The 112,047-nt window shown below is 65.3% G+C and carries 109 protein-coding genes, 1 tRNA gene and 2 pseudogenes (2 of these 112 running past the window's edge); 44 read left to right on the top strand and 68 right to left on the bottom strand.

All coding sequences use genetic code 11. The features are described 5' to 3' along the window. Positions 1-326: the 5' portion of a single-stranded DNA-binding protein gene (gene ssb, locus BIWAKO_RS20925; RefSeq protein ID WP_069882669.1), read on the bottom strand. It extends 211 nt beyond the left edge of the window; 326 of the gene's 537 nt are visible here — the first part of the coding sequence; it begins with the start codon at positions 324-326; the stop codon falls past the left edge of the window. Positions 327-713: 387 nt separating this feature from the next. Between ssb and uvrA the strand changes: the two genes are divergently transcribed. Together uvrA and BIWAKO_RS20915 are read left to right on the top strand one after the other, a co-directional pair. Further along, positions 714-3,635, top strand: coding sequence for an excinuclease ABC subunit UvrA (uvrA, locus tag BIWAKO_RS20920; RefSeq protein WP_069882668.1), 2,922 nt, complete (start codon positions 714-716; stop codon positions 3,633-3,635). 566 nt (positions 3,636-4,201) lie between these two features. Next, the gene (locus BIWAKO_RS20915) at positions 4,202-4,558 is read left to right on the top strand and encodes an invasion associated locus B family protein (protein ID WP_371332197.1); all 357 of its coding nucleotides are present in this window, start codon (positions 4,202-4,204) and stop codon (positions 4,556-4,558) included. 19 nt (positions 4,559-4,577) lie between these two features. Here BIWAKO_RS20915 and BIWAKO_RS20910 read toward each other — a convergent pair whose 3' ends face one another. Further along, the gene (locus BIWAKO_RS20910) at positions 4,578-5,657 is read right to left on the bottom strand and encodes a citrate synthase/methylcitrate synthase (protein WP_069880277.1); all 1,080 of its coding nucleotides are present in this window, start codon (positions 5,655-5,657) and stop codon (positions 4,578-4,580) included. A gap of 84 nt (positions 5,658-5,741) precedes the next feature. On the opposite strand from BIWAKO_RS20910, the gene BIWAKO_RS20905 reads away from it, so the two are divergent. Continuing rightward, on the top strand, positions 5,742-6,887 hold the full coding sequence (locus BIWAKO_RS20905; protein ID WP_069882667.1) for a citrate synthase: 1,146 nt from the start codon (positions 5,742-5,744) through the stop codon (positions 6,885-6,887). A 19-nt stretch (positions 6,888-6,906) separates the two neighbouring features. Here the strand turns inward: BIWAKO_RS20905 and BIWAKO_RS20900 are convergent, their stop codons facing one another. After that, positions 6,907-7,581: an RraA family protein gene (locus BIWAKO_RS20900; RefSeq protein WP_069882666.1), complete on the bottom strand. Its 675-nt coding sequence runs from the start codon at positions 7,579-7,581 to the stop codon at positions 6,907-6,909. A gap of 117 nt (positions 7,582-7,698) precedes the next feature. After that, entirely contained in the window at positions 7,699-9,252 is a 1,554-nt protein-coding gene (locus BIWAKO_RS20895) for a phospholipase D family protein (RefSeq protein ID WP_069882665.1), read from the bottom strand. Positions 9,253-9,537: 285 nt separating this feature from the next. Between BIWAKO_RS20895 and BIWAKO_RS20890 the strand changes: the two genes are divergently transcribed. Both BIWAKO_RS20890 and BIWAKO_RS20885 read left to right on the top strand, forming a co-directional pair. Beyond that, positions 9,538-10,395, top strand: a complete 858-nt coding sequence (locus BIWAKO_RS20890) for an endonuclease/exonuclease/phosphatase family protein (protein ID WP_069880276.1) — start codon at positions 9,538-9,540, stop codon at positions 10,393-10,395. 210 nt (positions 10,396-10,605) lie between these two features. Beyond that, complete coding sequence (locus BIWAKO_RS20885) at positions 10,606-11,241, top strand: pyridoxamine 5'-phosphate oxidase family protein (RefSeq protein ID WP_069880275.1); 636 nt, start codon at positions 10,606-10,608, stop codon at positions 11,239-11,241. Positions 11,242-11,760: 519 nt separating this feature from the next. On the opposite strand, the pseudogene BIWAKO_RS20880 reads toward BIWAKO_RS20885, so the two are convergent. From BIWAKO_RS20880 to BIWAKO_RS20870, 3 genes and pseudogenes are all read right to left on the bottom strand, one after another. After that, positions 11,761-12,450, bottom strand: a pseudogene (locus tag BIWAKO_RS20880) (isochorismatase family protein). Between the two features lie 43 nt (positions 12,451-12,493). After that, positions 12,494-13,120 (bottom strand): isochorismate family cysteine hydrolase YcaC, encoded by a 627-nt coding sequence (gene ycaC, locus BIWAKO_RS20875; RefSeq protein WP_069880274.1) that lies wholly within the window; start codon positions 13,118-13,120, stop codon positions 12,494-12,496. A 100-nt stretch (positions 13,121-13,220) separates the two neighbouring features. Further along, on the bottom strand, positions 13,221-14,102 hold the full coding sequence (locus tag BIWAKO_RS20870) for a pirin family protein (protein WP_069880273.1): 882 nt from the start codon (positions 14,100-14,102) through the stop codon (positions 13,221-13,223). A gap of 125 nt (positions 14,103-14,227) precedes the next feature. Here BIWAKO_RS20870 and BIWAKO_RS20865 point away from each other — a divergent pair, with 125 nt between their 5' ends. After that, entirely contained in the window at positions 14,228-15,166 is a 939-nt protein-coding gene (locus BIWAKO_RS20865; protein WP_069882664.1) for a LysR family transcriptional regulator, read from the top strand. Between the two features lie 21 nt (positions 15,167-15,187). On the opposite strand, the gene BIWAKO_RS36765 is transcribed toward BIWAKO_RS20865, so the two are convergent. Together BIWAKO_RS36765 and BIWAKO_RS36760 are read right to left on the bottom strand one after the other, a co-directional pair. Next, the gene (locus BIWAKO_RS36765; protein ID WP_244523704.1) at positions 15,188-15,454 is read right to left on the bottom strand and encodes a hypothetical protein; all 267 of its coding nucleotides are present in this window, start codon (positions 15,452-15,454) and stop codon (positions 15,188-15,190) included. Positions 15,455-15,558: 104 nt separating this feature from the next. Next, positions 15,559-15,786, bottom strand: a pseudogene (locus tag BIWAKO_RS36760) (ceramidase domain-containing protein); the annotation flags it as partial. 520 nt (positions 15,787-16,306) lie between these two features. Between BIWAKO_RS36760 and BIWAKO_RS34380 the strand changes: the two are divergent. Both BIWAKO_RS34380 and trmFO read left to right on the top strand, forming a co-directional pair. Next, a complete protein-coding gene (locus BIWAKO_RS34380; protein ID WP_113515780.1) occupies positions 16,307-16,459 on the top strand; it encodes a DUF1127 domain-containing protein in 153 nt (50 codons plus the stop codon). 170 nt (positions 16,460-16,629) lie between these two features. Next, positions 16,630-18,042, top strand: coding sequence for a methylenetetrahydrofolate--tRNA-(uracil(54)-C(5))-methyltransferase (FADH(2)-oxidizing) TrmFO (gene trmFO / locus BIWAKO_RS20855; RefSeq protein ID WP_069880272.1), 1,413 nt, complete (start codon positions 16,630-16,632; stop codon positions 18,040-18,042). Positions 18,043-18,122: 80 nt separating this feature from the next. Here the strand turns inward: trmFO and BIWAKO_RS20850 are convergent, their stop codons facing one another. The 5 genes from BIWAKO_RS20850 to yajC form a co-directional block, all read right to left on the bottom strand. Then, complete coding sequence (locus tag BIWAKO_RS20850) at positions 18,123-19,016, bottom strand: phytoene/squalene synthase family protein (RefSeq protein WP_069880271.1); 894 nt, start codon at positions 19,014-19,016, stop codon at positions 18,123-18,125. A gap of 116 nt (positions 19,017-19,132) precedes the next feature. Beyond that, positions 19,133-19,510: an Mth938-like domain-containing protein gene (locus BIWAKO_RS20845; RefSeq protein WP_069880270.1), complete on the bottom strand. Its 378-nt coding sequence runs from the start codon at positions 19,508-19,510 to the stop codon at positions 19,133-19,135. A gap of 20 nt (positions 19,511-19,530) precedes the next feature. Beyond that, positions 19,531-20,484, bottom strand: a complete 954-nt coding sequence (gene secF, locus BIWAKO_RS20840) for a protein translocase subunit SecF (RefSeq protein WP_069880269.1) — start codon at positions 20,482-20,484, stop codon at positions 19,531-19,533. A gap of 28 nt (positions 20,485-20,512) precedes the next feature. Beyond that, the gene (gene secD, locus BIWAKO_RS20835) at positions 20,513-22,123 is read right to left on the bottom strand and encodes a protein translocase subunit SecD (RefSeq protein ID WP_069880268.1); all 1,611 of its coding nucleotides are present in this window, start codon (positions 22,121-22,123) and stop codon (positions 20,513-20,515) included. A gap of 54 nt (positions 22,124-22,177) precedes the next feature. Beyond that, the gene (yajC, locus tag BIWAKO_RS20830) at positions 22,178-22,453 is read right to left on the bottom strand and encodes a preprotein translocase subunit YajC (protein ID WP_069880267.1); all 276 of its coding nucleotides are present in this window, start codon (positions 22,451-22,453) and stop codon (positions 22,178-22,180) included. A 383-nt stretch (positions 22,454-22,836) separates the two neighbouring features. Here yajC and BIWAKO_RS20825 point away from each other — a divergent pair, with 383 nt between their 5' ends. Further along, positions 22,837-23,715: an ATP-binding protein gene (locus tag BIWAKO_RS20825; protein ID WP_069880266.1), complete on the top strand. Its 879-nt coding sequence runs from the start codon at positions 22,837-22,839 to the stop codon at positions 23,713-23,715. A gap of 306 nt (positions 23,716-24,021) precedes the next feature. Here BIWAKO_RS20825 and BIWAKO_RS20820 read toward each other — a convergent pair whose 3' ends face one another. Further along, on the bottom strand, positions 24,022-25,275 hold the full coding sequence (locus tag BIWAKO_RS20820; protein WP_084651643.1) for a LysM peptidoglycan-binding domain-containing M23 family metallopeptidase: 1,254 nt from the start codon (positions 25,273-25,275) through the stop codon (positions 24,022-24,024). On the opposite strand from BIWAKO_RS20820, the gene BIWAKO_RS36045 reads away from it, so the two are divergent. Next, positions 25,217-25,405, top strand: coding sequence for a hypothetical protein (locus BIWAKO_RS36045; RefSeq protein ID WP_162768161.1), 189 nt, complete (start codon positions 25,217-25,219; stop codon positions 25,403-25,405). The two genes, BIWAKO_RS20820 and BIWAKO_RS36045, sit on opposite strands and share 59 nt — an antisense overlap. A gap of 95 nt (positions 25,406-25,500) precedes the next feature. Here the strand turns inward: BIWAKO_RS36045 and BIWAKO_RS20815 are convergent, their stop codons facing one another. The 14 genes from BIWAKO_RS20815 to BIWAKO_RS20750 form a co-directional block, all read right to left on the bottom strand. After that, complete coding sequence (locus tag BIWAKO_RS20815) at positions 25,501-26,169, bottom strand: protein-L-isoaspartate O-methyltransferase family protein (RefSeq protein WP_069880264.1); 669 nt, start codon at positions 26,167-26,169, stop codon at positions 25,501-25,503. Between the two features lie 28 nt (positions 26,170-26,197). Then, entirely contained in the window at positions 26,198-26,959 is a 762-nt protein-coding gene (gene surE / locus BIWAKO_RS20810) for a 5'/3'-nucleotidase SurE (RefSeq protein ID WP_069880263.1), read from the bottom strand. Between the two features lie 4 nt (positions 26,960-26,963). Continuing rightward, positions 26,964-28,265: a serine--tRNA ligase gene (gene serS / locus BIWAKO_RS20805; protein ID WP_069880262.1), complete on the bottom strand. Its 1,302-nt coding sequence runs from the start codon at positions 28,263-28,265 to the stop codon at positions 26,964-26,966. 52 nt (positions 28,266-28,317) lie between these two features. After that, on the bottom strand, positions 28,318-29,133 hold the full coding sequence (gene tatC, locus BIWAKO_RS20800) for a twin-arginine translocase subunit TatC (RefSeq protein ID WP_069880261.1): 816 nt from the start codon (positions 29,131-29,133) through the stop codon (positions 28,318-28,320). Further along, positions 29,130-29,624 (bottom strand): Sec-independent protein translocase protein TatB, encoded by a 495-nt coding sequence (tatB, locus tag BIWAKO_RS36405; protein WP_069880260.1) that lies wholly within the window; start codon positions 29,622-29,624, stop codon positions 29,130-29,132. The genes tatC and tatB overlap by 4 nt, the downstream gene beginning before the upstream one ends. Before the next feature lie 47 nt (positions 29,625-29,671). Next, entirely contained in the window at positions 29,672-29,914 is a 243-nt protein-coding gene (locus BIWAKO_RS20790; RefSeq protein ID WP_069880259.1) for a twin-arginine translocase TatA/TatE family subunit, read from the bottom strand. 66 nt (positions 29,915-29,980) lie between these two features. After that, positions 29,981-31,021, bottom strand: coding sequence for an ABC transporter ATP-binding protein (locus tag BIWAKO_RS20785; protein WP_069880258.1), 1,041 nt, complete (start codon positions 31,019-31,021; stop codon positions 29,981-29,983). A 220-nt stretch (positions 31,022-31,241) separates the two neighbouring features. Further along, entirely contained in the window at positions 31,242-31,943 is a 702-nt protein-coding gene (gene scpB / locus BIWAKO_RS20780) for an SMC-Scp complex subunit ScpB (protein ID WP_069882663.1), read from the bottom strand. A gap of 13 nt (positions 31,944-31,956) precedes the next feature. Beyond that, positions 31,957-32,775, bottom strand: a complete 819-nt coding sequence (locus BIWAKO_RS20775; RefSeq protein ID WP_069880257.1) for a segregation and condensation protein A — start codon at positions 32,773-32,775, stop codon at positions 31,957-31,959. Positions 32,776-32,821: 46 nt separating this feature from the next. Next, entirely contained in the window at positions 32,822-33,835 is a 1,014-nt protein-coding gene (nagZ, locus tag BIWAKO_RS20770) for a beta-N-acetylhexosaminidase (protein ID WP_069880256.1), read from the bottom strand. Positions 33,836-33,974: 139 nt separating this feature from the next. Further along, the gene (locus BIWAKO_RS20765) at positions 33,975-35,072 is read right to left on the bottom strand and encodes a TRAP transporter substrate-binding protein (protein ID WP_069880255.1); all 1,098 of its coding nucleotides are present in this window, start codon (positions 35,070-35,072) and stop codon (positions 33,975-33,977) included. 200 nt (positions 35,073-35,272) lie between these two features. After that, on the bottom strand, positions 35,273-36,922 hold the full coding sequence (locus BIWAKO_RS20760) for an SPOR domain-containing protein (RefSeq protein WP_176733366.1): 1,650 nt from the start codon (positions 36,920-36,922) through the stop codon (positions 35,273-35,275). Positions 36,923-37,021: 99 nt separating this feature from the next. Next, on the bottom strand, positions 37,022-38,788 hold the full coding sequence (argS, locus tag BIWAKO_RS20755; RefSeq protein ID WP_069880253.1) for an arginine--tRNA ligase: 1,767 nt from the start codon (positions 38,786-38,788) through the stop codon (positions 37,022-37,024). 45 nt (positions 38,789-38,833) lie between these two features. Beyond that, entirely contained in the window at positions 38,834-40,069 is a 1,236-nt protein-coding gene (locus BIWAKO_RS20750) for a deoxyguanosinetriphosphate triphosphohydrolase (RefSeq protein ID WP_069880252.1), read from the bottom strand. An 86-nt stretch (positions 40,070-40,155) separates the two neighbouring features. On the opposite strand from BIWAKO_RS20750, the gene BIWAKO_RS20745 reads away from it, so the two are divergent. The 5 genes from BIWAKO_RS20745 (at position 40,156) to BIWAKO_RS20725 (ending at position 45,158) form a co-directional block, all read left to right on the top strand. Further along, a complete protein-coding gene (locus BIWAKO_RS20745; RefSeq protein ID WP_069880251.1) occupies positions 40,156-40,506 on the top strand; it encodes a HesB/IscA family protein in 351 nt (116 codons plus the stop codon). 229 nt (positions 40,507-40,735) lie between these two features. Beyond that, positions 40,736-42,268 carry a sensor histidine kinase gene (locus BIWAKO_RS20740; RefSeq protein ID WP_069880250.1) on the top strand — a complete coding sequence of 511 codons (1,533 nt, stop codon included), beginning with the start codon at positions 40,736-40,738 and terminating at the stop codon, positions 42,266-42,268. Beyond that, positions 42,261-43,007 (top strand): response regulator, encoded by a 747-nt coding sequence (locus tag BIWAKO_RS20735; protein ID WP_069880249.1) that lies wholly within the window; start codon positions 42,261-42,263, stop codon positions 43,005-43,007. Before BIWAKO_RS20740 ends, BIWAKO_RS20735 begins: the two co-directional genes overlap by 8 nt. Positions 43,008-43,161: 154 nt before the next feature. Then, positions 43,162-43,734: a TRAP transporter small permease subunit gene (locus BIWAKO_RS20730; protein WP_069882662.1), complete on the top strand. Its 573-nt coding sequence runs from the start codon at positions 43,162-43,164 to the stop codon at positions 43,732-43,734. Continuing rightward, positions 43,731-45,158, top strand: coding sequence for a TRAP transporter large permease (locus BIWAKO_RS20725; RefSeq protein ID WP_069880248.1), 1,428 nt, complete (start codon positions 43,731-43,733; stop codon positions 45,156-45,158). Before BIWAKO_RS20730 ends, BIWAKO_RS20725 begins: the two co-directional genes overlap by 4 nt. Positions 45,159-45,348: 190 nt before the next feature. On the opposite strand, the gene BIWAKO_RS20720 is transcribed toward BIWAKO_RS20725, so the two are convergent. Together BIWAKO_RS20720 and BIWAKO_RS20715 are read right to left on the bottom strand one after the other, a co-directional pair. Further along, positions 45,349-45,963, bottom strand: coding sequence for a cold-shock protein (locus BIWAKO_RS20720; protein ID WP_043233048.1), 615 nt, complete (start codon positions 45,961-45,963; stop codon positions 45,349-45,351). A 138-nt stretch (positions 45,964-46,101) separates the two neighbouring features. Beyond that, positions 46,102-46,857: an SIR2 family NAD-dependent protein deacylase gene (locus tag BIWAKO_RS20715; RefSeq protein ID WP_069880247.1), complete on the bottom strand. Its 756-nt coding sequence runs from the start codon at positions 46,855-46,857 to the stop codon at positions 46,102-46,104. Between the two features lie 94 nt (positions 46,858-46,951). Here BIWAKO_RS20715 and BIWAKO_RS20710 point away from each other — a divergent pair, with 94 nt between their 5' ends. Beyond that, the gene (locus BIWAKO_RS20710; RefSeq protein WP_069880246.1) at positions 46,952-48,136 is read left to right on the top strand and encodes an aminotransferase; all 1,185 of its coding nucleotides are present in this window, start codon (positions 46,952-46,954) and stop codon (positions 48,134-48,136) included. Between the two features lie 62 nt (positions 48,137-48,198). Here the strand turns inward: BIWAKO_RS20710 and BIWAKO_RS20705 are convergent, their stop codons facing one another. The 5 genes from BIWAKO_RS20705 to BIWAKO_RS20685 all read right to left on the bottom strand — a co-directional run bounded on the left by BIWAKO_RS20705 (position 48,199) and on the right by BIWAKO_RS20685 (position 53,090). Beyond that, positions 48,199-48,591 (bottom strand): hypothetical protein, encoded by a 393-nt coding sequence (locus tag BIWAKO_RS20705; protein ID WP_069880245.1) that lies wholly within the window; start codon positions 48,589-48,591, stop codon positions 48,199-48,201. A 77-nt stretch (positions 48,592-48,668) separates the two neighbouring features. Continuing rightward, positions 48,669-50,198 (bottom strand): UxaA family hydrolase, encoded by a 1,530-nt coding sequence (locus tag BIWAKO_RS20700; RefSeq protein WP_069880244.1) that lies wholly within the window; start codon positions 50,196-50,198, stop codon positions 48,669-48,671. Positions 50,199-50,622: 424 nt separating this feature from the next. Then, the gene (locus BIWAKO_RS20695) at positions 50,623-51,147 is read right to left on the bottom strand and encodes a gluconokinase (RefSeq protein ID WP_069880243.1); all 525 of its coding nucleotides are present in this window, start codon (positions 51,145-51,147) and stop codon (positions 50,623-50,625) included. Between the two features lie 5 nt (positions 51,148-51,152). Continuing rightward, positions 51,153-52,136 carry a phosphogluconate dehydrogenase (NAD(+)-dependent, decarboxylating) gene (gene gnd / locus BIWAKO_RS20690; protein ID WP_069880242.1) on the bottom strand — a complete coding sequence of 328 codons (984 nt, stop codon included), beginning with the start codon at positions 52,134-52,136 and terminating at the stop codon, positions 51,153-51,155. A gap of 90 nt (positions 52,137-52,226) precedes the next feature. Further along, positions 52,227-53,090 (bottom strand): AraC family transcriptional regulator, encoded by an 864-nt coding sequence (locus tag BIWAKO_RS20685; RefSeq protein WP_069880241.1) that lies wholly within the window; start codon positions 53,088-53,090, stop codon positions 52,227-52,229. Here BIWAKO_RS20685 and BIWAKO_RS20680 point away from each other — a divergent pair. Continuing rightward, positions 53,089-53,499, top strand: a complete 411-nt coding sequence (locus BIWAKO_RS20680; RefSeq protein ID WP_069880240.1) for a DUF2000 domain-containing protein — start codon at positions 53,089-53,091, stop codon at positions 53,497-53,499. The genes BIWAKO_RS20685 and BIWAKO_RS20680 overlap by 2 nt on opposite strands. Here the strand turns inward: BIWAKO_RS20680 and urtE are convergent. The 5 genes from urtE to urtA all read right to left on the bottom strand — a co-directional run bounded on the left by urtE (position 53,490) and on the right by urtA (position 59,210). Continuing rightward, entirely contained in the window at positions 53,490-54,185 is a 696-nt protein-coding gene (gene urtE / locus BIWAKO_RS20675; RefSeq protein ID WP_069880239.1) for an urea ABC transporter ATP-binding subunit UrtE, read from the bottom strand. The genes BIWAKO_RS20680 and urtE overlap by 10 nt on opposite strands. A gap of 61 nt (positions 54,186-54,246) precedes the next feature. Next, the gene (urtD, locus tag BIWAKO_RS20670) at positions 54,247-55,008 is read right to left on the bottom strand and encodes an urea ABC transporter ATP-binding protein UrtD (protein WP_069880238.1); all 762 of its coding nucleotides are present in this window, start codon (positions 55,006-55,008) and stop codon (positions 54,247-54,249) included. 5 nt (positions 55,009-55,013) lie between these two features. After that, positions 55,014-56,156: an urea ABC transporter permease subunit UrtC gene (gene urtC / locus BIWAKO_RS20665; RefSeq protein ID WP_069880237.1), complete on the bottom strand. Its 1,143-nt coding sequence runs from the start codon at positions 56,154-56,156 to the stop codon at positions 55,014-55,016. After that, positions 56,153-57,769 (bottom strand): urea ABC transporter permease subunit UrtB, encoded by a 1,617-nt coding sequence (urtB, locus tag BIWAKO_RS20660; protein WP_244523504.1) that lies wholly within the window; start codon positions 57,767-57,769, stop codon positions 56,153-56,155. The genes urtC and urtB overlap by 4 nt, the downstream gene beginning before the upstream one ends. Positions 57,770-57,929: 160 nt before the next feature. Further along, on the bottom strand, positions 57,930-59,210 hold the full coding sequence (urtA, locus tag BIWAKO_RS20655; RefSeq protein WP_069880236.1) for an urea ABC transporter substrate-binding protein: 1,281 nt from the start codon (positions 59,208-59,210) through the stop codon (positions 57,930-57,932). A gap of 635 nt (positions 59,211-59,845) precedes the next feature. On the opposite strand from urtA, the gene rnr reads away from it, so the two are divergent. The 4 genes from rnr (at position 59,846) to rpmG (ending at position 63,657) form a co-directional block, all read left to right on the top strand. Further along, on the top strand, positions 59,846-62,152 hold the full coding sequence (rnr, locus tag BIWAKO_RS20650) for a ribonuclease R (RefSeq protein ID WP_069880235.1): 2,307 nt from the start codon (positions 59,846-59,848) through the stop codon (positions 62,150-62,152). Next, entirely contained in the window at positions 62,149-62,598 is a 450-nt protein-coding gene (locus tag BIWAKO_RS20645) for a DUF983 domain-containing protein (protein WP_141740173.1), read from the top strand. The genes rnr and BIWAKO_RS20645 overlap by 4 nt, the downstream gene beginning before the upstream one ends. After that, positions 62,595-63,329, top strand: coding sequence for an NUDIX hydrolase (locus BIWAKO_RS20640; RefSeq protein WP_069880233.1), 735 nt, complete (start codon positions 62,595-62,597; stop codon positions 63,327-63,329). The genes BIWAKO_RS20645 and BIWAKO_RS20640 overlap by 4 nt, the downstream gene beginning before the upstream one ends. Positions 63,330-63,489: 160 nt before the next feature. Further along, positions 63,490-63,657 carry a 50S ribosomal protein L33 gene (gene rpmG, locus BIWAKO_RS20635; protein WP_038367996.1) on the top strand — a complete coding sequence of 56 codons (168 nt, stop codon included), beginning with the start codon at positions 63,490-63,492 and terminating at the stop codon, positions 63,655-63,657. Positions 63,658-63,845: 188 nt separating this feature from the next. On the opposite strand, the gene BIWAKO_RS34885 is transcribed toward rpmG, so the two are convergent. Beyond that, a complete protein-coding gene (locus BIWAKO_RS34885) occupies positions 63,846-64,172 on the bottom strand; it encodes a cytochrome P450 (protein ID WP_244523503.1) in 327 nt (108 codons plus the stop codon). Positions 64,173-64,438: 266 nt separating this feature from the next. Here BIWAKO_RS34885 and BIWAKO_RS20625 point away from each other — a divergent pair, with 266 nt between their 5' ends. Then, entirely contained in the window at positions 64,439-64,639 is a 201-nt protein-coding gene (locus tag BIWAKO_RS20625; protein WP_069880231.1) for a hypothetical protein, read from the top strand. Positions 64,640-64,894: 255 nt separating this feature from the next. Here the strand turns inward: BIWAKO_RS20625 and BIWAKO_RS20620 are convergent, their stop codons facing one another. Then, positions 64,895-66,271, bottom strand: a complete 1,377-nt coding sequence (locus tag BIWAKO_RS20620; RefSeq protein ID WP_069880230.1) for a PleD family two-component system response regulator — start codon at positions 66,269-66,271, stop codon at positions 64,895-64,897. A gap of 17 nt (positions 66,272-66,288) precedes the next feature. Then, positions 66,289-66,660, bottom strand: a complete 372-nt coding sequence (locus BIWAKO_RS20615; protein ID WP_043232944.1) for a response regulator — start codon at positions 66,658-66,660, stop codon at positions 66,289-66,291. A 134-nt stretch (positions 66,661-66,794) separates the two neighbouring features. Between BIWAKO_RS20615 and BIWAKO_RS20610 the strand changes: the two genes are divergently transcribed. Next, the gene (locus BIWAKO_RS20610; RefSeq protein ID WP_069880229.1) at positions 66,795-67,085 is read left to right on the top strand and encodes a DUF3572 domain-containing protein; all 291 of its coding nucleotides are present in this window, start codon (positions 66,795-66,797) and stop codon (positions 67,083-67,085) included. After that, positions 67,082-68,446 (top strand): DNA polymerase IV, encoded by a 1,365-nt coding sequence (locus BIWAKO_RS20605; RefSeq protein ID WP_069880228.1) that lies wholly within the window; start codon positions 67,082-67,084, stop codon positions 68,444-68,446. The genes BIWAKO_RS20610 and BIWAKO_RS20605 overlap by 4 nt, the downstream gene beginning before the upstream one ends. Here the strand turns inward: BIWAKO_RS20605 and BIWAKO_RS20600 are convergent. After that, positions 68,403-69,251: a cell envelope integrity EipB family protein gene (locus tag BIWAKO_RS20600; protein WP_244523502.1), complete on the bottom strand. Its 849-nt coding sequence runs from the start codon at positions 69,249-69,251 to the stop codon at positions 68,403-68,405. The genes BIWAKO_RS20605 and BIWAKO_RS20600 overlap by 44 nt on opposite strands. Positions 69,252-69,491: 240 nt before the next feature. Between BIWAKO_RS20600 and BIWAKO_RS20595 the strand changes: the two genes are divergently transcribed. The 7 genes from BIWAKO_RS20595 to BIWAKO_RS20565 all read left to right on the top strand — a co-directional run bounded on the left by BIWAKO_RS20595 (position 69,492) and on the right by BIWAKO_RS20565 (position 74,731). Then, positions 69,492-69,965, top strand: coding sequence for a RidA family protein (locus BIWAKO_RS20595; protein ID WP_069880227.1), 474 nt, complete (start codon positions 69,492-69,494; stop codon positions 69,963-69,965). Beyond that, positions 69,965-70,723, top strand: coding sequence for a glycerophosphodiester phosphodiesterase family protein (locus BIWAKO_RS20590; protein ID WP_069880226.1), 759 nt, complete (start codon positions 69,965-69,967; stop codon positions 70,721-70,723). The genes BIWAKO_RS20595 and BIWAKO_RS20590 overlap by 1 nt, the downstream gene beginning before the upstream one ends. Continuing rightward, positions 70,720-71,979 (top strand): GNAT family N-acetyltransferase, encoded by a 1,260-nt coding sequence (locus tag BIWAKO_RS20585; protein ID WP_069880225.1) that lies wholly within the window; start codon positions 70,720-70,722, stop codon positions 71,977-71,979. Before BIWAKO_RS20590 ends, BIWAKO_RS20585 begins: the two co-directional genes overlap by 4 nt. Further along, positions 71,969-72,772, top strand: coding sequence for a hypothetical protein (locus BIWAKO_RS20580; protein ID WP_141740172.1), 804 nt, complete (start codon positions 71,969-71,971; stop codon positions 72,770-72,772). The genes BIWAKO_RS20585 and BIWAKO_RS20580 overlap by 11 nt, the downstream gene beginning before the upstream one ends. A 33-nt stretch (positions 72,773-72,805) precedes the next feature. Beyond that, a complete protein-coding gene (locus BIWAKO_RS20575; RefSeq protein ID WP_069880223.1) occupies positions 72,806-73,234 on the top strand; it encodes an HIT family protein in 429 nt (142 codons plus the stop codon). A gap of 63 nt (positions 73,235-73,297) precedes the next feature. Further along, the gene (locus tag BIWAKO_RS20570; protein ID WP_069882659.1) at positions 73,298-73,762 is read left to right on the top strand and encodes a carboxymuconolactone decarboxylase family protein; all 465 of its coding nucleotides are present in this window, start codon (positions 73,298-73,300) and stop codon (positions 73,760-73,762) included. Positions 73,763-73,843: 81 nt separating this feature from the next. Continuing rightward, positions 73,844-74,731 (top strand): sigma-70 family RNA polymerase sigma factor, encoded by an 888-nt coding sequence (locus BIWAKO_RS20565; RefSeq protein ID WP_244523501.1) that lies wholly within the window; start codon positions 73,844-73,846, stop codon positions 74,729-74,731. An 8-nt stretch (positions 74,732-74,739) separates the two neighbouring features. Here BIWAKO_RS20565 and BIWAKO_RS20560 read toward each other — a convergent pair whose 3' ends face one another. The 7 genes from BIWAKO_RS20560 to BIWAKO_RS20530 all read right to left on the bottom strand — a co-directional run bounded on the left by BIWAKO_RS20560 (position 74,740) and on the right by BIWAKO_RS20530 (position 81,150). Further along, positions 74,740-75,105: an AzlD domain-containing protein gene (locus tag BIWAKO_RS20560; RefSeq protein ID WP_069880221.1), complete on the bottom strand. Its 366-nt coding sequence runs from the start codon at positions 75,103-75,105 to the stop codon at positions 74,740-74,742. Then, positions 75,102-75,827 carry an AzlC family ABC transporter permease gene (locus BIWAKO_RS20555; protein ID WP_084651639.1) on the bottom strand — a complete coding sequence of 242 codons (726 nt, stop codon included), beginning with the start codon at positions 75,825-75,827 and terminating at the stop codon, positions 75,102-75,104. Before BIWAKO_RS20555 ends, BIWAKO_RS20560 begins: the two co-directional genes overlap by 4 nt. 155 nt (positions 75,828-75,982) lie before the next feature. Continuing rightward, the gene (locus BIWAKO_RS20550; protein ID WP_069880220.1) at positions 75,983-76,252 is read right to left on the bottom strand and encodes a hypothetical protein; all 270 of its coding nucleotides are present in this window, start codon (positions 76,250-76,252) and stop codon (positions 75,983-75,985) included. A 4-nt stretch (positions 76,253-76,256) separates the two neighbouring features. Next, positions 76,257-78,785 carry an ATP-dependent Clp protease ATP-binding subunit ClpA gene (gene clpA / locus BIWAKO_RS20545; RefSeq protein ID WP_069880219.1) on the bottom strand — a complete coding sequence of 843 codons (2,529 nt, stop codon included), beginning with the start codon at positions 78,783-78,785 and terminating at the stop codon, positions 76,257-76,259. Between the two features lie 45 nt (positions 78,786-78,830). Further along, positions 78,831-79,175, bottom strand: a complete 345-nt coding sequence (clpS, locus tag BIWAKO_RS20540) for an ATP-dependent Clp protease adapter ClpS (protein ID WP_043233033.1) — start codon at positions 79,173-79,175, stop codon at positions 78,831-78,833. Positions 79,176-79,580: 405 nt separating this feature from the next. Further along, positions 79,581-79,892 carry a DUF6506 family protein gene (locus tag BIWAKO_RS20535; protein ID WP_069880218.1) on the bottom strand — a complete coding sequence of 104 codons (312 nt, stop codon included), beginning with the start codon at positions 79,890-79,892 and terminating at the stop codon, positions 79,581-79,583. 235 nt (positions 79,893-80,127) lie between these two features. Then, complete coding sequence (locus BIWAKO_RS20530) at positions 80,128-81,150, bottom strand: PAS domain-containing protein (protein ID WP_084651637.1); 1,023 nt, start codon at positions 81,148-81,150, stop codon at positions 80,128-80,130. A gap of 900 nt (positions 81,151-82,050) precedes the next feature. On the opposite strand from BIWAKO_RS20530, the gene BIWAKO_RS37140 reads away from it, so the two are divergent. Further along, the gene (locus tag BIWAKO_RS37140; RefSeq protein ID WP_069880216.1) at positions 82,051-85,890 is read left to right on the top strand and encodes an autotransporter domain-containing protein; all 3,840 of its coding nucleotides are present in this window, start codon (positions 82,051-82,053) and stop codon (positions 85,888-85,890) included. 85 nt (positions 85,891-85,975) lie between these two features. On the opposite strand, the gene BIWAKO_RS20520 is transcribed toward BIWAKO_RS37140, so the two are convergent. Both BIWAKO_RS20520 and BIWAKO_RS20515 read right to left on the bottom strand, forming a co-directional pair. Beyond that, positions 85,976-86,797 (bottom strand): LssY C-terminal domain-containing protein, encoded by an 822-nt coding sequence (locus BIWAKO_RS20520; RefSeq protein WP_244523500.1) that lies wholly within the window; start codon positions 86,795-86,797, stop codon positions 85,976-85,978. A gap of 212 nt (positions 86,798-87,009) precedes the next feature. Next, positions 87,010-87,672, bottom strand: coding sequence for a GNAT family N-acetyltransferase (locus tag BIWAKO_RS20515; RefSeq protein WP_244523499.1), 663 nt, complete (start codon positions 87,670-87,672; stop codon positions 87,010-87,012). Between the two features lie 15 nt (positions 87,673-87,687). On the opposite strand from BIWAKO_RS20515, the gene BIWAKO_RS20510 reads away from it, so the two are divergent. Then, positions 87,688-88,161 (top strand): GNAT family N-acetyltransferase, encoded by a 474-nt coding sequence (locus tag BIWAKO_RS20510; protein WP_069880214.1) that lies wholly within the window; start codon positions 87,688-87,690, stop codon positions 88,159-88,161. A gap of 236 nt (positions 88,162-88,397) precedes the next feature. Here the strand turns inward: BIWAKO_RS20510 and BIWAKO_RS20505 are convergent, their stop codons facing one another. Then, positions 88,398-88,739, bottom strand: a complete 342-nt coding sequence (locus tag BIWAKO_RS20505) for a phasin family protein (RefSeq protein WP_069880213.1) — start codon at positions 88,737-88,739, stop codon at positions 88,398-88,400. Between the two features lie 331 nt (positions 88,740-89,070). Between BIWAKO_RS20505 and BIWAKO_RS20500 the strand changes: the two genes are divergently transcribed. Then, positions 89,071-90,762 carry an SPOR domain-containing protein gene (locus tag BIWAKO_RS20500; protein WP_069880212.1) on the top strand — a complete coding sequence of 564 codons (1,692 nt, stop codon included), beginning with the start codon at positions 89,071-89,073 and terminating at the stop codon, positions 90,760-90,762. A gap of 45 nt (positions 90,763-90,807) precedes the next feature. On the opposite strand, the gene BIWAKO_RS20495 is transcribed toward BIWAKO_RS20500, so the two are convergent. After that, on the bottom strand, positions 90,808-91,521 hold the full coding sequence (locus BIWAKO_RS20495; protein ID WP_069880211.1) for a J domain-containing protein: 714 nt from the start codon (positions 91,519-91,521) through the stop codon (positions 90,808-90,810). Then, positions 91,518-92,270 (bottom strand): hypothetical protein, encoded by a 753-nt coding sequence (locus tag BIWAKO_RS20490; protein ID WP_069880210.1) that lies wholly within the window; start codon positions 92,268-92,270, stop codon positions 91,518-91,520. The genes BIWAKO_RS20495 and BIWAKO_RS20490 overlap by 4 nt, the downstream gene beginning before the upstream one ends. A gap of 102 nt (positions 92,271-92,372) precedes the next feature. On the opposite strand from BIWAKO_RS20490, the gene panC reads away from it, so the two are divergent. Further along, on the top strand, positions 92,373-93,221 hold the full coding sequence (gene panC / locus BIWAKO_RS20485; protein WP_069880209.1) for a pantoate--beta-alanine ligase: 849 nt from the start codon (positions 92,373-92,375) through the stop codon (positions 93,219-93,221). A 66-nt stretch (positions 93,222-93,287) separates the two neighbouring features. Here the strand turns inward: panC and BIWAKO_RS20480 are convergent, their stop codons facing one another. Continuing rightward, positions 93,288-93,725 (bottom strand): DUF1489 family protein, encoded by a 438-nt coding sequence (locus BIWAKO_RS20480; RefSeq protein WP_069880208.1) that lies wholly within the window; start codon positions 93,723-93,725, stop codon positions 93,288-93,290. 166 nt (positions 93,726-93,891) lie between these two features. Between BIWAKO_RS20480 and BIWAKO_RS20475 the strand changes: the two genes are divergently transcribed. Then, positions 93,892-94,674 carry an SDR family NAD(P)-dependent oxidoreductase gene (locus BIWAKO_RS20475; protein ID WP_069880207.1) on the top strand — a complete coding sequence of 261 codons (783 nt, stop codon included), beginning with the start codon at positions 93,892-93,894 and terminating at the stop codon, positions 94,672-94,674. 6 nt (positions 94,675-94,680) lie between these two features. Beyond that, a complete protein-coding gene (locus BIWAKO_RS20470; protein ID WP_069880206.1) occupies positions 94,681-95,514 on the top strand; it encodes an aminoglycoside phosphotransferase family protein in 834 nt (277 codons plus the stop codon). A 68-nt stretch (positions 95,515-95,582) separates the two neighbouring features. On the opposite strand, the gene BIWAKO_RS20465 is transcribed toward BIWAKO_RS20470, so the two are convergent. The 5 genes from BIWAKO_RS20465 to BIWAKO_RS20445 all read right to left on the bottom strand — a co-directional run bounded on the left by BIWAKO_RS20465 (position 95,583) and on the right by BIWAKO_RS20445 (position 101,686). Then, entirely contained in the window at positions 95,583-97,565 is a 1,983-nt protein-coding gene (locus tag BIWAKO_RS20465) for an acetyl/propionyl/methylcrotonyl-CoA carboxylase subunit alpha (protein ID WP_069880205.1), read from the bottom strand. A gap of 199 nt (positions 97,566-97,764) precedes the next feature. Beyond that, complete coding sequence (locus BIWAKO_RS20460) at positions 97,765-99,021, bottom strand: YeeE/YedE family protein (protein WP_244523498.1); 1,257 nt, start codon at positions 99,019-99,021, stop codon at positions 97,765-97,767. A gap of 34 nt (positions 99,022-99,055) precedes the next feature. Beyond that, on the bottom strand, positions 99,056-99,931 hold the full coding sequence (locus BIWAKO_RS20455; RefSeq protein ID WP_244523665.1) for a sulfurtransferase: 876 nt from the start codon (positions 99,929-99,931) through the stop codon (positions 99,056-99,058). A 221-nt stretch (positions 99,932-100,152) separates the two neighbouring features. Next, positions 100,153-100,827 (bottom strand): cation efflux transmembrane domain-containing protein, encoded by a 675-nt coding sequence (locus BIWAKO_RS20450; RefSeq protein ID WP_141740169.1) that lies wholly within the window; start codon positions 100,825-100,827, stop codon positions 100,153-100,155. 97 nt (positions 100,828-100,924) lie between these two features. Continuing rightward, a complete protein-coding gene (locus tag BIWAKO_RS20445; RefSeq protein ID WP_069880203.1) occupies positions 100,925-101,686 on the bottom strand; it encodes an SDR family oxidoreductase in 762 nt (253 codons plus the stop codon). A 158-nt stretch (positions 101,687-101,844) separates the two neighbouring features. Between BIWAKO_RS20445 and BIWAKO_RS20440 the strand changes: the two genes are divergently transcribed. Beyond that, positions 101,845-102,933, top strand: a complete 1,089-nt coding sequence (locus BIWAKO_RS20440; RefSeq protein ID WP_069880202.1) for a Kelch repeat-containing protein — start codon at positions 101,845-101,847, stop codon at positions 102,931-102,933. Between the two features lie 22 nt (positions 102,934-102,955). On the opposite strand, the gene BIWAKO_RS20435 is transcribed toward BIWAKO_RS20440, so the two are convergent. The 3 genes from BIWAKO_RS20435 to lipB all read right to left on the bottom strand — a co-directional run bounded on the left by BIWAKO_RS20435 (position 102,956) and on the right by lipB (position 105,647). Beyond that, positions 102,956-104,563 (bottom strand): carboxyl transferase domain-containing protein, encoded by a 1,608-nt coding sequence (locus BIWAKO_RS20435; protein WP_069880201.1) that lies wholly within the window; start codon positions 104,561-104,563, stop codon positions 102,956-102,958. A 106-nt stretch (positions 104,564-104,669) separates the two neighbouring features. Beyond that, a complete protein-coding gene (locus BIWAKO_RS35475; protein WP_141740168.1) occupies positions 104,670-104,852 on the bottom strand; it encodes a hypothetical protein in 183 nt (60 codons plus the stop codon). A gap of 93 nt (positions 104,853-104,945) precedes the next feature. After that, a complete protein-coding gene (lipB, locus tag BIWAKO_RS20430; protein ID WP_069880200.1) occupies positions 104,946-105,647 on the bottom strand; it encodes a lipoyl(octanoyl) transferase LipB in 702 nt (233 codons plus the stop codon). A gap of 131 nt (positions 105,648-105,778) precedes the next feature. Here lipB and BIWAKO_RS20425 point away from each other — a divergent pair, with 131 nt between their 5' ends. The 6 genes from BIWAKO_RS20425 (at position 105,779) to BIWAKO_RS20400 (ending at position 111,010) form a co-directional block, all read left to right on the top strand. Next, positions 105,779-106,048, top strand: a complete 270-nt coding sequence (locus BIWAKO_RS20425; protein ID WP_074471588.1) for a FliM/FliN family flagellar motor switch protein — start codon at positions 105,779-105,781, stop codon at positions 106,046-106,048. Positions 106,049-106,157: 109 nt separating this feature from the next. Then, positions 106,158-106,242 (top strand) — tRNA-Leu (locus BIWAKO_RS20420). A 173-nt stretch (positions 106,243-106,415) separates the two neighbouring features. Then, entirely contained in the window at positions 106,416-107,822 is a 1,407-nt protein-coding gene (mgtE, locus tag BIWAKO_RS20415; protein ID WP_069880199.1) for a magnesium transporter, read from the top strand. Between the two features lie 77 nt (positions 107,823-107,899). Continuing rightward, positions 107,900-108,832 carry a glycoside hydrolase family 25 protein gene (locus BIWAKO_RS20410; protein ID WP_244523497.1) on the top strand — a complete coding sequence of 311 codons (933 nt, stop codon included), beginning with the start codon at positions 107,900-107,902 and terminating at the stop codon, positions 108,830-108,832. A 108-nt stretch (positions 108,833-108,940) separates the two neighbouring features. Continuing rightward, complete coding sequence (locus tag BIWAKO_RS20405; protein ID WP_244523496.1) at positions 108,941-109,909, top strand: glycoside hydrolase family 25 protein; 969 nt, start codon at positions 108,941-108,943, stop codon at positions 109,907-109,909. Positions 109,910-110,014: 105 nt separating this feature from the next. Continuing rightward, on the top strand, positions 110,015-111,010 hold the full coding sequence (locus tag BIWAKO_RS20400) for a CorA family divalent cation transporter (protein ID WP_069880196.1): 996 nt from the start codon (positions 110,015-110,017) through the stop codon (positions 111,008-111,010). Between the two features lie 24 nt (positions 111,011-111,034). Here the strand turns inward: BIWAKO_RS20400 and dmeF are convergent, their stop codons facing one another. Both dmeF and BIWAKO_RS20390 read right to left on the bottom strand, forming a co-directional pair. After that, entirely contained in the window at positions 111,035-112,015 is a 981-nt protein-coding gene (dmeF, locus tag BIWAKO_RS20395; RefSeq protein ID WP_069880195.1) for a CDF family Co(II)/Ni(II) efflux transporter DmeF, read from the bottom strand. 19 nt (positions 112,016-112,034) lie between these two features. Beyond that, positions 112,035-112,047, bottom strand: the end of a protein-coding gene (locus BIWAKO_RS20390) for a metal-sensing transcriptional repressor (RefSeq protein WP_069882653.1). The gene runs 254 nt beyond the window's last position; only the last 13 of its 267 coding nucleotides appear in the window; its start codon lies off the right edge, out of view — the gene reads right to left on this strand; its stop codon occupies positions 112,035-112,037.

The raw sequence follows: 112,047 nt of genomic DNA, 5'->3' as shown, positions 1-112,047 counted from the left end.
CCGCGGAAGCGCTGCAGCACGATCTCGGTCGTGTACTTCTCGACGCCGGACTGATCCTGCCATTTGCGCGTCTGGAGCTGGCCTTCGATGTAAACCTTCGAGCCCTTCTTCAGATACTGCTCGGCGACCTTGGCGAGATTCTCGTTGAAGATCACCACCGAGTGCCACTCGGTCTTTTCCTTGCGCTCACCGGACTGCTTGTCGCGCCAGGTCTCGGACGTGGCGATGCGCAGATTGACGACCGGCTCGCCGCTGCCGAGCCGGCGCACCTCGGGGTCGCGCCCGAGATTACCGACCAGAATGACCTTGTTGACGCTACCAGCCATGAGAGGCTCCATTTCCTGCGCACATCTGCAAATCCGATCGACGACCGGAGCCGGACCCTAGCGCCCGCGGACGTCACTATCAACAATGTTCTTGCTTTGTTCAAGTCCGTTTTGCAGAGTTGTCCCCTGTCTTCATCAGGATTCGCAAGGCTGCCGCCGGAGGTCGGACGAGCCTCGGCGGACGGCGCCCAAACCGGACGCCCTACTCCTGACGCGAATTGTCAGGAGAAAGACAGCAGCCTATCCCGCTGCGTGATATTCATGCCTGCCAGACCGCCGTGAGGCTGGCATGGCCGGGCATTTGCCCTATCTCTACGCCTTACCCGAACGGACGCCCCGATGGCCCGCAAGACCTCCTTGGCTGAACAAGCCGCCACGCTTGAGGACATGTTCGACCGCAACCGCGCGGCCGATCCGAATGCCCGCGTGATTTCCGTGCGCGGCGCGCGCGAGCACAATCTCAAGAACGTCGACCTGGCGATCCCGCGCGACAAGCTCGTGGTCTTCACCGGCCTTTCGGGCTCGGGCAAATCCTCGCTCGCCTTCGACACGATCTATGCCGAGGGCCAGCGCCGCTATGTCGAGTCCCTCTCGGCCTATGCCCGCCAGTTCCTCGAGATGATGCAGAAGCCCGATGTCGACCAGATCGACGGGCTCTCGCCGGCCATCTCGATCGAGCAGAAGACGACCTCGAAGAACCCGCGCTCGACAGTCGGCACCGTCACCGAGATCCACGACTACATGCGCCTGCTCTGGGCACGTGCCGGCATCCCCTACTCGCCGGCGACGGGCCTGCCGATCGAGAGCCAGACGGTCAGCCAGATGGTCGACCGGCTGCTGGAGCTGCCGGAGAAGACGCGCGGCTATCTGCTGGCGCCCGTGGTGCGCGGTCGCAAGGGCGAATACCGCAAGGAGCTGGCCGACTGGCTGAAGCGCGGCTTCCAGCGCGTCAAGATCGACGGCCAATTCTACGAGATCCCGGACGCTCCCGCCCTCGACAAGAAGTTCAAGCACGACATCGACGTGGTGGTCGACCGTATCGTCATACGCCCCGACCTCGCCGCACGCCTGTCCGACTCGCTGGAACAGGCGCTCGAGCTCGCCGAGGGTATCGCGGTCTTCGAATATGCCGACGAGAAGGAGGAGAGCGGCGAGGCCAGGCGCATCACCTTCTCCTCGAAATTCGCCTGCCCCGTCTCCGGCTTCACGATCCCCGAGATCGAGCCCAGGCTCTTTTCATTCAACAACCCGTTCGGCGCCTGCCCGACCTGCGATGGTCTCGGCCACGAGATGCGCATCGATGCCAATCTGATCGTGCCCGACAATTCCATCTCACTGAAGAAGGGGGCGATCGCGCCCTGGGCCAAGTCGACCTCGCCCTATTACGGCCAGACACTGGACGCGCTCGCCAAGCATTTCGGCTTCTCGATGACCAAGCCCTGGTCCGAACTGCCGAAGCAGGCGCACGATGCCATCCTGTTCGGCACCGGCACCGAGCCGGTGCGGTTCGCTTATAATGACGGTCTGCGCGCCTATGAGGTGAAGAAGCCCTTCGAGGGCGTCATCACCAACATGGAACGGCGCTGGAAGGAGACGGAATCCGACTGGGCGCGCGAGGAAATCGGCCGCTTCATGTCCGAGACGCCTTGCGCCGCATGCAACGGCTTTCGCCTGAAGCCCGAGGCGCTGGCGGTGAAGATCGCCGGCAGCCATATCGGCGAGATCTCCCGCCTCTCGGTTCGCGATGCGCTGGCCTGGGTCTCCGATCTGCCGCGCCATCTCACGCCGAAGCAGACCGAGATCGCGACACGCATCCTCAAGGAGATCCGCGACCGCCTGACCTTCCTGCTCGATGTCGGCCTGGAATATCTGACGCTGGCGCGCGGCTCCGGCACGCTCTCGGGCGGCGAGAGCCAGCGCATCCGCCTCGCTTCGCAGATCGGCTCGGGCCTCACCGGCGTCCTCTATGTGCTGGACGAACCCTCGATCGGCCTGCACCAACGCGACAATGAGCGTCTGCTCGGGACGCTGCGGCGCCTGCGCGACCTCGGCAATACCGTGATCGTCGTCGAGCATGACGAGGACGCGATCCTGACCGCCGACTATGTCGTCGATGTCGGCCCCGGAGCCGGCATCCATGGCGGCGAGATCGTCTCGAAGGGCACGCCGGACCAGATCCTGGCCGACCCGAACTCGCTGACCGGCCGCTACCTCACGGGTGAGCTCTCGGTGCCGGTGCCGGCCAAGCGCCGCAAGCCACAAAAGGGGCGCTCGCTCAAGATCGTCGGCGCCAGGGGCAACAACCTCAAGGATGTCTCGGTCGAGATTCCGCTCGGGCTCTTCACCTGCATCACCGGCGTCTCGGGCGGCGGCAAGTCGACGCTGGTCATCGACACGCTCTACAAGGCCGTCGCCCGCAAGCTCAACGGCTCGATCGAGCATCCCGCCCAGCATGATCGCATCGAGGGCATGGAGCATCTCGACAAGGTCATCGACATCGACCAATCGCCGATCGGCCGCACCCCGCGTTCCAACCCGGCGACCTATACCGGCGCCTTCACGCCGATGCGCGAATGGTTCGCCGGTCTGCCCGAGGCGAAGGCGCGCGGCTATCAGCCGGGGCGCTTCTCCTTCAACGTCAAGGGTGGGCGCTGCGAAGCCTGCCAGGGCGACGGCGTCATCAAGATCGAGATGCATTTCCTGCCCGACGTCTACGTCACCTGCGATGTCTGCAAGGGCAAGCGCTATGACCGCGAAACGCTCGAGGTGAAATACCGCGACCGCTCGATCGCGGATGTGCTGGACATGACTGTCGAGGAGGCGAAGGACCTGTTCAAGGCCGTGCCCTCGATCCGCGACAAGATGGAGACGCTGGCCCGTGTCGGGCTCGGCTATGTCCATGTCGGCCAGCAGGCGACGACGCTGTCCGGCGGCGAAGCCCAGCGCGTGAAACTGTCGAAGGAACTCTCGAAGCGCGCCACCGGCCGCACGCTCTACATCCTGGACGAACCGACGACCGGCCTGCATTTCCACGATGTCGCCAAGCTCATGGAAGTGCTGCATGAGCTGGTCGAGCAGGGCAATACGGTCGTGGTGATCGAGCACAATCTTGAGGTCATCAAGACCTCCGACTGGATCATCGACATGGGTCCGGAAGGCGGCGATGGCGGCGGAGAGGTCGTGGCTCAGGGCACGCCGGAGGATGTCGTCAAGGTCAGCCGCAGCCATACCGCCCGGTTCCTCAAGGAGGTGCTGGAGCGCCGGCCGCTGAAGAAGCCGGGCAAGGCGCCCGCACAAGCGGCGGAATAGGCGTCGTTAAAGCGCCGGTTGGCGCCGATGGTTCGCGCGAGACAGCCCGACCGGCGATGCGCGTGCTGGTGATTTCCCGTCGTTCCTATCGCCGAGCGCAGATGTGGTCTTTGCACGCTGCGAACGGCTCGCGGGACCTACGCCCCGGAGGCTGAAGGCCTTGGGGCACGCACCGCCACGTCTCACAATCGGTGGAGACTTGGCTGGTTGCGACGGCCAATTCGCCGCCCCCTTTCCCGATCCGATGGAAGTAAAACCCAACACCCGCCTCACGGCGCGCCACTGCCGTTCATCCTCTCCTGCCGCACCGAAGGCGGCGGCTGCGTGCCACTGCGCCGCAGGGTCGCACGCGCTTTCCGCCGCCTTGTTTACGCCTCGTTAGGCTTCAGGTTCCATCCCTTGCGAACTCAAAAGGAGATGAAGCAATGATGAAACTGGCGATCCCGGCGACCTTCGTATTCCTCGCGGCCTCGGCCGGAGCAATGGCGAATCCGGCCAAGCCGCTCGGTCAGTTCAAGAATTGGAACGCCTCATCCTATGCGAACGGGAATAGCCAACGTTGCTATATCTCCAGCAACCCGGTTTCTGAAAAACCTGCCGAGCTTCGCCATGGCGACGTGTATTTCTTCGTCCAGAGCGGCGAGAGCGCTGGCCGCACGGAGTCGAGTTTCCAGACCGGCTACGACTTCGCCAAGAATTCGACCGTCGAGGTCACGATCGGCGACGAGCGTTTCCGCATGCTGACCGCCGGCCGCAATGCCTGGCTCCAGCGCGTCGAACGCGAGGGCGAGCTGCTCGCGGCGATGAAGGCCGGCGACGAAATGGTGCTCGAGGCGCGCTCGGCCCGCGGCAACGAAACCAGTTACACCTTCTCGCTGGACGGCGTGACCGCCGCCTCGCGGCAGCTGCAGCAATGCAGCTGATGATGGCAGCCAGCGCCCGTCAGGCAGCACGCCTTGGCACCGGACCGACATAGGTTGACTGGGGCCGGATGAGCCGGCCGCCGGCCACCTGTTCCTGGGCATGGGCGATCCAGCCGATCGTCCGTCCCATTGCGAAGACACAGGTGAAACTGTCGGGCGGGAATGCGAGGGCTTCGAGCAGGAGCGCGGTGTAGAATTCGACATTCGTCTGCAATGCGCGGTTTGGCTTCCGCTCACGAAGAATAGCCAAAGCGGCCTGCTCGACCGCCTCCGCGTAGGCAAGGCGGCCGGAATCCGCATCGAGCTGGCGTATCGCGCGCTTCAATGCGTCGGCACGAGGGTCCCGCACGCGATAGATACGGTGACCGAACCCCATCAGGCGATCACCGCGCTGCAACGCGGCTTCCAGCCAGGCTCGTGCATTGCCTGCCTCGCCGATGTCGTCGAGCATGTCGATCACGGGCCCGGGCGCTCCGCCATGCAGCGGCCCCTTCAGCGCACTCAGCCCGGCCACCACGGCCGAGGTCAGCCCCGCCTGTGTCGATGCAACGACCCGGGCGGCGAAGGTCGAGGCATTCAGCCCATGATCGCAAACCGTGACGAGATAGGTATCCAGCGCCGCCGCCTGCGACGGGCTGGCCGCCTCCCCGCGCATCATCCGCAAAATATCGGCTGAGTGGGCTAGCCGGCCATCCGGCTTGATCGGTGCGAGCCCACGTTGCCGCCGTATGATCGCCGGCGTGAAGACGGCCGGCGCCGCCAGGAGGCGCAAGGCGGTCGCCGCATCATCGCCATCGGCCAACCGCGCCATCAGCGCACGAAGCGCTTCGACCGGCGCTCGCTGGATGAGCGTCTCATCGAGGCTGGCAACCTCGCGAAACACCTCCACCCTGCTTTGGCCAAGCGCCGCCTCGAAGGCCTCGCCGGACGGCAATGCGTCGAAGAAGCCTGCGAGCATCAACTGCGCCGCCTCGGCGAAGGTCACACGGCCGGCAAGGTCGTCGAGGAGATGCCCCCGAATGATCAGCTGGCCAGCTGCTCCGTCCACGTCCGACAGGACCGTCTGTGCTGCAACGACATTTTCAAGACCATCCGACATCAGGCACTCCCTGGAAGAACGGCCTTGAGGATCGGCTCGGGCCGAACTAGAATCAATCTTGAACAACAAAATCAACATATGGCGATGAGCGATTGGTTGACTGCCCATGAGGTGATGACGCGGCTGCAGCTGAAGCCGCAGACGCTCTACGCCTATGTCAGCCGGGGGCGGATCGAAGCACGGACCGATTCCGCCGACCCGCGGCGCAGCCTCTACCGCGCCGCCGATGTCGCGCGGCTGGAGTACCGGAAGTCACGAGGGCGACGAAACGCGGCGATTGCCGAGGACGCCATCGCCTGGGGCGAGCCGGTGCTGGCATCGAGCATCACGACGATCGCGCATGGGCGGCTCTGGTATCGCGGCCAGGATGCCGAGGACTTGGCCCGGACCGCCCGTCTTGAGGATATCGCACGCCTGCTCTGGGCCTGCGGCGATGCGCGCTTTCCGCCCCAGTTCAACATCGTCGGTCCCGGAACCGGCAACCAGCGGATGTTCGCGATGATCGCGGCACGCGCCGCAGCAGACCCGGTAATCGGCAGCCGGACCCCGAAGGCCCTGTATTTCGAAGCAGCCTCGGTGCTGGACGCCCTCGTCGATGCGGTTGCCGGCCGTCCCGGCGAAGGACCCATTCATGACCGCATCGCGCGCGCCTGGGGTTGCGACCCGACGGGCGCCGATTTCATTCGTACCTGCCTCGTCCTGCTGGCGGACCATGAGCTGAACGCATCGACCTTTGCGGTCCGCGTCACCGCCTCGACCCGGGCGTCGCTGGCTGCCTGCGTTCTGGCGGGCCTGTCCGCGCTGTCAGGCCCCTTGCACGGCGGCATGTCTGCCCGGGTTCGCGCCTTCTTCGGCGAAGCGCGGCGGGAGGGCGTCGAGGCCGCGGTCCAATCGCGGCTGGCGCTCGGGACGCCGGTGCCAGGGTTCGGGCACCCGCTTTATCCCGAAGGGGATCCCCGCGCACGCGGGCTGCTGTCGGCCTTCCCTCTTCCTGCCGAGTACCAGGAGGTCCGCCGCGTCACGGAAGCGATCACCGGCGACGTTCCGAACATAGACTTTGCCTTGACGGCCCTGGCTTCCACACTGGGCCTGCCGCAGGACGCCCCCTTCCAGATTTTCGCTGCGGCACGGTGCACGGGCTGGATCGCCCATGCCCTGGAGCAATTTCAGACTGGCCGCCTGATCCGGCCGCGAGCGCGCTATGTCGGGGTGGCGCCGGGCTCCGCGTGACCGGAAACCGAGATGCCCGCTAGAGCACTCCGTGCCGTTCGAAAACCGAGCGCAAGCTCGCGCCGGCGAGAAGCTCCTCGCGCGTCGTGTCCTCCGCCTCGATCTTGGCAAGGGCGAGCTTCACCACCTCCTCGGCAATGCGCTGCGGCACGACCACCACGCCATCGGCATCACCGAAGATGAAGTCGCCCGGCTCGACCCTTGCCCCGCCAACTTCGACCGCCTCGTCGACCGCCATCATCTCAGCCCGGCCCCTGGTGTCGAGCGGGCCGATACCGCCATGGAAAAGCGGGAAGCCGAGCTCGCGGATGCGGCGCACATCGCGAACCAGCCCGTCGGTCAGGCAGCCGGTGGCGCCGCGTACCATCGAGGCCGTGGTCAGGAGCTCGCCCCAGGGCGCGATCCGGTCGGTCGGCCCGTCGCAGGCCAGCACGGCGATCTCGCCGGGTTTCAAGCTGTCGATCAGATCCATCTCGAGCGCGTAGGGATTGTGGCCCTCGGGAAGGTGATAGCGCTTCATGTAGAGCCCCGTCCGGGCGAAGCCGCAGAGCATCGTCGCGTCGTCGAGTGGCCGCACGAACGGTTTCACCGCCTGGTTGGGAAAGCCGAGCTGATCGAGCACGTCGGACAGGACAGCGGAGTACAGCCTGCCCTTCAAGGTTTCCAGCTCAGGCAGGGCGGTCAAGGCTGACATCGCGATCTCCTCATGCGGTGCCAGCTTCCGTCCGCCATTCCGGAGCGTCAAGCCGTTCAGAGTTCTGCTCGTGGAACAGGAGCAGGTTCCGTTCGACAGAAAGTCGCTCTGGCGGATCTATAGCTGCGACTGGATCGGCAAGAGGCCGACGATGAACGCCAACGCGCGGCGGGACGGGCTTGCATCCGGCTCATGTCCGAGACGCCGGGGTTTGCCGTCGCGCATGCCGTTCCAGTGCAGGCCGCCATCCTCGAGCGAAAGCTCGTAACTGACCTCAGGCGCCGTATCAGCCCTGAAGAGCTGCCGCATCTCGGCCACCAGTGCGGGTTGTTCGAACAGCACACCCATCTCGGTGTTCAGCGAGGCCGAGCGCGGGTCGAAATTGAACGAGCCGATGAAGCCGGTCTTCCGATCGACCGTGAATGCCTTTGTGTGCAGGCTGGCGCCGCTCGAGCCGAATACGGAGATCTGCTGCCGGCTCGCATAGCGCTGCAGCTCGTAGAGACGCACGCCTCCCTTCAACAGACGCTCGCGGTACTGGGCATAGGCACCGTGGACTGCTGCGACATCCGTCGCCGCCAGTGAGTTGGTCAGGATCGCGACATCGACCCCCCTTGCGACCAGACCGCTCAACTGCGCCGTCCCGTCGCTGCCGGGAATGAAATAGGGAGACGTGATCTCGAGCACATCCCGGCTGGCGGAGATGCTGGGCATGAGCGCGCCCAGCAACCAGTTCTCCCGCTTGCCGCCGAACGCCTTCTCGGGTGGATCCGAGATGATCTTGGCCTCGCGCGCCCAGTGGATCTTCTCGGAGAGATTGAGCGTGTCCGTCAGCGACATGCGCTCGCGGACACGTTCGATATAGGGGCGCGCGCGCGCGCTCTTGAGCAGCTTCGCGAGCGCGCTCCGCAAGCGTGCCAGCTTCGGCTGCCGCCAGGTCACCAGGGCATCGATCGGGATTACCACGTCGCTGTTCCAGAAGGCGTCGAAGACAGCTTCCGCCTGCTTCACCGCGGCTCCGACGAGCAGGACGTCGAGGTCCTGGAAGTTGGAGGATTTGGCAGCCGCGAAATATTCATTGCCGATGTTGCGGCCACCGACGATCGCCAGCCGACCGTCGCTGATCCAGGCCTTGTTGTGCATCCGCCGCGTCACGGAGACCGCGCGCAACACCATCTCGATGCCGCGCCGCAAGCCACCGCGCCGCGCCCGGCTCGGGTTGAACAGTCTGACCGAGATGTTGGGATGCCCATCGAGCGAGAGATAGGCACCGTCCAGCCCGCGGGTGTTGATGTCGTCGATCAGCAGCCTCACCCGCACGCCACGATCGGCGGCAGCTAACAATTCGTGGGCGAGAAGCAGTCCGGTCAGATCGTTCTTCCAGACATAGTACATCAGGTCGAGGCTGCGCCCGGCGCTGCGGGCCGCAACCGCCCTCGCCGCAAAAGCGTCGAGATTTTCAGAGAGCAGCAGGAGGCCGGTTTCGTTCTCGCGCCCGGCGACGAGCTGCGAGAGGATCCTGTCCAGCAGGGTCTCGTCATCGGCGACGGCCAGGGCGCTGGACGGCGGCCCTTTCGCACGCCGGGCGAAATGACCATAGGAATAGGTTGCGATGGCCGATGCCAGGGCGAGCAGGCCAGCGAATGCAACGATGATCAGGAGCAGGTGCATCATGGTCGAGGAGAGGCCGGGTCGTCGCAACGAAAAGCCACTAGGGCACTCGCGGCGAAAGTTGGATCCATCTCTCCCCTGCTAGATCTGGACGACAGATGAACGACCCCTTGCCGGACACAGTATCGAGAACAGCCCGGGACAGGTCGAACAGACTGCATTACGAATCGTTCTGTTACAAACAAACCTCTGCCCATCACCCTTCCGCCTAACGCCTCAGGAAACACGTTGTTCATGTTCCGGAAACGTCGGCTCCCACGGGGGCTCAGATCCCTCGGACCGCTGATGGCCACGGCTTTGCGGCAACAGCGCAAATCCTATTCCAACGGCGATCACCGCGCGAGCCGCGGCAACACGCTGGTCGCCTCCTATAACATCCACAAATGTGTGGGCCGCGACCGGCGTTTCAATCCTTGGCGCACGATGAACGTCATCAAGGAGATCGATGCGGATGTGATCGCGCTGCAGGAGGTCGATCAACGCTTCGGAGAGCGCCTGGGCCTGCTCGACCTTCACGCGCTGCAACGTGAATGCGGGCTCACGGCTGTGCCCCTCAGGGCCACCCGCAACGGGCATGGCTGGCATGGCAATCTGGTGCTGTTCCGAGACGGCGTGGTCGACAGGGTCGAGCAACTCGTGCTGCCGGGCGCCGAGCCTCGCGGCGGACTGGTCGTCGACCTGACATTGCGCGCCGGTCCCGTACGGATCATTGCCGTGCATCTTGGCCTGCTGCACCGCTCGCGGACGCGACAGGTCCGGAGCATCCTCGCAGCCTCGGAGCCTCCCGACGGCCGCCCGGTCGTGGTGATGGGCGATTTCAACGAGTGGCGGATCGGCAGGCACTCGTCCCTGCAGGAGCTCCATCCGGATTTTGGACCGCTCGACGGTGCCGTGGCGAGTTTTCCGACGCGCTTTCCGGTCTGGTCGCTCGATCGCATCATCGCCAACCCGCATGATCTGGTTTCGCTCATCGAGGTTCACGACAGCCCTCTCGCCCAGATCGCCTCCGATCATCTACCAATAAAAGCCGCGCTCAGACTCGGGCAGGCTGCTCGCCCCGAACGCTCCCCCTCCCCGGGCGTGGTGACGGCTGGCTGGATAGAGCACGCGCCCCAGAGGCAGGGCATGAAGAGCCCCGTTTGAAAAGCGGCCCTCGAGGGCTCGCCGGTGAGGCTCCGCCCCCTGGACTGAGGAATCATCAAGTATCACCCGTATCGCTGGGTAAGCACCCCCGCCATGCATCCAGGCGCGCCGCCTGCGGTGGCGCTATCCGACGTCTAACGCTAGCTTGCAAAACAATCGGTCGCTCAGCCCGTCACGCGGTTGGCACCATGCAAGAGGCGAGAGGACTTCATGACTGCGACAGCAACCGAGCCGGCAGCCTTGATCGAGGATGCGGTTGAACTGCGGACCCATATCGGCCCGGTCAACCCGATCGCCGACAGCAAGGTGCTGAAGCAGCTCGATCAGTTCTGCCGCGACTTCATCGCGCTCTCGCCCTTCCTGGTCATCGCCAGCGGTGACGGTGCAGGTGGTGCCGATGCCAGCCCGCGCGGCGATGCACCCGGCTTCGTCAGGATCCTCGACGACAGGACATTGTTGATCCCGGATCGGCGTGGCAACAACCGGGTCGACACCTTTGGCAACATCCTCGCGTCGCCCGGCATCGGCCTGATCTTCATGGTGCCCGGCATCAATGAGACCCTGCGGGTGAACGGCCGTGCCAGGGTCACACGCGAACCGGGCCTGCTGGAACCCTCGACCGTCCAGGAGCGCAGCCCGGTCACCGGCATGCTGGTCGAGATCGACGAAGCCTATTTCCATTGCGGCAAGGCGTTGATCCGCTCGAAGCTCTGGGACCCCGCGACGCAGGTTCCGCGGCACAGCTTCCCTTCGCTCGGCCGCATCGTGGCTGAGCAGACCAAAGCAATCGGAGTGGCGGAAGCCGAAGCGAATCTCGCGGAGGGTTACAAATCGCGGCTTTACTAGAGTTCACGCGGCGGGAGCTGCGGGTGCTTAGGGACAAGCGCCGCTTTGGCCGCCTCCACGCGGCACTGTTCGCCTGCGTGGCCGGTATCTGCTCGCCAGCCATGCCTGCAAGGTCCGAAGCCGCTGGGCCGGATCACTGGGCCGTCACCGGCATTGCCGGAAATGATGTCCTCACCCTGCGCGTAGCGCCGAAGCCATCCGCCGCCAGAACGGGTGCGGTTCCGCCCGACGGCCGACAGCTGCAGAATCTCGGCTGCACCACCGTGCCATCCCTGGCGGAATGGCAGTCAATGAGCCCCAAGCAGCAACGGGCCGCTCAAGCCGGGCGATGGTGCAAAGTCCGTTACAATGGCCGCACGGGCTGGGCCCGGGGGAAATTCCTGCGCGAGGACGGCGGCTAAAGCATCGGCCCGAATGGTGGTTTGCGGTTTGCGGGAAGGCCGTCGCCGCCGCCTGGAACGAAGCGGCGGAAGCTTGCCGGGCGGGCGCCAAGGGGCACACCACCCGGCTTGGCCGACGTCAGCTGCGCTGGGAGTCGAGCTGCTCCTGGTTCTTCTCGACCTCCTGCGCCTTCATGTAGCTCTCGATCAGGAGTTGATAGGGCGGGAAGATCTTGGTGTAGACCTCCGCCCATTGCTGGGCGTCGTCGCGATGCTAGGTCTTCTGCACTTCCGAGGCGACGGCCGCGGTGTCCATCGGCACGACCCCGGCCTGGACGACACGGGCAAGCGTGATCTCCTGCGCCATCTTCGAATAGGTGCCGGAGGCGTCGATGACCGCGAAGACCTTGTAACCATCGGCAACCGCGCTGATGCTCGGGAAAGCCATGCACACGCTGGTGATCGTGCCGGCGATGATCAGCGTCTTGCGCCCGGTCGCCTTCACCGCAGCGACGAAGTCCGGATTGTCCCAGGCGTTGATCTCGCCGCGACGCGCCACATACTGGGCATGCGGGGCATTCTGATGGATCTCCGGAATCAGCGGACCGTTTGGCCCCTGCGGCACCGACGCCGTGGTGATCACCGGCATCTTGCTCAGCGTGGCCATCCTGGCCAGCGCGGCGGCATGGGCGCGCAGCGTCGTCATCGGCATGTCCGCGACGGTCTGGAACAGCCCGCTCTGATGGTCGATCAGCAGCATCACGGCATCGTCGGGATCGATGACCGGCCGCTGGCCGTTGAAATTCGCGATATTCGCAAAGGCGCTCATGGTTATCCTCGTGTGATCTGGATTGATGCGGTTGCGAGGCTCGTCACTTCGACGCCTTCACCGCGCTGTAGCTGGAAATCAGATTGCGGTAGTCGGGGATGTGGTTGGAGAAGAGCGCCCCCAGGCCTTCGACATCGTTGCGCCAGTCGCGATGCAGTTCGCAGGCGACGCCGAACCAGGTCATCAGCTGCGCCCCGGCTTCCGACATGCGATCCCAGGCCGAGTGCCGGGTGATCTCGTTGAAAGTGCCCGAGGCGTCGGTCACAACGAAGACCTCGTAGCCCTCGGCCAACGCGGAGAGCGCCGGAAATGCCACGCAGACCTCCGTCACCACGCCCGCAATGATCAGCTGCTTGCGCCCGGTCGCCTTGACCGCCTTGACGAAATCCTCGTTGTCCCAGGCGTTGATCTGGCCCGGCCGCGGGATGAAGGGAGCCGAGGGAAAGATCTCCTTCAGCTCCGGAACCAGAGGTCCGTTCGGCCCATCCTCGAAGCTCGTCGTCAGGATGGTGGGCAGCTTGAAGTATTTGGCGAGGTCGGCGAGCGCCAGGACATTGTTCTTGAACTGATCGGGGCCGATATCGCGGACGAGCGACAGCAGGCCGGCCTGATGGTCGACGAGCAACACCGCAGCATTGTCTTTGTCCAGGCGCGCATAGGGCTTGGTCATTGTCATGATCCTTGCTGGTCTTGTGGTTCCGCTATTGGGGCGACGATGGCGCCGCCACTCCAGGAATGGCCCCGGCGCGGATATCCGGAGCCTCCTGTCCTCAGCGCCCGTCCGCCGCCTGCGGGATGGCGCCGAACCGACCGCTCTGGAAATCGATCATCGCCTGACGGATCTCCTCGGCCGTGTTCATGACGAAGGGGCCGTGCATGACGACCGGCTCGTCGATCGGCGCGCCGCTGACGATCAGCACCGCGGCGTCGCTGTCGGCCTCCACGGTCACCTCGCCGCCCAAACGGTCGAACAGGATAAACTGTGCTTCCCGCGCCTTGTCCGCGCCGTTGATCAGGATGTTGCCGCGCAGGACGACGACGCCGAGGGTGTGGCCTTCCGGAAGGACGAGCGAAGTTGCCCCGTCACGAAGCAACTGCAGATCCCAGATGTTCATGGGCGTGAAGGTGTGCGCCGGCCCGAGTTGTCCCTGGTAATTGCCCGCGATCACCCTGAGCCTACCCGCGCCATCGGGCAGCTTGACTGCAGGGATCTCCTTGTCGAGCAGCGTCTGGTAGCCGGGAGCAGCGCTTTTGTCCTTGGCCGGGAGGTTGACCCAGAGCTGAACCATCTCGAGCGTGCCGCCCGTGCGGGTGAAGGCTTCCGAGTGGAACTCCTCATGCAGGATGCCTGACGCAGCCGTCATCCACTGCACGTCGCCAGGGCCAATCAGACCGCCCTTGCCGGTTGAATCGCGATGCTCGACCTCACCCTGATAGACGATGGTCACCGTCTCGAAGCCGCGATGCGGGTGCGTGCCGACACCACGGGGTTGAGCGGCCGGCGCGAACTGTGCCGGCCCGGCATAGTCAAGCAGCAGGAACGGGCTGACATGCTCGCCCTGACCGGCGTGCGAGAACATCGAGCGGACAGGAAAGCCATCCCCGATCCAATGGGGATGCGGGCTGCTGAAGACCCCGAGAACCTTTCTCATTGCGTTTCTCCTTGGGAGCATTGCAAAGGCGTTGCGTTGGCCAGGAGAATATGAATGAGACAAAATAGCCGGTAGACGGCATTATCTTGCCACTGTGTCCTACCAGCAGGACAATGGAGCATCCGATGCAGGACCTGAACGATCTCTATTTCTTCGCTCAGGTCGTCGACCATCAGGGTTTCGCCGCAGCAGCCCGGGCGCTTGGAATGCCGCGCTCACGGCTGAGCCGCCGGCTGGCGCTGCTTGAGGAGCGACTGGGCGTGCGTCTCGTGCAGCGCTCGACGCGGCGCTTCGCCGTCACCGAGATCGGCCGCGAGTATTATCGCCATTGCGTCGCGATGCTGGTCGAGGTCGACGCAGGCCAGGAAGCGATCGAGCGGGCCCGGGCCGCGCCTCAGGGCATCGTGCGCGTCGCCTGCCCGTCAGCCGTGCTCTATTTCCAGATCGGCGGCATGGTCGCCCGCTTCCTTGCCGCCTGGCCCAAGGTCGAGGTGCAACTGGAAAGCACCAATCGACGCGTCGACGTCATTCGCGAAGGCTTCGATATCGCCATCCGGGTTCGTTTCCCGCCACTGGAGGAGAGCGAGTTGGTGATGAAGGTTCTGGCCGAGAGTACCCAGCGGCTGGTTGCCGCGCCCCTCGTGCTGAAGGACCTCGCACGGCCTCTCGTTCCCGCCGACCTCAGCGCGTTGCCCAGCCTGTCCTGGGGAGATCCGCATCAGGAGCATGAATGGCGCCTGAGCGGGCCGAGCGGCGCCACGGCGATCATCCGGCACACCCCTCGGCTGGTCACCGAGGACATGGTTGCCCTGCGGCTTGCCGCGCTCGAGGGCGTTGGCGTCGTCCAACTCCCGACGATGGTGGTCCAGGACGACCTGCAAGCGGGAACGCTGGTCGAGGTTCTGCCGCACTGGACGCCGCGGGCCGGCATCATCCACGCCGTCTTTCCGTCGCGACGCGGTCTCCTGCCATCCGTCCGCGCCGTGCTTGATGCCCTGGCCGCCGAATACGCGGTGCTTGACCGGGCCGAGAAGGAGGCCTTCGCCGTCGCGGGCGGGCTGTGATCCCGCAACGCTCAGATCGCTTCAATTCGCCAAGGGTCGCTCGATCACCGCACGCAGCAACAGATAGAGCACCATTGCGTTCAGCAGGTGCCAGAGCCAATGCGTGCCGAAGGGGACGCTCTGGCACAAAATCAGGTCCAGCGTGCGCAAGCTAAGCGACAGCGCAAAGACAAACCCGGCGAGGCCGAGCAGACGTGCCGCCGCATCGCCCTCGCCTCGCATCCGCACCGCGAGCGCGACCGCAAACAGCGCCAGCACGAAGGAGGCATATCCGCCGGAGCCGCGCATGCCGGGCGGCAGCAGCGCGCAAGCCCTGACACGAGCAGCAAGGAAGCAAGAAGGAAAACCAGCGTACCGCCGACCGCGACAGCTGGCCGCGCCCCCATGAAACGAACGAGAGCCAACCCGAAATAGGAGAACGCGAAGAACTGGATCGGAAGCACATCGGCCAGCAGCGTCCAGCGTTGCGGCATGGTGTGGAACAGGAACGAGCCGATACCGATCATGACGACAAGAGCAATCAGCGCGGCAGCTGGCCAATCGCGCCGACCCGAGCGCCGATAGAGTACGAAGCTCGCGATCGCGGCCAGGACGAAGGCGCCATTGCTGAGTGCGTTCATCGGCTCTGCCCAGAAGGCCTGGCTGGCGCGTTCGCAGTAGCCGAAGGACATCATCGCTTGTGGCGGCACCGGTAGTTTCTCCAGCGTCAGCTACAGCTTGCCACAGCGCCCCCCAACGAGGCGATGCAAGCGCGACATTGCGGCGCAACATAAACCTTGACGCGAGAGCGTGACGACCGCGGAAAACCGGCCCGTGCCGAGTTTCTCCGATTCGAGTCAGGCGCGCATGGCGGAGCACTGCATACCGCCTAATTTCGCGCCACATCGGAATCGTCTCCTTTATGACGAACGAAAACGGCCCATAATTTAGGCAACCACCCTTGCTTGGTTAATGGTTTCCTACGCAACAGACGCGGGGCGTGGCAAAAATGTAAAGGGCTGGTTAAATCGCCATGCACAAATCGCATAACAGAACTGATATCCTGCCCCTCCAATTAGCAGTCAGCCTCCCTTATATGCAGTGCACAACGAATTCATCGTTGTCGGGCCAGAAATGACCCGGCACCCAGGAGCCAAACCAATGTTCGTCACCATGATTGCTGCTAAAATCCGCGCCTATCTTCGCTATCGCGAAACCGTCCGTGAGCTCTCGCGTCTGACCGACCGTGAGCTGGACGATCTCGGCCTGTCCCGTTCGGAAATCCAGTACGTCGCCCGTTCGCACGCTGCCTGATTACTGTCCGCGCCTACCGAGATCATAGTTTCTCCTGGGCCTGCGTCCTCCCCGCGGTCCGGTCGAAGAGCGAATGCCCGCCTCCTCCCAGGCGGGCATTTTGCGTTTCAGGGCTGCTTCGATGACGCCTCTCTCTTGACCTTCGGCCCGCCTGCGGACACATCGCAGGCATGAGCACGAAACCAGTCCATGTCATCGGCGGCGGCCTCGCCGGTTCTGAAGCCACCTGGCAGATCGCGGAAGCCGGAGTCCCGGTCGTCCTGCACGAGATGCGCCCCGTTCGCGGCACCGACGCGCACAAGACCCAGGGGTTGGCGGAGCTCGTCTGCTCCAACTCCTTCCGCTCGGACGATTCCTCGTCCAACGCCGTCGGCCAACTGCATTGGGAGATGCGCCGGCTCAACTCGCTGATCATGGCCAAGGGCGATGCCCATCAGGTTCCGGCCGGAGGAGCACTCGCGGTCGACCGTGACGGCTTCTCGCAGGCGGTCACCACCGCATTGGAAGCCCACCCGCTCGTTACCATCGAACGTGGCGAGATCGCCGGCCTGCCACCGGCCGACTGGGACAATGTCATCATCGCGACCGGCCCCCTCACCTCGCCGGCGCTCGCTGACGGGATTAAGTCCCTGACCGGCGAGACCGAACTCGCCTTCTTCGACGCCATCGCCCCGATCGTCCATTTCGACTCGATCGACATGGACCAGGCATGGTTCCAGTCGCGCTACGACAAGGCCGGCCCCGGCGGCACCGGCGCCGACTACATCAATTGCCCGCTCGACCGCGACCAGTACGAAGCCTTCATCGACGCGCTGCTGGCGGCAGAGAAGACCGAGTTCAAGGAATGGGAAGGCACGCCCTATTTCGATGGCTGCCTGCCGATCGAGGTCATGGCCGAGCGCGGGCGCGAGACGCTGCGCTGGGGCCCCATGAAACCGGTTGGCCTGACCAACAAGCACAACCCGACGGTGAAGGCCTATGCGGTCGTGCAGCTGCGCCAGGACAATGCGCTCGGCACGCTGTTCAACATGACCGGCTTCCAGACCAAGCTGAAATATGGCGAGCAGGCCGCGATCTTCCGGATGATCCCCGGGCTGCAGAATGCCGAATTTGCTCGCCTGGGCGGCATCCACCGCAACACCTATCTCAACTCGCCGAAGCTGCTCTCACCCTCCCTGCAGCTGAAGGCCGATACGCGCCTGCGCTTCGCCGGGCAGATCACCGGGTGCGAGGGCTATGTCGAGAGTGCCGCGATTGGACTGCTGACGGGACGCATGGCCGCAGCGGAGCGGCTCGGACGCCCGCTCGAGCTGCCCCCTGCGACGACGGCGCTCGGCGCACTCGTCAACCACATCACCGGCGGCCACATCGTGACCATCGATGAGGGGCCGCGTTCTTTCCAGCCGATGAACATCAATTTCGGCCTGTTCCCGCATATCGAGGACGCACCCAAGACGGGGCCGGACGGCAAGCGCCTGAAGGGCCCTGCCAAGAGCGTGGCCCGCAAGCAGGCGCTGACGGCGCGGGCGAAGGAGCATCTCGACATGTGGGCCGGCGCTGCTGCGGCCGAGGCGGCCGAGTAAAAGGCCATCGGCGCACGGCGATCCATCCTGAGCCCTCTCTTCCGAGAGGGCTCGCCACGCCCCGATCGACGTCCTGCGAATTAGCCCCGCATCGCCTTCCGTGCCGCGCGCCAGAGAATCCACTGCCGCTGCCAGGCCGGCAGCGTGATGATGCTCCGGAACGGGTCGTAGCCGTTGTGCTCCATCTTCTTCAGATAAGGCTCGACCAGGGCGACCGGCAGGAAGGCCGGTACGAGCGTAGCCGGAATCGTCTCGCGCAAGTCCCGCAGCTTGGCGAGATGCTTGCGCGCGATGGCCCGGAGTTCCTTCAGGCTGTAGAGCACGCCAGGCCCGCCGCGCCCCCGCACGATGTCGTCGCGGATCACGCCGTTGCGGGCAAGGATCTCGGCTGGCACATAGACTTGGCCAGCCGCCGCATGCCAGGGGAAAGCGCGCAACAGCCCGGTCAGGGCATAGGCCACGCCGGCATGGCCACAGGCCGCCGCGCCGCCAGGATCACGCCCCTCGGCCAGGATGATCGACGCAAGCCGGAAGAGCGCACTTGCCGTTTCGCCGGCATAGCCCTCGAGATCGCCGAGAGAGGGCATCGGGTCGTCATAGAGATCAAAGATGCGCGCCTCGATCAGCCCGGTCAGCGGCGCGATCGGCAGGCGGTAATGCAGGATGGTGTCGAGCAACGCGGCGGCAACCGGATGCGAATGCACCTCGCCCTTGCCATCGCCTTCCAGCAGGTCGCGCCACCATTGCAGCCTGACCTCGCCGGGCAGGGGTTCGCTCACCGCGGCGCGAACCCTGGCGATCTCGTGGCTGAAGGCGTAGAGCGCAAAAAGTCCGGGCCGCACGGCCTCGGGCGCGTAGAGACTGGCGATATAGCGATCGTGATCGGCCTCGCGCACCAATGCGGCGCAATGAGCATAGGCCTCCGGCAGGGCCTCGGGCAGCGTCTCGCGGCGATCGTCAGTTCTGGTCGTCATGCGGATCGTCCCGCCCAGGCAGTCGCCTCACAGGCACGGCCTTGGATCAAGTGTCAGTCTAGGCCAGGCAAGGCCGGGCTGGCTACGCCCCACGAGCATGATCCCCGCGCGCCTTGCTACTCAACCGCAATCAGCGCCGCCGCCACCCGCCGGTCTTCGCCGACGAGAACATTGTAGGTCCGCGCCGCAGCGCCCGTCGCCATGCCCTCGATGGTGATACCCGCCGCGCGAAAGCGCTCGCGCAAGGCTGCAGGCACGAAGGCGATGTCGTGTCCGGTACCAATCAGCAGGAAGTCGATCGTATCGGCAGCATCGAGAACGGGCTGAAGGCTCTCGATCGTCACCTGCGCGAAAGACGAGACCGGCCAGATTTGGACTCCGGTCGGCAAGGCCAGGATCGAGCCGCGATGGCTCATATCGGCAAACCGGAACCCGCCGGCCCCAAAGGCATCGATTTGATGCCGTCCGGGAACGAAGCCTTCAAAGCGTGGCATGATCAGGGCGCTCCGCCCGCTCAGCTCGCCTTCGGCTTGGCTCCGGCCGGAACCTTCTCTTCGACATCCGCATCAAGACGCCCGGCGCGCACATCGAGATAGAGCAGCACGGGGGTCGAGATGAACATCGCCGAATAGGTGCAGACCACCACGCCGAAGAGCATGACGAGCGCAAAGCCTTCGATGGCCGTGCCACCGAAGAACACCAGCGCGATGAGCGAGAGGACGGTCGTCGTGGCGGTCATCGCGGTGCGCGACAGCGTCGAATTGACCGAGAGGTCGAGCAGTTCCTCGACCGGCATGGTCTTGTAGCGACGCAGCAATTCGCGCGTGCGGTCGAACACCACGACCGTCTCGTTCAAGGAATAACCGACAATGGTCAGGATCGCTGCGATCGAGGTCAGGTTGAATTCGAGCTGCGTGATCAGGAAGAACCCGACGGTCAGCACGATATCGTGCAGGGTACCGACGATCGCGCCGATCGCGAGCTGCATCTCGAAGCGGAACCAGAGATAGATCAGCACGCCGACGATCGCGAGCACGACGCCGAGCGTTCCGGCCTGGACCAGTTCGCCCGACACGCGCGGACCGACGGTCTCGACCCGGCGGAAGTCATGCGTCCCCGCGAAAGCCTCACGCGCCTTCGCGACCACCGCCTGCTGAGCCGTTTCGCCTCCCGGCTGCAGTGCAAAACGCATCGAGATGTCGCCGGCCGTGCCGAATTCCTGGACCTCGACCTCGCCGAAGCCGAAGCCGTTGGCCGTGTGGCGGATCGAGGCGATCTCGGCGTTGCCGGCCTTGGCCTGCATCTCGATCAGCGTACCGCCGCGGAAATCGATGCCGAAATTCAGGCCCACCGTAAGGAAGAGCACCAGGACGAGGATCGAATAGGCCGCCGAGAACGGATAGCTGAAGCGCCGGAGGCGGACGATCTTGAAACGGGTATTGTCGGGAACGATGCGAAGCAGACGCATGCGCGTATCTCCTGTCGGGTCGGCAGCGTCAGAACGGAAGGGCTTTGGGCCGAGCCCAGCGGTACCACAACGCGATCAGCATTCTGGTCAGCGTCACGGCCGTGATCACGGTCGTCAGAATGCCCAGGATGAAGACCACGGCGAAGCCGCGCACCGGTCCCGACCCCAGCGAGAACAGCGCAACCGCTGCGATCAGCATGGTGACGTTCGAGTCGATGATGGTCGCAAAGGCTCGCTGGAACCCGGCCTCCAGCGCCGAGACCAAGGAGCGGCCCATATGCGATTCCTCGCGCATGCGCTCATAGATCAGCACGTTGGAATCGACCGCCGTGCCAATGGTGAGCACGATGCCGGCGATGCCGGGCAATGTCATGGTTGCCCCGAGCAAGGACATCAGTCCGAAGATCAGGCAGACATGGACGAGCAGCGCCACGCTCGCGATGACCCCGAAGATCCCATAGGTCAGGACCATGTAGAGAATCACGAGCGCAGTCGCGATCAGCGTGGCCATCTTGCCCGCCTGGATCGAGTCCTGGCCAAGGCCCGGGCCGACCGTGCGCTCCTCGACGATCGTCATCTTGGCAGGAAGGGCGCCGGCACGCAGCAGGATCGCCAGGTTGTTCACGGACTCAACCGTGAAATTGCCCGAGATCTGGCCCGAGCCGCCGGTAATCGGCGACTGGATGACCGGCGCCGAGATCACCTTGTTGTCGAGCACGATTGCCAGAGCCCGGCCGAGATTTTCGGTCGTTGCCTGACCAAAGCGCTGGGCGCCACGGATATTGAAGCGGAAATTGACGATCGGCTGGCTGGTGCGCTGGTCGAAGGCGGGCTGCGCATCGATCAGGTCTTCGCCCTCGACGATGACCTGACGGCTCACCGGCACCAGCTGGCCGCCGGCATCCTGCGACGGCAGCATGTCGACATCGCCGCTGTTCTGGTCGGCGACCATGCGGAACTGCAGCTTGGCTGTGTCGCCAAGGATCTGCTTAAGGCGTTGCGGATCCTGCAGGCCCGGCACCTGGACGAGGATACGATCAAGTCCCTGGCGCTGGATGTTCGGCTCTGTCGTGCCGAGCGCGTCGACGCGGCGACGCAACACTTCCATGGCCTGCTCGACGGCACGACGCACGCGCTCATTGGCCCCCGCCTCGGTCAGCTGGAGCTGAACGAGGCCGTCAGGCTGCTCGGAGACCTCGATCGACTGGGTGCCCGAAGGGCCGAAAGCGCCGAGCGTACCGACCGGTTGCGCCAGCTCCCGAAGCTTCGGCATCAGCTTGGCACGGTCGCTCGCCTCCGGCACACGCACCTGCACGCCACGTGCAGTCAGGCCGATACCGCCCTGAAAGCCGATGCGCTCCTCGCGCAGGATTCGCCGCATATCGTCGCGAAGCTGCGTCACCTGCGTCTTGATCAGGTCCGCCCTGTCGATTTCAAGCAGAACATGCGAGCCGCCCTGCAGATCGAGGCCGAGCGTCACGGCATGGATCGGCAGCAGGAACCGCGGAATCCAGGACGGGGCGCCCTGCTCGATCGCCTTTCGGGTCTCGGGCGAAAACAGGTTCGGCAAAGCCAGCCCGCAACCGAAGAGCAGGACGAGGAGAACCGCGATGACCTTGCGGGCCTGGAAACGAAGCATCTGCGTGAACAGCCTTGTTGTCGCGCGCCGACCCCGTCAGGGCCGGGACGCCATTCAGCTCTTGACCGGCTCGCTCTTGGAGCGGACGTCCTGGATCATGCCCTTGACCAGCCGGACGCGAACGCCATCGGCAATCTCGGCCTCGATCTCGGCGTCGTCGATCACCTTCGAGACCTTGGCCACGATACCGCCCGAGGTCACGACCGTGTCACCGCGCCGCACGTTCTTGATCATCTCCTGATGCGTCTTCACCCGCTTCTGCTGCGGACGGATGATCAGGAACCACATGATCACGAAGATCAGCACGAACGGAACGAAGCTCATCAGCATTTCGGGCGTTCCGCCGCCGATACCTTGGGCAAATGCAGGGGTAATCACAAAAAGGCTCCTTCACAGCGGCGGCGCGGGCGCGCCTGCCGTCGATGCGGTTGCGGCTTCGTCAGGTCAAAAATCGCGCGGACTATAGCCAGAGACGCCGTTAAATCAATTGTTGGCGCGGCGAAGAACCGACCGCGTCGCTTCACCTATGAGCTTGCCGGCATGCGCGCAATGGCCTTGTCCGATTCAGCTTGGCATATTCCATAGAGTTCGTTCCGAAGAATGGCTGTCATGGCTCTCTGACAGGAAACCCCGAACATCGAGCCACGCCTCCCCTGGGTCGCCTGGCACGACGTCTCAGCTTGAACACCGCTCGCGCGATAGGCTTTGTCCCGATGACCACCGGCTCTCCCGATCTGAACCTCGAAACCCTCCTCCGCATCGCCTCGGCGCTGGAGCGCCTCGCGCCGCCGGCGCGAAGGGCCGCGGACCTGACCACTGCCGACGCCTTCGTCTGGCATCCGGCGGCGGCGGACCTGGCTCCCGTCGCCAGGGTCAACCGGGTCGAACTCTCACTCCTGCGTGGCGTCGACCGGGTCCGGGACACGCTGGCGGAGAACACGGAGCGCTTCGCCCATGGACTGCCGGCCAACAACGTATTGCTCTGGGGGGCGCGCGGCATGGGCAAGTCGTCGCTGGTCAAGTCGGTGCATGCCGACACCAACAAGCGCCTCGCCGGCAAGGCCCTGCCCCTGAAACTGATCGAGATTCACCGCGAGGACATCGAGAGCCTACCGGCTCTGATGGCCATGCTGCGGCAGGACAAGCACCGCGCCATCGTCTTCTGCGACGATCTGTCCTTCGATGGGCAGGACACCTCCTACAAGTCGCTCAAGGCGGCGCTGGACGGTGGCGTCGAGGGGCGCCCCGACAATGTCGTGTTCTACGCCACCTCGAACCGGCGCCACCTGCTGCCGCGCGACATGATGGAGAACGAGCGCTCGACCGCGATCAACCCTGGCGAGGCCGTCGAGGAGAAGGTCTCGCTCTCGGACCGCTTCGGCCTCTGGCTCGGCTTCCACAAATGCAGCCAGGACGAGTACCTGGAGATGATCAACGGCTATGTCAGCCATTTCGGCTTGGCAATCGCGCCCGATGAGCTTCGCCGCGAAGCGCTGGAATGGGCGACCACACGCGGATCGCGTTCGGGGCGCACCGCCTGGCAGTACATCCAGGACCTGGCCGGCCGGCTTGGGCAACGGCTCGACGGCTGAGCCGCACAAGACCATCGCCGCGGGCGGCATGCCCGCGGCCTGAAGGAAATAAGCTGGTGTTCTTCGGTGGATAGACGGCGTTCCGGATCAATCCGACATCGTCGCCAGGCTCGGGCCGAATGTTCGGCGCCATCGGGCATAGGCCGAGCCACAGAATGAAAACGGCGGGACGGCCTTTCCTGGGACCGTCCCGCCTTGTTTCGATCAGCGGGGTCTCGCGGGAACTGATCGAAGGTGAATGCTTTTGCGTGTCTCCGGACGAGGGTGAGAGCTCGGGCCTGGAGGCGGCATCAGACCAAGTCTGGATCAGTTGTTCAGGTAGGGAACCGGATCGACCGGCGACGATCCCTTGCGCAGCTCGAAATGCAGCTGCGGCGAAGAGACGTTGCCGCTCTGGCCCGATTTGGCGACGACCTGGCCGCGCTTCACCGTCTCGCCGCGCTTCACGTTCAACTCGCCGTTATGGGCGTAGGCTGAGACGTAGCCGTTCGGATGACGGATGAGCACGAGATTGCCGTAGCCCTTGAGTTCGCTGCCGGCATAGGCGACGACGCCGCCCTCAGCCGCCTTGATCGGCGTTCCTTCCGGCACGGCGATGTTGATGCCCTCATTCGACCCCTTGCCACCGTAGCCGGCAATGACACGGCCGCGGGCCGGCCAGCGGAAATCGGCCTTGGCGGATGCATCCTCCTCCTTCGGCAGGCTTGCGGTGGTCTTGGGATCAGGCGTCGGCTCCGGGGCCGACTTCGGCACGGCGCTGACCTTCTCTTCGGCCGGAGCGTTGGCAACCACGACCGGCTTGGCCTTCGTCGGGGTCGGCGTCGCGACGGGAGCAGGCGTCGGCGCCTTCGCCTCGACCACCGGCTTGGTCTTGGCCTTGGCTTCGGCCTTCACCTTGGCCTCGGCGGCGAATTTGGCGCGGGCGTCCCGCATGGCCTGTGCATCGGCCACAGCCTTTGCCTTGGCGTCGACCGCAGCTTGCGCCTTGGCTTCGGCAGCGGCCTGGGCCTTCGCCTTGGCATCGACCGGCACCGCAGCGACCCGTGCCGGCACCACAGGTGCACGCGGCGCCGCCGCTGGGGCGGGGCCAGGCACGAAGCGCGGCGCTTCGGTGCGCGCATCGCTTTGCGGCGACGCCACCTGGGCCATCTGCTGCGGCGCAGCACCACCGGCATTGTAGACCGGGATCGTCAGGCGCGAGCCAGGAGCGACGTTTGCGCTCGAAAGCCCGTTCGCCGACATCAGCGCTGAACGCGGCACGCCATAGCGCGAGGAGAGGACATCGAGCGTTTCGCCCTGGGCGACGACGATCGTCGTGCCACCCTGAGCCGACCAGCCATTGGCACTACCGACGACAGGCGCCGGAGCTGCGCTACGCAGCGCAACGGCCGATTGCGGCGGCAGCAAGGGCTGGGCGCGGACCGCCCCGACAGTCGGAGCCGGCGAAGACATCGGCGCGCTGGCGTTGCGCCCGATCGAGCCCGTCGTTGCCGGATCACGCATGGCAGGCGCCTGCGCGGTGCTGAAGGGATTGCTGAAGGGTGCCTCGGTGAAGCGCATCGTGTCCGACGAACACGCGCTGACACTCAAGGCGAGCGCGCAGACCGTCGACAGGCGAAGGGCAACGCTGGACTTGAATCCGACTTGGCTACGCATGGACAAGATACTCGCGAACAACGCAACTCGATGAAGGGGATTAAAGCCCCGTTCAGGTTACGAAAACGTTTCGCGCGTGCTTGGCCTCTTCATATTTTTGAGCCGAGGCCGGCTTTCTTCATCCGCGGTTCAGAGCGCCCGGGCCAAGCCCGGGATCAGCGGCGGCAGGCGCAGGACCGGGCCAAGCGCATGATCATAGGCACTATCATCAGTCCGCGTGACCACCACCCGACGTGACACGCCTTCAACCCTGAGCGCCCCGACCAGCCGCCCGCCGACCGAAAGCCGCGCCAGCAGGGCCTCGGGAATGGAATGGGTGACGCCATTGACCAGGATCCGGTCGAATCGGCCGAGCGTTCGGTCCGGCTGGAAACCGTCGGCGTGTCGGAGATCGACCATTTTTGCGTAGCCGCTGCCACCGATGCGCTCATGGGCAGCAAGCGCAAGCGTGCGATAGCGCTCCAGCGAGACCACCTCTCCGCCCATGGCGGCAAGCAGAGCCGAGACATAGCCGGAGCCGGTACCGACCTCGAGCACGCGGGCGGTGGGCTCCATCTCCAGGGCACTGACGAGATTCGCAACCGTATGCGGGGCGGTCATCGTCTGCCCGCACGCCAGCGGCACGGAAACGTCCTGGCGGGCGAGGTCGGCAAAGCGGGTCGGCGCGAATCGCTCGCGCGAAACCTTCTCCATCGCCCGGAGCACGGCGAGATCGCGCACGCCCCGTGCCCTCAGCGACAGCAGGAAGGCGACGGTTCGCTCACCCTCGCTGCCAGGCGCCTCCTCGGCCTCGCTCATCGCCGCCCCCAATGCCCCCCGTTCGGAATCAGGCAAAAACCTGCGCGAATCGGGTCAGCGTCGGCTCATGCGTGAGGTCGAGTTCGAGCGGTGTGATCGAGATCTTCTGCTCGGACAGCGCCCTCAGGTCAGTGCCGTTGGCGGGCTCCTTCCGGCTGCGCTGGAAGGCGATCCAGAAATAGGGATTGCCGCGCCCGTCATGGCGGGGTTCGAGCCGCACCAACTCTTGGTCGCGCCGGCCCTGGACCGTCACCGCCACGCCCGCAACCTCGCTCGGCGCGACATTCGGGAAGTTGAGGTTGAACAGCACGCCCTCGGGAATCCCCTCCTCCAGCAGCCGGCGGATGATGCCGGGAGCATGGTGCTCGGCGCAGTCCCAGTGGATCTGGTGCCGCCCGTCCGGGCCGTAGGCCTGGCTGACCGCGATCGACGGGATGCCAAGCAGCGTACCTTCCATCGCCGCTGCGATGGTGCCGGAATAGGTCACGTCCTCGGCGACGTTCTGGCCGCGGTTGACGCCGGACAGCACGAGGTCGGGCCGCGCATCGAGCATGATCGAGCGCGCCGCCATGATCACGCAATCGGTCGGCGTGCCGGCGACGGCGTAACGCTTGTCCGAGATCTTGCGCTGGCGCAGCGGATTGCTGAGCGAGAGCGAATGCGCGACGCCCGACTGGTCCGTCTCGGGCGCCACGACCCAGACATCGTCCGACAGCTGCGCGGCGATGCGCTCCAGCACCGCAAGGCCTTCGGCATGGATGCCGTCATCATTGGTGACGAGGATACGCATGGTGTCAGGCCGCCTTCTCGATGCGGGTTACCCCGCGCATGTAGGGAACCAGCACGTCGGGTACCGCGATCGAGCCGTCGGCGTTCTGGTAGTTTTCCATCACCGCGATCAGCGCGCGGCCGACTGCCGTGCCCGAGCCGTTGAGCGTATGCACGAAGAACGGGCCCTTGCCGTCGCGGGTCTTGTAGCGCGCGTTCATGCGCCGGGCCTGGAAATCGCCGCAGACCGAACAGGACGAGATCTCGCGATAGGTCTTCTGCCCCGGCAGCCAGACCTCGATGTCCCAGGTCTTCTGGCTGGCGAAGCCCATATCGCCCGTGCAGAGCGTCATCACCCGATAATGCAGGTCGAGCTTCTTCAGGATCGCCTCCGCCGAGGCGAGCATGCGCTCATGCTCCTCGCGCGACTTTTCCGGCAGCGTAATCGAGACCAGCTCGACCTTCTCGAACTGGTGCTGGCGCAGCATGCCGCGCGTATCGCGCCCGGCCGAGCCGGCTTCGGCCCTGAAGCAGGGGGTCAGCGCGGAATAGCGACGCGGCAGCTCCTCTTCGGAGAGAATCGATTCGCGCACGAGATTGGTGAGCGGAACTTCGGCAGTGGGGATCAGCCAGTGATCCTCGCCCGCCCGGAACTGGTCGTCGCGGAATTTTGGCAGCTGCGCAGTTCCGAACATCGCCTCATCCCGCACCATCAGAGGCGGGTTGACCTCGGTATAGCCATGCTCCTCGGTATGGGTATCGAGCATGAACTGGCCGATCGCGCGGTTGAGCCGCGCCAGCCGCGCGTTCAACACGACGAAGCGCGAGCCCGAGAGCTTGGCCGCCGTCTCGAAATCCATCTGGCCGAGCGCTTCGCCGAGCTCGAAATGCTCCTTCGGCTGGTTGACACCAATGAGGCGCTTGCCCTCCTCCGGCTTGGTGCCATGGACATGCAGCACGACATTACCGTGCTCGTCGGCGCCCTCGGGGACATCGGCATTCGGTATGTTGGGGATCGCCGCGAGCTGTTCGTTCAGCGCTTCGACGGCCGCCTTCTCCTCGGCTTCGAGCGCCGGCTGAGCATCCTTCAGCGCCGCGACCTCGGCCTTCAGCTTGTCGGCAAGCGCGACGTCCTTCGCGCCCATCGCCTTGCCGATCTCCTTGGAGAGCGCATTGCGGCGTTCCTGCGTAGCCTGCGCCTTGGCGATGGCCGAACGACGGGAATCGTCGAGCACCAGCAGCGAGGACGAGAGCGGCGCAAGGCCCCGCCGCTTCAGCCCGGTATCGAACGCCTCGGCGTTCTCGCGAATCCATTTGATGTCGTACATCGCTGCTCAACCTATCGCGCATCCCAATCGATGCGCGCGAGCCGCGATCGGATCAGGCTTCGCCTGCTTCCTCGGCCGCTTTCGCAGCCTGCCGCTTCCTCTCGACATAGCGCACCGAGAACACCGAAAGCTCGTAGAGGAGCAGCATCGGCACGGCAAGCATGAGCTGGGAGATCACATCCGGCGGCGTCAGCACGGCGGCGACCACGAAGACGAAGACGATGGCGTAGCGCCGCTTGTCCTTGAGGAAGGCCGAATCGATAATTCCGGCCTGACCAAGCAGGGTCAGGATCACCGGCAGCTGGAACGAGATGCCGAAAGCGAAGATCAGCGTCATGATCAGCGAGAGATACTCACTGACCTTCGGCAGCAGCGCGATACCGGCCTGCCCGTCCGTCGCCGCCTGCTGCATGCCGATCGAGAACTTCATCAGCACGGGCATGGCGAAGAAAAAGACCAGCGCGGCGCCGAGGCAGAAGAAGATCGGCGTCGCGGCCAGATAGGGCGCGAAGGCCTGTTTCTCGTTCTTGTAGAGGCCCGGCGCCACGAACTTGTAGACCTGCGTGGCGATCACCGGAAAGGCGAAGAAGCCGGCGCCGAAAGCCGCCACCTTGATATGGGTGAAGAGCAGCTCGAGCGGGCCGGTATAGATAAGCTGCGCGTTGCCGTTCGGCCCGGCAGCCCAGACATAGGGCTGCACCAGCACGTTGTAGATCTGCGTCGAGAACGCGAAGCAGATGAAGAACATGATCAGGAAGGCGATCAGCGACTTGATCAGCCGCGCCCTCAGCTCGATCAGATGCTCGATCAGCGGTGCGCGCGAGGCCTCGATGTCGTCCTCGCCTTCCCTCGGGTTGGCGACGCTCATGCCGGGCTCCCTTCATCCGGCTCACTGACCTTGGCCTTCTTCGTCGAAGCGCGCTTGCGCGGCGCCTTCGGCTTGACCTCGGGTTCAGGTTCCGGTTCCGCGATCGGCGCGGGCTCGATGACGATTTCGGGCAAGGGCTCGGGCCCCGGCAAGGCCGCGAGCGTAGCCTCCGCTTCCTTCAGCGCCGCGTCGTCGCGGGCACCGGGGGCGGGTGTGCTGAAATCGTCCTTGATCGGATCGATCGGTTTGAAATCGGTATTGAGCGCGCTCTGCACCGAACCACCGACGTCCTCGACCTGCTTCTTCAGATCGTCCAGTTCGGCTTCGCGCATCGCGTCGTTGAACTGGCTCTGAAACTCGCCGGCCATACGGCGAATCTTGCCGATCGCCTGCCCGGCGGTCCGCATGGCTTTCGGCAGATCCTTGGGGCCGATCACGACGAGCGCAACCGCCCCGATCAGCATCAATTCGCTCCAGGCGATGTCGAACATCGACAGCTCGTCCTCTCAACCCCTCGCCGCTCGCTGGCGGCGCGGCGTCAGGCCTTGTGTTCGGCCTTCGCCGTGGCGGAATTGGCAGACTGCGCGTGATCGATGATCTTCGGGTCAGCCGTGGTCGCAGCAGGCGGCGGCGTGGTCGGCTCGTCTTCGGCCATGCCCTTCTTGAACGACTTGATACCCTTGGCGACGTCGCCCATCAGTTCGGAAACCTTGCCGCGCCCGAACAACAGCATCACGATGACGCCGACGACGATCCAGTGCCAGATACTGACGCCACCCATGGCAAACTCCTCCGAATTCCAGTGCGGCGCAGGCTCCCCACCCGCGCCAAGTGCTTGAGCCGGAACCTATGTGTCCCCCGAGGCGAACACAAGAACTTCGTCCGACTGAATATCGATACCGATGTCCTCGCCTTCCCGGATCGAGCCCGGCAGCGAGACCCGCCCGACCAGCGGCTTTTCAAGCCCACCGACGGCCAGCAGCAAGTGGTCGACCTCACCCAGAAAGCGCCGCATCACCACGCGAGCCGGCAGGCAGAACCCCTTTGGCACCAGCCTGATCGCATGCGGCCTGACGCAGACCACGGCCTCCTGCCCATCGGCAAGGCCCGGCGCCGCAAATCTCCCGACCGGCGTCTCCACCGCGCCGCGCTCGGCTATGCCGCTGATCTCGGTAAAATCGCAGAAAAATCGGGCTGCAAAGAGGCTGACGGGCTTTCTGTAGAGTTCTTCGCCGGTCCCGATCTGGACGATCCGCCCTGCCCGCATCAGCACGATCCGATCGGCGATCCGCATCGCATCCTCGGGATCGTGCGTGACGATGATCGAGGTTGCCCCGGTTTCCTGCAGCAATGCGGCGGTTTCGTCCCGCACCACGTCACGCAGGCGGCGATCGAGATTGGAGAAGGGCTCGTCCATCAGGAGCACGCCGGGGCGCGGCGCCACCGCTCGCGCCAGCGCCACGCGCTGCTGCTCGCCGCCTGAAAGCATATGTGGATAAGCCTCGGCCAGATCCGCCAGGCCGACGCGGGCAATGGCACGCAGCGCCGTCGCCTTCGCCGAGGCGTCGTCATAGCCGCGCAGGCCGAAGCGGACATTCTCGAGCACATTGAGATGCGGGAACAGCGCATAATCCTGGAAGACCAGACCAACGCCGCGCTTCTCCGGCTCGACGAAGGCGTCGGGAGCCGAAACGTCCTGACCTTCGAGCACCACTTTGCCGGAGCTGGGCCGTTCGACGCCCGCTGCGAGTCGCAGCAGCGTCGTCTTGCCGCAGCCCGATTGCCCGAGCAGAGCCACGATTTCACCTGGCGCGATCGCGAGCGTCACGTCCTCGAGGGCCGTCACCTCACCGAAGCGCTGGGTGACGCCTTCGAAGGCGAGCGACATTGGAATGGCTGCGCCCGCTGTCCCGCGCCTGCCCCAACTCAGCCACCGCGCCACGCCCTCGCTACGCGCCAAAGAATGCTCCATCGAAACCACGCGTCGTCCCGGCGAAGCGCGGCGGAGAACCGGCGTCCATGCCGAGCCTCGATCGCAAGTGCGCGGCCATGGACCCCATGGCTCCCTACAGTCGCCCGGGACGACAATCAGGGACTGTCCCCCGATTTCACTCGTCCGGGGTGTGGGGCGGCCCGTCGCCGTCGTCAAGCGGAGTAAACAGATCCCCAAGTGGATCCTCGTCCTCCTGCAGGTCGAGACCATCATCGGGGATCGGCACGGTCAGGTCCTTCGAGAGCCGTCCCTCGATGAAGCCCGAGCCCTTCAGCTCGTCCAGGCCAGGGAGGTCGTCGATGCGGTCGAGCCCGAAATGATCGAGGAAGCCCGGCGTGGTGCCATAGGTCACCGGCCGGCCCGGCGTCCGACGCCGCCCGCGCAGCCTGACCCACCCGGCTTCGAGCAGGATGTCGAGCGTACCCTTGGCGGTGGCAACGCCGCGGATCTCCTCGATCTCGGCCCGCGTCACCGGTTGATGATACGCAATGATCGCCAACACCTCGAGCGCCGCCCGCGACAGCTTGCGCGGCGGCTCGGCCTCGGCCGCCAGCAGGTAGCCGAGGTCCGGTGCGGTCCGAAACGCCCATTTGCCAGCGACCTGCCGCAAATTGACGCCACGCGTCGCGTAGATGTCCGTGAGCCGCGCAAGGAGCTGCCGTACCGCGACGCCGGCCGGCACGGAATGGCCGAGTTCCTCTTCCGAGAGCGGTGCAGCCGATGCGAAGAGCAACGCCTCGACGATGCGCAGCGACTGGGCGAAGAGCTGCGCCTCGCTCCCCTCGTCATCGTCGATCCGCTCAGGCGCCGCAGACATCGTCATCGGGCCATCATAGCGGCAGGGTCGGCGGCCGCGCCGAGCGCCGGCGAATATAGAGCGGTGTGAAGGCACCATCCTGGCGCAGATCGAGAATTCCCTCGCGCACCATCTCCAGCATGGCAGACAGCGCGGAGGCGCGAACGGTCGCGCGCATTTCGCTTTGCGGCAGCCCGTGGCTCGCCATGTAGCGGGTCAGATAGGGGTCGATCGCCGTCCAGTCCGCTGCCTCGCCGACCAGCCGCTGCAGGACCTCCCGCGCCTCGACCAGGGACCAGACCATGCGATGCCCGACGGAGATATGGCTTTGCGCCCGCTTCTGGCGCTGTTGGCCATAGGCCGAAAGCAGATCGTAGAGTTCGGCCTCCCAGACCGGGCGTGCGCCGGCAACGATCGGCTCCGGCGCACCACGGGCGAAGACGTCCTGTCCCAGCCTTTCCCGGGACGCCAGCCGCCGCGCCGCCGCGCGAATCGCCTCCAGCCGGCGCAACCGCAAAGCCAGCGCCGTCGCCAGATCCGCGGCACTCGGCTCCTCGCCCTTCGGTGGCTCGGGCAAAAGCAACCGCGACTTCAGATAGGCGAGCCAGGCCGCCATCACGAGATAGTCGGCAGCAAGTTCAAGCCTGAGCGCCCTCGCCTGCTCGACGAAGGCGAGATACTGTTCGGCAAGCGCCAGGATCGAGATGCGGTGCAGATCGACTTTTTGCCGCCGAGCCAGGTCGAGTAGCAGATCGAGCGGGCCTTCATAGCCGTCGACATCGACGAGCAGCGCCGGCTCGCCGTCAGTGCGTGCCGGCCTGGCCTCGTCCTCGAACGGCAGTTCGGCGTCCATTCCCGCCGCGTCCCCAAGCTGTCACCCCTGAGAACGCAGGTTCCGACTATCGGCCGCCCAACGCAAGGGCGCTGGTCAGCTGGGCGCGCGCGGCCTCCACATCCAGCGGTTCGGGCTCATGCCGGATCCGGGCGAGCGCCATCGCGGCGCGGCGCGCCCGCGCCCCCGTCATCTCAGGCACAGCGCCGGCAACGGCGATCATCTCCCCCATGATGCCGTGGCAATGCAACACGACATCGACCCCCGCGCGGATCGCCGCTTGCGACTTCTCGGCGAAGCCGCCGGAGAGCGCCTTCATCGAGATGTCGTCGGTCATGATCAGGCCGTCGAAGCCGAGTTCGCCGCGCATGATCTCTTTGACGACCCGACGCGAAACCGTGGCCGGATGCCTTTGATCGAGTGCCGTGAACACGACATGCGCCGTCATTGCCATCGGCATGTCGGCGAGATGTCGGAACGGTCGGAAATCATGTCCGCGCAGCGCCTCGAGCGAGGCGTCGACGACCGGCAGGTCGTGATGGCTATCGGCCCGCGCCCGGCCATGGCCGGGCATATGCTTGACCACCGGGAGCACCCCGCCCGCCAGGAGTCCCTCTGCCGCCGCGCGGCCGAGACGCGCGACCTTGTCGGGGTCATGGGCATAGGCGCGGTTGCCGATCACGTCATGGCTGCCGGCGACCGGTACGTCGAGCACCGGCAGGCAATCGACATCGATGCCGACAGCCTTGAGATCATGCGCCATCAGCCGTGCCGAGAGCCGCACGATCTCGCGCTGTTGCACGGGGTCGTTGATCCCAAGGAAGGCATGCGCCGGCGGATAGGTCGGCCAGTGCGGCGGCCCCATTCGCTGGACCCTGCCACCCTCCTGGTCGATCAGGATCGGCGCATGCCAGCCCACGGTCTCCCGCATTTCCGCGGTCAGCGCCGCAGTCTGCTCGGGGGTCTGGGTATTGCGCTTGAAGACGATAAAGCCCCAGGGCCTGGCATCGCGGAAGAAGGCGCGTTCGTCAGGGGTGAGGCTGGTGCCGAGGCAACCGGCAATGAAGGCGCGGGATTTCATGAAGCAGGCCCGAAGCGGATTGCGAAGCAGCGGAAGCCGCCTTCTCGCATGATTCCCGCTCCGGCGCCTTAACGGAAGAAGCCCGGGACTAACTGGCCCCGGGCTTCGCCCATGATCGAATCGGCCGAGCCAGGGCGGCTCAGCGCATCTGCTGCGCCATGCCGGCGTTGAAGGCGTCGAAGGGCAGTTCTGCGACACGGAACCAGAGCTGTTCCTTGCGCCAGTAAGGCAACCAGGAATCATAGAAGGTCTTGAAGGCCGGATTGCTGGCCGCAAGCTCGCCATAGAGTGCCTGCGCTTCCTTGAAGGCGGCGACCATCACGTCCTGCGGGAACGGCCTGAGCTCAGCGCCGCTGGCGACGAGGCGCAGCAGGGCATCGGGATTGCCGTGGTCATATTTCGCGACGCAAAGCGCATTGGCCTCGGCGCAAGCCGCTTCCACGATCGCCTTGTACGAAGCGGGCAGCGCGTTCCACTTCTCCAGGTTCACGATGAAGCTGACATTGGCGCAGCCCTCCCAGAAGCCGGGATAGTAATAGTACTTGGCGACGCGCTGGAAACCGAGCTTCTCGTCGTCGAGCGGACCTGAGAATTCGGCTGCGTCGATCGTGCCGCGCTCCAGCGCCGGATAGATGTCGCCGCCGCCGATCTGCTGCGGCACGACACCCAGTCTGGACAGGATCGTGCCGCCGAGACCGGCAATGCGGAACTTCAGGCCCTTCAGATCCTCGACCGTCTTGATCTCCTTGCGGAACCAGCCACCCATCTGCGCGCCGGTATTCCCCGAGGGGATGGTGTGGAGGTTGTAGGTCTTCATGAAGGCGCGGCAGAGATCGAGCCCACCGCCCTGATAGAGCCAGGCATTGTGCTGGCGCGTGTTCAGTCCGAAGGGCAGCGAGGTCTCGAAGGCGAAGGCCGGATTCTTGCCGATATAGAAGCTCGACAGCGTGCTGCTGCACTCGACAGTGCCGTTCTGGACGGAATCGAGCGCCTGCAATGCCGGCACGATCTCGCCCGGGGCGAAGACCTGGATCTGGAACTGGTTGTCCGTCGCTTCCGCGACGCGCTTGGCGATCTGCGTGCTGATGCCGAACAGCGTGTCGAGGCTCTTCGGGTAGCTCGAGGTCAGGCGCCAGCTGACCTTCGGCTGGGCCTGCGCGATGGCGGGCGCTGCGATGGTCACGCCACCGACTGCGGCTCCGGCGCCTGAGGCTTTGACGAAAGTACGGCGATCCATGGAGTTCTCCTGAGTTCGGTGGCGTCACTTCGGGGCATGCCCTACCCGGATTCGACGCGGGCGTCTTTGACCGCGATCCCGGGCTCACAGCCCCTGCCAACGCAGCACGCCATAGCACCGCCCCCTGCCCGCGAGACACGCCAAAGGAAAACCGCCGGTGGCAGGAGCCACCGGCGGTCTGATCGTCTCGGAGCTGGCAATCAGTTCTTGGCGATGAAGCACTGGCCGCCGGCAGCCTGAAGCTGCGTGCACATCGTTGCCGCATCCTCGCGGGAATACGGCCCGATACGCAGGCGATAGACGGTCTTTCCACCAGCGAGATCCGTCTTCTTGACGATCGGCGACTGGCCGCCGAGCTGGCCAGGATATTTGCGCTGCAGGGCCGCGAATGCGGCGCGTGCTTCCGCTTCGCTGCCGGGGGCAGCGAGCTGCACGGCAAAGTCGCCGGTGCCGCTACGGATCGCGGCGGTGGCTGGAGCAGGCGTCGCAGCGGGGGCCGGTGTCGGAGCAGCACTTGCAACACGCATCGGCGCGGCCGGGGTGGTCGCCGGCGCAGGTGTCGCGACGCGCTCCTGAGCCTTCGGAGCTTCAGGCGCGACGGCCGGCGTCGCAGCTGTACGCTGCCGCGGCGGATTGGTGCTGGCGGTCGAGGATGGATTGAGCGGCAGGTTGCCGCCGAGCCTGGTCGGCGCTGCGCCGGTCGCGACCCCTGCCGCGCCGTTGCTATAGGCCGCGCTCGCGCCGGGCGGAGGCGCCGGCGTGCCGTCGGGACGGATCGAGACAGTCCGCACCCGGCGCGGTTCGCCGAGACCTGGTACGCTGGACGTTGCGATCAGGCCAGCTTCGGCCGGCGACACGGAGCCGCGCTCAGGAGCCGCCGGAGCCTGTGCCAGCGGATTGCCATTGGCTCCTGCCTGCGGCGTCGAGCCGAGTCCCGGCATGACCATCCGGCCCGGCATGGTGCGTGCCGCCTGCTGAATATCGACCGGCTGCTCTTCCCGGCTGACGACCTTGGTCGGGTTCGACGGGCTGTCGCCAGCACGCTCATAAATCTGCTTGTTCTGATTCGGGATTTCGGCCCCGCCGGGATTGGTCGGCGCAACCTTGCTCGGGCCGCCATCGGCCGCGATGACCGGCGGCTGGCCGTCGCTCGTCACGGACGAACCACGCAGGCCCATATAGCCGCCGACACCGATCACCGCGACGGCAATCGCGGCAGCGGCAGCCCAAAGGCCCTTACGCGAGCGCCGCGGCGGCAGGTCCTGATAATCATCTTCGGCCATCAGCGGCGGCTCGGGATAGTCCGCCTGCGTGTCGTGGCCGTAATCCTGATACTGTGCGTTGGCACGCTCCTCGTCGAGGTCACGCGCATCATGCGCCGCAGGCCGGGCGGGCTCCGACCGAGCAGCGCGATAGGGCTCCGGCTGTTCGACCGGCGTCGGAACATAGACCGCGGCCTGCCGGACTGGTTCGGCGGCAGGCGCCGGGCGGGCGATATCCCCGCGGCGAAGCAGCGCCTCGAACTCGTCGAGCGCTCCCAGCATTTCGGCCGGCGGCTGTGCATTGTTGGCGGCAGCAGGCTGCTGGGCCGGCGCCTGGGCAAAAGAAGGCTCCTGGCGCTGCCGGGCGCCCGGCCAGGCTGCAGCGGCGGCCGCTTGCTGCTGCACCGGAGCGGCAGCGGCCCGCGGCGAGAAGAGTTCCTTCAGGGGGTCATCCTGACCGACGATTCGGGTCAGCTCGACAAGCGGGTCGACAGACGCCCCTGCCTTTGGAGGCTGAGCCGCGCCGCGCAGCTGACGCTCGAGGTCATCGAGGTCGAGGGCGAAACGGTTCCTAGCTGGCTCACTCATGGTATGATCCATTCCAGCGCTGTCGGCGCCCGAATGGAACGCCGAACTCTACGCAAGGTCAAACTGACCGACTTTGCGCGCCGCCGGCGATCCTGGCCGTCAACGCATTTCTTCCGGCGCCGCAACCCCGACGACAGCCAGACCGGAGGCAAGGACGCTGCGCACCGCGTGCACGAACGCCAGTCTTGCTACCGTGGATTCTCGATCAGTTTGATTAACGAACCGTAATTGCGGCGAGTCTTTGCCCTTGTTCCAGAGCGAGTGGAACGCGCTCGCCAGCTCATGGACGAAGAATGCCACGCGATGCGGCTCATGCGCGCTGGCCGCTGCATCGATCATTCTTGGATAGGCAGCGATCATCTTGATGATGCCGATCTCCGCCTCGTCGGTCAGCCGCGACAGGTCCGCCTGCGCCAGCTCCGCGGGGGAAAGATCGATGCCGGGGAACGCCTCGCGCGCCTGCCGGAAGATCGAAGCGCACCGTGCATGGGCATATTGGACGTAGAAGACGGGATTGTCCTTCGACTGCTCGACGACCTTGGCGAGATCGAAATCGAGAGTCGCGTCGTTCTTGCGGAAGATCATCATGAAGCGCACCGCATCGCGGCCGACTTCGTCGATGACTTCGCGCAGCGTCACGAAATCCCCTGAGCGCTTCGACATGCGCACCTGCTCGCCATTGCGCAGCAGCCGCACGAGCTGGCAGAGCTTGACGTCAAGCGAGCCCTCGCCATGCGTCACCGCCTTCACCGCGGCCGACATGCGCTTGACATAGCCGCCATGATCGGCGCCCCAGACATCGATCATCTCGGCGAAGCCGCGAACGAATTTCGAGCGGTGATAGGCGATGTCATTGGCGAAATAGGTGTAGCTGCCGTCCGACTTGAGCAGCGGCCGGTCGACATCGTCGCCAAACAGCGTGGCCCGGAACAGGGTCTGCTCGCGGTCTTCCCAGTCCTCGTCCTTCTGCCCCTTGGGTGGCGGAAGCCTGCCTTCATAGATCAGGTCGCGCGAGCGCAGGTCCTCGATCGTCTCGCGCACGGCATCGATATTGCCGTCGACCGCCTGAAGCGAGCGCTCCGAGAAGAAGACGTCGTGAACGACCCCGAGTGCAGCGAGATCGTCCCGGATCATCTCCATCATGCCGTCGATCGCGGCAGCGCGCACCGCGACCAGCCATTCGGACTCGGGCTTGCCCCGCAGGCTCTCGCCATAAGTCTTGGCCAGGCTCTCGCCGACCGACTTGAGATAGTCGCCGGGGTAAAGTCCCTCTGGAATCGCCCCGATCTCCTCACCCAGCGCCTCGCGGTAGCGCAGGAAAGCGGAGCGGGCGAGCACATCGACCTGCGCGCCGGCATCATTGATATAGTACTCGCGGCTGACCGCGTGACCGGCAAAGGCGAGCAGGCTCGACAACGCATCGCCGAAGACCGCGCCGCGTCCATGGCCGACATGCATAGGACCGGTCGGGTTGGCCGAGACATATTCGACATTGATCTTCGGCTCGGGCTGGAGCGCACCTCGGCCGTGATCCAGTCCGGCCTCGATCGCGGATTTGAGAATCCCCGTGAAGACGGCCGGCTGCAGCGTCAGGTTGATGAAGCCGGGCCCCGCGATCTCGGCCTTCGCCACGTCCGGATCTCGCGCGAGCTCCTCGACCAGCAAGGCTGCCAGAGCGCGAGGATTGGTACCGGCCTCCTTGGCGAGCACCATCGCGGCATTGATCGCAAGATCGCCATGGGCCGGGTCCCGCGTCGGCTCGACGACGACGCGGGCGAAGGACAGCCCGGTCGGAATGGCGCCGCGATCTGCAAGCAGGGTCAGGGCGCTGTTGATGCGCGCGGAAAAGGTCTCGAACAGGTTCATTGCGACCGCAAGAATACGAAAACTGGAAGGAAGAAGTGCCCGGGCCTATCGCAGCGACGGGGTCGCGTCAAACAGGCGGCGATGCTCGTCGAGCGCGTACCAATCGGTCATGCCGGCAATATAGTCGGCAATCCGGCGGGCCTTGCGGGGCTCGTCGAGCTCCGTCATCCCGGCCGCCCAGTCGGGTGGCATCGCCTGCGGCGCCGCAGCAAAGCGCGTGAAAAGGTCGCGCACCACATCGGCCGCCTGCTGGCGAATGACCCCGACCCGTGGGTGCCGGTACATGTTGGGATAGAGGAAGGCCTTGATCTGGCGATCGGCCGTCGTGATCGTCTCCGAGAAGGCGACAACCGGCGCTCCCGCGCGGCGGATCGCGTCGGCATCCGTTGGCGCCAGCGCGGCAATGAGCTCCTCGGAGCGCCCGATCACATCCTCGACGAAGCGCGTGATCACCCGGCGCACCAGCTCGTTCGTGGCGCGGGATGTCTCGAGGCCAGGATGCAGCCGCTCGATCTCGTCGAGCAGGTCCGCCAGGAACGGCACGACGCGAAGCTCCGCATGCCCGAACAGCCCTGCCCGCAAGCCATCATCGATGTCATGGGCGTTGTAGGCGATATCGTCGGCGAGCGCGGCGACCTGCGCCTCGGCAGAGGCATGGCTGTCGAGCCAGAGATCCTGCCGCTCCTGGTATTCGACGATCGCCGCCGGGATACCGGTCTTCGCATAGCGGGTGGTCGGCAAGCCATCGGGGCCGATCAGCGGGCCGTTATGCTTGACCAGCCCTTCCAGCGTCTCCCAGCTGAGGTTGAGCCCGTCGAAGCCGGCATAGCGATGTTCGAGCCGGGTCACGATTCGCAGCGTCTGGGCATTGTGGTCGAAACCACCGAACTTGTGCATGCAGGCGTCGAGGGCATCCTCGCCGGTATGCCCGAACGGTGTGTGGCCAAGGTCATGCGCCAGAGCCAGAGCCTCGGCCAGATCCTCGTCGAGGCCGAGCGCCCGGGCGAGTGCACGCGCAATCTGCGCCACCTCGATCGTATGCGTCAGGCGGGTGCGGTAATGATCTCCCTCATGCGAAACAAAGACCTGCGTCTTGTGCTTCAAACGGCGGAAGGCCGTGGAATGGATGATCCGGTCGCGATCGCGCTGGAAATGGCTGCGCGTCGGAGACGCCGGCTCCGCGATCAGGCGGCCGCGGCTCTGGCTCGAACGACAGGCATAGATCGCGCGCCAGCGGTCGCCGGGCTCGCGGTCGGGAGAAAGGCTCTGTGGCTGCGGCATGGCGGACCTATCGACGCCCCCTGCTTGTGCAGGCGCTGCGGCGCAATTACCTTTGCAGACAACAAAGGTGCAAGGAGCATCTGCTTATGTCGACCGATCTTCAGGTCAATCCGCGCGGCATTGCCGTCACCGGCAAGGCCGCGAATCGCATTCTTGCGGTGATGGCGAAGGAGCCGCCCGGCTCGATGCTGCGCGTCAGCGTCGCCGGTGGCGGGTGCTCCGGATTCCAGTACATCTTCGATGTCGACTACGAGAAGGCACCGGGCGACCTCGTGATCGAGCGCGACGGCGCAACCGTCCTGATCGACGAGACCTCGCTGGATCTGCTCGAAGGTTGCACGATCGATTTCGTCGACGATCTGGTCGGCCAGTCCTTCAAGATCACCAATCCGAACGCGACGAGTTCCTGCGGCTGTGGCACGTCGTTTGCCCTCTAGCAGGTAGAGATATCGGCCAGTACCGGCCGACCATGGTCTGCGCCCCCGACACTGCTGGCCCGCAGCGCCGTCCGCTCCGGTGGAACGCATCGTTCGTAATGAATGGCGCCGTACGGCCGGTGCGGCCCCGGGCCGACGGGAACGCCAGCCGAGACAAATTCGTCTTGCCGAACTATCGACCAGCGACCTTTGATGGCAGGTAGAAGCCTACCCAAAACGCTGGCGCGACGTGAACGAGGCATCCTCGATCCTGACCTATCTGAAGGCGGCAGGCCTGGTCGCCGCCGCGACGGCGCTCGCCGCCGCGATCGTTGCCTTGACGCCACTGGAGAGCGTCTCAGCCATCTACATGCTGCCGGTTCTCGCAGCCGCAGTACGATATGGCACGGGCCCGGCCGTCGCCGCGGCGGGTCTCGGGACCTTGATGACCACGCTGTTCTACCCCCCGATCTTCAGCGTTCTGGTGGTTCGTCCCCCGCAACTGATCGATCTGGGCATCTCGCTGATCGTGGCCCTGACGATGGGGCGACTGGCAGGCAAGGTGCGGGCCGACATGCTGCGGGCACGGGATGAAGAAAGGCGGGTGCGGCAGCTCTACGGATTGAGCAGCGACATTGCCGGGGCGAGCGGCGTGGAAGCGATCTACGCAATCGTCGCAGCCCATATCGCCGACGCACTGGCACGGCCCGTTGCTCTGTTCGTAGGCGCAGATCGCAGCAACGTGCGCGCAGTCCATTCCCCCTTCACACATGACGTGACGCTGGCGCTTGCAGCGGAGGTCGAGGCCTTCACAGGTCGAAATGCGGAGACACCGGGCGCAGAGACCGATGTCGCCCGCCTCGCCGATCATAGCCACTGGCTCCTCTGCCATCTCGGCGATCCCCAGCATCCGCAGGCCACCCTGGCCGTGGCTCTGGAAAGGGATCAGGAACCCACGCCGGAGATTATTGCCCAGGCGCGATCGATCCTCGCCGAAGGAGCCAAATCGCTCAACCGGCTGGGACTGTCCCGGGCACTCGAAGAACGCCGGCTACGCCAGCGCACGGATGCATTGCGGGATATTCTAATGGAATCGGTGTCGCACGAGTTGCGAACCCCGATCGCCAGCGTTCTCGGGTCCGCGAGCGTCCTGTCTGTTGCGCCTCAGATTGCGTCGGAGCCGCAGCTGCTCGGCCTGTCGCAATTGATTGCAAGCGAGGCGAAGCGCCTCGACCTGCGCATTCAGAACCTGCTGGACGTCACCCGCATCCGCTCGGGCGCCCTGCAACCCCGCTTCGACAGCATCGATCCCGCCGATATCATCAATGCCGCGCTGGACAGCGCGGCCGAGCGGCTTCGGGAGCGGAAAATCGTGCGAAACTTCGGAAGCGACCTCCCGCTCGTGCGCGTCGATGCCGTCCTGGTCGAGCAGGCCTTGATCAATATCCTGGAGAACGCCGGAAAATTTGCGCCTGCAGGCTCATCGATTGCGATATCCGCCAGCCTGCATAGGGAGCGTCTCGCGATCGACATCGTTGACGAGGGACCGGGCCTGGATGTGCGAGAGGCGCAGCAGGTCTTCGAACGCTTCTATCGCGGCGAACGCCATGCCGACATCGCCGAAGGAAGCGGGCTGGGATTGACCATCGCCAAGATCTTCATCGAAGCGAATGGGGGCGAAGTTTCCGCTCTGAGCGAGGGGCCCGGCAGAGGCACCACGATGCGCATCGTCCTGCCAGTCCCTCCCTCGACGCCAGATTATGCGAGGTTAGACGATGACTGACAGCCCCAAGGCAACGCTTCAACCGCTGGTCCTGATTGTCGATGACGAACCGCAGATCCGGCGGTTCCTGAGGGCCGGCTTCGAAATGCAGTCTTTCCGCGTCATCGAGGCGGAAACCGCGCGGCAGGCGATCGATCTCGCCGTCATGCGCGCTCCGGATCTGATTGTGCTGGACCTCGGGCTTCCCGATGCGGATGGGGCGACGGTGCTCGATACGCTGAGGTCATGGTCGCAATCGGCGATCATCGTCTTGTCGGTTCGCAATGCGGAGGCCGAGAAGGTCGCGCTGCTGGAGAAGGGCGCCGACGATTACATCGTCAAGCCGTTCGGCATGGCCGAGCTCCTGGCCCGGGCACGCGTCGTACTCCGTCGTATCGCCTCCCGCGCGGCCCCTGAGCCGGTCCTGCGCATCGGCAGCCTGTCGATCGACCTCGTGCAGAGGATCGTCAGCCGCGATGGCGGCGCCATTACCTTGTCGCCCAAGCAGTTCGCGCTGCTGCGCGCGCTCGCCGCGCATCACGGCAAGGTCCTGACCCATCGCCAGCTGATCAAGGAACTCTGGCCCCAGAATCCCGACGAGGACGTGCAGTATCTGCGCATCCTGATGAAGAAGCTCCGTAACCGGATCGAGCGCGACCCGGCCCGACCGATCTTTGTCGTGACCGAGCTGGCGATCGGCTATCGACTGCGCACGCAGGAGCAGCTCGATGCAGCCGGATATGCCGAGGCTATGCAATAGGCCTCACCGCGATATGGAACGACTAAGCCCGTAGCTGCTAGCTCCAGAAGCAACCGGACCAGCGCCCCTTCCTGCGCCATCTGGAGTGCAACGTAGCTTCAGCGCGAGGTCGTGGATGTTCAAGCTGTGGTTGGCTCTTGCCACGGTCGGCGGCATGGCTGCCTGCGTCGGGGTGGCCTGGACCTTCTGCCGGCAGCTTTTGCCGCTCGCCCGGTTCATCGATGCCATCGGCGAATATCTCGGCGTCGTTGCGAGCTGGCTGGTGCTGCTCGCCTGCCTGGTCAGCGCCGGAAACGCAACGATCCGCTACCTGATTTCAAACAGCTCCAACGCCTGGCTCGAACTGCAATGGTACATGTTCGGCGGCATGGTGTTGCTCGGTGCGGCCTACACCCTGAAGGTCAATGAGCACGTCCGCGTCGACCTGATCTACGGCATGGTCTCCGACCGCACCAGGCACTGGATCGACCTGCTCGGCGGCGCCGTGTTCCTGATGCCGATGTGCCTGATCATGATCTGGTTCACCTGGCCGTGGTTCTGGCAGTCCTGGGTCTTGAATGAATCCTCGAACAATGCCGGCGGCCTCGTGCGCTGGCCAATCAAGCTTCTCCTGCCGGTCGGGTTCGGCCTGATCCTGCTCCAGGGCATCTCCGAGATGATCAAGCGGGCTGCTGCCCTGCGCGGCTTCCATCAGCACGAATACGCTTACGAAAAGCCGCTCCAATGATCGACGCGATCCGCAGCAATCTGGGCCCGATGATGTTCGGGGGCCTGGTGGTGTTCTTGCTCATCGGTTACCCCGCCGCGTTCTCGCTTGCGGCCGTTGGACTGTTCTTCGGCTTCATCGCCATCGAGATGGGCGTGATCGACCAGTCCTATATGGGCAATCTGACCTTCCAGCTGTTCTCGATCATCTCGAACGACCTGCTGCTGTCGATCCCGTTCTTCACCTTCATGGGTGCGGTGCTGGAGCGGTGCGGCCTGGCTGAGGATCTGCTCGATTCCGTCGGCCAGCTCTTCGGCAAGGTGCGCGGCGGCCTGTCTTACGCCGTCATCTTCGTCGGCGCGATCCTGGGCGCGATCACGGGCACCGTCGCGGCATCGGTCATCGCGATGGGCGTCATCTCGCTGCCGGTGATGATGCGCTACGGCTACAACATGCAGCATGCTACGGGCGTCATCGCCGCCTCCGGCACGATCACCCAGCTCATCCCGCCCTCGCTGGTCCTCGTCGTCCTGGCCGACGTGATGGGCAAGTCGGTGGGGGACATGTACGCCGGCGCCATCGGCCCCAGCATCGTGCAGGTTGTGCTCTTCTGCGTCTGGGTCATGATTCTCAGCGTCATCAGGCCAGAGCAGGTTCCGGCCCTGCCGCCGGAAGCACGCACGCTCAAGGGCTGGCCGCTGGCCTGGAAATGCATTCGCGGCATCGTGCCGTCGGCGGCACTGATCTTCCTCGTGCTCGGCACCATCTTCCTCGGCCTCGCCACACCGACGGAAGCTGGCGCGATGGGCGCCGTCGGGGCGCTGATCCTGGCCGCCATGTACCGCACCCTGACCTGGAAGCTGACCTATCAGGCGATGTCGTCGACGATGCGCATCACCGCGATGGTCGCCTTCATCCTGATCGGCGCCCGCGTGTTCAGCCTCGTCTTCCAGGGCGTCGGCGGTGGCAAGTGGATCGAGCACATGCTGACCGGGCTGCCCGGCGGTCAGATCGGCTTCCTGTCGTTCTCGATGGTGTTCGTGTTCTTCATCGCGTTCTTCCTCGATTTCTTCGAGATCGCCTTCATCATCATTCCGCTGCTCACCCCTGCGGCTGAGAAGCTCGACATCAACCTGATCTGGTTCGGTCTTTTGATCTGCGCCAATATCCAGACCAGCTTCATGCATCCGCCCTTTGGCTTCGCACTGTTCTATCTGCGCGGTATCGCGCCTCCCGAGGTCAAGAGCCGGGACATCTATCTCGGCTCCATTCCATGGATTGTCCTGCAGCTCATCCTCGTCGGGCTTATGATCGTCTTCCCGGGAATGGTGACTTACTGGCTGGACAAACCCGTCGTCATGGATCCGGCAGCGGTTGAAAGGCAGCTCGACAGCATGCCGAAATTCGACCAGCTCGATCTTCCGCTCTTCCCTCAGAAGAATTAGGCGCGCGAGGGTCTCCTCGCGCCAGGGGCCACACTTTGGCGACCTGCCGGCTCGTCCGCGAAGAAGGCCTCACTCGCGGCTCGGGGCCCCGGAAGCCGCGCATGGCATCGGGCCACTCTCCGATATCTCCAACGAGAAAAGGCGCCCGTAAAGGGCGCCTTTTCCTTGATCTAGATCGACTTGCCGGCACTCAGTGCGAGCTGATCGCGCCGCCCTGCTCCAGCCGAATCTCGGCCGCCATCAGGCCCTTCGGCCCGGGTCCATAGCGCACCAGCACCGTCTGGCCGGGGATCAGCTCGACGATGCCGTAGCGACGCAAGGTCTCCATATGGACGAAGATGTCCGGAGCCCCCTCGCCCTTCGATACGAAACCGAAGCCGCGCAGGCGATTGAACCACTTCACCACCATGCGCTCGAGCCCGCTCGTCGGAGCGACAGAGACATTGGTGCGTGCCAGCGGCATCTCCGCCGGATGGCGCCCGGCCGAGGTATCGATCGACATCACGCGCACGGCCTGACGTCCACGCGCTTTCTCGATCGCTTCCAGAACGATGCGGGCCCCTTCGGCAATCGCGTTGAAGCCGTCGCGTTTCAGAATAGTGACATGGACGAGCACGTCGGCGCCGCCATCCTCAGGAACCACGAAGCCGTAGCCCTTGCTGACATCAAACCACTTGACGTAGCCGACGACCTCGACGCTTGCGTCGTGATCGAAGCCTTCGCCTCCGTCCAGCCGCATGATGCGGTTGAGTGATTGAATCGGACCGACCGGTGGCCGCCCGCTCTCACCGAACTCGTCGGACATGTCCCGCTCATCTCCGCGCGAACTGTTTGATTCGTGCCGATACGATACCATCGGTTCGAAGGCGCGATACAGCCGGCTTGGCGTCATCCACATCATCGCGATGGGCACCGCGGCAGATTGGCAACGCTTTTGGCGCGCTCAGCCGGCCAACCGGCCGAGCGCGGAGCCGATCTCGGCCCGCACCACGAGATCGGCGATCGCGTCGGGCTCCGTCGGCTCGCGGTTGATGATCACGAGCTTCGCTCCATTGCGCTTGGCGATCACCGGAAACGTCGCGGCCGGAAACACCACCAGCGACGAGCCCGCAACGAGGAAGAGATCCGCCCGCATGGTCAGCGCATGCGCACGTCGCATCGCCGCTTCCGGCATGGCCTGGCCGAACGAGATCGTCGCAGACTTCACGATGCCGCTGCAGATGATGCAGCTCGGCGGCTCTCCGCTTGCCTCGAAGCCCGGGCGGATCGCGGCCAGTTCATGCCGCCAGCCGCAGGTCAGGCAGGTGGCATAGGTGCCGTTGCCGTGCAGTTCGATGATCCTGTCCTCGGGGATGCCGGAATCCTGATGCAGCCCGTCGATATTCTGCGTGATGACTCCGGGAGAGCGACCTTGGGCCACCAGATTTGCAAGTGCGTTATGGCCGCGATTGGGCATCGCACCGGCAAAATGGTCATCCATCGCGAACTTGCGCCGCCAGGCTTCGACGCGCGCCTCGCGGCTGGCGACGAAAGCGTCGAATGGGATCGGTCTGTGGATCATCCAGGGCGAGCCGGGCGACCGGAAATCCGGCACGCCGGATTCGGTCGAGATCCCGGCTCCGGTGAAACTGACGATCACGGCGGCGCGGTCGAGCAGCGCGTGGAGTTCGTCGATCGCGTCGTTGGTCTCGTCCTGCATGGGCCCCCGCCTTTGCTGCTGCCTATATGAGCGCTGCCCCGTGCTGCGGCCAAGCCGATTGACGCGGAGCCGGACGCGCCTCAAAGCTGCCGTCATGCTTCAGACTGTCCGCCCTCCGCTGAACCCCGACCTTCTCGACACCGGCACGCCGCCGATCCCGCAGGCGCAGGGCTGGGCTCGCTCCTATGACGGCCGCTCCGGGCCGCTGATCGATCTTTCGCAGGCCGTGCCAGGCTCGCCACCGCCCCTATCCCTGCTGCAGCGCCTTGGCGACGCCGCCGCCCTGCCCGATCTGACGCGCTATGGCGCGATCACCGGCGATCTTTCGCTGCGCGAAGCCTATGCCGCCGAGATCGGCAGGATCTATGGCACTCCATTTGCGCCGACCGAGATCGCCATCACCTCCGGCTGCAACCAAGCCTATGTCGTCACCATGATGGCGCTCGCCCGAGCCGGCGACAATGTGCTGCTGCCGGCGCCCTGGTACTTCAATCACGAGATGACGCTGACCATGCTCGGCGTCGAGGCCCGCCCGCTCCCCTGCGATCCGGCTTGCGGCTTCGTTCCGGATGCCGAGCAGGCGGAAAACCTGATCGATGCGAAGACCCGCGCGATCGTGCTGGTGACGCCCAACAATCCGACCGGCTCGGTCTATCCGCCCGAGACCATTGCGGCCTTTGCCGCGCTCTGCGCGAGGCGCGGAATCTGGCTGGTCATTGACGAGACCTATCGCGACTTCCTGCCGGACGGAGTGAAGGCACCGCATGAGATCTTCGCCACAAGCAGCTGGCGGGATTCCGTGATCGGCCTCTACAGCTTCTCGAAGGCCTATGCCGTGCCAGGCTGGCGCCTTGGCGCCATCACCGCCGGAGAAGCGGTCGTAGAGCAGATCGGCAAGGTGCTCGACTGCGTCCAGATCAGTCCCGTGCGGGCCGGCCAGCAGGCGGTTGCCTGGGGCATCGACGGCATTCGCGACTGGCGCGAGACCAACCGTGCCGAGATCAATGCGCGAGCAGGCGCCTTCCGAGCCGCGATGGCGCCGCTGAACGGCTGGCAGGTGCTCGCAGCCGGGGCCTATTTCGCCTATGTCGCGCATCCATTCGCGGACGTTCCCGCGGCAGAGGTGGTGCGGGCCCTGGTCGGGGAGCGTGGCGTACTCGCTCTGCCCGGCCCCTATTTCGGCCCCGGGCAGGAACAGCATCTGCGCATCGCCATCGCCAATGTCGGCAAGGAACGGATCGGCGAGATCGGCGAACGGCTGGCGGGCTTTACGCTCTGAATGAAGCTCGAAGGTCATCCCGGGCCGCCAATGGGCGACCGGGACGACCATTAGCCAGAACCTTACCGAAGCAGGGCGGCGTAGCGCTCGCGATAGGCGTAGACGAGCAGACCACCACTGACGATCAGGATGAGTGCGACCGGTAGGCCCTGCGGATTGATGGTGAAGTGGAACAGCACGATCACGGCCATCACCGGCGCAATCAATGCGAGCCCCAGGGCCGGCACGATATTGAGAAGCAGGCTGAGCGCCCCGACAAGATTGACGCTCTTCAGAAAGGGCCAGAAGAAGCCGGAATTCTGCAGAGCGAGCTCGAATTCCATGCCCTTCGGCGAAGTCGGCGGATGAATCAGATGGCTCCCCGTCGCCAGGAACCAGAAACTGTCGACTGCGCTGACCAGGAAGATCAGGCCGAGCAAAAGTCGCGGCATGGTGACAAGCAGGATGTGCTTCATGAGAGCGCCCCCCAGCGCTTTCGTCGTGGACAGCGCGACCGATGGAACCGCACTCCCCTCCTGTCAAACGCTTGCGATCACATGGTTGCGCCGATCTGCCAGGGCACGAACTCGGCATCGCCATAGCCGAGCTGCTCGGATTTGGAGCGCTCGCCGGACGCAACGCGCAGCAGCGTCTCGAAAATCTCGCGGCCCTTCTCCTCCAGCGTCACGCCATCAAGGATGTCCCCGCAATTGATATCCATGTCATCGATCATCTTCTCGTAGATCGGCGTATTGGTGGCGAGCTTGACCGAAGGTGTCGGCTTGCAGCCATAGGCCGAGCCCCGCCCGGTGGTGAAGGCGAGGATGTTGGCGCCGCCCGCGACCTGCCCCGTCGCCGCGACCGGGTCGTAGCCAGGGGTGTCCATGTAGACAAAGCCCTTCGATTTCACCGGCTCGGCATAGTGATAGACGGCCGCCAGCGTCTTGGTGCCGCCCTTCGCCGCCGCACCCAGCGACTTCTCCAGGATCGTGGTGAGCCCGCCCGCCTTGTTACCTGGCGAGGGGTTGTTGTTCATGCTCATGCGGGCGCGCTCGGTATACTCCTCCCACCACTTGATCACGCCGACGAGCTTCTCGCCGACCTCGCGCGTAGCAGCGCGGCGGGTGAGCAGGTGCTCGGCTCCGTAGATTTCGGGCGTCTCGGACAGGATCGCCGTGCCGCCATGCTCGACCAGGATGTCGACGGCAGCCCCCAGCGCCGGATTGGCCGTGATGCCGGAATATCCATCGGATCCGCCGCATTGCAGGGCCAGCGTCAGCTCCGAGGCCGGTACCGTCTCGCGCACGGCGCGGTTGGCGATCGGTAGCATCACCTTCAGCGCCTCGATGCCGGCGGCGACGCTCTTCCTGGTGCCGCCGGTCTCCTGAATCGTCATGGTGCGGAAGATGTCGCTCTCCTCGACGCCATAGGCTTCCTTCATGCGCTTGATCTGAAACCCTTCACAGCCGAGGCCGACGACCAGCACCGCCGCCATGTTGGGGTTGCAGGCATAGCCCCACGTCGTGCGCTTCAGCACCTCGAAGCTCTCGCCATTGTAGTCGATGCCACAGCCGGTGCCGTGGGTCAGCGCGATGACGCCGTCGACATTGGGGTAATCGGCCAGAATGCCCGAGCGCTTGACCTCCTCGGCCATGAAGCGCGCAACCGAGGCCGAGCAGTTCACCGAAGTGAGGATGCCGACATAGTTGCGCGTGCCGGCCCCACCACCCTTGCGGCGAAACCCCTCGAACGTCGCCTGCTGTTCGACCGGCAGCACGAATTCAGGCTTCGCCTCGGCACAGAAATCATAGTCGCGCTCGAAGGCATGGAAGCCGGTATTATGCTCGTGCACCCATTCGCCAGGCGGGATATCGACCGTGGCAAAGCCGATGATCTGGCCGAATTTGCGGATCGGCTCGTCCTTGGCAATTGGGGCCAGTGCGACCTTATGGCCGCGCGGAATGCGCTTCAGGGCGACGACACCCGCTGCGGTGACGCCTGCATCGATCGGATCGACCGCGACCGCGACATTGTCGGCGGCATTGAGCTTCAGCGTACGCGGCGGCAAAACCTTGTCGAGCATGAGAAGAACCGTCTGCTTGGGGGTGGCGACCCTGGGCCGCGCTCGTCCAAGACATGCGCCTGTCCTGCGCTTTTTTCAATCGGTTGAAAGTAAGCCCGGCCTTGCATGCGACGCCGGAGCAGCGGCGGCACTTATCGCTCGACCAGGACATTGAGCTGCATGGTCGGATGGATTCCGCGCGAGTCCTGCTATCCGACCGTCTTGGCAATGCTGTTTCTCGATCGCATTGCCACATTCGTCGGCGGCGACCTTCCGGGTCCTCGGCGGGCCCGCAGCTTCATCCCCGACGCAAGTCAGCGCGGGACCCAAGTTCGAACTCGAACCAGCCCGCCGCGTACCGTTCAGCCGCGCCGGCACGACGCCGGAATTCTACCTGATCTCGAAATCCCTCGCCAACCGCACCCGGATGCGGGCACAGAACCGATCAGCGTGTCAGTGCAGCAAGCGTCTCGTCGACGATCGCATCCTTGGCCAGTTCCACCGACACGACCAGCGGGTGCTCATCCGCCCCGGGCTCTTCCAGAGCCGCGAACTGGCTGTCGAGCAGAGCCGGAGGCATGAAATGGTGCTGGCGCGCCGCCATGCGCTCGCCGATCAATTCGCGCGAGCCCTTGAGATAGACCAGCGCCACATCCGGCCGGTCGCCGATGATGACGCGGCGATAGGCGCGTTTCAGTGCCGAACACGTGACGATTCCGTTCTTGCCGGTCGCGCGCAGCTCGTCGATCCAGGCCGCGATCGCCGCCAGCCAGGGCTTGCGGTCCTCATCGTTCAACGGCGTACCGCTCGACATCTTGGCAACGTTCTCGGGCGGGTGGAAGGAATCCGCATCACGAAACGGCCAGCCCAACCGCTCGGCCAGACGCTCGCCGAGCGAGGTCTTGCCGGAGCTGGCGACGCCCATGACGACGATGACGGCCGGCATCTGCCCATGCGGGGAAGCGCTCATGACGCTCACGGCTTCTTCGGCTCGACATGCCCGCCGAACCCGGCGCGCATTGCCGAGAGCACCTTCTCGGCGAACGTGTGGTCCTTGCGCGAACGGAAGCGGGTGTAGAGCGAGGAGGTCAGCACCTCGGCCGGCGTCGCGGTCTCCACCGCGGCCTGCACCGTCCAGCGCCCCTCGCCCGAATCCGAGACATGACCGGTATAGGCAGACAGCTCCTCGTCGGCGGCCAGTGCCTCGGCCGTGAGATCGAGCAGCCAGGAGGTCACGACGGAACCGCGCCGCCAGACTTCGGCAATCTCCGCGACATCGAAATCGAAGCCGTATTCGGGCGGCAGACCGTCCTTCGCCGAGGCATTGCGCAGGAGGTCGAACCCTTCGGCGAAGGCCTGCATCATGCCGTATTCGATGCCGTTATGGACCATCTTGACGAAATGGCCGGCACCGACCGGGCCGCAATGCAGATAGCCCTGTTCGGATGCCGGGTTGCGGCCCTCGCGGTGCCGGCTCGTCGGGATCTCGCCCTTGCCAGGTGCCAGCACCTTGAAGATCGGCTCCAGACGGTCGAAGCTCGCCTTGTCGCCACCGACCATCAGGCAATAGCCGCGCTCCAGCCCGTGAACGCCGCCGCTGGTGCCGATATCGAGATAGTGCAGTCCCTTCTCCGCGAGCTCCTGCCCGCGCCGGACGTCGTCCTTCCAGAAGGCGTTGCCGCCATCGATCAGCGTGTCGCCGGGCTGGACGAGGGCCGCGAGCTCGGCGAGCGTCGCCTCTGTGATCTCGCCGGCCGGGAGCATCACCCAGATCGCCCGCGGTGCCTTGAGCTTCGAGACGAGATCGGCGAGATCGGCGGCAACCACCGCGCCTTCACTTGCCAGTGCCGCGCCGGGCTTGGGATCACGGTCGTAGACCACGCATTCGTGCCCGGCCTTCATCAGCCGGCGGACGATATTGGCTCCCATGCGGCCGAGGCCGATCATTCCAAGCTGCATAGCAAAGGCTCCTGCCGGGGATCCTGAACCGGCTTTGGGAGCGCTTCATGCCTCTTGCAGCGGGCTGGAGCAAGCGGAACCCGGCAGGGGTCAGCCGCGCTGCAGTGCCCGCCAACGTCCTGGGGGCACGCCATAGGCGCGGCGAAACTGGCGGGTCAGGTGGCTCTGGTCGGCGAACCCGCAGGCCATCGCCACCTCGACAAGCGAGGTATCACCGAGCAGGAGCCTGCGTGCCTGCTGAACCCGGCGCATCACGAGATAATGATACGGGCTGGTGCCGAAACAGGCGCGAAAATGCCGGGCCAGAGTGAAGCGATCGAGGCCGACAATGGCTTCGAGTTCGCGGGAGGCCACCACCTCGTCGCGATGGGCGTCGAGATATTGGCGGGCGCGCTCGGCGGCAGGCCGGTCGAGCACGTGCCCCGTCGGCCGCGCGGCCGATGGATCGAGCGCGAGCAGCGCTTCGGCGAGCGGCAGCAGGATATCCTCGGCGGCGATCTCGTCGAGCGGCGCGTCGAGATCGCGCAAGGCATGGGCTACCGCGCGAACGAGCCGCGCATCCTGCGAGACTGCGGTCGAGACGAAAGGCAAGGCGCAGCCCTGCGCTCCCAACGCCTCCCGGATCAGCCGCGGCTCGACATAGAGCATGCGGTAGCTGAACCCCTCCGGAATCCCGGCGCGCCCGTTATGGATCTCGTCGGGATGGAGCACGATCGCATGTCCGCTCAGGCTGTCGCACCGGCTGCCGCGATACTCGAAGCTCTGCACCCCGGACAGCGTCAGCCCGAACGCATAGGTGTCATGGCGATGCGGATCATAGGCAAAGCCGCGGAAGAACGCCTCCATTCGCTCGATGCCGTCTACGCCCGAGCCCGTGCGCACCCAGTCGGCGCCCTCCGGCCCGCACGATCGTTCAAGACGAGCCTTCCCGGCTTCGGTTAGCGATTGGGTCATGCGTTACGATACCAAGATCGCCATCGTGGTACGCGAGAATCTCGCTCCCTGGCAAAAACTCAATGTTGCGAGCTTCCTGGCCGGAGGGCTGGTCGGCGCTTCGCCCGAACTCGCGGGCGAAGCCTATCGCGACGGCTCCGGCCGTTTCTACGGCCCTCTGATCCGCCAGCCCGTCCTGATCTTTGCGGCGGCAGGCGAGCAGTTGAAGCAGGTTCTGGAGCGCGCCCGCGCCCGTGGCGTGCGCCCGCATCTCTATACCAGCGAGCTGTTCACGACCGGCAACGATGGCGACAACCGGGCCGCCGTCGCCGCCGTGCCGACCGAAGCGCTGGATCTCGTCGGGCTGGCGCTCCACGCTGAACGCAGGGAAATCGACAAGATCGTCAAGGGCTTGGCCCTTCACACCTGAATCAATCTCTGAACCTGCGCCCCGTCGAGTTCGCCCATCGCACCGGAGAGCACGATCTCGCCGCGATCCATCACGAACATCGTGTCGGCGAGTTCGCGCGCGAAGTCGAAATATTGCTCTACCAGCACGATCGCCATGTCGCCGCGCTGGCGCAGATAGTCGATGGCGCGGCCGATATCCTTGATGATCGAGGGCTGGATGCCCTCGGTCGGTTCGTCGAGCACCAGCAGTTTGGGTCGGGTGACCAGCGCCCGCGCGATGGCGAGTTGCTGTTGCTGGCCTCCCGAGAGGTCTCCGCCGCGTCGTCCCAACATGGACTTGAGCACGGGGAATAGGTCGAACAGGTCATCCGGGATGAAGCGGCTGCGGCGTGGCAGCGGCGCGAACCCGGTTTCGAGGTTTTCCTTGACGCTTAGCAGCGGGAAGATCTCGCGCCCCTGGGGCACGAAGCCGATGCCGGCCCGCGCCCGATCCTCGCTGCGCAAGCTCGAGATGTCCTCGCCCGCAAACCTGATGCGCCCGCCGCTGATCGGCTGCTGGCCGACGATGGCGCGCATCAACGAGGTCTTGCCGACGCCGTTGCGGCCCATGACGCAGGTGACCTTGCCGGGCTCGGCCGCGATCGAAACCCGGCGCAGGGCCTGCGCCGCGCCGTAATGCAGGTCGATGGCTTCGACGTTCAGCATCGTCCGATGTCCAGCCGCTTCGCCCGATCGAACAACCGGTTCCTAAGTTTCCGGATCATGCTCACCGCCCCAGATAGACTTCGACGACGCGATCGTTGGCGCTGACCTGATCGAGCGGCCCTTCGGCCAGCACCGCACCTTCGTGCAGCACGGTGACCTTGACGCCGAGTTCGCGGATGAACCCCATGTCGTGCTCGACCACGATCACCGAATGGTCCCTGGCGATCTCCTTGAGCAGCACCGCCGTTTCGGCCGTCTCGCCATCGGTCATACCGGCGGCCGGCTCGTCGACGAGCAACAGCTTCGGGTCCTGAGCCAGGAGCATGCCGATCTCGAGCCACTGCTTCTGGCCGTGCGAGAGTGAACCCGCGAGGCGGCTGCGCGCATCCCCCAATTTGATGATGCCGAGAATATCGTCGATGCGCTTCTGGTCGGTTGATGCCGTCCTCCAGAACAGGGTTCTGGCCACCGTGCGCTGCGACTTCAGCGCCAGCAGGATGTTGTCCTCGATGGTGTGGAAATCGAACACGGTCGGCTTCTGGAACTTGCGGCCGATGCCGAGATTGGCGATTGCGGCCTCGTCGAGCCTGGTCAGGTCGACCGAGCCGCCGAACATCACCGTCCCTTCGTCCGGCCTGGTCTTGCCGGTGATGATATCCATCATCGTCGTCTTGCCGGCGCCGTTGGGCCCGATAATGGCCCGCATCTCGCCAGGCGCGATCACCAGCGAAAGCCCGCGGATCGCCTTGAAGCCGTCGAAGGAGACGCTGACCCCATCGAGATAGAGCAGTGAGGAGGTGAGCGCTGCATGGGCCGGGATCATGCGCGTCACTCCGCCGGGGCCGGTTCGGCAAGCGGGGCCGCCGGCTCGCGCTTGCGCCGCCTGACCCACCAATCCTGCGCCGTGCCGAGAATGCCCTTAGGCATGAACAGGGTCACGAAGACGAAGAGCGCGCCGAGTGCAAAGAGCCAGTAGGGCGCCATGAAGCCGGAGGTGAAGACCGTCTTGGCGTAGTTCACCACGACCGCGCCCAGCGCCGCGCCGACCAAAGTGCCGCGCCCGCCGACCGCGACCCAGATCACGGTCTCGATGGAATTGGCCGGAGCAAATTCGCTCGGATTGATGATGCCGACCTGCGGCACATAGAGCGCGCCTGCGACGCCAGCCATGCAGGCCGAGACGGTAAAGACGAAGAGCTTGAAGCGGTCGACCCGGTAGCCGAGGAAGCGCGTGCGCGATTCCGCGTCGCGGATCGCGATGACGACCTTGCCGAGCTTGGAATCGACGATGCCGCGGGCGATCAGGAAGCCGGCGATCAGCATCACGCAGGTCATCGCGAACAGCGCCGCGCGCGTCGCCTGCGCCTGCACGTTGAAGCCCAGGATGTCCTTGAAGTCGGTCAGCCCGTTATTGCCGCCAAAGCCCATGTCGTTGCGAAAGAAGGCCAGCAGCAGCGCATAGGTCAGCGCCTGGGTGATGATCGAGAGATAGACGCCGGTGACGCGGGACCGGAAGGCGAACCAGCCGAAGACGAAGGCGAGCAGCCCCGGCACCAGCAGCACCATCAACATGGCGAAGGGGAAGGAGGAGAAGCCGTGCCAGTACCAGGGCAGTTCGTGCCAGTTCAGGAAGACCATGAGATCGGGCAGGATCGGATTGCCATAGACCCCGCGCGAGCCGATCTGGCGCATCAGATACATACCCATCGCATAGCCGCCGAGCGCGAAGAAGGCGCCATGGCCGAGCGAGAGGATGCCGCAATAGCCCCAGACCAGGTCGAGCGAGATCGCGAGCAGCGCATAGCAGAGGTATTTGCCCCAGAGCGACATGGTCGATGTCGGGACATGAAGGACCGAATTCTCCGGCAGCAGCAGATTGGCGAGCGGGACCAACACGGCCAGTGCGGCCAGAAGCCCGAGGAAGATGAGGCCGCGCTTGTCGAGGCCCTGGATGAGAAAGCGGGTGATCATGCCTCCACCGCCCGTCCCTTCAGCGCGAACAGGCCGCGCGGGCGCTTCTGGATGAACAGGATGATGAAGACGAGCAGCGCAATCTTGCCGAGCACCGCGCCGGCATAGGGTTCGAGCAGCTTGTTTGCGACGCCGAGCGTCATCGCGGCGACGAGCGTGCCCCAGAGATTGCCGACGCCGCCGAAGACGACGACCATGAACGAGTCGATGATGTAGCCTTGGCCGAGATTGGGGCTGACATTGTCGATCTGCGACAGCGCAACGCCGGCCAGCCCCGCCACGCCCGAGCCAAGCCCAAAGGTCAGCGCATCGATGCGGCCGGTGCGAATGCCCATGGCCGCCGCCATCCGCCTGTTCTGCGTCACCGCACGCATCTGCAACCCCATCGGCGTGAGCTTCAGGATGGCCAGCAGGGCGGCGAAGACGAGCCCGGCGAAGACGATGATCCAGAGCCGGTTCCAAGTGATCGCAAGTCCGCCGATCTCGAAGACCCCCGCCATGAAGGCCGGTGCCCCGACCTCGCGATTGGTCGGACCGAAGGCGGTGCGGACCGCCTGCTGCAGGATCAGGCTGATGCCCCAGGTCGCGAGCAGCGTCTCCAGCGGCCGCCCGTAGAGGAAGCGGATGACGCCGCGCTCGATCGCAACACCGACCAGCCCTGCAACGAGAAAGGCCGCCGGCAGCGCAATGGCCAGCGAATAGTCGAACAGGCCCGGAACGCGGGCGCGGATCAGCTCCTGGACCACGAAGGTGGTATAGGCGCCGAGCATCACCATCTCGCCATGGGCCATGTTGATCACGCCCATCACGCCGAAGGTGATGGCGAGACCGATCGCGGCGAGCAGCAGGACTGAGCCGAGCGAAAGCCCGTACCAGAGGTTCTGCGCCGCGCGCCACAGGGCGAGCTTGCCCTCGATCTCGGAGATCGCCCGCACCTGCGCCTCCTTCAGCGACTGCGAAACGTCGCCCGGCAGGGAGCGCAAGGTCGCCAATGCATCCTGGTCGCCACGCTCGCGCAGCACATCGATCGCGCCGAGCCGATCGAAGGGCTGTGCGTCGGCCTTGCTGATCAGGATCGCCGCCTGCGCCTGGCGCAGCGCGATCCTCGCCCGATTGTCGGTCTCCTTGGCGATGGCGCCTTCCAGGACCGGCAGCACCGAGGCGTCGCGCGATTTGAACACCGCCTCGGCTGCGGCGGCGCGCCGGGCCGGATCGGGATTGAGCAGGCCGAGCCCGCCCAGCGCCGCCTGAATCACGCGCCTGACATTGTTGTTGAGCCTGACAGCGCTGACACCTGCCGGTTCGGCAGGGAGCGGCTGGCCGGTCCGCGCATCGCTGAAACCGCCTGTCCGGACCCTGATCGCAACCGCCCCGCCGCCCGCGAGCAGCCGCCCCTCGGCGAGCGCCTCGATGATCGCGGCCGCGTGCGGATGAGCGGTCTGGACCAGAATCTCGACCGCCCGCACCGTGTCGGAAAAGCTGTCCGCTCCCAGCCGGGTAAAGGCCTCGTCGGCGCTCTGAGCGAAGGCCGCGCCTGGCCCGAGCACGAGAGCCGTCGCGACCACGATCATGCGCAGCAATCTGGACAGGAGAAGCATCGGCTCGCTCTTCATGACGCGCTCAGATCGGGACCTCAGCTCTCATCCCGGGAACCGCGCAGACGGAACCTCGGGGATGCGCGCTGCCTTACTTGCGAGAGCCGCCGCAGGTCGCGGCGGAAAATGAGGGGCGGCCGGGCGTTATTCGCCCGTGCCGCCCCTCCCCCTCATGACCTCACGCGCCGCCGCACTTGCCGGACTTGACGTTGAAATTGCCGCATTTCTTCTCGACCCAGTCGCCGACCAGATCCTTGGAGCCATCGAGTTCCTTCGACCATGCGTCGCCGGGCACGAGACCTGTCTTCGAGACGACGTCGAACTGGCCATCGGCCTTGATCTCGCCGATCAGCACCGGCTTGGTGATGTGATGGTTGGGAAGCATCGTCGAGACACCGCCGGTCAGGTTCGGCGCCTCGATGCCGGGCAGTGCATCGATGACCTTGTCCGGATCGGTCGACTTGGCCTTCTCGACCGCCTTCACCCACATGGCGAAGCCGATGACATGGGCTTCCATCGGATCGTTGGTGACCGCCTTGTCGTTCTTCTTGAAGGCCTTCCACTGCTTGATGAAGGCGTCGTTCTCCGGGGTCTTCACCGACTGGAAGTAATTCCAGGCGGCGAGATGGCCGACCAGCGGCTTGGTGTCGATGCCTGCAAGCTCTTCTTCGCCGACCGAGAAGGCCACGACGGGAATGTCGGTCGCCTTGATGCCCTGGTTGCCGAGTTCCTTGTAGAAGGGCACGTTGGCGTCGCCGTTGATGGTCGAGACCACCGCGGTCTTCTTGCCGGCCGAGCCGAATTTCTTGATGTCCGAGACGATCGTCTGCCAGTCGGCGTGGCCGAACGGCGTGTAGTTGATCATGATGTCCTCGGTCTTGACGCCCTTGGACTTCAGATAGGCCTCGAGGATCTTGTTGGTCGTGCGCGGGTAGACGTAGTCGGTGCCGGCAAGCACCCAGCGCTCGACCTTCTCTTCCTTGGCAAGGTAATCGACGGCAGGGATCGCCTGCTGGTTCGGCGCGGCGCCGGTGTAGAACACGTTGCGCTCGCTCTCCTCGCCCTCGTACTGCACGGGATAGAACAAGATCGAGTTCAGCTCCTTGAAGACCGGCAGAACCGATTTGCGCGACACCGAGGTCCAGCAGCCGAAAACGGCGGCGACCTTGTCCTTGTTGATCAGCTCGCGCGCCTTCTCGGCGAAGAGCGGCCAGTTCGAGGCCGGGTCGACCACGACAGCCTCGAGCTTCTTGCCGAGCACGCCGCCCTTCTTGTTCTGCTCCTCGATGAGCATGAGCATGACGTCCTTCAACGTCGTCTCGGAGATCGCCATCGTGCCAGAGAGAGAGTGGAGGATGCCGACCTTGATGGTCTCCTGCGCGGCGACCGGCAGGAACGACCCCAGGAATGTTGCGCCCGCCAGTGCGGCGCCCAATACGACGCGACGAGTAGTATTCACGGCCTGATCTCCCGAACACTTTTGTTGGCGCGCTCCCCTCGAGCGCTGACTGGCCTTGCCGGCCTGTTCAGGAAGGTTCGCAAGCGACGTGCCAACCGGGGCAGGCGCGCAAATTCGTGTCATCAGGACAAAATTGAAGACAATTTCTGCCAATCGGCCTGCACTGCACGCAAGTATGCTGCACTCGCGAAGGATTTGCTCATTTTTTAGACAGAATCCGTGCCTGCCCTTTTTGCAGCCCGCTCGCCCGCACAGTCGAGCCCGGAAACGCGGTGTTTTCGACGAAGGGGACAGCGTAAATTTTAGCATTTACGAAGTAAGGAGAATCGCCTTAGCCTCTCTCTTGTCGGTAACAACTGAAAGGAGGTGATCCAGTGTCTCATTGTCATCAACCGCTGGTGCAAGGCGGGCGGACCTGGACTCATTCCCTGTGGGAGTCTTGTTCCGCGTGAGTTTTCGCACCTTCAGGTCCGGTTCGCCGGGCCGCGGTTCGACAATGGAAGGGCTGCCCGAAAGGGCGGCCCTTCTCGTTTCCGGAGGCGGCCCTGCAGTCCCGGTTCTGGCGCAGCAGCTCCGGACGTGGCACAGAGGCCACGTGTTTCTTCATTCTCATTCCCATCAGACGAGTTTAGCCCGTGTCATCGCTCGCGCCTGAACCGAGCCGCGAGGCGATTCTCGATTTCATCGAAAGCGAGCGCCTTGCCGGCCGCGAAGTCGGCCGCCGTGAGATCGCCAAGGCTTTTGGCCTTTCGGGCGGAGGCAAGATCTGGCTGAAGCGCATGCTCAAGGATCTCGCCGAGGACGGCGAACTCGGCGGCGACGGCAAGGACAGGCCGGTTCATCCGCGCGGCGCCCTGCCCCCCGTGCTGCTTTGCGAGATCAAGGCCCGGGATCGTGACGGCGACCTTGTTGCCGCCCCGCTCGAATGGAACGAGGCCGATGAAGGCGCTCCGCCCAGGATCCTGGTGGAACGCCCGCGCGAGATCCGCTCGCGCAAGCTCGCCTCCGCCGCTGCCGGAGTCGGCGATCAGGTTCTACTCAAGCTCACCCGCCTCCGGGGCATGGACGGCTTCGCCTATTCCGGCCGCGTGCTCAAGATCATGGGTAAGGGCAAGGCGCAGGTGCTCGGCATCTTCCGCGCCCTGCCCGACGGCTCGGGCCGGCTCATCCCGGTCGACAAGAAGGCCCAGGGCCGCGAGGCGCTGATCCCCAAGGGGCAGACCGGCGAAGCCCAGGACGGAGACCTGGTCTCGGTTTCGCTGCGGCGCGAAGGCCGCTTCGGTCCGCCGGAAGCGCGGGTGCGCGAACGACTGGGCTCGCTGAAATCCGAGCGCGCCGTCAGCTTGATCGCAATCCATACCCACGGCATTCCCAACGAGTTCTCCCCTGCGACCTTGGCGGAGGCAGAAGCCGCCCCGCACGCCAGCACAGCAGGCCGCGAGGACTGGCGCGCGCTGCCGTTGATCACCATCGATCCTGCCGACGCCAAGGACCATGACGACGCGGTCCATGCTGCGCCCGACACCGACCCGGCCAATGAAGGCGGGTATATCGTCACGGTCGCGATCGCCGATGTCGCATCTTACGTCCGCCCGGGCTCCGCGCTCGACCGCGAGGCGCTGGAGCGGGGCAACTCGGTCTATTTCCCCGACCGCGTCGTGCCGATGCTGCCCGAGCGCATCTCCAACGATCTCTGCTCGCTGCGCGGCGGCGAGGACAGGCCGGCACTCGCCGTCCGCCTCGTCCTGAAGGGCGACGGTTCGAAGAAGAGCCATAGCTTCCACCGCATCCTGATGCGCTCGGCGGCGAAGCTCTCGTATCAGCAGGTTCAGGCCGCCATCGACGGCAAGCCCGACGACCTGACTGGCCCGATCCGCGAAAGCGTACTGATGCCGCTCTGGGCGGCCTATGGCGTCGCCTCCCGCGCGCGCGATCAACGCCAGCCGCTCGACCTCGATCTGCCCGAGCGCAAGCTGATCCTCAAGCCCGACGGCTCCGTCGACCGTGTCATCGCGCCCGAACGGCTGGCAGCGCACCGGCTGATCGAGGAGTTCATGATCCTCGCCAATGTCGCCGCCGCCGAGACATTGGAGAAGGCCGGCAGCCTGCTGATCTATCGCTGCCATGACGAGCCGTCGCTCGAGAAGATGCGGGCGCTCGGCGAAGTGCTGGCCTCGGTCGGCATCAAGCTGCCGAAGGATGGCGCATTGCGCCCCGTGCTGTTCAATCGCATCCTCGCCATGATCAAGGGCTCGGAGAACGAGCTCTTCCTGAACGAGGTGATCCTGCGCACCCAGGCACAGGCCGAATATGTCGCCGAGAACTACGGACATTTCGGGCTCAACCTGCGCCGATATGCCCATTTCACCTCGCCGATCCGGCGCTATGCCGACCTCATCGTGCATCGTGGCCTGATCTCCGCCTTGAAACTCGGCGATGACGGATTGCCCAAAGCGACCACGCTCGCCGAACTGCGCGAGACCGCGACCCGGATCTCAGCCGCTGAGCGGCGCGCGATGGCGGCCGAACGCGAAACCACCGACAGGTTGATCGCCCATTTTCTCGCGGACCAGATCGGCTCGAGCTTTGACGGACGCATCGGCGGCGTGAACCGGGCCGGCCTGTTCGTGAAGCTCGACGGCACCGGAGCAGATGGTTTCATCCCGGCCTCGACGCTGGGCGGTGACTATTATCGCTACGACGAAGCGGCGCATGCCATGACAGGTGAGCGCACAGGCGAGAGCTGGCGCCTCGGCGATCGTGTTCATGTCCGCCTCGTCGAAGCCGCCCCCGTCGCCGGCGCGCTGCGCTTCGAATTGCTGTCCGAGGGCCGGCGTGTGACATCGGGCCACTCTGGCAAAAGCGGCCCGAGGCGACCATTGTCCGGCCGAGCCAAGGGCAAGCCCCCCTTCGGCAAGGCGAAGCCGGGCAAGAGGCGATGATGTCGGTTCAGGTTCACAGTTCCATCGACCAGCCGGTCGAGCGCGACTGGCGTTTGGCGATCCGCCGCGGCCTGATGTGCCGCTGCCCCCATTGCGGCGAAGGCCGGCTGTTCCGGGGCTTCCTGAAGTCAGTCGACCGCTGCGAGGCCTGTGGCGAGGCGCTGCACCACCAGCGGGCCGATGATCTGCCGCCCTATATCGTCATCACCATTGTCGGCCATGTCATCGTCGGCGGCCTGGTGCTGGTCGAGAAATATGCGGAATGGCCGATGTGGTTGCATATGGCGGTCTGGCTGCCGCTGACACTGTTCCTGTCGCTCGCGCTGATGCAACCGGTCAAGGGCGGGGTCATCGGCCTGCAATGGGCCATGCGCATGCATGGCTTCGACAACGCCCCTCCCCTGCCCGAGCGACAGCCCGGCACATCCATGGCATCCCGGCAATGAACAACAACGCCGTCATCCTGACTCAGGTAGAGCGCAGCCGGACCGCGACCAACACTCGGCCGCATGACGCTGCGACGATGTTGATCCTCGATCGAAGCGGCGCAGCCCCCCGGGTGCTGATGGGCAAGCGCCACCCCGGACACAAGTTCATGCCTGGCAAATTCGTCTTCCCGGGCGGACGCGTCGACGCTGGCGATCGGCGCATGGCTGCAACCGGCGCGATCCCGCAGATCTGCGAGGACCGGCTGGCCAAGCGCACAGTGCGCCCCAGCCCGAACAAGGCCCGAGCGCTGGCCATGGCCGCCATCCGCGAGACCTTTGAGGAGACCGGCCTGCTCTTCGGCTCGGATGAGTTCGGAGTGCCCGAGAATCCTCCGGAAGGCACCTGGACCGAGTTCGCCAGCCATGGCGTCTATCCCGATCTCAGCGCCGTGACCTTTGTCGCACGTGCCGTCACGCCGCCGCGCCGCCCGAAGCGCTTCGACACGCGTTTCTTCGTCGTCGACTACGACGCGCTCGGCGGCAGCATCGAGGGCGTCACCGGCCCTGATTCTGAGCTGATCGAGTTGGTCTGGGTCAATTTTGATGAAGCGAGGCAGCTCGACCTGCCGACGATTACCCAGGTCATCATCAAGGAAGTCGAGGCCAGGATAGCAGCCGGCTTCAGCCCGTACCTCCCGGTGCCCTATTTCTGGGAGAAGAACCTGCATTTCGTGCGCGAGGAACTCTGACAGGTTGCCCCTGAGGCAAACTGTTCGCTCCGTTCGGGCATTCTTTCTTGACTTCGCCACTGGCTTGCGGCATCTCCCCGGGAACGGTTTGCCGGGTTCCCCCGGCCATTTTGTTTTATGAGGGCCAGACCGCGGCCCGCCAGGCTCGAGGACGGAACCCATGGCCAAGGCCGTGACCATCAAGATCAAGCTGCTGTCGACGGCGGATACCGGTTTCTTCTACGTGACGAAGAAGAACTCCCGCACGATGACCGAGAAGATGTCGAAGAAGAAGTACGACCCGGTCGCGCGCAAGCACGTCGAGTTCAAGGAAACCAAGATCAAGTGATCCTGGTCGCCTTTTCGGCATAACCAAAGTTCAAGGAACCGCCCGTGACCCGGGCGGTTCTTTTTTTCGCCAGGGCATCGGCCCGTAAAGTGGATTGCGGTTTTCGGGAAAGCCGATGCCAGCATGGAAGGTTAGATCATCGGGCCGGACACGAGATTCGGCCCGATGATCTAACGATTCGGTCCTGTTCAGAACACCTGTCTGGGCACGAACAGGCAGAACGGCTTCTGCGACGGAGCAATCACGCTACCGGTCAGGGTTCCACCCCGCCGGCAAATATGAAAGCGGCCATCCAGGGACGCACGCGTCGCCCCCTCAGGGATGAAATAGCCGTCATAGGTCAGGTAGCCGCCGGGCACGATCCGGGGATCCGGCTCGCGCGCGTCGACATCCTGGCCCATGGGCCAGCAGTCTTGGTCGCTGCAACAATCGTATGGATACCAGCTATGTGCATGGACAAGCCCTCCGCCCGGCAGAAACGCCGCGAGGCAGAGCGCCAATGCGAGAATACGCATGGGTCGCTCCCCGTTTGAGGATCTCAGGCCAGCCTCTTCTGCCCCGGGTCCCACCGGAGTCGAATCTCCAGCAGACTACCACGAACTGGCGCAGACGGGGATTCACATGCTGCACCGCAGCATAAACACATTCCAGCGAGCTTCATCAGCAGGAGTTGCAGCTCGCCCCGCGCCCGCGACTTCCGCCGACCTTCGGGGCTTGCCGAATGGCTTAGCTCCCCCCATTTCCGACGCGGACAATCTCCAGTCGCGATGCGGAGTTTCGTGTGAGCAGCGGTGACAAGAAGGCGGCCCGTCCCGCCAGGCCGCACGGCGCCGTGCGTGAATTCCTGAAGCTGATCGTCGAACTCGATTCCTCGCGCTTCGCGTCGAGCAGGATCAAGGCCGGGCTATTGCTGCTGGGGCTGCTCGCGGCCTTCGGCCTTTTTGGCTACGCCGTCGCAGCAGGGCTGTCGCACTATCTTTGATCGTGCGCCTTGCGGCATGGTGGCCGGCCGGCTGCGGCTCTGATGAGGCCAGATGTACCGCGGCCGACCGACCGAGCCCTTCGGATTCCCAGGAGATGCGGCGGACCTGAGCTCCCGAGGGGCATTTCGGGCAGCCCAGGGCGGGCTGCGTTGGAAATGACCCTACGCACCCGCCTTTCGATTGCAATTGAATCAGATCGATTCTCGAATCTTCATCGATGGTTAACCCTACCTGGAAAGGTTTACAGGGTTGGTTTACGCCGCGCTGGCGACGATCACGCGGTTCCGGCCGCTTTCCTTGGCACGGTAAAGCGCATCATCGGCCCGCTTCATCATCTCGGCCGGCGAGAGATCGCCGGCGCGCCGGCTGGCGACGCCGATTGAAACGGTGACGCCGATCGTCCGTGAGTTGCTCTGGATGGCGAAGGGCTCGACCTCGACCTTCTCTCGGATTCGCTCGGCCACGGCGAAGGCCGCATCCAGCGTCGTATCCGGCAGAACGACGACGACCTCCTCGCCACCAAGGCGGGCGACGAGATCGATGCCGCGCGTGCAGGCGCGCACCCGGTCCGCGAACTCGCGCAGCACCTCGTCGCCGGCATCATGCCCCCAGCTGTCGTTGACGACCTTGAAGCGGTCGACATCGAGGACGAGCATGGCAAGCGACCTGGCTCGGAGTGCCGATTCGTCGAAGAGAGTGCTGAGGCGGCTGTCGAGATAGCGCCGATTATGCAGCCCGGTGAGCTGATCCATCACCGCCATTTCCATGGAGGACTGGACACTGTCGCGCAGGCGCTCGGTGAAGCGCTTTCGGCGAATCTGCGTGCGCACCCGCGCCAACAGCTCGTTGCGGTCGACCGGACGCATCAGGAAATCATGCGCACCGATCTCCAGTCCGCGCAGGATGCGAGCGCGGTCCTCGGCCTCGCCGAGCAGCAGCACCGAGACGTTGCGGGTCCGCTCCAATGAGCGCAGCTGGCTGCACAGCCTGAGGCCGTCATGGTTCTGCAGGTCGAGACTGACGAGGATGGCTTCGAAATCGCCCTCGGCCGCCTTGGCGAGTGCCAGATTCGGGTCTGCCACGACCTCGACGCTGTGAAACGTCGAAAGCGCGCTGGAGAGCCGCTCGGAAGCTGTGGGACGATCTTCGATCAGCAGGACGCGGCCGTTCAGCCCGGTCTCGGACGCCGCTGCAGCCAGCGGATCGGCGATGCCGAGACGCCGCGATGCGATTGCCCGGTGGCGCAATTCGTCGGTGACCGACTTCAGCCGCACCAAGCTGCGCACCCGGGCGAAGAGGGCGGCATCGTCGATCGGTTTGGTCAGGAAATCATCGGCTCCGGCATCGAGCCCCTTCAGCCGGTCGCTCGGCTGATCGAGTGCGGTCACCATCACGACAGGGATATGGGCGGTGGTCGGGCTGTTCTTTAGCCGCCGGCAGACCTCGAAGCCGTTCAAGCCCGGCATCATGACGTCGAGCAGCACGATATCAGCCTCGCCGCGCTCGCAGATCGCCAGAGCGTCGAGCCCGTTGAGGGCCGTCGTCACGTCAAAATATTCCGCCGACAGCTTGGCCTCGAGCAGCTTCACATTTGTGAGGATGTCATCGACGACCAGGACACGCGCAGACATGGAGCCGCCCCCGCCGCTCAGGCCGCGCCGGCATAGGCGCGTACTGTTTCCAGGAATTTGGCGACTGAAATCGGTTTCGAGAGATAGGCCTCGCAGCCGCCCTCCCGGATCCGCTCCTCATCCCCCTTCATTGCAAAGGCGGTCACCGCGATCACCGGGATGGACTTGAGCGTGTCGTCTTCCTTGATCCACTTCGTGACCTCCAGTCCCGAGACTTCGGGGAGCTGGATATCCATCAGGATCAGATCGGGATGATGCGCGCGCGCCAGCTCGATAGCCTCGATGCCATCGGCCGTCTTCAGCGTCGCATAGCCATGCGCCTCGAGAAGATCGTTGAAGAGCTTCATGTTGAGCTCGTTGTCCTCGACGATCAGGACCGTCTTCGTCATGCCGTTCCCCTGTTTCGCCTCGGAAGGCGTCGGTCTATTCCAGGCTTTCCAAGCCGACAGCTCCGTTCGATGATCATCCTAGCACGCCAGCCGTTGACGAAACGCAAACCTGATCCTGGACCCGACAACCGACCATGCCACGTTCGATCGCTTCACCCGATGCTGAAACCCTTGCCTTGCGTGCCTTGGGCTTCCTCGCTGCCGATTCCGCGCGAATCGAGCCATTTCTGGCCGCAACGGGGCTTGGACCGGAGACATTGCGTGCAGCAGCCGGCGAGCCCGGCTTCCTGGTCGCAGTGCTCGATCACCTTCTCGGCAACGAATCGCTCCTGCTCGAATTTGTTGGAAACTTAAGCCTGAATCCGGAAATCATTGGGCAGGCGCGGGAAATCCTCGCCGGCCCGCACCATGGTGACGATGCTTGACCGAAGAGCGTGACCGGCCGCGCCAGGCGCCTGCATTCTGCCGCGATTGCCTCACTGACAATGACGGCGCGGCGGGAGCTTCACGCCGCTGTCGCACCTGCGGCTCGCCGCGCCTGATCTGCCATCCCGAACGGGACAGCCTGAGCCTCGCTCATATCGACTGTGACGCCTTCTACGCAGCGGTCGAGAAGCGGGACGATCCTTCCCTGCTCGACAAGCCGGTGATCATCGGCGGCCGCAAGCGCGGCGTCGTCTCCACGGCCTGCTATATTGCCCGCACTTACGGCGTCCGTTCCGCGATGCCGATGTTCCAGGCCTTGAAGGCCTGCCCCGAGGCCGTGGTTGTGAAGCCAAACATGGCGAAATACGTCGCGGTCGGGCGTGAGGTCAGGCAGCTGATGCGGGAACTGACGCCGCTGGTCGAGCCACTCTCGATCGACGAGGCCTTCCTCGATCTCTCGGGCACTGAGAGGCTGCATCACGCCAGCCCGGCGATCACGCTTGCGCGCTTCGCCAGGCGGATCGAGAACGAGATCGGCATCACCATTTCCGTCGGTCTGTCCTATGCCAAATTCCTGGCCAAGGTCGCCTCCGACCTGGACAAGCCGCGCGGTTTCTCGATCATCGGCCGCGGCGAAGCCGTCGCCTTTCTCGCCGACAAGCCGGTCAGCCTGATCCCGGGCATCGGCAAGGCAAGCGCAGCCAAGCTGGCCGAATCCGGCTTTCGTCTGATCGGCGATTTGCGGGAGGCGCCGACAGAGGCGCTGTTCCGGCTTGCTGGCAAGGACGGACCGCGGCTGAAGAACCTCGCCAATGGCATCGACGCCCGCAAGGTGACGCCGGATCACGAGACCAAGAGCGTCTCCAGCGAAACCACGCTTGATGTCGACCTCTCCCGGTTCGACGAGCTGGAGCCGATTCTCTGGCGCCTGTGCGAAAAGACCTCGAAGCGCCTCAAGGCCCAGGAGCTTGCCGGGCGAACCGTCACCTTGAAGCTGAAGACGGCGGAGTTTCATTCGATCACGCGTGCGAGCCGCTTGCCTGAACCAACGCAGCTCGCCGGACGCCTCTTTGCGGCTGGACGCGAACTACTGAAACGCGAATGCACCGGGCAGCGCTACCGGCTGATCGGCATCGGCGCAAGCGATCTCGCCGGCCCCGAGGAGGCTGACCATGGCGACCTCGCCGACGTTGCCACCCCGCGTCTCAAGGCGATGGAGGGCGCGCTCGACAAGCTCCGCGCCCGCTTCGGCGATGATGCGATCGGAAAAGGCCTGAGCCTGCGCAGCCCGGACCGACCGCACTCGGGAACCAAGGCTACTTCGCGCAATCCTGATGAGGCAGAAGATCCAGACGCGTGAGCGTGCCGCGCAACGCGAAACTGCCATAGTCCATCCGGACCGCGCCGGTGACACCATTCTCATACAGTTCGAACGAGATCGAATAGGCCGGCGTGACCTCGCCTGAACCGACCTTGTAATAGGATACGGTGACGGGCCAGCGTGTCAGTTTCTCGAATTCCGGGCGCTTCAGCGGCGTCTCGCTCGGCGGCGTTTCGATGTGCTTGCCGATGACGGAGAGCGTGTCATAGACCTCCTTGCCGCTATTGGCGCCGTCATAGAGCCGCACGCTAAAGGTGTTCTGGCCCGCTCGCGCCGCCAGGATCAGCGCTTTCATCTGCGCATTGGGAAACAACGCGTCGCCGGCCTCACGATGCGTCTCCGCCTTGGGAGCGGTCAGCTTGACCTCATAGCCGTCGGCTCCCGACTTCTTCGCAGTGCCGTCGACGATTTCGGTCGGCGCGCCACTTGCGGAACTCTCGGTCTTGAAGCGGTAGCTCTGTCCGTCCCCTGCTTCGAAGCTCGTCGTCCGGGCATCGATCGTACGCGGCCCGCCCTCGCTGGTGAGTTGGGTCACCTGCCGGAAGGAGAGTGCATACCCCTCGCAGGCATCACCGGTGAAGTCGAATGCGATGCGCCCGCGGGCCGCCTCGATGTTCTTGGCCGGTTTCCCATCGTCGAGCACGAGATCGTAGACTGCGCGGTGCGGCACCAGGACGACGCGTTCCCCTGGTTTGGCCTGCGCCAGAGCAGCCGTTGGCAGTGCCATCAGCAGCAGCGTCGCAGCGCCCGCTGCGCCCAGGAGACCGAAACCGATTCTGTTCATTTGCCCGCCGCCTTGCTGCACCTGATCGATGAGTCTAGTGCAATGCGGCAATGGCGCAAACAAGGCGCGCCTCGCGGCGAGCTACGCCCATGGCACAACCCCGCTTGGCAGGCCCCGCGCTTGCGGCTTACCCGGCCATCGGCCATGTAGGAATCCTGCGTCGCCGCAGCTCTGGGCCGAGGTCCAGGCGGACCACCGCGCAGATGATCCGACTCGACCGAGCGCCAGGAGCCTAACCCGATGAGCGAAATCGAAGCCAACCTCGCCGCACTGGGCATCACCCTGCCCGCTCCCGCCGCGCCCGTGGCGAACTACGTGCCCTATGTCATCACCGGCAACCTGCTGGTGATCTCCGGACAGATCTGCTTTGGCCTCGACGGCAAACTCTCCGACAAGCACAAGGGTAAGCTCGGCGCCGAGATCTTCAACGAAGCCGGGCTCGAGGCCGCGCGCCTCTGCGCGATCAACGTGCTGGCGCAGGCCAAAGCCGCGCTTGGCGGCGATCTCGAGCGCATCAGGCGCTGCGTCCGGCTTGGCGGCTTCATCAACGCGACCCCGCATTTCTCCGCGCTTCCCGCGATTATGAACGGCGCGTCCGACCTGATGGTCCAGGTTCTCGGCGATCGCGGCCGCCATGCCCGCTCGACCGTCGGCGTCGCCGAACTGCCGGCAGATGCTGCCGTCGAGGTCGAGGCGATGTTCGAGATCGCCTGATGAGCGCACGTCCTTCCCTCGACTGGCTGGTCGCGCGGCCGATCGCGCATCGGGGCCTGCACGACCTCGCCGCCGGCCTGATCGAGAACAGCATCTCGGCGGCAGACGCCGCAATTGCCGGCACCTTCGGAATCGAATGCGACATCCAGCTCAGCGCCGATGGCGAAGCCATGGTGTTTCACGATTTCGTGCTCGATCGGCTGACGGCTGAGACCGGCAATGTCAATGCCAGGACGGCGGATGCGCTTGCCGCGATTTCACTGAAGGGCAGCAGCGACAGGATTCCGACCCTCGATGCGTTTCTCGATCGGATCGCCGGCCGCGTGCCGCTGGTGATCGAGGTCAAGAGCCGCTTCGACGGCGATCTCGCGCTGACGCGACGCGCAGCCGAGATCGTCGCCAGGCGCTCCGGTCAGCCGATCGTCTTCAAGTCCTTCGATCCGACGATCGTCACCGCGCTCCGCGAGCTCGCTCCGGCGATCCCGCGCGGCATCGTGGCCATGAATGAATATGCCTATTCCGACTACGACCGGCTCGACGCGCGCCAGAAGCACGCGCTCGCGAACCTGCTGCATTTCGAGGAAAGCCGACCCGATTTCCTGTCCTGGAAGGTCGCGGATCTGCCAAGTGCCGCTCCCTTCCTCTGCAACAAGGCGCTTGGCCTGCCGCTGATGAGCTGGACGGTGCGCACCCCCGAGGATCGCGAGACAGCCCGCGTTCACGCCGACCAGATGGTCTTCGAAGGGTTCCGCCCTTGAGTGCAGGTCGCGACCGCAACGACCTGCGGGTCCGGGTCGCGACCTCGTTGAAATCCGTGCCGGCGGAAGCCTGGGACGCCTGCGCCAACCCGCCTGCGACCAGCGTGCCTTCGCCTGCACGGCTTGAATCAGGCTGTGAAGCAGCCGATTCACTTTCTCAGCAAGACACGGATAACCCCTTCGTCTCTCACGCCTTTCTGAGAGCCCTGGAAGAAAGCGGCTGCATCGGCGGCCGCTCCGGCTGGTCTCCCGCCTATCTCCTCGTCGAGGACGGCGACGACCGGTTGCTCGCGGCGGCGCCGAGTTTCGTGAAGGGTCACAGCCAGGGCGAATATGTCTTCGATCATGCCTGGGCCGACGCCTATGAGCGGGCCGGTGGGCATTATTATCCCAAGCTCCAGGTCGCCGCGCCTTTCACCCCCGCAACGGGTCCCCGCCTCCTCGCGGCCGACGGGCCGCGCGCCGGCGAAGCACGCGCCGGCCTGATCGCCGGGCTGGAGGCACTGCGCGATCAGACACGCTCCTCCTCGATACACGTCACCTTCGCGCAGGAGCCCGATCTCGGTGCACTCCTCGAGGCCGGGTATCTCGAGCGCCACGATCTCCAGTTCCACTGGGGCAACGACGGCTTCACGACCTATGATGACTTCCTCGCCACCCTTGCCTCGCGCAAGCGCAAGGCGCTGAAACGCGAGCGACGCGAGGCGCTTTCGGCCGGTATCACGGTGGAGGTTCTCAGCGGCGCCAGCCTGACCGAGGCGGTCTGGGATGATTTCTTCGCCTTCTATCAGGATACGGGCTCGCGCAAATGGGGCAGGCCCTATCTGAACCGGCGCTTCTTTTCGTTGGTCGGACAAGCACTGGGCGAGCGCATCGTGCTGGTCATGGCCCGACGCGCCGGGCGCTATATCGCGGGCGCCATCAATTTCCGTGGAGCGAATACGCTCTATGGCCGCAACTGGGGCTGCATCGAAGACCACCCCTTCCTGCATTTCGAGCTCTGCTACCACCAGGCGATCGACTACGCGATCGCACATGGGCTCGCCCGCGTCGAAGCCGGCGCACAGGGCGAGCACAAGATCGCGCGCGGCTATCGTCCCGTCATCACGCGCTCGGCCCATCACCTCGCCGATCCCGGCCTGCGCCGCGCGGTTTCGTCCTATCTCGTGACCGAGCGCGAGCATATTGCAGCCGCCCGCGAAGCGCTCGCGGCGGAGAGCCCGTTCCGCAGGGATGGACACAGCGATGAAGCGTGACCACGATGATGCGCATCCGGGGCGGGAGGTCACATTCTGCGACGACGCGGTGCTCACCTATGACCGTAGCCGCACCACGTTCGAGCCCGGGAAGCCGCTGCTTCTCGACGAAGCCTATCGCCTCGCCCACTTGCCGCTGGTTGCCCCGCATCACCCGGGCGTGATCGCAAACCTGCCGGGGCGCTTCTACGACATGGGACGGCACCCGTCGGTCTTCTCGCTCGTGCTGCCTGTCGACGATGCCGCGCTGCGTGCCTCGCCCGCCTTCATCGCAATGGAATCCGAGCTGAAGACCGCGCCCTTCGCCGCAAAGATCGCCTGGGATATCCTGCCGCGGCGCGCCGAGCGCCTGCACGCCACCCTCTGCGGCTCGCTTGGCACGGACGTTCCGCCATCCATTGCCCCCGCTGCCCGAACGGTGCTCGGCGATCTCGGTCCCCTCACCGTCGAATTGCGCGGCCTGTTCTCCGGAAACGTCAATCGTGGCCGCCTCTATCTGCGCGCCTATCCGGAACGGCGCCGCGGTCAGAACGTCTTTCATATGGTTCAATCGGCACTCGGTCGGCAGCAGACCGATCTCTATGTCGTCGGCCTCTACAATCTGACCGACGACCTAGCCCCTGCCGAAGCTGCCGCGCTCGCCGGTATCGTGGAGCGCTGGTGGCATTGCCCGCTCCTGCGCTTCGAGGCGCGCGACCTCTGGCTGCTTGGCGCGCGCGACGATCTGGTGCTGGATGCCGCAATCATCGAGACGCTGTCTCTTGACGCTGGACGGCAGCGCACCTCACCCTGACCGCATCTTCCCCGTACAACGGACCGGCCAACGATGACCGCCTATGATCCAGCCAATGTCTTCGCCAAGATCCTGCGCGGCGAGCTGCCCAGTCACAAGGTCTATGAGGACGATGAGACCGTCGCCATCATGGACATCATGCCCCGTGCCGACGGACATGTCCTGATCATCCCCAAGACCGCCTGCCGCAATGTGTTCGATGCGCCGCCGGACGCGCTCAAGGCTGTGGCACTGACGACCCAGAAGCTCGCCCATGCGGTGAAGAGCGCCTGCGCGGCCGACGGCATCACCATCCAGCAGTTCAACGAGCCGGCAGGCGGCCAGGTCGTGTTCCACCTGCATGTCCATGTCATGCCGCGCTGGGATGGCGTTGCTCTTCGCCCCCATACCGGTGCCATGGAAGCGAATGACGTGCTTGCCGCGAACGCCGAAAAAATCCGGGCCGCGCTAAAAAATATCTGAAGGCATGTCACAGGCGTCGGGCCTGCCTCGTCTTGCTTCCATCAGACACAGATGGAGAAGATCATGCCCCAACGCCTTAATGTATTCCAGGTTGCTCCGGCCGCGGTCAACGCCGTCCTGGGACTGCAGAACTATGTCGAAGAGTGCGGGCTGGAGCACAGCCTGCTCGAACTGGTGAAGATGCGCGCATCGCAGATCAACGGCTGTGCCTATTGCCTGCACATGCACTCGGCCGATGCGCGCAAGGCCGGCGAGACCGAAGCGCGGCTCTATCTGCTGAGCGCCTGGCACGAGTCGGAACTCTACACCCCGCGCGAGCGCGCTGCCCTGCGCTGGACCGAAGCGTTGACGCGCTTGTCCGAAGCCAGTGCGAGCGATGAGGCCTTCGCCGAACTGCGCGAGCATTTCAGCGAAGCCGAAGCGGTCAATCTTTCGGTCGCGATTGGAGCGATCAACACCTGGAACCGCATCAATGCCGGCTTCCGGGCCCGGCACCCGCAGGATCGCCAGCGCTCCGCGGCAGCCTGAAGCGCCTTCGCGCAGGGAACCTGCGCAAGATATCCGAGAGTCCGCGGTCGCGGGCTCTCGTTCACCTGCGAGATGGCATTCATGACCCTGCAGACCGCGTTCGAACAGCACCGGCGCTTCCTGACCCGACTTGCCTATCGAATGCTGGGATCCGTCAGCGACGCCGAGGACATCGTTCAGGATGCCTGGTTGCGCTGGCACGAGGCCAGTGGTGACGAAATCTCGAACCCGCGCGCCTATCTCGCCCAGGTGGTGACGCGGCTCTGCCTCGACCAGATGAAATCGGCCCGCAGCCGCCGCGAATTCTATGTCGGGACCTGGCTGCCGGAGCCACTCGTCGAAAAACTCGGCAGCGCCGAGGTCGCCGACGACGAGCTCGATGCCCCCATCGCCCTGATGCTGGCGCTCGAACGCCTGTCTCCACTGGAGCGGGCGGCCTTCCTTCTGCACGACATCTTCGACATGGACTTCACCGAAATCGCCGCGATGCTGGAGCGCAGCGAAGCCGCCTGCCGTCAGCTCGCCAAGCGTGCACGCGACCATGTTCGGCTCGACACGCCGCCGCGCAACAAGGTTTCCCGGGAGGAGGCCGCGCGCTTCGCCGAGGCCTTTTTCAAGGCATCACATCAATCCGACCCGACGATGTTGCAGCGTCTGCTCGCCCAGGATGTCGTCCTGCACAGCGATGGCGGCGGCAAGGTCCAGGCCGTGTTCAAGCTGATCTTCGGCGCGGACAAGGTCGCTCGTTTCTTCGCACGCCTCTCCCACGCACTCGCACTGACCCGGCGCAATGTCTCGACGACCAGCTATGAACCGGTGCTGATCAATGGCCTGCCCGGCTATGTCAGCCTGGAGAACGGGCAAACCCTGCAGGCAACGGCACTCGACATCCGCGACGGGCTGATCCACGCGATCTACGTGGTCCGCAATCCCGACAAGCTGCGCCATCTCCAGCAGCCAGGCCTCTGAGAGATCTGTCAGGCCGCCTGGCTCAACATCCAGCCGCCGCCGATCAGCACCGCCTCGCCAACGAGGACGGCCAGGAAGACGCGCCGTCGGTCGAACAGGACGATGGCCAGAGTCGCGGCCAATGCGCCGACGCGTAGGGAGAGCGGCAAGGCCGCAAGCGCCCCGGGCGGCGCGATGATCAGCTTGGCGACGACCCCGGCAAGGAGAGCCGTCGCCACCGCCCTCACCCATTCCAATGCCGGCGAATCGGCGTTGATGCGCCGCGCGAAGGCGACAGCGAGCCAGCGCCAGATCTCGGTCGGCAGGAAGGCGAAGAGCAGCAGCGCGAGATAGGGCCAGAATGGGCCATCGAGCAGCGGGATCGGCTGTGTCATGCGCGCCGCGCCCCGACGCGCTGCACGGCAAAGGCGATGCTGCCACCGATCAGACCGGAGACGATCAGATCGAAGCCGCTGCCCATCACACGGTCGAAGATCGGCGCCAGCGCAAGGCCAAGCCCCATCGCGATGAAGTCCCCGCGGTGGCGGATACCAGCAGCGATCGATGCGAGGAAGAAGATCGGGGTCAGGCAGAGCAGCCCGGCAGCAAGCGGAAGCGGCAGCGCCCCAACGAGGTAATAGCCTGCATAGGTGCCCGCTGCGCTCACCATCATGCAGGCATTGGCGAAGCCGAGGAAATAGGCCACACGCTGGTGCGGCGCGATCCCCGGCAGCCGGCGTAGGCCCTCGGTCCAGGCCGTGACGGCAACGTAATGCGCGAGCAGCAACTGCATCGCGATGCCTTGCCCCGGCCGGCGCAGCAGCGGCAGGATCGCCACCGTCATCGGCAGGAAGCGCAGTGAGGCAAAGCCGATCGCAAGCGCGATCGCGCTCCACGCAGCCCCCGCCGCGATCGATGCGAAGAAGATCACCTGCGACGGCCCGGCCCAGACCAGCATGGTCGAGAGCACAGCGACATCGACGGGATAGCCGACATCGCGCGCCAGCGAGCCGACGCCGACGAGCCCGAAACCGACAACCCAGGCCGGCAGCGACAGCGCATCGCGTATACCGGCCAGCGCGGTGCGCTGCCAGCTCCAGTCGGCCGATACGCTCATGAGAGATTCTGCACGCCTGACGGGTCGGTCACTTGAAAAGCAGCACCGGCCTGAGATGGCCGGGCAGGACCCGTTCTAGCCGCTCGCGCGCGCGAAGCCGACATCCGGCATCGCGCGGTCACCCTTGCACAGCCTGCAAAGGCAGAGGGCGGCCCTCAGGTACCACCCTTCATCACGATGCCGATGAGCTCGTTGCCGAAATCGATGATTTCCTTCGGCACGCCACCAACCGACTTGATCCCGAGATAGATCAGATAGCCGAAGGCCGGGACGAGGATCCAGCCGAGGATTTCCTCGAACAGCACACGCCGCCGCCGGCGGCGCGCACGCTTCTCGAACCAGCCAAGTTTTTCCTTGGCAGGCTGTGCCGGGGCTTCGCCGCTGGTCTGGAGCGCGGCAGCTTGGGTCTTGCGTCGAAAGAACACGGTCTCAGGCCTTCGTCAGCGGGACCTTCGGCACGGTACGAATGGCGCGTTGCGCCGCCTTGGGCGGCTCGGCCGGGCCACCGCCCTTGCCGTCTCCGCCGCCCTTCGGCGCCCGGCGCGTGCCGGACGTGCCCGGCTTCGCTGCGCCCTTCGCCTTTGCCCGCGGCGTGCGCTTCTCGGCCGCCGCCGCCACGTCCTTCTCCGGCTTGGGCTTGACCGGCCCGTCGGGGAATTCGAGCCCCAGCACCTTGATGCCGGTCTCGGACTGCACGACGACGACCTTGACCGCGCCGCCGCCCTTCAGGCGCCCGAACAGGACCTCGTCGGCGAGCGGTGTCTTGATCGTCTGCTGGATCAGGCGAGCCATCGGCCTCGCCCCCATCGCCTCGTCATAGCCGTTCTCGACCAGCCACTCGCGCGCCTCGTCGGTGAGCTCGATCGTGACATTGCGGTCCGCGAGTTGAGCTTCGAGCTGGAGCACGAACTTGTCGACGACACGCGCCACCACCGTCTTCGGCAGATGGCTGAAGGAAATCACCGAATCCAGTCGGTTGCGGAACTCGGGCGCGAACAGGCGGTTCACCGCTTCGGTATCGTCGCCCTCCCGCTTGGACCGGGTGAAACCATAGGCCGCGCGTGCCATGTCGGCGGCACCGGCATTGGTCGTCATGATCAGGATAACGTTCCTGAAATCGACCTGCTTGCCGTTGTTGTCGGTCAGCTTGCCGTGGTCCATCACCTGCAACAGGATGTTGAACAGGTCGGGATGAGCCTTCTCGATCTCGTCGAGCAGCAGCACCGAATGCGGATGCTGGTCGACCTGATCGGTCAGAAGCCCGCCCTGATCGAAGCCGACATAGCCGGGAGGTGCGCCGATCAACCGCGAGACCGTGTGGCGCTCCATATATTCCGACATGTCGAAGCGGATCAACTCGACGCCGAGCGACGCGGCGAGCTGGCGCGCCACCTCGGTCTTGCCGACGCCCGTCGGGCCGGCAAACAGGTAGCAGCCGATCGGCTTTTCGCCGTCACGCAAGCCGGCACGGGCCAGCTTGATCGAGGACGACAACGCCTCGATCGCCTTCTCCTGGCCGTAGACCGTGCGCTTCAACGTGTTCTCGAGATTGCGCAGAACCTCGGCGTCGTCCTTGGAGACGGTCTTGGCCGGGATGCGCGCCATGACCGCGACCGCAGCCTCGATCTCCTTCACGCCAATGGTCTTCTTGCGCTTGCTCTCGGTCAGCAGCATCTGCGACGCGCCGGTCTCGTCGATCACGTCGATCGCCTTGTCCGGAAGCTTGCGATCATGGATGTAGCGCGCCGACAGTTCCACCGCCGCCTTGATGGCGTCATTGGTGTAGCGGAGCTTGTGGAACTCCTCGAAATAGGGCTTCAGCCCCTTCAGGATCTCGATCGTGTCCGGCACAGACGGCTCGTTGACGTCGATCTTCTGGAAACGACGCACCAGCGCCCGATCCTTCTCGAAATACTGACGGTATTCCTTGTAGGTCGTCGAGCCGATGCAGCGCAGCGTGCCGGACGCCAGCGCCGGCTTCAGCAGGTTGGAGGCATCCATCGCCCCACCCGAGGTCGCGCCAGCGCCGATCACCGTATGGATCTCGTCGATGAACATGATCGCCTTGGGATGGGCCTCGATCTCCTTGATCACCTGCTTGAGGCGCTCTTCGAAATCGCCGCGATAGCGCGTGCCGGCCAGCAGCGTGCCCATGTCGAGCGAGAACACCGTAGCGTCCTCGAGAACCTCCGGCACCTCTCCACGGATGATCTTCAGCGCGAGCCCTTCGGCGATCGCGGTCTTGCCGACGCCGGGGTCACCGACCAGCAGCGGATTGTTCTTCTGCCGGCGACAAAGGATCTGGATGGTGCGCTGCACCTCGGCCTCGCGGCCGATCAGCGGGTCGATGCGCCCGTCGCGCGCCTTGCGGTTGAGGTTGACGCAGTAGGCCTCGAGCGCGCTTTCCTTCTTCTTCTTGTCCTTGTCGGCATCGTTGCCCTGATCGGCCCGCGACTCGCGCTGCTGCTGCTCGGGCTCTTCCTCGCTGCCGCGCACCGGCCGGCTCTCGCTCGCGCCGGGGCGCTTGGCGATGCCATGACTGATGTAGTTGACCGCGTCGTAACGCGTCATGTCCTGCTCCTGCAGGAAATAGGCGGCATGGCTCTCGCGCTCGGCAAACATCGCGACCAGCACATTGGCGCCGGTCACCTCTTCGCGACCGGAGGACTGGACATGGATGACCGCGCGCTGGATCACGCGCTGGAACCCGGCTGTAGGCTTGGAATCGTCGCGGCCATCGGTGACGAGATTGCTCAGCTCGGCATCGATATAATCGACGAGATTGCGCCTCAGCATGTCGAGATCGACGCTGCAGGCACGCATGACGGCGGCAGCGTCCTGATCATCGACCAGGGCGAGCAGCAGATGCTCCAGCGTGGCATATTCGTGATGACGCTCATTGGCGAGCGCCAGAGCCCGGTGAAGCGCCTGTTCGAGACTGCGCGAGAAACTCGGCACTGATGCGCTCCTATTCCGCTTTCAGGAGGATGATCGAATCCAAGACTACTTCTTCTCCATCACGCATTGCAGAGGATGCATGTGCTTGCGCGCCAGGTCCATCACCAAGGTGACTTTCGTCTCGGCGACCTCGTAGGTGAAGATCCCGCATTCGCCGACCCCGTTCTGATGCACATGCATCATGATCTGGGTCGCTTCGGCGCGGTCCTTGTTGAAGAACCGCTCGAGCACATGCACCACGAATTCCATCGGGGTGTAGTCGTCGTTGAGCAGGAGCACGCGATAGAGATTGGGCTTGCGTGTCCTGGTCCGCGTCAGCACGGCGGTGCCGGCCCCTTCGCGGCCACCGCCATCGACGGGAGAACTTGGGCGTTTCGGCCGATCGGCCATTGAGACCGGCGCGCGCAGGTCTTCGCCGTCGCCCCGAGGCCCCGCTTCCGTTCCGCTTCCCATGGTCGCCGCTGTCTTCAAAGCTATCGTCCTGACGCTCCACCGCAGATAATGCGCCGTAAGAGAATTTACAGGCCTCTCCTCCCCTTCGCCAGTCCGTTCCATGCAGGTGGGGCACAAGCATGGCGGGCATGAAGGAATTTGTGGATGACACAGGCCGAAGGCTCCGCCACCCATGTCCATGCTTGGGAACAAGCAACCCGCGTGCCGGGATCAGCGGCAGGAACCTGGCTCAAGCAGACGGCCGCGAAGCAGCCTCCCGGCCGAGGCCCCAGGGAATTGTCCGGCTGATATGTTGAAACCGGGCGCGACGGGCCGGGCCGCGCCCTTGGACGCCCCGCGCGTTCAGCCGCCAGCCTCGAACTTGGCCTTGTAGGCAGCCGCCTGGGTCAGGGAATCGATGCCGAAGCTGACCAGGCCGACCGCGGCGCGGCCAGCGACAGCTTTGACGACCGCAGCACCCGGCTCGACGCCAAAGCCTCCGCAGAGCTCAATCAGTTCGACACCCTCGGCGATCAGGGCCCGAGCAACGTCAGGGGCCGCCTCGGGCGTCGGCACGAAGACGATCGTCAGGCGCTCCGAGGCTGTTTCCCGCACGATACGATCGATGGCAGGGTCGCTGCCGTCCATGAGGATCATCGAGGCCCAGATATTCACGGCAGGTTCTCCCGGTCATTGCGGCGCGCTGCTGCCTGTACGGTCCAGGCAGTGCGTCCAGCAGATCGCTTGTGCTCCGGCAGCGAGCCGCCACGGGAGCATCGCGGCAAATTGAATGCCCTAACGGAAGGGCAACCCAATGGAAAGCATGCCTGCACTCTGCTTCCCCACAGCCTGCATTACCCCTGGCGCTCAGCTGCTCGCCGACCCGCTCTCCGGGACTGCCCTCGGCCCGCTACGAAGCGCCCCTTTCGGCCAGGCCGAGGCATGCCCGCCCATCGCCATCATGGAAGAGGCGAATGCCATTGCGCTCGAACACGTCACGGACCTTCCGCAGATTTTCCGACCGGACGCCCGCCGTTGAAATCTCCATGCGGCGAATTGTCGAGAAGGAAACCTGCGCCTCCCTGGCAAGCCTAGGCGCCGACCAGTTCAGGAGCGCGCGCGCCGCCCGCACCTGCGCGGCGTGCAGCGGTGCCGTCTGCCGCGGTTGCGGACGGGCGTCGTGTTCATAGGTCGTGCAGCCAATCCACTCCCGGATCTCCCCGCCGGGTCCGCGCACCGGGAGTGCTCGTCCGGTGAGGGTGACATAATCCCCTTTCACGGTCCGGACCCTGATGGTGGCCTGATATTCCTTCTCCGTCGTGACCGCAGTCTTCCAGGCATCGAGGAAGATCTTTCGATCATCGGGATGAATGGCCGCCAGTTCATCCCAGTTCCTGGCTTCTGCGGGTGACTGCCCCGTGAGCTTCGACCATTCCGTTGTCTCGACCAGCTTTCCATTCGGATAAGCGCGCCAGATGTGATCGCCCAGCAGCCGAGACAGCGCCTGCCGCCACATCGTCTCGAGATCGAGCGTCGTCCTGAGCTCCTGGACATCGGTGACGTCCGCAACGACACCGAACATCGCGACAAGGCGGCCATTTCGGTCGAAATGAGGCTGCCCCTTGCTGCGCAGCCACCTCAGGCTGCCATCGGGGCGGATGATCCGAAACGTCCGGTCCTGAAGCCGCTTGTCTGCCGCCAGCCCTATGGCGTTGCTGAAGTCCAGCTGGTCATCCGGGTGCACCAGGGACTGGTAGAGATCGACCGTTGGCACCACCGTCGCGGCGTCCAGGCCGAGGATCCTGAAGAGCCCGGGCGACCAGGAGACCTCCGTCGAGTCGAGGTCCCAGCACCAGGTCCCAATGCCGACCCTGTCCTCGATCATCCGGAGCCGCATGTCGGGCGAACTCAGTAGTCTCTTGGGTGTTGGCATCGCTGGCTGCTTCGATGGTCGACGGGCGGTATCGGCGGCTTGCTACGTTCTGTTGTGAATAGAGATCGCCCGGACAGGAAAGAAGAAGAATATCGCAGCCCGAAACGCGCTTGGATCGCCTCAAGCAGCGATCACCTCCCGACCTTCATGTCGGAGATATGAATATAAGAGATCAATCCGGTCATTTTATCCGTTCGGAACGCGATAAAGAACATAATATGCCCACATCACACTCCGATTGAATAGTTAGTGCTCTCATCTACTTCGCTCGGGCCAGATCAAGGAAATCGTCGATTCAGGTTGGGGTGTTACTGCTGAACCACGGTGAGATGCGAGGCGCGAAACAGCATGAGCAGGACGTCGCCGCGACGTGAAGCATGGTTGCGATGTCGGATTGCTGGACACTCGGGTCTCCCCCCACACAGAGAGGGCTCAGCGCACTGGTCGAAGTGACGGATGGTAATCGTACGCAGTGCGCACGCTTCCGGGATGGTCGCGGCCCGACGCGCGAAACAGATGCCGCCTGGCTGGCCGATGATGGTACTCGGCTCGACTGGCAGCCGACCCACTGGCGTCGGGCGGCTCCGCAACCGCCGCAGAAAGTGTTCGAGCTCGACTAGCCACGCGCCCACGCCGAATGCTCCCGGCCCGACGCCGATGCGCCCCTCATGAGAAACCAGCCTGGAACTCCCCGGGAATCCGCTGCCTGACCTGTGCTCAGAGCGCAACATTCCGCTGGGTTAATCGGCGATGAACGGCGGTTCGTTGCCTGCCTCACACCAGCGGCTATGGTGTGGAATCGGCCGGGGGGGCAATTGCGTGTCGTCAACAGCAGGACTGGATGGGGTGTCGCGAGGCGTCGCGCGGCGGCGGCCTTCTGTTGCGCGGTCACGTCCTGCCATGCTCGCCCTTCTCACCTTCGCACTGGCTGCGCCGGCTCTGGCCGATGGCGGAGCCGGCGGCGGAGGGGACGGCGCAGGCGGTGGCGACAACCTCACCCTCCCCGGCGGCAGCGGAAACGTCGGCGGGGGCGGAGGTGGCGGAGGTGGCGGTGGCTCGGGCATAACGGGCGGCTCAGGCGGCAGAGGCAACGCAGGTATCGGCGGCAATGCTGGAGGCGGAGGAGCCGCTCCGGGAGCTGCAGGGCAGGACGGGCAGGATTTCAACGGCGCTGGCGGTGGCGGCGGTGGCGCTCATGGCAGCGTGGGCGTGGCGGCTCCCACCATCGCTGTCTCAGGCGGCCGTGGCGGCAATGGCGGCGGTGGCCTCGCCGGAAGCGGTGGCGGCGGCGGCGCCGGCGGATATGGCGCGGTGATAACCGGCACCGGCGCGCTCGGTTTGCTCACGTCGACAACGACGGGCGGCAAGGGCGGCAATGGTGGCAGCGGTCAATTGGAGGCCGGCAATGCCGGCAGCGGCGGCATCGGCCTGGCAGTGACCGGCGGAGCCGGCACGTCGCTCACGATCAGCGCCGGTGTCCGGGGCGGCGACGGCGGTACTGGAGGGAACAGCAGCGCCGGCGCGACAGGCGGAAGCGGCGGCACTGGCGGCGCTGGCTTGATCGGCTCCACGGGTACGAGCTTCGTGGTCAATGGCGCGGTGCGCGGCGGAGACGGCGGCGCCGGTGGCTCCGGCATCGTCCCGGGCTCTGCCGGCCAGGCCGGAGCGGGCATCTCCGGCGAGAGCCTGAGCATCACGCTGGGCGCCAGCGGCTCGATCTCCGGCGGTCTGGATGGCGGCGGCGCCCGCGGAAACGCTCTCGCGCTGTCCGGCAACAGCAGCCTGACCGTCGTAACGGCCGGCACCGCCACTATAACCGGCAACATCGCTCTCGGCGCCGGCGCGTTGACGCTCGACCAGAGCAACGGCGTCGACATCACCATCGCCAACGCGATGACCGGCACGGGCGCACTCGCCAAGACCGGATCCGGCACGGTCACCCTCTCCGGCAACAACGACTACTCGGGCGCAACAAGTATCCTGGGTGGGCGCCTCGTCGCCGACTCTTCGACCGCGTTCTCAGCGAACTCCCATTACGGGGTCGCCGCTGGGGCGACGATGGAGATTGCAAGTGCTGCCGGGTTCAGCGGCGCCACGGTCGGTGCGCTGTCGGGAGCGGGCAACGTCGTCATCGGCAACGGCACCATCCTGACCATCGGCGCCAAGCCTGTCGCAACAATCTTCTCAGGCCAAATCTCCGGCCCGGGTTCTCTCTCCCTTGACGGGCCCGGCACGCTGTCGCTGACCGGCTCGAGCAACAGCATCGAAGGGCTACTTCTCCTTTGCGGCTGCTCGAACCCGACACTCGAAATCAATGGCGGGTCGCTGAGCGTCGGCGATCCCGCGGGGGGCCTCGGTGGCATCGCTGTGGCCGGCGGCACCTTACGGGTCGTCAATGGCGGCAAGTTGCATATGGCCGATCCGTCCGGGTTTCTCGTCATGCAGTCGAACATGGAGGTTTCCGGCCCGAATTCCCTGGTGACCGTGGAGGGTTTCACGGGGATCGGTGGCCCGAGCAACGTCGGGCTTTCGATCAGCGCCGGCGCCGCCATGGAGAGCAGGGCCGGGGCCGCCATCGAAGGCATCGGGGCGTCGACAACCGTCACGGTGACAGGGCCCGGTTCGAGCTGGACAGTCGGCAACACTCTGTTCGTCGGCGGCTATTCCTTGGGCGGCACTGGCGCCTTGACCATCTCGGCCGGAGGAACCGTCAACTCCTCCGGGCCGCTCTGGATCGGCTCGGACCCGGATCCGTCGCTCGGATTTGCTCGCGCCAGCGTCAGCGTGACAGGCGCCGGTTCCGTGCTGAACGCAAATGGCGGCCTGCTCGTCGGCTATCCCGGCTGTGGCTGCGGCGGCGATTACACCGGCGCCCTCACCACCGCTGACGGGGGCACCGTCAATGCTGGCGCAGGCCTGCAGATCGGCCGCCTTGGCACGCTCGCGATCGGCGCCGGCGGGCTTGCCGGCACGATCGTTACACCGGCGATCGTCAATGACGGCGAGATCCTCGCCAATTTTGTCGATGTCTCCACACTTGCCGCAAACATCTCGGGCACGGGGACGCTGACCAAGCAGGGTTCCGGCCAGCTCATTCTGACGGGGAAGAACAGCTATACCGGGGCGACCTCGGTGCTGTCTGGCCTGCTCACGGTCAACGGTTCGCTGACGGGCTCCACCATCACCCTGTCTGGTGGTTCTCTGGGCGGCTCGGGCACGGTCGGGAGCGTCATCGTCGGCAATGCCGGCACAGTCGCGCCGGGCAATTCGATCGGCACGCTGACCGTCGCCGGCAACATCTCCTTCGCTCCCGGCTCGACCTATCAGCTCGAGGTCAATGCCGCCGGCCAGTCCGACAGGATCGCCGCCACCGGGACCGCGACCGTGTCGGGAGGAACGGTGCAGCTTCTGGCGGAACAAGGCGGGTATGGCGCCTCGACGCGCTACACCATCCTGACGGCGCAGGGCGGGGTCATCGGCCAGTTCGCCGCGGTGACCTCCAATTTTGCCTTCCTGACCCCAAGCCTGGCCTATGGCGCCAATGAGGTGGCGCTGACGCTCGATCGCAACGCGATCGCCCTTCCGCAGGTCGCCCTGACCCGTAACCAGGCCGGGGCCGCCGGAGCGGCGGAAGCGCTGGGCGCCGGCAACCGTGTCTACGATGCGCTGCTCACGGCAAGCGTCACGGATGCCCGCGCCGGTTTCGACGCGCTCTCGGGCGAGGCTCACGCGCAAGCGGTCAGCGTCGCGATCGAGGACAGCCACCTCATTCGCGAATCCATCCTCAACCGGCTGCGCTGGCCCCTGGCCGTCGGCACGTCCGGCGGCACCGTCAATGGTGCCTTCAGCGCCGACGCGCCCGGCAGATCGGCCGGCACGGCTCTGCCGGCACCGGGCCTCGCCATGGAACGCTTCACGCTTTGGGGCGAGGCGATCGGGGCGCAGGGGCGCGGGGATGGCGACCGCAACGCGGCTTCGCTCGACCGGCGCGGCGGTGGCATGCTGTTCGGCGCCGAGCTCAACTCGAGCTGGACCGACGCTCGGCAATGGCGCCTCGGTATCGCCGGCGGCTATACGCGCACCGATTTCGATGTCGATGGGCGCCGCTCGAGCGGAGAACTGGGCAGTGCCCATGGCGCACTTTATGGCGGCATGCGTTTCGGGGCGGTCTCGCTGCGGGCCGGCGCGGCCTATGCGTGGAGCGATCTCGACGTGACGCGCCGGGTGACCCTGCCCGGGATCTCCGATGTGCTGCGCTTCGACGGCCGCAGCGCGACCGCACAGGCCTTCGCCGAGATCGGCTACGCCCTGCCCTACGGGCCGGTCTCGTTCGAGCCTTTCGCGCAGCTCGCGGCCGTCACAGTCCGCACCAGCCGCGACGCCGAGACAGGTGGCCCGACCGCACTGCAGGTCCTCGGCCGGGATCAGCGCCTCGGCTTCTCGACGCTCGGCCTGCGGGCCGAGATGCAGTTGGGCACGACGCCGCTGCTGGCCCGCGGCATGCTCGGTTGGCGCCATGCCTTTGGCGACACGACCCCCGCGGCCAAGCTCGCCTTCATCGGCGCAGCAACGCCGTTTCAGACTTACGCCGCGCCGCTTGCCCGCAACGCCCTGGTGGCCGAAGCCGGACTCGCCTGGCGCGCAACCGCGACCACCACGCTCGGCGTCAGCTACAGCGCCGCGATCAGCGAGAATGCCCGCGATCATGCCCTCAAGGGCAGGATCGACGTCAGATTCTGAGAGGCGCAACCCTTAAGGTTCGCGGCGCCGCGACCGCCGCAGTACCGAGCCGAAAGCAGGACGGCGCTGCCGACACGAGGCATCGTCAATCAGCGAAGAGGCGGGTTCCCAGCGAGAACGCGGCATCCTTTAGCTGTATCAGGGAAGGTGGCGCCGTGATCTCGGCAGGCTTGGCGGCCTCGCTTCCCGCCATGACGAGGCGGGCTATCCAAATCTCGCCATCCGAATAATAGGGATCGCCCTCGGCGTTGCGGCCGGTCAGCGTCGGGCCAATGCCCTTCATCTGATCGATGCTGACCACCATACGAGCGCTGTTCAGCCCCTCGACCAGCCTGTTGCGCTCTTCGTCGACAGCAGGGGCAATGCGATGTGTGACCTGTCCGGTGTCGCGGCTGAGCGTGACCCCACTGTCAAAGGTTGCCGAGCCGAGCCAGACCGGGCGGGCATCCGTTCCGTTTGCAAGCGCCTGCCAGAGCCGCACATGCTCACGGCGGTCGGCACTCGCGCCCGCCGGCTTTTCAAATGCCAGGTCCTCGCGTCGTCCTTCGAAGTAGAGAGGGCTGACCGGCGCGGTCTTGTAGGGCCTGTCGAGCAGGACGCTCCCGATGATCTCCAGGCTCGTCCGCAGGGTGACCGGATCGGCGGGATACCAGCCGGCCGCATGAAACGCACGCACGACATCGTCACGCGTTCCGATCAGGCCAACATTGATCGGATCGCCCGGAATTCCCTGCGCATTCGCGGTCAACATCGTCCGTGCTGACAGCTCCGGCTCACGCTCGATGCGCTTCCAGACCGCGGGCAGGATGAGATAGCTGACGCCGAGATAGAGGATGAGGGTCGCGGCAAGGAGTTTTGCGGCTCGCCGCTTCCTCCGCCCCTCCCTTGTGCCAGTTGGTTCGCTCATAGGGGTACCGGACATCGTCTCGGCCTGGATTTCGAGGGTATATTCCGACGGTTCACGCCCCAAGGAAAGAACGATACGGACGCAAGGTTGGTATTGCCGATCTGGAGCAGAGACCCGGCACCGGACCGGCCAAGATAACGCCGCGCACGACGACAAGCCCCGACATCGCCATTCGCTTCCGCCACCGTCGTCAGTCCAGGCGCTGGAAAGCGCTAGGAAGCCCCGGCGACCTCGCCGATCGTCAGCGAATACCGCATGGCGGGCTTTCCTGAATGCGACGCGGCCCCCCGCTGCTTCAATCCAATCTTCTCAGCAACCCGCAGGGAACCGAGATTGTCGGGGTCGATCTCCGCAACGACCTCCGCGAGTTTCAGCACCTCGAATGCGTGCGTCAGAACGGGTCGCGCGGCTTCCGTGGCCAATCCTTGCCCCCAGAACCGCTGGCGGAGCCGCCAGCCAATCTCGATATCGGGTCCGACTGCGTCGGCGGGAATCAAGAGCACCCATCCGACGAAAATGGCAGGATCCTGTCGCAGCACGATCGTCCAGTAACCCATGCCTCGCAGCCACGGGCCGGACGTCCGATTCTCGATGAATTCCCGGTGGGCGGATGGGTCGGACCATGGACCGCTGACGAAGCGTGTGACCTCCGGCTCACGATCCATCAAGAGGCAATCATTGGTGTCGGCCAGCGTACGCGGACGGAGCAAAAATCGTTCGGTCTCGAAGGTGATGCAGGCATCGGCGCCGGTAACGATCATGTCGTGAGGCATCCCGCAGTCCGGTTCCGTACGTTGGCCGCCCGTGTGGCCAGCGCAACTTCGCCTTCTCTCATAGCGCGACCGCCTTTGGCTTGCCATTGCGAGCTGCCCCATGGAAAAGCCGGTGCGATGACGACCACGGCTGACCAGACCATCGAGATTACGGCTCTGAGCGAGCAGCCACATTTCCGCGAGGCCGTGTCCGACCGGATCTGGAAGGCATGGTGGCGCGACGAGGGATACCTCTTCGAGCAGATCGCCGACCGCGTTCGGCAAAGCCTCGGCCCCGAGATCATCCCGGCTGCGCTTGTCGCCGCCGCGGGCGAGCGGTTTCTCGGGACGGTGTCTTTGATCGACAGCGATATGGACGAGCGGCCCGGGTACAGCCCCTGGATTGCGGCGCTATGGGTCGATCCCGCGCATCGCCGACGGGGCATAGGAGCGGCGCTGGTGCAGGCCGCGGCGGCAAGGGCCTTCGAGGCGGGCTTTCCAACGGTCTATCTCTGCGCCACACCTGACAACGCGCCCTTCTACATTCCTTTGGGCTGGCAGCAGATCGAGGCGAATGTCGCGGGCCTGAACATCCTCTCGCTCTCTCGATAAGGCGCGGGCACCGCCCCTCTCCGCCCCCTTTCGGGGTTGGTCGCGCTCAGAGGCGATCTGGCTGATCTGCACTCAAAGCGGGGCTCCATCAGGCGCGCTCCCATCTCGCCCAGCGAGATCGGGAGCTTGGATGCCTCCGCAAAGAAAAAGCCCGACCAGATGGCCGGGCTTTCCGAAACTCAACGCGATCTGCCCGCATCACACCGCTATGAGGCGGCGCCGCAGCAGACCCGGTATCACTTGGCGGTCGGGGTAACCTTGGCGACGATGCCTTCGAACGGCTTGTAGGCGTCCTTGGCCAGCGCGCTGTAGAGCTCGCCCATCTTGGTCATCTGGGCAACGGCGCCCTCGAACGAGGTCTTGATGAAGTCGGCCTGGATCTCAAGCGCCTTGTCGAGCGTCTTGACGCCGGCCAGCTTCTCGATAGCGGCAGTGCCGGCCTCGAAAGACTTCTTGGCATAATCGGTGGCTTCGACGGCAATGGTCTGCACGCCCTTCGAGGTGACGCCGAAGGCCTTCAGAGCCGCATCAACGTTATCCTTGGAAGCCTTCTGGATCGTCTCGAACTGCTGGATCATTCTTCCCACAACGCGCTAGCGTTGCCTCCTTGCTGGCGAGCCCGTAGGCCCTGTTTCCACGCCCCAAGGCCTGATGAAACTGTTCACCACCGGGGACTTCCTGTATATTGTGCAGCGCAACATAAAAGTCAAGGCCGCGCTGCAATGCATCAAACGCTAGGTAACGCCGTTCCGCCCGGAGCCCATCCGGACGCGGGATCGGCTCACGATCTTTCGCCGTTTAACGGCTCCGTAACCCCATCATCCTAACCTTCCCAACTGTGTCCTTCGCGCCACGTCGCCAGACGCCGCGGAGACCGGGGAACAGTAGTACTGGGTTGAGGCGGGTTGCATGAGTTCTGGTAGCGTTGGTTCCCGACGCGTGCGTCTTCGCGCACTTGTCGGACTGATCGGTGTTGTCGCCGTCGCGCTCAGCGTGGCCGCGTCCCCTGCCGAGGCCGCACGCAAGAAGCGGCGCCATGTAGGCGGTGGCTATACGCCGCCATATGCGGCGATGGTCGTCGACGTGAAGAGCGGTCGCACGCTGCACGCGGCGAATGAGGATGCCCCGCGCATCCCCGCCTCCCTCACCAAGGTCATGACGCTCTATCTGCTGTTCGAGCAGCTCGAGCGCGGCCGCTTCAACATGAACTCCGAGCTGACGGTCTCGTCCTACGCGGCGCGTCAGGCACCTTCCAAGATCGGCTTCGCGCCTGGCGAGACGATCGAGGTGCGCGACGCGATCATGGCGCTGATCACCAAATCGGCCAATGACGTCGCCATGGCGGTGGCGGAGAATGTCGGCGGTTCCGAGGACGAATTCGCACGGATGATGACGGCGCGCGCCCGCTCGCTCGGCATGAGCCGGACCAGCTTCTACAATCCGCATGGCCTGCCGCATAATCCGCCGAACCTGACGACGGCGCGCGACCTCACCATTCTCGCCCGCGCGATCCAGGAACGCTTCCCGCGCTATTACCCGATGTTCTCGACCCGCGTGTTCAACTATGCGGGCGGCGCCTATCGCAACCACAACAAGCTGCTCGGCCGCGTCGAGGGCGTGGACGGCATCAAGACCGGCTACACCAACGCTTCAGGCTTCAACCTGATGACTTCGGCCAAGTCGGACGGTCGCCAGATCGTCTCCGTCGTGCTCGGTGGCCGCTCCGGCGCCAGCCGCGACAAGATCATGGCCGACCTCGTCGCCGCCAATCTGCCGCGCGCCGCGGCCGGCGGACGGTCCGCCCCGATGGTCGCCGAGGCCGAGCCGGCGCAGGAGCGTCCGCATCAGGCGACCCAGGTTGCCGCGGCTCCCGTCCAGCATGCGGCCGCCAGCGAGCCCGCGCCAAGGCCGGTGCCGCGTCCGCGCGTCGAGAGCGAGCCGGAAGTCCCGGCGGCTGCCCGCGCCTATGCCGCCACCACCACCACGCCGATCGCGCCGCCGCGCCCGATCAATCTCGGCGCTCAGCCGCTGCCGCTCTCCGGCATGCGTCCGGTCACCGCGACAACGACGCCCTCGGCCATGCGCTGGTCGATCGGCGCCCCGCCGGTTGATGGCAAGATCCTGCGCCCGCCGGCGAATGTCGATGTCACCTCGTCGATCGCGAAGGTTGCCGAACCTGAAGAAAAGCCCGTCGCCCGGGCTCCCGAGCCCGCCAAGGTCGAACTGCGCCAGCCTGAAGTCGCCCCGGCGATCGCCCAGGCCAAGGCTCCCTCTGCCGGCACCACGACGCTCGCCAAGGCACAGGACAACAACAAGGCGAGCGATGCGCGCAGCGGTTCCACCGCGATCCCATCAGGCAAGTGGGTGATCCAGCTCGGCGCCACCGATGACGAAGCCAAGGCCAAGGATATCCTGGCCAAGGCCCGCGCCAAGGCCGCCGGCCCGCTCGCCGAGGCGTCCCCCTTCACCGAGAAGGTCGAGAAGGGTGGCACCACGCTCTTCCGCGCCCGCTTCGCCGGCTTCGAGGATCCGAAAGACGCTCAGAACGCCTGCGCCAAGCTCAAGCGCGACGGCTTCTCCTGCTTCGCCATCCGCGGCTGAACGAACTGGGAAAGGACCTCAGCCATGTCGTTCCAGCCCGGAATCTCACTTCAGCAGAGCATCCTTGGCCTGATTGACGCGAGCAGCAAGCCCGCTGGTGCCTCCGGCGTCCGGGTGGATCCGCTTCATCAGGGCTCGATGGGCCTCGCGGACCGCCTCCTCGCCCGCCCCAGGCTGAAGCCCCAGGATCTCGTAGGCCTCCTGCTGCGTCATCGCGCCCGGGCGCGCCGCGCCGCCCTGCCCCGCGTCGCGGTGACCATCAGCGTGTTCACGCCAGCCGGGCGTCCGGCGGTCGAGATAAGCCTCTAGCAACCGCGTCCCCTCCGGGTCCTGCGCAAGGCAGGCCCGCATCAGAATGGCGATCTCGTCGAGGCTCAACGCATCGAGATCGCGGCCGGCGAAAGCGCCGGCCTTGACCTTGCCGGTCATGCCGCCGCTGTCGTGGTCGAGTTCCATCTCCAGCAATGTCGACGAGACACGCGAGCGCGCGCCCGGTGTCTCCCGGGCCCCGCCGCTCCAGGGAAAGCGCATTCCGCCGGGCCCATAGGCACTCCAGCCGAGGAGCCAGGCTCCGATACCGCCGACGAAGATCGCCATGTCGAGCCGGCCTCGCAGCATCATGAGAGCTGCCACGCCAAGCGAAAGAACGCCACCCAGCGTCTTCAGCGCCTTCGCCAGCAGTTGCGGATTGGCCCCGGTGAAGAGCTTGGAAACCCACCAGAGCAGGATCACGACGGCGATGCCGTAAAGCAGCGTCACCGACGGCCTCCATCCATGGCGGCGATCAGGCCCTTCACGGCGGGGCTCGCGCCGGCAAGCTTCAGCATCCCCTCGCGCCCCCCGCTGGCATAGGCGGCAGCGCCGCGCAGCAGATCAAGCAGCGAATCCGGCGCGGTCGCGTCGAAACGCGCATAGGCGCCACCGGTCAGCCGCGCGATGGTGGCGAAGGCGGCGCTTGCCGCGGGTTCGCCCCCTTCCTGGAACATGAAGCCGCGAATGCCGCGCAGGCCGAGTTCGCCGGCAAGAGCGGCGAGCGTGTCGACATCCTCCTCCATCGCATCGCCGACGAAGACGAAGGCGCGCACCGGCACCGCCCTGGCCTCGTCGCGGACGTGCCTGAGCACGCGCGAGATCTGGGTCTGCCCGCCTTCGCAGGCAATCTGCGTCATCAGCCCGGTCAGACGGCGCGGTTCGCCAATCCAGCCCGAGGCGCGGCATTCGGCAAAGCCGCGGAAATAGACAAGCTGCACGGCGAGCCCGCCGGAGCCGGCTGCGACCTCGAACATTCTTGCCTGCAGGGAGCAGGCCAGGTCCCAGGTCGGCTGGCGGCTCATCGTGGCGTCGAGCGCGAAGACGAGACGGCCGGCCTGCCCGGTCGCAAGCGGTGCGAGCTGCTTGGCGGCGCCGAGGAACCTGTCGATCTCGCCCGGCGCGGAATGGCCGGCCTGTGGCGCATGGGGCGAAACGCCCGCCGCCTTGCCTACAGCCTTGTCGGTCTCTCGCGTCATCAGGGTCCCGGGCGCATCACGCTGCCAAACTCGAATCCAAACCTGATATTGGCCATCGCTCCGGCATTTGCTACCCGTCTCCCGCCGATGGAGAGAGAACCGATGACGCAGGTGGCGGTGGTGGAGACGGTCCGGGACCTGCGCTGGGCGGTGGCGGGCTGGCGCGCAGCGGGCGAAAGGGTCGCCCTGGTGCCGACCATGGGCGCCCTGCATGAGGGCCATATCGCGCTGGTGAAGCTGGCGCAGCAGCATGCGCGGCGCGTTGTGGTCTCGATCTTCGTCAATCCGACGCAGTTCGCCCCGCACGAAGACTTCAAGAAATATCCCCGCACATTCGACACTGATCGCAGCCTGCTGCAAGCGGCGCAGGCGGACGCGATCTTCTTCCCCTCGGTCGAGGAGATGTACCCGGCGGGCTTTGCCAGCCGCGTGCTGCTGCTCGGCCCGGCCGCCGTCGGCCTCGACGATCGCTTCCGCCCGACGCATTTCGAGGGTGTCGCAACGATTTGCTGCAAGCTGTTCACCCAGAGCCGGGCCGATTGCGCCGTCTTCGGCGAGAAGGACTACCAGCAGCTCAAGGTGGTGACGCGGATGGCGGCGGATCTCGATCTCGGCATCGAGATCATCCCCGCGCCGACCCATCGCGAGCCGGACGGCCTCGCGATGTCCTCGCGCAACCGCTACCTCTCCCCTGATGAACGCGCGCTGGCGCCCGTGCTCCACCGTGTCATGCAAAACCTTGCCATGCGCATCCGCAACGAGGACCCGCTCTTCCAGGCGGTCAGCGAGGCGCAAAGCGAGATCATCACCGCCGGGTTCGAGCTCGACTATCTCGAGGCTCGCCACGCCGAGACGCTGACGCCGGTCACCGGCCTGGCCGACGGCCCGATCAGGCTGCTGGTGGCGGCGCGGCTCGGCGGAACGAGGCTGATCGACAATATTTCCGTATGACGGGCTAACCCGGACCCAGAGCAGCCCTTGGACGCGCAGCCGGCCGCTCCGCGAGAGAACGCCAGCCTAGAGCAGTCCCAGCCCAGCCAGTTCGCGCCGCATCTCTTCGGGCATCTCGGCGAGGTCGCCGCCATGCTGGCCGATGTCACGCGGGGCGTCCTTGGGCTGCAGGTAGCGCCAGCCCTGGAAGGGACGGAACGGCCGTGGCTCGACCGGTATCACCGCCGGCTCCATCACCAGATGGCAGCGCCCGATCCCCTCGCCATCGGTGAAAGGCCGGATATCCGTCAGGCGCTGGCGCGCCGAGATCTGCCCCTTGATCACCCAGTAGAGCGAGCCGCCATCGACGATCTCCTCGATGCGCTTCGGCACCATGCGGGTGGTATGGGTCTGTTCTTCCCGGCGGCCGAGCCGGCGCATCAACGCCATCTGCTCCTCGACCCATTCCTCGAGATCGCGAATGGATTCGGCGCCGACGCAGAGTTTGAGCATGTGCAAGGCCATGGGGCATATTAATCCTCGCCGACGAACCGGGCCAGCGTTGCCGGAGTTTCTCCACAGAGGCTGGATCGCCCGCTCTCGGCCATCTCCGGGCTCTGCTTGCGCTGGCCCGGGATGACGACAGCCGAGAGACGCGATACCTCAGTACCGGGAGAAGGAGACCCAGAACATGCGCGGACTTGCCGGCAAGGCTATTCTCGTCACCGGAAGCACATCGGGCATCGGCTATGCGATGGCTGAGCGTCTCGTCGCCGAAGGCGCCAAAGTCCTGGTTCATGGCCAGGACGACGCGCATGTAGCGGCCGCCTGCGCCAAGCTCGGAGCCTCCACGCAAGGCGCAGCCGGCGACCTCGCCGAGCCCTCCACCGCGCAGGTGCTCGTCGACGCCACCGTCAGGGCGTTTGGCCGTATCGACGGGCTGGTCAACAATGCCGGCATCTATCCGCGCGGCGTCATCGGTGAGACTACGGCCGCCTTCTTCGACCATGTCTTCGCGATCAATACCCGCGCCCCGCTTCTGTGCGCAGAGGCGGCGATCGCTGCCTTCCGCCTGCAGAATTCCGGGGGCGCCATCGTCACTGTCGGTTCGATCAATGCGCTCTGCGGCCAGAGCGATCTGACGGTCTATTCCATGTCCAAGGGCGCGTTGACGACGATGACCCGTAATCTCGCCGATGCGCTCGGGCAGGAACGCATCCGGGTCAATGCCTTGAATGTCGGCTGGACCTTTACGGCGAACGAGGACGCGACCCAGCAGCGCGAGGGGCGCGAGCCGGGCTGGCAGAACAATGTTTCACCGGTATTCGCCCCGACGGGCCGGATCATGCAGCCCGACGAGATCGCCGCCCACACGGCGTTCTGGCTCTCCGATGACAGCGCACCGGTCTCCGGCCAGATCTACGAGGTCGAGCAATATCCGCTGATCGGCCGCAACCGCACGCAGACGACCTGAGACACCGTGCCGGACTATGACTTCGCGCCCCATCTCGCACGCTGGGCCCTGGTGCCCGATGGCGAGCCGATCGTCACCCATAGCAGCCACCTTCTCCCTGTCAGGCATCGCGGCGCGCCCGCCATGCTGAAACTGCCGGAGGCGCCGGACGAGCGCCTCGGCTATTTGCCGCTGGAGTACTGGGCTGGCGAGGGTGCGGCTCGGCTGCTCGAACGCAGCCCGACCGGCGACGCCATGCTGCTCGAACGCGCGACCGGCCGGCGTTCGCTGTCGGCCATGGCTCGCAGCAGCGCCGATGCCGACGACGAGGCAACCGCCATCCTGTGCGAAGCGATCGCGGGATTGCACAAACCGCGCGGCCCGGCACCGGCCGGCCTCATTCCGCTCGAAACCTGGTTTTCAGATCTGTTTCCGATGGCCGCGCAGCGGGGCGGCATCCTGGCGCGGGCCGCCGCAGCGGCGACCGAGTTGCTCCCCGCGCAGCGCGAGATCGTCCCGCTGCATGCCGATATCCACCACGAAAACGTGCTCGATTTCGAGGCGCGCGGCTGGCTCGCCATCGACCCGAAATCTGTGATCGGCGACCGCGCCTTCGAATACACGATCCTGTTCTGCGATCCCGATCTCTCGGACCCCGACCCACCGGTCGCCATCATCCCCGGTTGCTTCGAGCGTCGGCTGGAAATCGTGCTGGGGAAATCAGGGCTGGAGCGCGACCGCCTGTTGCGCTGGATCCTCGCGTGGTGCGGGCTGTCGGCAGCCTGGTTCCTCGGCGACGACGACCCGGTAGAGATCAATCTCACCATCGCAGAGAAGGCTGCGGCAGCGCTGGATGCGTAGCCGCGCACGGAACCATCGGACCGAAAAGTGGAGTGCATTTTTCGGAAGGTGAGAGCGGTTCCTGCCGCTTACTCCCCCAGCACCACCACTTTGGCGCCCTCGGCCACCTGTGCTCCCGGCTGCCCCGCGACTTCGGTCACGATGCCGTCGCGCGGGGCCGTCAGCACATGCTCCATCTTCATCGCCTCGACGATCGCAAGCCTCTGGCCCTTGGTGACCAGCTCGCCGGGCTGGACGAAGAGCGCGATCAGCTTGCCATGCATCGGCGCCTTGATGACGCCGCCAGAACCGGCGGCCGCATCGAGATCAACCGAGAACGGATCGAACAGCGAAACAGTGGTTTGCCGCCCGCGGTGCAGCGCGAACCAGACGCCACGCTCGGCCTGCGCCAGCGTGATCTCGTGCTCGCCCTCGTCGATCTCATGGCCAGGCAGGCTGACGCGCGCGCCTTCGTCATGCCACTCGATCCGGGCATTGATCCGCTCGCCATCGACGGAGAGCGGCAGACCGAGCGGCTGGCGCGGCATCAGCGAGAAGGCATCGGGAACGACCCAGGGCGAAAGCGCCCCACCCTCATGGGCTGCCGCTGCAACGAGGCCGGCCTCCTGGCGCTGTTCCTCCAGCTGCAGGGCAGCAGCTGCCACCGCCGCGGCGTCGAGCGGCTGCGGCACGGCACCCAGCGCATCGAGATTGCGATCGATGAAACCGGTATCGAATGGCCCCTGCCGGAAGCCCTCGGCCTCCGCGAGATGCTTGAGGAAGGCAAGGTTGGTACGCGGCCCGGCGACGATCGTTTCGCCCAGCGCCTCCGCCAGTCGGTCGAGCGCCTCGGTGCGATTGGCGCCATGGGCGATGACCTTGGCGATCATCGGATCGTAGAACGGCGTCACCGTGTCGCCGGCCTCGACGCCGGTATCGACGCGGATGCCCTCTCCTTCCGGGAACTGCAGCGCCCAGAGCTTGCCGGTCGACGGCAGGAACCCCTTCTCCGGATCCTCAGCGTAGAGCCGCGCCTCGACCGCGTGGCCGGTCGCCTTCACATCGGCCTGGGTGAAGCCGAGCGGCTCGCCGGCCGCGACCTTGAGCTGGAGCTCGACCAGATCGAGCCCGGTGATCGCCTCCGTGACCGGATGCTCGACCTGAAGGCGCGTATTCATTTCCATGAAATAGAAGCGGTCGGCCTTCAGGCCTTCGCGCCCATCCGCAATGAACTCGACCGTGCCGGCGCCGACATAGCCGACAGCGCGTGCGGCCTCCGTGGCTGCCTTGCCCATCGCCGCGCGGACCTCCGCGCTCATGCCCGGTGCCGGCGCCTCCTCGATCACCTTCTGGTGCCGGCGCTGCAGCGAGCAGTCGCGCTCGTAGAGATGGACGACATTGCCATGGCTGTCGCCAAAGACCTGGATTTCGACATGGCGCGGCGAGAGCACGTATTTTTCCACCAGCACGTGCGCATCGCCAAAGGCGCTCTTGCCCTCCCGCTGGGCGCTCGAAAGCGCGTCGGCAAAGTCCTCGGGCCGGTCGACCTTCTTCATGCCCTTGCCGCCGCCGCCGGCAACCGCCTTGATCAGCACGGGATAGCCGATGCGTTCAGCCTGGGTCGCGAGGAAGCCGACCTCCTGTTCGGCGCCGTGATAGCCTGGCACCACCGGTACCTTCGCCTTCTCGACCAGCGCCTTGGCTGCATCCTTCAAGCCCATGGCGCGAATGGCGGACGCCGGTGGCCCGACGAAGACGATCCCCGCAGCGGCGCAGGCATCGGCGAAATCGGCGTTCTCGGAAAGGAAGCCGTAGCCCGGATGGATACAGGCAGCATTCGCCTGCCGGGCAACGGCCAGGATCTTCTCGGCGTCGAGATAGCTTTCGCGGGCCGGTGCGGGGCCGATCCGATAGGCCTCGTCCGCCATCTGCACGAAGAGCGCATCCTCATCGGCGTCGGAATGGACCGCGATGGTGCGCAGACCCAGGCGTCTGGCTGTCCGGATGACGCGACAGGCGATCTCGCCGCGATTGGCGATCAGGATGGAAGGCAGTTTCTCGGCGATCGTCATGGGCGGCGTCCTTTGAACGTCTGCCCCGTTATAGCAATCCGCACGGCGATGTCTGCGCGCCATTGCGCATCTGCGGATGCGCGGCTCCTCGCGCTACATCCTTCGCCGCCGTGAGGGAAGGCGCAAGCAGCCGGGCGATCCACGGGCAACAGAGCAGCCTTCCCGGATCGCCTCGCCACGCTCCGAAGCATGGCTCGGCCTAACCCAGCACTCCGAGCCGGCGGCCGAGTTTCAGCGTGACCGTAGCGCCAACCAGCAACGCCGCACCAAAGATCCAGCCGGAGACCGCCCCCGCCGATACGCCCGAGAGCAGCGTGCCGACTGTGCAGCCGAGTCCGACCAGCGTTCCCCAGCCGAGCAGCACGCCCCCCAGAAGCCCCCGCACAACATGTGAGGGACGCGGCAGGCTCGGCCTGAATTCGCCCGAAGCGAGCGCAGCGCAGAAGGACGCCAGCACAAGGCCAATGACGAACAAGCCGTTCGGCGTCAGCAAGGCGTCCCGGATCACCGTGGCGCAGCCGCGAAAGCTGTCGAGGCCTTCCAGCCGCTGCGGCAGCAGGCCAAAGGCGTCGGCCGCCTGACGCGAGCGCGAGCCGAGCTCAGCCGTCACCCCGAGCGGGCTCAGCCGCAGATAGGCTGCAATGCCGACGAGGCCGACGAAGAGGCCGCCGAGCCAGGACGGCCAGCGCGCAACGAAGACCTGATGCAACGGTGCTCGTGACTCCTCTGCGTTCCCACGGATCGGCCGCCCTGCCCAGAGCAACACGAGCGCCAGCGCGGCCAGCACGCCGAGGCCGCCGAGCAGCGCGCCGGCATAGCCGAGATGGCGCGGCAGCCAGAGCACCACGGCTTCCGAGATGCTGAGACGATAGAGTTCGTTCCAGCTCAGGAAGCCCAACCCGAAGCCGATCCCGGCCCCGATCAGCGCAAAGGGCGCGGTCGGCGAGCCTTCGCCCAGCCTGTACCAATGGGCACTGATGCAGGAGCCGGAGATCGCCATGCCGGTACCAAAGGCCAGGCCGGCCAGAACCAGCGCTGGACCGACCGGACCGATATGGGCCGTCGGCGGCAACCGTGCCCCTGACGGGTCGGGCAGCCAGGCCCCGAAAATCAGGGTGTAGCCGACGATGCCGACCGCAAGCGCAGTCAGGACACCGAGCAGACCACGCGGATCGCGCCGGTCGAGCCAGTCGCGCCAGATGCAGAGGAAGCAGAAGCGGGAACGCTGCAGCACGAAGCCGAAGGCCGCACCAAGGATCAGCGAGAGCTGCAGTTGCGGCGCCGGGTCGCCATGGGTCCCGACGAGATGGATCGCCCCGGCGAGTCCCAGGGCGACGGCCGTCGCGACCACGAAGCGCACAGGCGGGAACTGCGGCTCATCGGCAGCAACCCCGCCCAAGGCGGCTTCGCGCGCCCGATGATAATCGAGCGCGCCAGTGTCGTCGGACATGCTCATGAATGCCGCCCGGGCAGACTGGCCGGCCTGTCGTTCACTTGCCGCTCCAGACCGTGCCCGCCGGGTTGTTGATCGGCAGGCCGACGACATTGCCGTACTCGGTCCAGGAGCCGTCATAATTGGCGACCTGGTAGCCAAGCAGGCGCGACAGGATGAACCAGCTATGGCTCGACCGTTCGCCGATCCGGCAGGTCGTGATGATCGGCTTCGAGCCGTCGATGCCGATCTCGGCATAGAGCTTCCTCAGCTCCTCGACCGGCTTGATCGTGCCATCGGCCTGGTTGACTGCGCGCGCCCAGGGCAGGTTGACGGAGCCAGGGATATGCCCGGCGCGGAGCGCCAGTTCCTGGAACCCTGCCGGTGCGATGATCTTGCCGGAGAACTCATCGGGCGAGCGGATGTCGAGGATGCGGGCATCCGACTTCTTTTCGACGACATTCACGACATCTGTCAGCCGCGCGCGCAGCGTGCGGTTGGGTTGGGAGACGGTGAATCCCGACGCTTTGACCGGCGCCGGATTGGTCGCGACCGGACGCTTCTCCAGCTCCCATTTCTTGCGGCCACCATCAAGCAGCTTCACGTTGTCGCGCAGGCCGTAGATGTCGAACACCCAGGCGCCCCAGGCGGCGAACCAGTTGTTGCTGTCGCCGTAGAGGACGACCGTCGTATCCTTGTCGAGGCCGAGCTTGCGGGCCAGCGCCTGGAACTTCTCAGGTGTCGCGATGTCCCGTGACACGGTCTCGACCAGATCGGTGTGCCAGACGACGTTCTGCGCCCCCGGGATATGACCGCGTTCATAGAGCCCAGGCTCGACGCTGACCTCGACGATCCGAAGCGTCGGATTCGCGAGGTTCTGCTCGAGCCATTCGGTCGTCACCAGCGGGCCGCCATTCGCCCAGGCAGCCCCCATCGATGCCAGCGCCCCCAGCACCGAACCGAGCACCCACCCCAGTCGCGTCTTCCCAGCCATATCGCCTCAACTCCGTCCATTTGATCGAGAAATCAGGAGGGAGATCGTCGCCGCCAGGGCCGCATAGGAACAGCCGAACAGGATTTTTTTGTTTGCCGGGTGCGGACAAGAACCGTCCCCCGGCGCCTGCCGTAGGGGAAGATCTTTCCGAAAGGCCCGTGTCAGGCTTCCGCTGGGAGTATTTTGTGCTGCGGCGCCCGGGCCGCCTTCCAAATCGCCCATGTCGCCTGGAAGCAGATGCCGGCCACGATGAGGTCGAACAGATATTCCGGCCAGCGCACCGGAGCGACGCGCGCGACGAGGCCGAGCAGCGCAAAGCCCGTGGTCGAGATCACGTCGTTGCGGCTCGACAGCCAGGTTGCCTTGATCACCGGATTGGTCTCGCGGCGGAAGCGCCAGAGCAGGCCGACGATCAGGATGGCGACGACGATCGCGCTCGCCGCGGAGAAGCCGAGCGTCCAGATCTCGATCGGCCTTGGGCTGACGATCTTGTCCCAGAGATCGTAAAGCGTGTGGAGACCGGCGACTGCCATGACGGCTCCGATGCCGAGCGCGGCCCAGCGCTCGGCCCGCTCGTCACGGCCGAAGACCAGCGCGGCGATGCCGTAGAGCAGGACGTCGTAGATCCAGTCGACACCGTCCTTGAGCAGCTGGGCGTTGCCGATTCCATGCGCCCAGAGCACGACATGGGCAGCGAACAGGAAAATGCCGAGCGCGATGCCCCAGATGGTCAGGCGGTAGGCGCGGGCCATGCGCGCCTGCGCCTTGCCGTCATGGCCGGGCTCGCCCCGACCATCCCTGTCTTCAAATGGCGTGTTCGTCTCGAACGCGGACATGGAAGGCGCTCCTCAGGGCCGGCATCCCACTGTCCCGCAAGGAGCTGGCGACGCAAGGCGCTATGGCCGGGCCTGTCCCGGCCGCAACGCCGAAAGATCAGCCGCGCCCGACCAGCGGCGCCTTGGTCGCCATCACGGTGACGAACAGCACATTGGCCTCGATCGGCAGGCTCGCCATGTGCAGCACCGTGGAGGCGACATGCGCCACATCCATCACCGCCTCGACCTTGATCGAGCCGTCGGCCTGCGGCACGCCTGTCGTCATCTTCTGCGCCATCTCGGTCAGCGCATTGCCGATATCGACCTGGCCGACGGCAATGTCGTATTTGCGCCCATCGAGCGAGGCTGTCTTGGTCAGGCCGCTGATCGCGTGCTTGGTCGCGGTATAGGCGGCCGAATTCGGGCGCGGCACCTGCGCCGAGATCGAGCCGTTGTTGATGATGCGGCCGCCGCGCGGGCTCTGGTCCTTCATCAGCTTGAAGGCCTCCTGCGTGCACAGGAACGGCCCGGTCAGGTTGGTGTCGACCACCGCCTGCCACTGCTCCCGCGAAAGATCCTCGAGCAGGATGCCGCCCGGCGCATTGACGCCGGCATTGTTGAACAGCACGTCGAGACGGCCAAAAGCCTCCTTCGTCCTGGCAAAGAGATTCTTCACAGAGGCCTGGTCGGTCACGTCGGTCGAGACGGCGAGCGCCTGCGCGGCCGGGGCGCCCGAGAGCTTGATCGTCTCCTCCAGCGCGTCCGCCCGGCGCCCGGCCAGGACCGTGCGATACCCGTCCTTGAGGAAGGCGATCGCGACGGCGCGGCCGACGCCCGAACCCGCACCCGTGATGATGGCGACCTTGTTGTGCCCAGACATGCGTATCCTCGCGCTTCCCGTGATTTCAACCGTTTCAGCGGGCCGGACCATAGCAGCGTATGCAGTATGCGGAACAGGGTCTGGCGCAAGCCCGTCCCCGCCCTTTCGCTTGCCAAGGCACTCGGCTGACATAGTCTTGTAGCGAGGGAGGATGCATCATGACCAGCCTGAGCCGTCGCCGTTTCATCGCCACCGGGGCGGCATCGCTCTCAGCTATGCCCGTGCTGGCCCAGCAGCCCGGACACGAGCAGCATGGCGGCGCATATGAGCGGCTGAACCAGCCCGGCCGCATCGACAGACCCGAACTCGCCAAGACGCAGAATGTCTTCGACTCCCCTGCCCCGAAGGCCGCCAACCCCGGCCGCTGGCAGGCGAAGGCGCCGTTGCCAATGCCGCGCTCCGAGATGGCCTGGGCGACGGCGCATGAAGGCAAGATGCACATCGTCGGCGGGTATGCCGAGCAGCGCGTCGACCGCCCCTATCACCATGTCTACGAGGCGACCTCCGACCGCTGGAGTGATGCCGCCCCGCTACCGCAGGGCGCCAACCATGTCGGCGTCGCCTTCCTGGACGGAAAGCTCTACGCGATCGGCGGCTTCCTGGAGCAAAACCGCAAGCCACATCCGCGCTGCTTCGTCTATGATCCGGCCAGCGACAAATGGGCAGAGATCCGGTCGCTGCCCCGCCCGGTCGGCTCGGCGGCGATCGTCGGCCTCGGCGGCAGGCTACACGTCATTGGCGGCGCCATCGGCGAGACGACCGACACCAAGAAGTCGATCGATTGGCATCTGACCTACGACCCGAAGACCGACAATTGGGAAAGCCGTTCGCCGCTGCCGACGGCCCGTGACCATACCGGCACATTGGCCATCGGCCCCCTGATCCATGTCATCGGCGGCCGCGTCGACTCGTTTCACACCAATTCGAACCTGCATCACGCCTATGACCCGGCGACCGACAAATGGACGCCGCGCAACCCACTGCCGACAGCCCGCTCCGGCCATGGCGCGGTGCTCTACCGTGGAAAGGTCTTCATCATGGGCGGCGAAGGCACCAACCGGGTCTTCGGCCAGATGGAAGCCTATGATCCCGCTGCCGATGCCTGGGAGCAATACGCTCCGATGCTGACGCCCCGCCACGGGCTCGGCGCCGCGCTGGTCGGAGACGCCATCCATGTCGCCGGCGGTGGACCGATCATGGGCGGCGGCGTCCAGAGCGCCGTGCACGAGGCATTTGTGCTGGGGTGAGCGCTGGCGGCTCGCTCCCGCCTCACATCCGAAAAACGCCAAACCGGGTCTCGGGCACCTCGGCATTGAGGCAAGCGGAGAAGGCCAGCGCGAGCACGCGGCGCGTCTCTGAAGGCAGGATGATGCCGTCGTCCCAGAGCCGCGCGGTCGCGTGATAGGGCGAGCCCTCGTCCTCGTATTTCGCGCGGATCGGGGCCTTGAAAGCCTCCTCCTCCTCGGCCGACCAGGACTTGCCCTCGGCCTCGATATTGTCGCGCCGGACAGTCGCGAGCACGCTCGCCGCCTGCTCGCCGCCCATCACCGAGATACGGGAATTGGGCCAGGTAAACAGGAAACGCGGTGAATAGGCGCGCCCACACATGCCGTAATTGCCAGCACCGAAGGAGCCGCCGACCAGCACGGTGATTTTCGGCACGCGGGCCGAGGCGACCGCGGTGACCAGCTTGGCGCCGTCCTTGGCAATACCGCGCGTCTCGACATCGCGGCCGACCATGAAGCCGGTGATGTTCTGCAGGAAGAGCAGCGGGATGCGACGCTGGCAGCAGAGCTCGATGAAATGCGCGCCCTTCAGCGCGCTCTCCGAAAACAGGATGCCATTATTGGCGATGATGCCGACCGGCATGCCGTGGATGCGGGCAAAGCCGGTGACCAGCGTCGTGCCGTAGAGCCGCTTGAACTCGTCGAATTCGGAGCCATCGACGAGCCGGGCGATGACCTCGCGGATGTCATACTGCTTCTTCAGGTCGGTCGGCACCACCGCCTCGAGCTCGGCGGGGTCGTAGAGCGGCTCTGTCGGCTCGGCGATGTCGATATCGGGGCGCTTGACGCTGTTCAGGTTGGCCGCGATGCGGCGCGCAATGGCGAGCGCATGGGTGTCGTCGCCGGCATAATGGTCGGCGACGCCCGACAGCCTGGCATGGACATCGGCGCCGCCAAGGTCCTCGGCCGAGACGACCTCGCCGGTCGCCGCCTTCACCAGCGGCGGGCCACCCAGGAAGATCGTGCCCTGCCGGCGCACGATCACCGTCTCGTCCGACATTGCCGGCACATAGGCGCCGCCGGCCGTGCAGGAGCCCATGACGACCGCGATCTGCGGTATCCCGTCCGCCGAAAGCGTCGCCTGATTGTAAAAGATCCGGCCGAAATGCTCGCGATCAGGAAAGACATCGGTCTGATGCGGGAGGTTTGCGCCGCCGGAATCGACGAGATAGACGCAAGGCAGCCGGTTCTCCCGCGCAATCTCCTGCGCGCGCAGATGCTTCTTCACCGTCATCGGGTAGTAGGTGCCGCCCTTGATGGTGGCGTCGTTACAGACGACCATCACCTCGCGCCCGGCAACGCGGCCGATCCCGGCGATCATGCCTGCGCCGTGAATCTCACTGTCATACATCTCGAAGGCGGCCAGCGCCCCGATCTCGAGGAAGGGCGAGCCGGGATCGAGCAGGCGCAGCACCCGCTCCCGCGGCAGCAGCTTTCCACGCGCGGTGTGGCGCTCACGCGACTTGGCACTGCCACCGAGTGCAGCTGTCGCCCGGTGCCGGGCCAACTCGACACGGAGGCCGTCCCAGGCCTCGGCATTGGCGCGCGTCTCGGCCGAGTTGAGATCGACCTTGCTCTCGATGACCGCCACGGCACGCTCCCTTCAGCGAAGAAGTCCTCGCCGGGTTATGGCGCGCCACGCGAAAAACGCCAACCGGCGCGGATGCCCAGGGGCGCGAGCGCAAATCCGCCCGTTCTCAGCGCGCCACCGCCGGGGCTGCCACGGCGCCGATAGCGCCACCCGCAACAGCTCCAATCGGCCCACCGATGAGGGCCCCCGTGCCGGCCCCTGCAGCCGCGCCGGCAATGATCTTATCGTTGGTGGTGCAGGCACCCAGAATGACCGCACAGGCGGCCGCGAACATCACTGTCCGGATCATCTTCGTCCTCGCTTCCGATTCATCCCACAGCGGGAGGTTGGCCGGCTTTGGTCAACGGATGGTGAACGAAGGATGAAGAACCTCAGTCGAAACTCAGGCGAGAACGGTTGCTCCGAAGATCCGTTCGAACTCGGCGCGCAGCATCGAATCGACCTCCGGAAGCGTCACCGGCAGCCCGAGATCGACCAGCGAGGTCACGCCCTGGTCGCTCACGCCACAGGGCACGATTCCCCCGAAATGCGAGAGCTCGGGCTCGACATTGAGCGAGATGCCATGGAACGAGACCCAGCGCCGGACGCGGATACCGATGGCGGCAATCTTGTCCTCGCTCTCCGCCCCTTTCTCGGGTCGGCGCACCCAGACACCGACACGGTCCTCGCGCCGCTCGCCGCGGACATTGAAACGCTCGAGCGTGCCGATCAGCCAGGCTTCGAGGGCGGCGACGAATCGCCGGAGGTCGGGATCGCGACGTTTAAGGTCGAGCATGACATAGGCCACGCGCTGGCCGGGACCATGATAGGTGAACTGCCCGCCCCTTCCGCTCTGATGCACCGGAAAGCGCTCGGGCTCGATCAGGTCGGCCTCGCGAGCCGAGGTGCCGGCGGTATAGAGCGGCGGATGCTCGATCAGCCAGACGCGCTCGCGGGCCTTGCCGTCCGCGATCAGCGCCGCGCGCGCGTCCATCTCGGCAACAGCCTCGTCATAGCCGACAAGCGCTCCGGCATGGACCCATTCGACGGGCTCGGAGCCCGGCTGCGGCAGGAATGAAACCGCAAGCGTCTCACGTGTCTTCACGGTGCATTAACTCTGTTTGTTCAACGATCGCTAACCGGCTACCGCCTGTCGCCGGCAGGCTCATGCGCTGAAGCCGGCCGGCAGGCAAGTTTCGTTGGTTGAATTCGCAAGTAGGGTTTCGGAGGCAGGACTTGAAGGCCGATCTCGATCTCGTTTCGGTGGAGCTCACCGTGGTTCTGGGCTCGACTCAGATGCCGATCTACAAATTGCTGCGCATGGGCCGCGGCGCGATCATCGAGCTCAACGCCACCGAGAACGACGAAGTCCAGATTCTCGCCAACAATCACCCCTTCGCGCGCGGCAATGTCGTGGTCAGCGGTTCACGCATCTCGGTTGAGATCACCGAGCTCCTGAAACGCCCCACGGTCTTCAGCGCGCAGACCATTGCCGAAGCCGCCTGAAAAGGATTTCAAAGTTTTCCACACAACGAGCTTGTCGCGGCGGATTCGATTTGTTAGACCCGCGCCGCTCCGGAGTTCACCGCCTCACCGCGGTTTTCTCTTAGCCGCTGCGGTCATGGCGGAATTGGTAGACGCACTACCTTGAGGTGGTAGCGGGGAGACCCGTGGAGGTTCGAGTCCTCTTGACCGCACCAAATTCAGGCTGATGCCTTGAAACGGCGACCCTCGCGGGTCGCCGTTTTGGTTTTCAGCCCCGCCGGCAATCAAATGTGAGGTCGCCGCGGCGCGTTGCCAGCACAGTCCACGGCTGACACAAGAGCCCTTCCCTCGAATCCATGCCTTTTCCTCGAATCGTGGAGTCGGACTGATGGTCGAAGCTGAAAACGCTCCCGACGAATCCGCCACCCGCAGGATTCGTGACGAGGATGGCGCGATCGATCCCGCGCTGGTCGAACAGGTCTCGCAGGCCGTCCTGCTCTCGGACATCACGACGTTGCGCGGCATCGTCGCCGACATGCACGAGGCCGATCTCGGCGCATTGCTGGAAGCGCTCGACGCCGACGAACGCCCGCGCCTGATCTCGCTGCTCGGCTCCTATTTCGACTTCACGGCGCTGACCGAAGTCGACGACACCGTTCGCGAGGAGATTCTCGAAGAGCTCTCGGCCGAGACCGTCGCGGAAGGCGTGCGCGAGCTCGACACTGACGACGCGGTCTACATTCTCGAGGACCTCAACGAGGCGGACAAGCAGGAGGTCCTCGACAAGCTCACGCCCTCCGAGCGCATCGCCCTGCAGCAGGGCCTGGATTATCCCGAGGACACGGCGGGCCGGCGGATGCAGAGCGAGGTCATCGCCGTGCCCCCCTTCTGGACCGTCGGCCAGACCATCGACTTCCTGCGTGACACCGCGGACCTGCCCGACCGATTCTTCGAGATATTCGTGGCCGACCCGGCCCATCATTTCGTCGGCACGGTGCGGCTGGACCGGCTGCTGCGAAATCGGCGCCCCGTGGTGATTTCGCAGCTGCTGGAGGAAGACCGACGGGTCGTCGAGGCGACCGACGAGCTCGAAGACGTGGCGCGCCTGTTCCAGCGCTACAATTTGGTTGCCGCACCGGTGATCGATGCGACCGGTCGTCTCGTCGGCGTGCTGACCATCGACGATATCGTCGACGTCATCGAGGAAGCCGCGGACGAGGATGTGAAACAGCTCGGCGGCGTCAATCCCGACGAAGAGCTATCGGACCCGGTCCGGAAGATCATCTGGAGCCGCTTCAGCTGGCTCTTCGTCAATCTGATGACCTCCTTTCTCGCCGCCGCGGTGATGAGCCTGTTTGAGAATCAACTCGCAAAGGTCGTGGCGCTGGCGATTCTGGCGCCGATCGTGGCGAGCCAGGGCGGCAACGCCGCCACTCAGACCATGACGGTCGCTGTCCGCGCGCTCGCCACGCAGGAGCTTGGCGCCTGGAATCTGCGGCGCTTCTTCACCCGCGAACTCGTCGTCGGCCTCGTGAATGGCTTCGGCTTTGCCGTGATCACCGGCGCCATCGCCGCCGCCTGGTTCGGGAGCGCGGGCCTCGGCGCCGTCATCGCGATCGCGATGGTCATCACCCTGATCTCGGCCGCCATTGCCGGCGTCCTCATTCCACTGGCACTCGACAAACTCGACATCGATCCGGCGATAGCGTCCGGAACCTTCGTCACCACGGTCACCGACGTCGTCGGTTTCTTCGCCTTCCTGGGGATCGCCACAGTTCTGCTCGGCCTGGGGTGACGAACGCGAAAACTTCGGTAACGTAAACCGGGCGTCAAGTTTTCTCCGCAATTCTCCGCGAGATGATCGCCCGTCGCATGTTTCGCCTCCGTTCAGCCCCATTTCTCGCCGTCGCCGCTGCCGCGCTCGCGGTCCTTGGCGGCTGCGTGGCTTTTGAGGGCCGATATCCGCAGAAGGGCGATGCCCGGCCGCATCCCGGCGTCGCGAGCGCCCTGAACTATCCCGTCCAGGGTATCGATATCTCGCGCTGGCAGGGCGAGATCGACTGGGCAGCTGTCAAGGGAGCCGGTACCCGCTTCGTCTACATGAAGGCGACAGAGGGCGGCGACCACATCGACCCCTCCTTTCTGCGCAACTGGGAAGGCGCGCGCCGGGCCGGCGTGCCGCGCGGAGCCTACCACTTCGTCTTCTGGTGCCGCCCCGCCCATGAGCAGGCGGTCTGGTTCAAGCAGCACATCCCGAACGACCCCGGCGCCTTGCCGCCGGTGCTCGATGTCGAGTGGAACGGCCATTCCAAGACCTGCCCGCAGAAGATCGACCGCTCGCTGGCACTGGAGAAGATCCAGCTGATGCTGACCGAGCTCGAGCAGCTCACCGGCAAGAAGCCGATCATCTATACCGACATCACCTTCCACAAGGACGTGCTGGAAGGGCAGTTCAACGATTATCCCTACTGGATCCGCTCGACGGCAGCGAAGCCCGAGACGCGCTACGAGAACCGCCCCTGGGCCTTCTGGCAATTCACCACGACCGGCCGCGTGCCCGGCATCAGGGGCGATGTCGACCGCAACGCATTCTTCGGCGACGAAGAGCAGTTCATCGGCTGGATCAACGGCGAGTTCGACATCGGCCGGAGGCAGTGGACCAAGCGGCGCGCCTCTCCGGCGCAACCCAGCCCCAGCATCGTCAATGATCCGGAATTCGAGCCTCCGGTCAGCCAGGCTCCGCCCACCCCGGTCATCCCCGGCGCGTTGCAGCCGGTGCCGTCCTCGCTGCAGATCGGCGGATAGCAGGCCCGCCGGTTAACCAACCCTGAAATCATCCGCTCGCATCCGAGCGAACGCTTACCGCGCCTTAACCACGACTACCGCACCACTGTTTGCATGCAGGAGGGGCGGATGCCGGCGCGTATGAAGACCGATTACAAGGGACTGCGGTGCTTTCTTGCAGTTCTCGGCCTTGCACTCGGCTGCTCCGGCCCTGCCCTCGCGCTCTATCCCAAGAAGGGCGACGCCTCGCCCCATCACGGCGTCCGCGATGCACGCCGCCAGGCTATCCAGGGCATCGACATCTCGCGCTGGCAGGGCGAGATCGACTGGGCCAAGGTCAAGGATGCCGGCACCCGCTTTGCCTTCATCAAGTCGACCGAGGGTGGCGACCACCTCGACCCTAACTTCCGCAAGAACTGGGAGGGGGCGAAGAAGGCCGGCGTAGCGCGCGGCGCCTACCATTTCGTGTATTGGTGCCGCCCGGCCAAGGACCAGGTGCGCTGGTTCAAGCGCCATATCCCGAAGGACCCGGATGCCCTGCCGCCTGTGCTCGATGTCGAATGGAACGGCGAGTCGGAGAACTGCGGCAAGAAGATCCCGCGCGAGAAGGCGCTCGCCAAGATCAGCGAGATGCTGAAGGGCCTGCAGGAACACACTGGCAAGAAGCCGATCATCTATACCGACATCACCTTCCACGAGGATGTGCTGGAAGGCGAGTTCAACGATCATCCCTACTGGCTGCGCTCGACCGCGGCCCCGCTGCGCCACCGCTATGAGCGCAGCAAATGGGAATTCTGGCAGTTCACCACCACAGGACGCGTGCCCGGCATAACCGGCGACGTCGACCGCAACGCCTTCTTCGGCTCCGAGCGGGAATTCGCGGCCTGGCGCGAGGGCCGTTTCGACATCGGCGCCCGGAAGTGGCGGGGTGGCGAACCGAAAGTGGCCGGCAACCGCGCGCCTGCGACATCGGCCGGCTCCAAGGCTCCTCAGGCTGCCGGCGGCGCGACGCTCAAGATGCTGCCTCCCGCGCGCGTCCCGGGCAAGGCGACCGCCAACCGCGATCCACAAGTGACCGGCTCCCTCGCCCGCGATTGACTTTGCGGCACCCATTGCGCTGTCACGAAGCTGTCATGAGACGCGCGCCCTGATCCCGGGCAGCGCAACCTCTCATGAGAAATCGCCCGCCAGGGCGTGGCCGGAATGCTCCATGATCTGCAATCCCGGGCCGGGTTCGTCTGGGTCTACCATTTTGATTCCGACGGCCGTGCGCATCTCCTTCCTCGCCGCGAGATGCCCGACCTTGCCCTCCCCGAGGCCGAGTTCGTCTGGATCCATCTCGATCTCGTGCATGGCCGCGCCAAGCAATGGGTCGCCGATTGCACCGCCCTGCCCGCCGAGGCGCAGACCCTGTTCCTGACCCAGGACGATCATCAGCGCCTCCATCACAATCGCGATTTTGCCTGGGGCATTACCTTCGACCAGATCCGCGAGGTCGACAGCCCCGCCGACGAAATGGGCATGCTGCACTGGATCATCGCCGACCGGTTCCTGCTGACAGGTCGACGACAGGCCATGCAGGCGACGCGTCTGACGCGCGACGCATTGGAGGGCGGCTACCGGGCGAGCTCGCCGGTGATGCTGTTCGAGCGCATCATCGAGTTCGTCATCGAGGATGTGGCCGAAGCGGTGATGCAACTGACAGAGGACACCGACTCGATCGAGGATCATGTCATCGACGAGCGCGTGAGCGACGAGGCGCGCCGGTTAGGGTTGATCCGCCGGCGGACGGTGAGGCTGCACCGCCAGCTCAACGGCCTGCATCAGCTCTTCCGTCGCTTCTCCGAGAATGCCTCGACGCGGGCTGCGCCAGAGACCGTGAAGAGCGCCGCAAGCCGCCTGCTGCAGCGCGTCGACACCATGCTGACCGACGTCCAGATCGTGCAGCAACGCGCCCGCCTGCTGCAGGACGAGATTGCCTCGCGCCTGACTGCCCAGACCAACAGCCATCTCTATGTGCTCTCGATCCTGACCGCGACGCTGATGCCGGCAACGCTGATCACCGGCCTGTTCGGCGTCAACACCAAAGGCCTGCCCTTCCTCGAGAACGAATGGGGCTTCGTCTATGTCGTGATCCTGTGCGCACTGGCGGCTCTCAGCGTGTATCTGCTGCTCAAGCGCCGCGACATGATCCACTGAGCCCCGGGGCGGGCTCCTGATGCCTCACAGCGCGGCGACCCGCGGGTTCACCTCGACGGTGACATGGGACAGCATCGGCAGCCCGGCGAGTAGCGCCTTGTACGCTGCGGGCGGCTTCGGATGGGTGGCCACGACCGAGACGATCGCCGAGCAATGCCCCGGCCCGACCTGCCAGAGATGCAGGTCTGCGACCTCCGCGCCTTCGGCGGTGAGCCGCGCCTCGATCCCGGCGGCGAGAGCCTTATCGGGCACAGTGTCGAGCAGCACCGCTCCCGAAGCGCGCAGCAATCCGAACGACCAATGTGCGATCACCAACGCACCGACGATGCCCATCGCCGGGTCGAGCCAGACCCAGCCATAAAGGCTGCCGCCGAGCAGCGCGACGATTGCAAGCACGGAGGTGAAAGCATCCGCCAGCACGTGCAGATAGGCCGCCTGCAGATTATGATCCCGCCCACTCCCGGCGTTGTGGTCATGATGGTGATCGTGGTCCGCGCCACCATGGGCATGATGGTGATGGTGATGCGCAGGGCCATGGTCATGTCCGTGCTCGCCCTTCAGCAACCAGGCACTGGCGAGATTGACCGCAAGGCCCAGAACCGCGACGGCAATCGCCTGCCCGAAGACGATCGGCACCGGCTGGACGAGCCGCATCACCGATTCCCAGCCGATGAAGAGAGCGACCAGCGCCAGGACGAGCGCGCTTGCGAAAGCCGCGAGATCGCCGAGCTTGCCGGTGCCGAAGCTGAAACGTGGGTCGCGGGCATGGCGCCGCGCAAAGCGATAGGCGAGAGCCGCGATCAGCAACGCCGCCGCATGGGTCGACATGTGCCAGCCATCGGCGACGAGCGCCATTGAACCGAACAGCGTACCGGCGACGATCTCGCCGACCATCATGATCGTGGTCAGCGCAATGACGATCCAGGTGCGCCGCTCGTTCTCCTGATGATCGGAGCCGAGGAAGACATGCTCGTGACGCAGCGTCAGGCTGGCCAGTTCGGACATGGCAGGAACTCCGGTTGGTTCAAAGATACTTG

The sequence above is a fragment of the Bosea sp. BIWAKO-01 genome, from assembly GCF_001748145.1.
Taxonomy (GTDB): Bacteria; Pseudomonadota; Alphaproteobacteria; order Rhizobiales; family Beijerinckiaceae; genus Allobosea.
This window is presented reverse-complemented; position numbering and strand designations above follow the sequence as displayed.

Bases quoted from the DNA above. Each gene is read 5' to 3' on its own strand.
- BIWAKO_RS20440 (WP_069880202.1), top strand. From the start codon at position 101,845: ATGACCAGCCTGAGCCGTCGCCGTTTCATCGCCACCGGGGCGGCATCG.
- BIWAKO_RS20745 (WP_069880251.1), top strand. From the start codon at position 40,156: ATGTCGACCGATCTTCAGGTCAATCCGCGCGGCATTGCCGTCACCGGC.
- trmFO (WP_069880272.1), top strand. From the start codon at position 16,630: ATGAGCACGAAACCAGTCCATGTCATCGGCGGCGGCCTCGCCGGTTCT.
- BIWAKO_RS20910 (WP_069880277.1), bottom strand. From the start codon at position 5,657: ATGTCGGATGGTCTTGAAAATGTCGTTGCAGCACAGACGGTCCTGTCG.
- dmeF (WP_069880195.1), bottom strand. From the start codon at position 112,015: ATGTCCGAACTGGCCAGCCTGACGCTGCGTCACGAGCATGTCTTCCTC.
- BIWAKO_RS20450 (WP_141740169.1), bottom strand. From the start codon at position 100,827: ATGTCCGCGTTCGAGACGAACACGCCATTTGAAGACAGGGATGGTCGG.
- uvrA (WP_069882668.1), top strand. From the start codon at position 714: ATGTTCGACCGCAACCGCGCGGCCGATCCGAATGCCCGCGTGATTTCC.
- BIWAKO_RS20825 (WP_069880266.1), top strand. From the start codon at position 22,837: ATGACCACCGGCTCTCCCGATCTGAACCTCGAAACCCTCCTCCGCATC.
- BIWAKO_RS20775 (WP_069880257.1), bottom strand. From the start codon at position 32,775: ATGGACGCCGAACTGCCGTTCGAGGACGAGGCCAGGCCGGCACGCACT.
- BIWAKO_RS20600 (WP_244523502.1), bottom strand. From the start codon at position 69,251: ATGAACAGAATCGGTTTCGGTCTCCTGGGCGCAGCGGGCGCTGCGACG.
- BIWAKO_RS20570 (WP_069882659.1), top strand. From the start codon at position 73,298: ATGCCCCAACGCCTTAATGTATTCCAGGTTGCTCCGGCCGCGGTCAAC.
- BIWAKO_RS20890 (WP_069880276.1), top strand. From the start codon at position 9,538: ATGGCCACGGCTTTGCGGCAACAGCGCAAATCCTATTCCAACGGCGAT.
- BIWAKO_RS20705 (WP_069880245.1), bottom strand. From the start codon at position 48,591: ATGAAGCACATCCTGCTTGTCACCATGCCGCGACTTTTGCTCGGCCTG.
- BIWAKO_RS20820 (WP_084651643.1), bottom strand. From the start codon at position 25,275: ATGCGCTTCACCGAGGCACCCTTCAGCAATCCCTTCAGCACCGCGCAG.
- urtC (WP_069880237.1), bottom strand. From the start codon at position 56,156: ATGATCACCCGCTTTCTCATCCAGGGCCTCGACAAGCGCGGCCTCATC.
- BIWAKO_RS34380 (WP_113515780.1), top strand. From the start codon at position 16,307: ATGTTCGTCACCATGATTGCTGCTAAAATCCGCGCCTATCTTCGCTAT.
- argS (WP_069880253.1), bottom strand. From the start codon at position 38,788: ATGAACCTGTTCGAGACCTTTTCCGCGCGCATCAACAGCGCCCTGACC.
- BIWAKO_RS20455 (WP_244523665.1), bottom strand. From the start codon at position 99,931: ATGGGGGCTGCCTGGGCGAATGGCGGCCCGCTGGTGACGACCGAATGG.
- clpS (WP_043233033.1), bottom strand. From the start codon at position 79,175: ATGGCCGATCGGCCGAAACGCCCAAGTTCTCCCGTCGATGGCGGTGGC.
- BIWAKO_RS35475 (WP_141740168.1), bottom strand. From the start codon at position 104,852: ATGATCCGGACAGTGATGTTCGCGGCCGCCTGTGCGGTCATTCTGGGT.
- nagZ (WP_069880256.1), bottom strand. From the start codon at position 33,835: ATGAAATCCCGCGCCTTCATTGCCGGTTGCCTCGGCACCAGCCTCACC.
- BIWAKO_RS20720 (WP_043233048.1), bottom strand. From the start codon at position 45,963: ATGTCCGACGAGTTCGGTGAGAGCGGGCGGCCACCGGTCGGTCCGATT.
- BIWAKO_RS20555 (WP_084651639.1), bottom strand. From the start codon at position 75,827: ATGAGCGTATCGGCCGACTGGAGCTGGCAGCGCACCGCGCTGGCCGGT.
- surE (WP_069880263.1), bottom strand. From the start codon at position 26,959: ATGCGTATCCTCGTCACCAATGATGACGGCATCCATGCCGAAGGCCTT.
- ycaC (WP_069880274.1), bottom strand. From the start codon at position 13,120: ATGACCAAGCCCTATGCGCGCCTGGACAAAGACAATGCTGCGGTGTTG.
- BIWAKO_RS20505 (WP_069880213.1), bottom strand. From the start codon at position 88,739: ATGATCCAGCAGTTCGAGACGATCCAGAAGGCTTCCAAGGATAACGTT.
- BIWAKO_RS20750 (WP_069880252.1), bottom strand. From the start codon at position 40,069: ATGCCGCAGCCACAGAGCCTTTCTCCCGACCGCGAGCCCGGCGACCGC.
- urtD (WP_069880238.1), bottom strand. From the start codon at position 55,008: ATGATCCCGGCCCATGCAGCGCTCACCTCCTCACTGCTCTATCTCGAT.
- mgtE (WP_069880199.1), top strand. From the start codon at position 106,416: ATGGTCGAAGCTGAAAACGCTCCCGACGAATCCGCCACCCGCAGGATT.
- BIWAKO_RS20595 (WP_069880227.1), top strand. From the start codon at position 69,492: ATGAGCGAAATCGAAGCCAACCTCGCCGCACTGGGCATCACCCTGCCC.
- serS (WP_069880262.1), bottom strand. From the start codon at position 28,265: ATGTACGACATCAAATGGATTCGCGAGAACGCCGAGGCGTTCGATACC.
- BIWAKO_RS20845 (WP_069880270.1), bottom strand. From the start codon at position 19,510: ATGCCACGCTTTGAAGGCTTCGTTCCCGGACGGCATCAAATCGATGCC.
- BIWAKO_RS20475 (WP_069880207.1), top strand. From the start codon at position 93,892: ATGCGCGGACTTGCCGGCAAGGCTATTCTCGTCACCGGAAGCACATCG.
- BIWAKO_RS20515 (WP_244523499.1), bottom strand. From the start codon at position 87,672: ATGGGGCAGCTCGCAATGGCAAGCCAAAGGCGGTCGCGCTATGAGAGA.
- secF (WP_069880269.1), bottom strand. From the start codon at position 20,484: ATGCGTCTGCTTCGCATCGTTCCCGACAATACCCGTTTCAAGATCGTC.
- BIWAKO_RS20765 (WP_069880255.1), bottom strand. From the start codon at position 35,072: ATGGATCGCCGTACTTTCGTCAAAGCCTCAGGCGCCGGAGCCGCAGTC.
- BIWAKO_RS20725 (WP_069880248.1), top strand. From the start codon at position 43,731: ATGATCGACGCGATCCGCAGCAATCTGGGCCCGATGATGTTCGGGGGC.
- BIWAKO_RS20790 (WP_069880259.1), bottom strand. From the start codon at position 29,914: ATGGGTGGCGTCAGTATCTGGCACTGGATCGTCGTCGGCGTCATCGTG.
- BIWAKO_RS20760 (WP_176733366.1), bottom strand. From the start codon at position 36,922: ATGAGTGAGCCAGCTAGGAACCGTTTCGCCCTCGACCTCGATGACCTC.
- scpB (WP_069882663.1), bottom strand. From the start codon at position 31,943: ATGTCTGCGGCGCCTGAGCGGATCGACGATGACGAGGGGAGCGAGGCG.
- BIWAKO_RS20520 (WP_244523500.1), bottom strand. From the start codon at position 86,797: ATGAGCGAACCAACTGGCACAAGGGAGGGGCGGAGGAAGCGGCGAGCC.
- BIWAKO_RS20735 (WP_069880249.1), top strand. From the start codon at position 42,261: ATGACTGACAGCCCCAAGGCAACGCTTCAACCGCTGGTCCTGATTGTC.
- BIWAKO_RS20640 (WP_069880233.1), top strand. From the start codon at position 62,595: ATGAACAACAACGCCGTCATCCTGACTCAGGTAGAGCGCAGCCGGACC.
- BIWAKO_RS20870 (WP_069880273.1), bottom strand. From the start codon at position 14,102: ATGAGAAAGGTTCTCGGGGTCTTCAGCAGCCCGCATCCCCATTGGATC.
- BIWAKO_RS20460 (WP_244523498.1), bottom strand. From the start codon at position 99,021: ATGAGCATGTCCGACGACACTGGCGCGCTCGATTATCATCGGGCGCGC.
- BIWAKO_RS20715 (WP_069880247.1), bottom strand. From the start codon at position 46,857: ATGCAGGACGAGACCAACGACGCGATCGACGAACTCCACGCGCTGCTC.
- BIWAKO_RS20530 (WP_084651637.1), bottom strand. From the start codon at position 81,150: ATGCCAACACCCAAGAGACTACTGAGTTCGCCCGACATGCGGCTCCGG.
- BIWAKO_RS20895 (WP_069882665.1), bottom strand. From the start codon at position 9,252: ATGCACCTGCTCCTGATCATCGTTGCATTCGCTGGCCTGCTCGCCCTG.
- BIWAKO_RS20645 (WP_141740173.1), top strand. From the start codon at position 62,149: ATGATGTCGGTTCAGGTTCACAGTTCCATCGACCAGCCGGTCGAGCGC.
- BIWAKO_RS20500 (WP_069880212.1), top strand. From the start codon at position 89,071: ATGAGTTCTGGTAGCGTTGGTTCCCGACGCGTGCGTCTTCGCGCACTT.
- rpmG (WP_038367996.1), top strand. From the start codon at position 63,490: ATGGCCAAGGCCGTGACCATCAAGATCAAGCTGCTGTCGACGGCGGAT.
- BIWAKO_RS20575 (WP_069880223.1), top strand. From the start codon at position 72,806: ATGACCGCCTATGATCCAGCCAATGTCTTCGCCAAGATCCTGCGCGGC.
- BIWAKO_RS20405 (WP_244523496.1), top strand. From the start codon at position 108,941: ATGCCGGCGCGTATGAAGACCGATTACAAGGGACTGCGGTGCTTTCTT.
- panC (WP_069880209.1), top strand. From the start codon at position 92,373: ATGACGCAGGTGGCGGTGGTGGAGACGGTCCGGGACCTGCGCTGGGCG.
- BIWAKO_RS20900 (WP_069882666.1), bottom strand. From the start codon at position 7,581: ATGTCAGCCTTGACCGCCCTGCCTGAGCTGGAAACCTTGAAGGGCAGG.
- tatC (WP_069880261.1), bottom strand. From the start codon at position 29,133: ATGAGCGTCGCCAACCCGAGGGAAGGCGAGGACGACATCGAGGCCTCG.
- BIWAKO_RS20465 (WP_069880205.1), bottom strand. From the start codon at position 97,565: ATGACGATCGCCGAGAAACTGCCTTCCATCCTGATCGCCAATCGCGGC.
- BIWAKO_RS20400 (WP_069880196.1), top strand. From the start codon at position 110,015: ATGCTCCATGATCTGCAATCCCGGGCCGGGTTCGTCTGGGTCTACCAT.
- BIWAKO_RS20490 (WP_069880210.1), bottom strand. From the start codon at position 92,270: ATGACGCGAGAGACCGACAAGGCTGTAGGCAAGGCGGCGGGCGTTTCG.
- BIWAKO_RS36765 (WP_244523704.1), bottom strand. From the start codon at position 15,454: ATGCGCGGCTCCGGCGGATATGCCTCCTTCGTGCTGGCGCTGTTTGCG.
- BIWAKO_RS20560 (WP_069880221.1), bottom strand. From the start codon at position 75,105: ATGACACAGCCGATCCCGCTGCTCGATGGCCCATTCTGGCCCTATCTC.
- urtB (WP_244523504.1), bottom strand. From the start codon at position 57,769: ATGAAGAGCGAGCCGATGCTTCTCCTGTCCAGATTGCTGCGCATGATC.
- BIWAKO_RS20615 (WP_043232944.1), bottom strand. From the start codon at position 66,660: ATGACGAAGACGGTCCTGATCGTCGAGGACAACGAGCTCAACATGAAG.
- BIWAKO_RS20850 (WP_069880271.1), bottom strand. From the start codon at position 19,016: ATGACGACCAGAACTGACGATCGCCGCGAGACGCTGCCCGAGGCCCTG.
- BIWAKO_RS20680 (WP_069880240.1), top strand. From the start codon at position 53,089: ATGCGTTACGATACCAAGATCGCCATCGTGGTACGCGAGAATCTCGCT.
- BIWAKO_RS20905 (WP_069882667.1), top strand. From the start codon at position 5,742: ATGAGCGATTGGTTGACTGCCCATGAGGTGATGACGCGGCTGCAGCTG.
- BIWAKO_RS20695 (WP_069880243.1), bottom strand. From the start codon at position 51,147: ATGAGCGCTTCCCCGCATGGGCAGATGCCGGCCGTCATCGTCGTCATG.
- BIWAKO_RS20710 (WP_069880246.1), top strand. From the start codon at position 46,952: ATGCTTCAGACTGTCCGCCCTCCGCTGAACCCCGACCTTCTCGACACC.
- yajC (WP_069880267.1), bottom strand. From the start codon at position 22,453: ATGCTGATGAGCTTCGTTCCGTTCGTGCTGATCTTCGTGATCATGTGG.
- BIWAKO_RS20610 (WP_069880229.1), top strand. From the start codon at position 66,795: ATGCCACGTTCGATCGCTTCACCCGATGCTGAAACCCTTGCCTTGCGT.
- BIWAKO_RS20580 (WP_141740172.1), top strand. From the start codon at position 71,969: ATGAAGCGTGACCACGATGATGCGCATCCGGGGCGGGAGGTCACATTC.
- BIWAKO_RS20700 (WP_069880244.1), bottom strand. From the start codon at position 50,198: ATGCTCGACAAGGTTTTGCCGCCGCGTACGCTGAAGCTCAATGCCGCC.
- urtE (WP_069880239.1), bottom strand. From the start codon at position 54,185: ATGCTGAACGTCGAAGCCATCGACCTGCATTACGGCGCGGCGCAGGCC.
- secD (WP_069880268.1), bottom strand. From the start codon at position 22,123: ATGCTTCGTTTCCAGGCCCGCAAGGTCATCGCGGTTCTCCTCGTCCTG.
- BIWAKO_RS20445 (WP_069880203.1), bottom strand. From the start codon at position 101,686: ATGTCTGGGCACAACAAGGTCGCCATCATCACGGGTGCGGGTTCGGGC.
- BIWAKO_RS20815 (WP_069880264.1), bottom strand. From the start codon at position 26,169: ATGAGCGAGGCCGAGGAGGCGCCTGGCAGCGAGGGTGAGCGAACCGTC.
- BIWAKO_RS20410 (WP_244523497.1), top strand. From the start codon at position 107,900: ATGTTTCGCCTCCGTTCAGCCCCATTTCTCGCCGTCGCCGCTGCCGCG.
- BIWAKO_RS20510 (WP_069880214.1), top strand. From the start codon at position 87,688: ATGACGACCACGGCTGACCAGACCATCGAGATTACGGCTCTGAGCGAG.
- gnd (WP_069880242.1), bottom strand. From the start codon at position 52,136: ATGCAGCTTGGAATGATCGGCCTCGGCCGCATGGGAGCCAATATCGTC.
- BIWAKO_RS20785 (WP_069880258.1), bottom strand. From the start codon at position 31,021: ATGTCGCTCGCCTTCGAAGGCGTCACCCAGCGCTTCGGTGAGGTGACG.
- BIWAKO_RS34885 (WP_244523503.1), bottom strand. From the start codon at position 64,172: ATGCGTATTCTCGCATTGGCGCTCTGCCTCGCGGCGTTTCTGCCGGGC.
- BIWAKO_RS37140 (WP_069880216.1), top strand. From the start codon at position 82,051: ATGCTCGCCCTTCTCACCTTCGCACTGGCTGCGCCGGCTCTGGCCGAT.
- BIWAKO_RS20730 (WP_069882662.1), top strand. From the start codon at position 43,162: ATGGCTGCCTGCGTCGGGGTGGCCTGGACCTTCTGCCGGCAGCTTTTG.
- BIWAKO_RS20480 (WP_069880208.1), bottom strand. From the start codon at position 93,725: ATGGCCTTGCACATGCTCAAACTCTGCGTCGGCGCCGAATCCATTCGC.
- BIWAKO_RS20620 (WP_069880230.1), bottom strand. From the start codon at position 66,271: ATGTCTGCGCGTGTCCTGGTCGTCGATGACATCCTCACAAATGTGAAG.
- BIWAKO_RS20590 (WP_069880226.1), top strand. From the start codon at position 69,965: ATGAGCGCACGTCCTTCCCTCGACTGGCTGGTCGCGCGGCCGATCGCG.
- BIWAKO_RS20865 (WP_069882664.1), top strand. From the start codon at position 14,228: ATGCAGGACCTGAACGATCTCTATTTCTTCGCTCAGGTCGTCGACCAT.
- BIWAKO_RS20565 (WP_244523501.1), top strand. From the start codon at position 73,844: ATGACCCTGCAGACCGCGTTCGAACAGCACCGGCGCTTCCTGACCCGA.
- tatB (WP_069880260.1), bottom strand. From the start codon at position 29,624: ATGTTCGACATCGCCTGGAGCGAATTGATGCTGATCGGGGCGGTTGCG.
- BIWAKO_RS36045 (WP_162768161.1), top strand. From the start codon at position 25,217: ATGGCAGGCGCCTGCGCGGTGCTGAAGGGATTGCTGAAGGGTGCCTCG.
- BIWAKO_RS20885 (WP_069880275.1), top strand. From the start codon at position 10,606: ATGACTGCGACAGCAACCGAGCCGGCAGCCTTGATCGAGGATGCGGTT.
- BIWAKO_RS20685 (WP_069880241.1), bottom strand. From the start codon at position 53,090: ATGACCCAATCGCTAACCGAAGCCGGGAAGGCTCGTCTTGAACGATCG.